Origin of the sequence: Nitrosomonas sp. Nm132 (assembly GCF_900100485.1) — a bacterium.
In the GTDB taxonomy this organism is placed as follows: Bacteria; Pseudomonadota; Gammaproteobacteria; order Burkholderiales; family Nitrosomonadaceae; genus Nitrosomonas.
The window spans coordinates 57672-173014 of the sequence record NZ_FNDH01000002.1; the positions used below are offsets into that span (position 1 = coordinate 57672).

The window sequence follows — 115343 nt, forward strand, 5'->3', positions numbered from 1 at the left end:
TCTTCTATCTTTTCTTTTTATAAGCTGCTCAGGACAAGAAGGGACTGCAGAGCAAATGGGCAAAAAAATAGATGAATCTATAGATAGCAGTAAAAAAGCCATTGATGAAGTTATTGAAAAGGCCGCTAAAAAAATTGAAGAAGTTGGTGATACTTCTCAAGGCCCCGCTGAGCAGATGGGTGAGAAAATAGACGAAACTGTAGAAAGCTTGAAAGATGCTATGAGCAAAACTTTCGAGGATGCCCCAGAAAAAATTGAAGAAGCTAGCGATACATTAAAGGAAAAAGCAGACGCTGTTGACAGCGGTTATTAATAAGCAGCGCTCTTTCAATGATTAAGATCGGAGAGACTTAATGTTTGCTCCTAATTTTCTGATCGGCACTTGAAGCAGAGCAACAGCTCAAGCCAATCCAGCTTTATTGCATGATGATGCTAAGGAATAACAAATGGGCAGGCAATCATATATATGCATGCAATTTTTATTCCTTAGTCCCTGGACATCGAAAAACAGTCATGTAGATCTGGTTGCCATGCCAAGAGATAATAGCATCCAATTTAACCCAGACAAAACGCTTACAGAGAGTCGTAGCGGCATAAACGGCTACTATGCCGCGGATATTTTCTTGTAAATAGAAAATATAATGATGGTATTGGCTTTAGCAGCTGTCTACCAGACTCATCTCGAGCTTATCTGCGCTTACGCCGGATCAATCCATTTTCTTCTGCTGCCCGCAATGCTTCATATCTGCAATGCGCATCCATAAATGCAAGCACCCGTTGAAACTCAGTTCGAATGGTTGCAGGAGAGCGGCATAGATGTGCTGCGAGAACTTTGGTATTTGTTGTTTTTTTTTCAAGGCAAGCCTCTAACAATCTATATAGCGCTGGCGTAAGTCGTTTTTCGTGACTATGAGCGTTATCACTTATATTTACAATCATAATCAATCCTTTCTAAGAAAGCTGGAATCAGCCGCTCTTGAAAGCGGAATTTCCAAGTAGCTCATACAAAAACAAATAATCCATTAAGAACCATAAAAATACGAAGCAGAAATCATTGGAATCAATAAGGGCCAACCTCTCTTGACCCTTGCTGATCTCATGGTTATTATTTTCTATCTTTATCACAATAACAATACGTGCAAACACCTAGTAGACCGTTCCAGCATAACGGTTACAAAAAACGCCGTTCGGCCTGAGCCTGTCGAGGGCCGATGTCAGTTGCTTAGCGGTTCGACAAGCTCACCGCGAACGGTAATGGTTTTACTGAAACGATCCACTAGAAGCCCAGTGTGTTCTTGCCAGCCTCCAAGCAAACGATCCAGATAACAATAGCGCTATTCGTTTTGGCTTTTTTTCATTTATAAAACCGTTGCGCCAATGGTTCATAGCGCACGGAACATGCACATGTGCTGCTTCAGAAAAGATCCGGGAGAGATATGTTGCTTGCTCCAGGATTGCCTTCCTCTTTGTTTTTGCGATTGCTGATGTGCCTGCTCTCTATACAACGGTAACCAGAAGCAAACTTACTCCCGCTGGTAAAGCGATGAATATCATCCATCTCCAGCATAATGGTCAGTTCAAGTATTCCTCCGATACCTCGGATTGTTTTCAGTATTTCAAAAGCTTTGGTTAAGTTTATCGTTCGGTGAACGAATTGTTCTCCAGCGCCTTGATTTCGCGTTGAATAATATGATAGACCGCTAACCCCGCCTGAACGGCTTGCAGCGTGTAGTCACCTCCTAATGGTAATGAAATCTACGACATCAAGGATTCAGGTAGAATTAGTTACTTAACTCACGTGTCGCTGGATCTGCGCCGAAAGATTGAAAAATTAGCAGCATAAATCAAGCCATGCTAATAATTTTTAAAGAGGAAGATTCTAAATACACTTTAAATATAGTGTATTTATTACTGCTCTTAGTGCGCTTTGATCAGTTGTAGCAGTGAGGCTCCTGTGTACCCAGCGCGATCAATTATTCACCTTCAGGAATGGAAAAAGTGCTGCCAACCTTCAGCGCCGAAGCTGAGCGGCAAGCATTGATTGATAGATGTAATTCTGGGGGAAAAAATAAGGCACGCGAATAGAAACTCAAACCTAGCTCCAGTTATGACTTCAGAATCAGCACTCGACTACGCTCTTGAAATTTATGGTTTTTATTCTCTCAGGCGCTTTTGATATATCCAAGCAAGCTCTCCCTTTATGGTCTTAAAAAATAATTATAAAATCTCCGAATATCTATCGTGTTCAAATATAAGAAACGATAAGGTTGTGATATTAACCCAAAAATTCAGAGTTAGCGTGTTACTCAACCACCTCGCCGCCCAATGCATCAATTAAATCAGGCAATAACTGCTTCAATTGTTCGGTCATGAGAAAGAAATTGCTATCAAACTGCTCTTCAGCGGATTCTGCGGGTTCTTTCTCGATATCCAGCAGGGTGAGCCGCTTTATTTGCAGGTTTTCGTCCAGCATAAAAGAAAGGTTATTTTCCCAGACCATCGCCAGTTTAGTCACTTCCTTACCCGCCCTGACATGCCGGGTGATTTCATCCGAGTCAAGTGGTTGCCGCTGATAACTTACCGAGACTTTTTTATCTTCTCTGCTGCGGAAAACGCTGTCGCTGTCGATGGCGAACGCAGCGGACAGCTCATCCCCTGATAGCCATCTAGTCATGGCCGATGTGGGGGTTATCGTGGTCTTGATGCGCTTGAGCGCAATCGTGGGAATCGTTTTCAGGAAAGTCTCTGCAAAGGTATCAGCTTTGGCGACATTCGCGCTATCGATGATAAACCAACCGTCAACCGGATCGATCCAGGCATGGCTTTTCTGCCGGATGACAAAGGCGCGTGGCAGCAGTTCGTATAAAGCGGCTTCCTTGATTTCTTTCATCTGTTTACGGCCAACCGGATAGCCCTGCTGCACTTCCATTTCCTCGGCACGCGCTTTGGCACGCTGATTAACGACGGAGGCAGGCAGCAATTTTTTCTCTGACCCCAGGGCGATGAGCATCTGCTGGCCGCGCGCGCAAACCAGATGTTCTTCTTCCATGCCGGGCGGAACCCAGCCATGGCTTTGCATTTCCATACTCAAACAGGCTTCCAGGGTGCGTCTTGCTAACAACTCTTCAAGCTCTCCATGCGTGAGCTTCCAGTCGGTGATACGATAAATTTGTAAATTCTTAAACCACATAATGTATTTATTTCAGAAATCGTTTTATTGGGATGTGTCAAAAGGCTAAGAATTGTACATGCGATTGCTGTTTTTTGATCAACCGATGGTATGCCGAGTTATAACGTTCAGGAAGATTTGAATAAGTGACTGCTGTGGCATATTTTCGTTGCACGCTGCTGCTCCTTTAAGCTACACCCGCTTTGCCACATTGACATCAATCTTCAGAACTTAAGAAGCAACAAATTCGCCCTGAATTGAATGATAGCAAGTTGGCGAACATTGGAAATCTTTTCTGTACATATATATGGATTAATCGCACTCACATTTCTCCTCTCTTGGCTTGATTCTGGCGTGATGGAGCTACCACATCAGAAAGTCTGTGAATATCCTGGCTTGCTTGGGTGCATCGAAATTTCATTGATTAACAACTGACGTGCTTTACCTTGAACAATCAATTTTTTTTATTGTCTCAACCAGCATTTAATGCATGGAAAGTAAAAAATATCTTATGCTACAACTTCATGATTTCAAGTAACCATTTTAAGAATAAACTATTTTTTCTTTCATTAAAAAAAATGCTTGATTCCACAAAAATGCGGCCTATAATTCGTACCCTTTAATAATTTTATTAGCTTCATTAGCATTAAGAAATAAGGAGGTCATCATGATAAGCAAAGCGAATTCTTTTGCACAAACTGATTTGGTTCATATTCATATCCCAGAAACGTAGCGACCTGTAAGAGGAATTAATAATGAAAATTCGTACCGCCACCGTGCAAAAGAGAACTGAAAGTGACGTTATCTTTGATACCCACCCTGAGATTAGTCTGGATCTCTCTCTCGTTGAAGAAACCCTAAAAAAGGGTTATAGCAGACCTTTCTTGCTAGTCGACCGCGATATTATCCGTAACAAAATTCGCCGTTTCAAAGCTGCCATGCCACGCGTTCATCCGCATTACGCAGCAAAAGCAAATCCGGATTCGCGCGTATTAAAAACATTGATAGAAGAAGGCTCAGGTTTTGAAATTGCGTCCATCGCCGAATTGGATCTATTGCTTAGTTTAGGTGTTCCCGCAGCGGAAATCTACTATAGTAACCCAATGAAATCTCGTGCCTACCTGGAGTACGCCGCGGCCAAAGGCGTAGAATGGTACGTATTGGATAGTATTGAAGAGCTCCGTAAAATCGTCAGCGTCAAGCCAGATGCAAAATTATACTTGCGCATCGATACGCCCAACATCGGTAGTGACTGGCCACTTGCAGGTAAATTTGGCACACACCTTGCTGATATCAATGAAATTATTAACGAAGCCGCCTCTCTGGGCGCCGATCTTGCTGGCGTGACCTTTCATGTGGGCTCCCAATGCCGTAATCCGCAAAACTGGCGAGTCGGTATCGAGCGTGCCAAAAACGTTTTCGCTGACATGAGGCAGGCCGGATTAAGACCTCGATTGCTCAACATCGGTGGTGGCTATCCGGTACGCCATGTTAAACCCATCCCTTCCATTGAAGTAATTGCAGATGTCATCAATACTGCAATTGCTGATCTCCCGGAAGAAATTCGCATCATGGCTGAGCCGGGTCGATTTCTGGTATCGGATTCAGCATGTTTTGTTTGCAGGGTAGTAGGCACTGCCACCCGCAATGGAAAACGCTGGATGTACTGGGATGCCGGCATATTTGGCGGTATTATTGAAGTAAGCGAAGGGCTACGCTATGAGATTTTGACTAACCGCAAGGGGAGCAATATCCCATGGTCCATTGCTGGCCCAACCTGTGATTCTGTTGATGTGCTCATGCATGACGAGCTGTTGCCTGAAGATATTCAGGAAGGCGATTTCATCTTTATTCCCAATGCAGGCGCCTATACCACTGCCTACGCCAGTAATTTCAATGGCTTTCCTTTACCCGATGTAATCGTACTGTAACTTGAACATCCTCATTGGCCAATGATTGATCCGGCACGGTAAGTTATGCATTCATTCTAGCCAAACTTGTTGGAATCGGTATATTTTTCGACAAGTTTGGCGTGCACCCACCCACGATATCAATCAATCAAATACGCTGATGCGCATTTATGCAAATATCAACGTATTCGACTAAGAAACAGACCATCTACTGCAATGACTTACTTATTGCAACAGCCTTAGCCTGCTAAAATAGGTTGCTTGATTAATAATCCGTCAATTTCATGGCTCCAGAAAATCATACCCCCATGATGCAGCAATACTTGCGCATCAAGGCACAGCATGCTGACAAGCTACTGTTTTATCGCATGGGAGATTTCTATGAGTTATTCTTTGAGGATGCCGAGAAAGCAGCCAAGTTGCTCGATATCACACTGACCCAGCGTGGGACCTCGGCAGGTGAGCCTATCAAAATGGCCGGTGTGCCCTATCATGCTGCAGATCAATATCTGGCGAAACTCGTCAAATTAGGCGAATCAGTTGCCATTTGCGAGCAAGTCGGTGATCCCGCCACTGCCAAGGGACCCGTAGAACGCAAAGTAATCCGTATTATCACACCGGGTACACTGACCGATGCCGCTTTGCTGGAAGACAAACGCGACTGTATCGTACTGGCGCTGTCATTGCACAAATCGACGTTAGGGTTAGCATGGCTTAATCTGGCCGCTGGCCAGTTGCGTATGCTGGAAACTTCCCCGGATAATCTGACGAGCGAACTAGAGCGCCTTCAGCCTGCTGAGATTCTTTTGCCTGAGTCACTGGATATATCTTTAGTAGTTACTAAATCAAGTCCCTCCAAACAACTACCAGCCTGGCAGTTCGATTACAGCAGCGCAATCCGTAATCTTACCAAACTATTTGGCACCCATGATCTCTCCGCTTTTGGCTGCGATGGTTTGCACGCGTCGCTGCAAGCTACCGGGGCGTTACTCGAATATGTCCGCCTCACGCAAGGGGCCGATATCACGCATATCAAGACATTACAGGTCGAACGCGATGGCGCCTACATTCGTATGGATGCCGCCACCCGTCGCAATCTGGAAATATCTGAAACATTGCGGGGGGAGACTTCACCCACATTAATGTCATTACTGGATACTTGTTCAACCGGTATGGGCAGCCGTTTGTTACGGCATTGGCTGCATCATCCACTACGGGATTACTCGATCCTCCAGCATCGTCTTGACAGCGTCTCCGGCCTGATGGAAGCCGCTGGGATGGCAACGCCTTACGTGGGAATCAGGGAACATCTCAAGCGCATTGCCGATATTGAGCGCATCACTGCGCGCATTGCTCTCAAATCAGCCCGGCCGCGCGACCTCTCCAGCTTGCGTGGTAGTCTAGCTTACCTGCCTGAGATCGCTGCTATGGCAACCCATGTTCTCAGCGAGCACCTCACCCGACTGGCGCAAGCCATGATACCGGATAGCAGCCTGGTTGAACTATTGCACCAGGCAGTTCTCCCTGAACCAAGCGTGCTGCTACGCGAGGGAGGGGTCATCGCCGATGGCTATGATGCCGAGCTGGACGAATTACGTGCCTTACAAAATAACTGTGGCGAATTTTTGTTGCAACTGGAAGCACGCGAAAAAACACGTACGGGTATTCCTAATCTCAAGGTGGAATATAACCGGATTCACGGTTTTTATATCGAAATCACTCATGCATATAGTGACAAGATTCCATCCGATTATCGCAGAAGGCAAACCTTGAAAAATGCCGAACGCTATGTTACTCCAGAGCTACAGGTTTTTGAAAACAAGGCGCTAGCAGCCAGGGATCATGCGCTTGCTAGAGAAAAATTCTTATATGATGCCCTGCTGGAAAGACTCACTGCCTTTATTAGCCATTTACAGAATATGGCGCATAGCGTGGCAGAAATCGATGTGCTGAGTACATTTGCTGAGCGCGCTCAATCGCTTAACTATACTGCACCGGTCTTTACCGATGAAGCGGTCATAGAAATCAACACAGGCCGCCACCCTGTCGTGGAAAGTCAGGTGGATCATTATATTGCCAATGATGTGCAGCTTGGTTTATGTGCAACTGGCAGGCGACAACTACTCATCATCACGGGTCCCAATATGGGTGGGAAATCCACTTATATGCGGCAAACTGCTTTGATTGCATTGCTTGCACACTGCGGTAGTTTTGTACCTGCAAACAGTGTACGGGTTGGCCCGATCGATCAGATCTTTACTCGCATTGGCGCATCCGATGATCTGGCGGGCGGTCGCTCTACCTTTATGGTCGAAATGACCGAAATTGCCAATATCCTGCGCAATGCCACCGACCAGAGTCTGGTATTAGTCGATGAAATCGGAAGAGGAACATCTACCTTTGATGGTCTGGCGTTGGCTTTTGCCATTGCCCGCTATTTACTGACCAAAAACCAGAGCTATACGCTGTTTGCCACCCACTATTTCGAGTTGACCAGACTAGTAGAAGAATTCGAACAAGCTGCTAACGTTCATCTGGGAGCTGTCGAATACAAGCAACATATCGTTTTTTTGCATACGGTTAATGAAGGACCTGCTAGTCAGAGCTACGGTCTGCATGTGGCAGCACTGGCGGGCGTGCCCAGTCCAGTGATCAAGGCAGCCAGGAAAATCTTGACCAAGCTGGAGCAGGAAAATGTCAGCAAAAACCCCCAACTCGATTTATTCTCAGAGCAACCGGATACAATCAATCAGTTTCCTGAAACATTACATCCTATTTTTACACATTTAAGTAAACTTATACCTGATGAGCTAAGCCCCAGGGAAGCATTGGCGCATCTCTATACATTAAAATCAATGTTGGATAAGGGCTAACTCTTCCGAGAGGCTTCCGATCAGCGGTTGTGAAGAATTCGTGCGAGCGCTTCAAGCGCAAAGCAGACGGAGCGCAGAAAATTGCCTGCCCAGTAGATTCATTAGCAAAACCTCGTTTTAACGAAACTTCGTTTTTACAGCCTCTTAATGATCATGGTGACCATGTGGCCCATGCACATGACCATGCGAAAGCTCATCGGAGGTGGCCGAACGCACTTCCATTACGGTGCACTCAAATTGTAAAGCCATTCCTGCTAGCGGATGATTGCCATCAACGACCACGATATCTTCCGTTACATCAGTAACTGTATAAATCATCATATCTTCGGAATTCTCTTCTTCCCCCTCGACTCCACCCTCGAACTGCATACCTACTTCGACAGTGTCTGGAAAAGCGTTGCGTGGCTCTATGCGAATCAACTCACTATCATATTCTCCAAAAGTTTCTTCTGGCTCCATCGCTATGGATAGACGGTATCCTGCTTCCTTTCCTTGCAGTGCTGCCTCTACAATCGGAAACATCCCGCCATAACCACCGTGCAGATAACTTACTGGAGAAGTGGATTCTTCGACAATTTCACCCACTGAATTGGATAATTTATAATATTGAAGCGATACCACGGTATCCTTTTCTATAAGCATTTCTTTACCACCTATATTGATTCTCATTGATTAATGGAATACACAAATACAAAAAAGTTTTTTGTACACTCCCACGATTGGTCAGACTAAGCTGACCCTCCTAGAACCGCAACCGTAATGGTCACGACTCCCAGTATAAGATTAAGCCCAATTAATAGGCGAATTTGCCCTAACGCAGTACCTGCAGATGGCCATTCTTCTCTGGCAACATGATAGTTGAGTTTCTTGAATGCCGAGAAAAAAACATAAATAAAGATCAACATCATCAGAAGGCCTAACGCAAACATGAAATGAATATACAGATCTACGGCCGCAAATCCTCCCATTTGCATCACCATATAAAGACCGCTAGCCAGGATGAATCCCGCCGATAAAAATACCCATGGAAAAAACCGGCTAAATACGCCACTCCAGAGCTTTAATCGTATGGGTGGTTCAAGCAGCTGTGCAGCAATCGGGCGCAAAACCCAATAAGCAAAAAACATTCCCCCCACCCAAACAATCACCCCCAACAGATGTAGAAATAATGGTATTTTCATGTGAATCCTTATCTAGAAAAGTGTAATCAGGAATGGGTATGCTCTCCCATCAAAGCACTCACAGGAGCGAAGCTGCGTCGATGAATTTCAGAGATGCCATGTTGCCGTAATGCCGCCAAATGAGCTTTTGTAGGATAACCCTTATGCTGGTTTAGTCCGTAAACAGGAAAATGCTTGTGCAATCGCAACATCTCAGCATCACGCGCTGTCTTGGCCAGTATCGAAGCTGCCGAAATTTCAGGAACGAGACTGTCACCTTTTATGATCGTCTTCATAGGGCAATTCAGTCGTGGCGATTGATTGCCATCGACTAAAACAATTGAAGGAATCAGCGGTAATCCTTCAACGGCTCGCTTCATGGCGAGCAAGCTGGCTTGCAGAATATTCAAATGATCTATTTCGGCAACAGAAGCAGAAGCAATCGCCCATGCTTTCGCATGATGCTTGATGAGAGCGGCAAGGTAAGTACGTTTGCTCTCACTCAATTTTTTGGAATCAGCCAATCCTTCAATGTTGCAATCCGGGCCTAAAATGACACACGCCGCATAGACTGGCCCAGCAAGGGGCCCTCTTCCAGCTTCATCCACGCCACCAATCCAATCAGTTTCATGCATGTAGCTTACAGCCAGCTATCTATGAATGCAGAAAGACAAAAAATAAAGAAATCTACCAGCAACAAATGAGGCAGTTTCTATATATTTCTCACTGTGCACATTAATTGTGCCTCGGTCACAAGCTGATCACCTACCTCTGCACGTGCTGAATATTTCCAAACACCTTTGATCTGTCTGGTGATTTCCACTTTCAGCAAGAGTTGGTCGCCTGCCGTGACGGGTTTCTTAAAACGCACGCCATCAATCCCTACAAAATAATAAACTTGCGCATCATTCTTGGTGGGGTTCTCTGTTCTGATTGTAAGTAATGCCGCTGCCTGCGCCAAGGCTTCGACGATTAGGACACCCGGCATGACCGGGTGATGTGGAAAATGTCCAACAAAATAAGGTTCGTTGATCGATACATTTTTGAGTGCAATGATCCGTTCACCTGGTTCATAAGAAATAACTCGATCAACCAGAATGAAAGGATAACGATGAGGCAGATACTTTAAAATTTCATAAATGTCCATGGCATTCATTCTTGTCTCCCTTTAGCCTGGAAAGTGGGTTGATCATCTGCACAATAACCCAAAATAACACTGCCTAAAATTAGTATTAATGGAAAGCATCACATAAAATATGAATTACTTTTTGGTTACCTACTCCTGTCCTGCAAGTGCCCTGATAACCTGATTCGTGATATCGATACGCTGGCTGCGATAAACTGAATCCTGTAATTGCAAGATCAAATCATAGCTCTCATTTTCTGCTATGTTTTTAATAGTTTTGTTAACGCGTTCCAAAATCAAGCTATATTCTTCATTTTGACGCATACTTAAATCTTCCCGCATCTGTTGTTGTGCACGCTGGTATTGGCGACTAACGTTAGCAAGCTCACGCTCCTTGGTTCGCCTTTCTTCTATTGCTATGCTTTTATCATTCTTCTCTAATTGCTCCTGCAGGTCTTTGATTTCAGAAGCCATTTTTTTGATACGCTCATCATAAACCAGAAATTCTTTCTCTATTTTTCTTTGCGCCAGGATAGCAGGGGCTGATTCCCGCAAGATTCTCTCGGTATTCACAACTCCAATCTTGATTTCTTTTGCTAGGACACCGGAATACCCGCCAATAAGGAAAACCAGCGTAAACAGCGTGATCAACCATTGCAACCATAAAAGCTTGCAGTTCAATTGCTCCTCCTGATCAGCTGATCTGGATTTAAAATGTTTGCCCCAACTGGAACTGGAATCTTTGTATATCATCGCCTTTCTGATCATTTAATGGTTGAGCAACACTAAACCTCAGAGGACCCATTGGAGAAATCCATGTCACAGCAATCCCTGTAGAAAAACGCAAGAAGTTTAGATCCAGTTGTGACCAATCATTGAAGACATTCCCGCCATCAATAAAAGCTGCTAACCGCACGGTCTTTTCATCTTTCATAAAGGGGGCTGGAAACAATACTTCTGCACTGCCGACAACGCGCTTACTCGCCCCTACAATAGTTCCTCGTCTTCCTGGTATCGGATTACCATTCTCATCCAATACAGGGTCACGAGGCCCCAGTGAATTAATATTGTAGCCACGGACCGAATTAAAGCCTCCCGCAAAGAAATTTTTAAAGAAAGGCAGCGATTCACCCGAATAACCATCCCCAACGCCTACTTGTCCATTCAGCATCAAGGTGAATATTCTCGAAATAGGAAAAAACCATTTATGCTCATAGCTCGCCTTATAGTATTCCAGTTCAGCAAAAGGCAAACTAAATTCTCCAAATAATCGATGTGTCGTCCCAGAAGTTGTCCATATCGCGCTATCACGATTGTCACGCGCCCAACTAAGCGTGATAGGAAGATTATTGGTCGTGCTCCCAAATTGTTCTACAAAATCAAAAAAGCGCTGAGGACTGTTGGCTCTCAGATCAATTTTCGTATGTTCAGCGCCCAAGCCCAGAGAAACAATATCGTTTTCCGCTATCGGGATACCAAAACGTAACGTCGCACCGGCTGTATCTGTATTAAAAATTCCAACACTGGGTAGCGATCGAGTATTAATATCCCGTTTAAAAACATCAAGCCCAAGGCTGATTCCGTTAATCGTATAATAGGGATTGGTAAAAGATGCCGAGAATATCTTGTTGACACTACCAGTATTGACTGAGACGCTCAAAAAATTACCCGTGCCAAAAATGTTATTCTGGGAAACAGAGCCATTTAAAATAATACCTTCCAGATCTGAGTAGCCTGCCCCAAACATGATCGCACCTGTTGGCTTCTCGGTCACATTAACATTGATATCAACCTGATCAGGCGCATCTGCCACTGGGGGAGTTTCCACATTGACGCTCGTGAAAAAATCTAACCTGTCAACGCGCTGCTTGGAGCGATTAATTTGGCTGGTTGAATGCCAAGCACCTTCCATCTGGCGAAACTCCCGGCGAATGACTTCATCGCGGGTACGATCATTGCCACTGATATTGATACGTCTAACATAGACCCGGCGACCCGGATCGATATAAAAAGTAAAAGCGGTTTTCCTACTCTCCTTATCGAGCTCAGGTGAAGCGTTAACATTGGCAAATGCGTAACCCTCATCACCTAATCGATCAGTAATAAGTTTAATGGATTCTGTTAATCTTTCTCGAACGAATACACCACCTGGCTCGAGTTTAATCAGTTTGCGTAATTCTTCTTCTGGCACCAAGAAATTTCCAGCAAGCTTGATATCTGAAACCGTATATTGCGGTCCTTCGGTGATATTGATGGTAATGTAGATGTCCTTCATATCAGGCGTGATGGATACCTGGGTAGAATCGATATTGAACTCCAGATATCCACGGTCAAGATAGTAGGATCGCAACGTTTCTAGATCGGCAGATAATTTTTGTTTCGAATATTGATCATCTTTTGTGAACCAGGTCAGCAGTCCTGGGGTTCTCAGCACAAACAAGCCAACCAAATCACTATCACTAAAGGCTTCATTACCCACAATATTGATCTGTCGGATTCTGGTTGTTTTGCCTTCTTCAATATCGAAATTAATCCCTACACGATTACGTTCCAGCGGGGTTGTCGTCGTAGTAATCTTAACAGCATATTTGCCGCGACTGATATATTGTCGCTTTAGCTCTTGTTCAGCTTTCTCCAATAAAGAGCGACTAAAGATACGCGATTCGGCTAAACCTGCCTGTTTTAGACCTTCTTTCAACTTATCTTTTTCAAATTCCTTGGCACCGTTGATGTTAATCTGGGCAATGGCAGGACGCTCCTGTATTTCCACAATCAGTAATCCATCTTGGGCTTTTAGTCTTACATCCTGGAAGAAGCCAGTTTCATAAAGTGTTTTGATTGCGGCAGTGGCTTTAGCTTCATCTAGTACATCACCTACTTTTATAGGAAGATAGCTAAAGATTGTTCCCGCTTCGGTACGCTGTATCCCATCAACACGAATATCCTTTACAACGAATGGTTCAACTGCTTCACCAACGAGTGAATAGAATAAACAATAAAGTATGACAAGACACCTGAATTTCATGCTTAACCAGAAATAAGCCGATAAATATCATTGTATATAGCAATAACCATGAGGGTAAACAACATCGTCATACCAATCTGCTGGCCAATCGCCATGGCTCTTTCCGACAATGGAGAACCTCTGATAATTTCGACCACATAATACATTAAGTGCCCCCCATCCAGCACAGGGATAGGCAATAGATTCAGCACAGCAAGACTCACACTGATCAGCGCAAGGAATCCAAGATAAGCAATTATCCCCATTTGTGCTGATTGACCAGCGTAATCAGCGATCGTAATGGGGCCACTCATATTCTTCCACGAAACTTCGCCCACCACCATTTTCCCCAGCATCCGAAAAGTAAAAATGGTCATTTCCCAGGTTTTATCGAATGCTTTCAGCAATGCTGTTCCGGCAGGATAACTCACATTAACCAAGAATTTATCTATCGCTGCACGATCAATCTTGGGAGCAACGCCAATTTTCCCGATCTCTGTATTACCTTCAATCGCCTTATCCGGTGTGACAGAAATATCCATGGTCTTGCCATCACGCAAGATTTCCAGGATAAGCAATTGTCCCGGACTGGCGCGAATCTCTTTAACGAATTCTTCCCAGGACAAAATATCTTGATTGTTTACTGCAAGAATTTCATCCCCGGCAAGTAACCCTGCACGATGACCAGCTCCATCCGTAATTACCCGGCCTATAATGGGTGCCATGGTAGGTTGATAACTTACCAAACCAACTTTTTCCAGGAAATTTCCATCCAGATCATTGGCCTCCATGCTGCTTAAATTCAATTTCCGCCAGACAATTTCTCCGCGATCAGTAACTGTTTCCACTGTTACCTCAGGGTTACGGTCGACTGCATGGGTTAATAATATCCAACGCGCATCCTGCCATGTTGCAACAGATTCATTCTCAATCTTTACAATAGTTTCCCCTTCCTCAAAAGCTGAAAAGGCGGCGGGTGTCAATGGCTTTACTGGACCCAGTACTGGCTTTATGCCGCTAACTCCTGACATAAAAAGAAGCCAATAAAGCAAAATTGCCAACAAAAAGTTAGCGATCGGCCCCGCAGCAACAATTGCGAAACGCTTTGAGACAGGCTGGCGGTTAAATGCGCGCGCTAAATCCTGGGGCAAAACTTCTCCCTCATGCTCATCCAGCATCTTGACATATCCCCCGAGGGGAAGGGCTGCAATCACCCATTCGGTTTGATCTTTACCTAGACGCTTTTTAAACAGTGGCTGACCAAAGCCAATTGAAAAGCGCAAAACCTTTACACCACTCCAGCGAGCAACCAGATAGTGGCCAAACTCATGAAAGGTAATTAATACGCCTAGCGCGACAACAAAAGCAAGAATTGTAAAAAGTAGCGTCATATCAAATCAAACATGAGGGTAACAATAAATTCCGAAGCACTTAAAATGGGATCAAAACAGATAAAGAGATTGTTCTAGCATCAAGCCTGACACATCAACCATTCTCGTGCAACCTCTCGCGCCATCACATCCGCTGCAAGCACATCCTCTAATGTCGCAATCTCTTCCCGGCTGATTGTCTGCATAGCCTGCTCAATCATGGATGGAATTTCGGTAAATGCCATTTGACCTGTGAGAAATGATTCAACAGCCACTTCATTGGCAGCATTAAGCACTGCTGGCATATTACCTCCCGCAGACAATGCCTCATAGGCAAGTCTCAGGCAAGGAAAACGTGCAAAATCTGGCGCTTCAAAATTCAATTGTGCAATTTCAAATATATCCAACGATCTCACACCACTTTCCATTCTGTCAGGATAACTCAGTGCATGCGCAATTGGAGTGCGCATATCTGGATTACCCAACTGCGCGAGAACCGAGCCGTCAATATATTCAACCATGGAGTGAATGACGCTTTGTGGATGAATCACAACCTGAATTTTGTCTGGTGCAGCATCAAATAGCCAATGTGCTTCAATAACTTCCAAGCCTTTATTCATCATGGTTGCGGAGTCTACTGAAATCTTTCTTCCCATGACCCAGTTAGGATGTGCGCAGGCCTGCTCCGGTGTTACATGCTCTAAATCGGATAATGCCAGGCGTCGGAAAGGACCTCCTGATGCCGTTAGCAGGATACGGCGAACACCCGCGGAAGTGAAGTCTCCATTAAAATGCTTAGGCAACGATTGGTAGATAGCGTTATGCTCGCTATCGATTGGCAACAGGATAGCATGGCACTGTTTCACTATATCCATGAAGATACGACCGGCCATCACCAGCGTTTCTTTATTTGCCAATAAAACATTCTTGCCAGAGCGCGCTGCAGCAATCGTCGGGCGGATCCCAGCAGCACCCACAATTGCCGCCATGATAGTATCTACTTCAGGTAAAGAAGCCACCCTTTCCAATGATTCAACTCCCGCTGATACCTGCGTATCCATTCCAGCCGCTCTTATTCTTTTATCCAAACGCTCAGCACTGATCGCATCCAGCATCACTGCATAGGAGGGGCGGAAACGTTGACATTGAGCAAAAATTTTATCTACATTCTGATTAGCAGTAAGCGCAACAACGCGGAATCGGTCGGAATGACGCGCTACTACATCCAAGGTATTTTCACCAATACTTCCCGTAGATCCAAGTATGGTCAGGTGACGAGTTACTGTCATAGTTCTAATGAATAAAAAATGAGAAATACCAATACTGCAATTGGCAATGTTGAAGTAAGCGCATCTATTCGATCGAGTATACCACCATGGCCAGGCAAGATATGGCCACTGTCTTTTACACCAGCCTGTCGCTTCATCAGCGACTCAAATAAATCACCCATAATTCCCAATCCGACCAGTACAAGCGACAATACAACAAGCCCGATTACTACCATGCCACTCTCTATCACTTGTCCCCATATAAGCGCATAGCAAAAAACAGCTACTAAAGCCCCAGCCACACCCTCCCACGTTTTACCTGGACTGATTTCAGGAGCAAGTTTATGCTTACCAAACGAGCGCCCGACAAAATAGGCCGCACTGTCTGATACCCAGATCACGCCCATAAATCCAAGTAGCAACAAAGGATCAATAGCTCGTAATTGATATAAGGCCAAGCAGGTTGGCAAGAGTACTAACCAGCCCATCAGCATTAGCAAGCTTATGTTTTTAACCGGATACGATATCTTTAATAAAATCGGCGCAACTATTCCCCAGAATAAACAGGACATCACATAGATCCATATCATGCTTGTACTGTTTGGATTGCTAGCGACTGCCTCACTCAGCATTAGTAGCAGTTCTCCCCCAAGCAATGTCGTTAAAATTAAATAGAGTATAGTTTGATTGACTGTAAATCTTGCAAGCCTGCACCACTCGCGGGACGCAACAATAGTCAGCCCTAAAAGCAATGCTCCCCAAAATATCGCTGGCAAATAAAATAAAGCTGATATAAAAAAAGCTATCAGAATAATAGCAGTAAGAATCCGGGTTTTAAGCATGAGCGGGTCACATCCCGCTGAATTGAGAAATATAGAAACTAGAATTTTTTCTTGGCAGCAATTGTGGTCATTCCTTTTTCAACAGGCATATTTTGAAGTTGCTCACTGATTCGACCGAACCGGCGTTCTCGTTGCTGAAAAGATTTTATCGCTAAATCAAGTGCATTCGCATCAAAATCTGGCCAAAGCGTATCAGTAAAATATAATTCCGAGTATGCTAATTGCCATAGCAGAAAATTACTGACGCGGCATTCCCCACCAGTCCGAATAAATAAATCTGGATCAGGTGCATAACTCATCGCAAAATGCTTGGAAAGATCCGCTTCATTGAAATTTTCCAGCAAATTTGGTGAATGAATCATCATTTTCCGGACAGCCTGCATGATATCCCAACGCCCACCATAATTTGCTGCAACTGTAAATATCAATCGAGTATTATTAGCGGTCAGTTCTTCGCCCTGACGAATAAACTCTGCAGTTTTAGAATCAAATTTGGACAGATCACCTATAACCTTGAAGCGAATCCCATTTTCATTTAACTTGATAACCTCATGCTCAAGCGTGCTCACAAAAAGCTGCATCAGGAACGTGACTTCTTCCTCCGGCCTGCGCCAGTTTTCGCTACTAAAAGCAAACAGCGTGAGATATTCCACCCCCTGTTCAATACAGGCTTTAATGGCACCCCTGACAGCCTCTACACCTTGCCTGTGCCCAGCTATTCTTGGCAAAAAGCGTTTTTTTGCCCAACGCCCATTACCATCCATTATGATGGCGATATGCCTGGGAATTTTACCTTTTTCTGGAATTTCGCGAGTTGAGCTCGGACTTTGTGGCATATACCTACACAGCCATCAATTCGGCTTCTTTGGCTTGCAATAATTTATCAACTTCAGCAATGTACCGGTCAGTAAGCTTCTGAATCTCTTCCTGACCTCGTCGATCATCATCTTCAGAGATCTGTTTGTCTTTGAGCAATTCTTTCATTTGAGCATTTGCATCTCTACGAACATTACGTATGGCCACGCGAGCAGTTTCTGCTTCGTTCTTTACAATCTTGGCCAGTTCACGCCGTCTCTCTTCAGTCAGCGACGGCATAGGCACACGAACCATCTCACCGACCGTCATCGGATTTAATCCTAAATCAGAATCACGAATGGCCTTTTCAATAGCATTGGACATTTTCTTATCCCAAGGCACCACACCAATGGTGCGCGCATCGGGCAAACTAATGTTAGCAACTTGATTAATAGGTGTCGGAGTTCCATAGTAATCAACCATGATATGGTCCAATAGACCTGTATGAGGACGCCCACTTCGCACCTTGCTAAAATCAGTTTTAAGTGCTTCCAGACTCTTCTGCATTTTCTGCTCAGCAGATTTTTTAACGCCAGCGATCATAATTAATCATCCTATCTGAATCATCAAATACTCACCAGAGTTCCTTCGTCTTCCCCCATGAGTATCCTCATAAGCGCACCTGATTTAAAGATACTAAAAACATTGATTGGCAATTTCTGGTCGCGACAGAGTGTCAGGGCTGTAGCATCCATGACTTGCAGATTTTTAGCAATCGCTTCATCAAAGGATAAGCGTTGATAGCGCGTCGCATTGGAATTTATTTTAGGATCACTGGAATAAATACCATCCACCTTAGTTGCTTTGAGTACAATATCTGCATTCACCTCCATTCCACGCAAAGCAGCAGCCGTATCGGTAGTAAAAAAAGGATTACCTGTGCCCGCAGCGAATATCACTACTTTCCCTTCTCCAAGATACCGTATTGCCTTATTGCGTATATAGGATTCCACAACCTGATCAATTCGCAATGCAGATTGCACTCGTGATATTAAACCTTTTCGCCGCATCGCGTCCTGTAAGGCTAGAGCATTCATTATTGTAGCTAGCATGCCCATATAATCTGCAGTCACTCGATCCATTCCGTCACCGGCAGATTTCATGCCACGAAAAATATTTCCACCTCCTACAACAATTGCAACCTCAACACCAAGCTGGGATACCTTTGTTATCTCAACCACGATATGCTCCACCACATCGCGATTAATCCCATACTTATCATCGCCCATAAGGGCTTCACCGGAAAGTTTCAGCAGGATACGTTTATAAATAGATGGCATAAACAAGAAGAACTAATCTACTACTATGCTTTATTCTCTTTTACTTGACTTACCTGGGCCATTACTTCGGCCGCAAAATCGTCAGATCTTTTCTCTATTCCTTCACCAACCACGAAAAGCGTGAAACCATTAACCACAGCAGATTTAGCAGCAAGCAATTTTTCAACAGTCTGCTCTGGATCCTTGACAAAAGGTTGACCTAATAACGTCACCTCAGCCAGGTATTTGGTTATTCGGCCTTCTACCATTTTTTCAATAATATTGGCTGGCTTTCCACTTTCAGCAGCTTGCGCAGTAAAAATATGACGTTCATGCTCCAACAAGTCCGACGATATTTGATCGCTAGAAACACACAGCGGCTTACTTGCTGCAATATGCATGGCCAAATCTTTACCGAGCACTTCATCTCCGCCCGCGTAATCGATCATCACACCGATTTTTGATCCGTGCAGGTACATCGCAAGATAACCTTTTGCAGCGTAACAAACGCTTCGTCTTATACTGATATTTTCACCCAGTTTCATCACCAAAGCCTGACGGGATGCCTCAACAGCTTCTCCATTAGGTAGCACCATGGTTGCCAGCGCATCCGTATCAGTAACCTTTTTTGTTGCAATCAACTGGGCTAAACTTTTTGCGAAATTGACAAAATCGTCATTCTTAGCCACAAAATCAGTCTCGCAGTTGATTTCCACCAATGCGCCGCTCTTTTTGTCTGCCGAAATAAAAGCCCCAATAACACCTTCCGCTGCGATACGCCCAGCAGCCTTGCTCGCTTTAGCACCACTCCTAATTCGCAAAAGATCTTCCGCCGCTTTCATATCACCGCTCGTTTCTACCAAGGCTTTTTTACACTCCATCATACCCAAGCCCGTTAGCTCACGTAATTCCTTTACCATACTTGCGGTAATTTCCGCCATATTTGCTCCACGTACTAAAAACTACAATTATTGATTAATTAAAAATACAATGAGAAAGTTAAATAATGCTTTCTATTACTTTACATTTCTCTTTTTATCACAAAACTCGAAATTGAACTCCTTTCACATTTCAAATCTTGCCTTTCATGCCTAAACTACCTGCTTTCGGTATTTCCAGCGATATCCAATTAACTCTCAGCGCCAGAGTTACTCATTTCGATGATTTCCTGGATAGATTGATTGCGGCCTTCCAAAACGGCATCAGCGGCTGCACGCGCATAAAGGCGGATCGCTTGGCCTGAATCATCATTACCCGGAATAACATATTCCACGCCAGCAGGACTATGATTAGTATCGACGATGCCCACAACCGGAATACCCAGTTTGTTTGCCTCAGTGATTGTGCCTTTCTGATATCCCACATCAATAACAAACATGGCATCAGGAAGCCCTTTCATTTCCTTGATACCCCCTAGACTGTTATTGAGCTTATCGAGCTCACGTTGAAAATCGAGCGCCTCTTTTTTGACTAGCTTAGCAAGCAAACCATCCTGCACCATTGCCTCCATCTCTTGGAGACGTTTGATCGATTGTTTGATTGTTTTGAAATTGGTCAACATCCCCCCTAACCATCGCTGATTTACATAAGGGGAACCGCAGCGAGTTGACTCTTCACGTACGATGTCGCGTGCTTGGCGTTTTGTCCCTACAAACAAGATTGTGCCCCCATTTGCAGAAAGTCTGCTCAAATACTTCATCGCATCCTCGAACATTATCAATGTTTTCTCAAGATTGATAATGTGAATCTTGTTTCGCTGCCCAAAAATGTACGGAGCCATTTTGGGATTCCAGAAACGGGTCTGATGCCCAAAATGCACACCCGCCTCTAACATTTGACGCATATTTACTGACATAAATTTTCCTTTAGGGTTAAACCGCCACTCGTCTCCAGCTATTCCTGCTTACTAAGCACCCTACAATGACGAGTGTGTGTATTTATTAATATTAACTATATTGAATTACAACCTAATTTGAGATCTAATTGCGCTGGCGATTATAACACGCTCCAGCCTACTCTCAAGAAAAGCCTTTGCAACCCAAAGACATTGCTTATGCAGCAATCAATCATGAATCACAGAGCTACTATCAATCTGAGGAGCCGCAGATTTTTTGACTCAATCGATGAATGTCATTTAGTCTGACGTGCTTGTTATTAATCGTAATAATTCCTTCTTCTTGCAACCTGGATAATGAACGGCTAACCGTTTCAAGTTTAAGTCCCAGATAACTGCCGATTTCTTCTCGCGTCATTCTAAGAATAAAATTTGTTGATGAGTACCCTCGCTTGGCAAGGCGTCCCGACAGATTAAGCAAAAAAGCAGCCAATCGCTCTTCGGCTTTCCGACTACCCAATAGCATCATGATGTTATGATCTTGCACGATCTCACGACTCATCATTTTATGAAAATGGTGCATAAGCAAAGGAATACTTCGGCTAATCTCTTCAAGCTTCCCAAAAGGAACCTCACAAACCTCGCTATCTTCTAAAGCAACAGTATTACAGGTATGTTTCTCTGAGCTGATCGCATCCAACCCCAATAACTCCCCTGTCATATAGAAACCAGTAACCTGCTGGCGACCATCCGAATCAAGCACATAAGATTTAAAAAATCCATTCCGGACAGCATAAAGTGAACTAAAATCTAATCCGGCATGAAGCAAATGTTCTCCACGGCGAATTCTGAATTTATGATTAATTAAGTCGCCCAGGATCTCAGTCTCTCGCTCATCAAGACCCACTGGCAAACACAACTCTCGCAAACTGCACGTTGCACATTTTGATTCAGCTCTCGATACAACGTAACCTCTGGCTATTGCGTTTATTGCGTTATTAGACAAAGCAAATTCCTGGTTAAATGCGAATTGAGTCAACCTCAAATGACTGCTTCAATCAAAAAAGCCGCATAAGCAAATCATTCAGAAATTCTTATGCGGCATGGGGAACCACTCATAACGGCCAGCTGGAATCTTTGTCACAGAAAAAAATGACAGCCGGCAGTAATTTATTTAGTTGCGCTATTTTCTAATACATACTTTGCCAGATCTTCCACTGAATCCCCCATGAGATTAGGGAAAGCTGGCATAGCAAAACCTTTTCCATTTCTCACTCTATCAATAATAGCAGCCACGTTTGCCGTTTCAGGACTTAGCGCCATGACTTTACCATTTACAGGAGAATGGCATTTTGCACAAGCTTCCTGGAAAATAGTTTCAGGTGTTGCACCGGCCACAGGCATATATTTATCCCGTGAGCAACCACTCAATACGATCAGCGCACAGCCTAATAACAACAAAGGTAATTTTTTCTTCATTCTTCTCTCCTGTTAACTTCTTCTTAAATAATTAGATACTCTAATCTATAGTCTATCATATTGAGCACCCAAAATCGCCTGCCCCCCTGCAATTCAATTTCTCTTGTTTAAACAATAAACTATCTAAACCTCGGAAATGGCTTGGACACCAAATAGCGCATCAATCACCCTGATCATGTTTAGCTTCCTGCTCATTATGTTGACGGTTAACTTGCTGCTCCGGTAATCTTGCAAGCGACTGTAACCCAAGATGAAGCGCTGCTTTGGTAAGCATATGCGCGCTTACCGGAGCCGTGATAAAAAGAAACAACGTCACGAGCACCTCATGCAAGCTGATACTTCTTTCAAGATAACTAAAATATAATGCTGAAGCGATCAGCAAGCTACCTACCCCCAAAGTAGTTGCCTTGGTTGGGCCATGAATCCGGGTATAAAAATCCTTAAGTCGAACGAGTCCTAACGACCCAATAAACGTAAAGATTGCACCTGTCAGAATCAATAAAGAAATAAAAACTTCCAGCATCACTCACTCAATGATATCGCCACGCAACAAATATTTGCATGCAGCCACAGTACCTACGAACCCCATAACCGCAATAATCAAGGCCACCTCAAAATACAATCCACTGGAAAGATGGATTCCAAGCAATACTAACAAGGCAATCGTGTTGATATACAAGGTATCGAGTGCAAGAATCCGATCAGGCATACTTGGGCCACACAACAATCGCCAAAAACTCAATGCAACTGCTGCCGTAACCAGCATCAAGGCTATAAATACGGCAGCGCTCAACATTTCTCGAAAATCTCCTTCAACGGCTTCTCATAACGGGATTTGATGGTATTGGCGAGCTCTTCGGTATTGGTCACATCTAATGCATGCACGAGCAGATGACATCGATCATGGGAAAGGCGCGCTGATACCGTGCCAGGCGTCAGGGTAATCACATTAGCCAGAAAACTGATGGCCAGATCCGATTTGAGAATCAGCGGCATGGATATGAAAGCAGGTTGCAAGCGATCCGGACGTCCCAGAACAAGCCGTGCAACAGTGAAATTGGCCTGTATGATATCGATCAGTATGATGCCCACAAAGTGAAGCAGATGAAATGGTTTATAGATTCGCACCGCCTCCGGCCAGAACTGAGTCGTGAGCAGAGGAATCATCCAGCCAAGCAGCAATCCCAGGACAATCTGTCCCGGGTGGATACTATTAACCAGTAGCAGCCAAATCCCTGCTAATATCAATGCAAGAATTGGATGAGGAAAAAAGCGATGCATCAAGGTAATTCTCCAGTCATGAGCACAGCCTGAATATAATGAGATGTTTGCAGTAGCTGTTCAGCGGTAAAGTGCAGAAATTGTGTAACAGGTCCGCCCCCGATCACCAACACCACACATAAAGCGAGTAAGCCGACAATCGGCAACAGCTCTTTGTAAACAGGATGGACGGTAATCACACCTGTGGCCAATACTTTCGATGGCTGCGCTCGATAAAACAGCAGACTACCACTACGGGTCAGTGCAATCAAACCCAACAAGCTGGTTATCAATATGACACTCATAATCCAAGGGAGCGCCTCGTGCGCCAGCGAGGCATGCAAAATCAAGAATTTTCCAATGAAGCCGGATAGTGGCGGAAGTCCTGCCAGCAATACCGCCGTTACAAAAAAGAGCGCACCGATCAGGCGTGAATGAGGAATGATAGTACCCGGATCCAATCGATCATCCAGCTCAGCGCGACGAATGGCAATCGTATTAGCCAGCAAGAAGAATGCAGCTGTTGCAAAAGTAGAATGGGACAGATAAAAAAGACCGGCGGCAATTCCCTCATGAGTATTCAAACCAAATGCAGTCAACACTGTACCAATAGACACAATCACCAAATAAGCCACTTGCTGTCGCAAATGCGTACTGGCGACCACACCCGTCATTCCAACCACCAGGGTGATCAGTGCAAGCGGTAGTAGCCACCCTTCGATCAGATTGGCACCCAGCCCCGCTTCAGTACCAAAAATAAGGGTGTAGACACGCAAAATGCTGTAAGCGCCGACTTTGGTCATGATGGCGAACAGTGCTGCAATAGGCGCAGAGGTCTGGGCATAAGCTGAAGGCAGCCATAAATGCAATGGCACCAGCGCTGCTTTGAGCGCGAACACACCAAATAACAACAAGCCGGCTGCCCGCACCAAGGCGCTATCGCCAAGAGGCAGCAAGGCCAGCTTGACAGCCAAATCGGCCATATTGAGCGTACCCAGTGTGCCATAAAGGACTCCTACCGCAAATAAAAACAGCGTGGAACCAACCAGATTAATCACAACAAAATGCAAACCCGCTTTGGTGCGCAAGCGTCCGCCGCCATGCAGAAGTAAGCTGTAGGAAGCAATCAGCAGGATCTCAAAAAACACAAACAGATTAAACAAATCGCCCGTCAAAAATGCACCATTCAAGCCAAACAACTGCAGCTGAAAAAGCACATGAAAATGTCTGCCCGCTCGCTCAGTAACAGGGATGGCATAAAGTAACACAAACAGGGAAAGTAGCGCTGTAATAACCAGCATCCAGACAGCCAGACGATCTGCCACCAGAACGATGCCAAAAGGAGCCGGCCAGTTACCCAGTGCATAGACCAGAATGTCGCCACTGCTGACAATAGATAACAGCTTGAAAGCCAGAAAAATTTGAGCGATGATTGAAAAAATACTCAAACCACGTTCGAGTACAGTACTTCGTTGATTTAGCAGTAATAGTAAAATGCCTGCCAAGAGGGGCAACAGCACAGGCACGATGACAAGGTGCGCCATCATGGTTTGTGTATTCCATCTACATGATCGTTACCCAGCTCCTTGTATGTCTTGAGCGCAAGCACGACCACAAATGCAGTCATGGCAAAGCTAATCACGATGGCAGTCAGCACCAGCGCCTGAGGCAGTGGATCGGTATAGCCGGTCATTCCGTCGGCCATGATGGGTGGCGCGCCGATGACCAGCCTACCCATTGCGAGTAGAAACAGGTTAGCCGCATAAGATAAAAATGTCAGTCCCAACACCACGGGAAAAGTACGGCCGCGTAGCGAAAGATAAACACCGCAAGCAGTGAGTACGCCGATAATCAGAGAAATCAGTGCTTCCATTAACGTATTTTATGGTCACTTTTTACAAAATGGCTTTCACTGTGCACCATTCCCAGGTTAACCATGATAAGCAAGGTCACCCCTACAACCACCAAATAAACTCCCAGATCAAATGCCATCGCAGAGGCCAGTTCAAATTCACCCACCAGCGGCCAATCCAGATGGCCAAACGCAGAAGTTAAAAACGGATAGCCAAACAGCCAGCTCGCTACGCCTGTCATCGCCGCAAGCAGCAAGCCTATAGCAATAACAATATGCATATTGATCGGAAGGCGCGTTTGCGTCCAGCCAATACCATTAGCCAGATACTGAGTGATAAGTGCGACCGCCGTAATGAGTCCCGCGATAAACCCGCCACCCGGTAGGTTATGTCCACGTAGCAGAATGAAAACAGCAACCAACAGCGCCAGCGGCAACAGCACGCGGGTCAGTGACGCCATGATCAGGGGATGTTTATCTTCATCCCACGGACGCTTTAAACTATCATGGCTCGGGCCTTTCAGCTGAAGATGCTCAAGCATGGCATAAATACCTAATCCAGCCAAGGCCATAACAGTAATTTCACCCAGCGTATCGTATCCGCGAAAATCCACCAAGATTACATTGACCACATTGCGCCCCCCACCCTCCGGCACGCTATGCGTTATGAAATAATCTGCAATCGTCTCATAAGGGCGAGTCAATACCGCCCAGACCAACGATGCGACTCCACCGCCAGCCAGCACTGCCAACAGCAAATCACGACTCCGCCGAAATGGTTTTGATTCGACTGGCGTATATTGCGGTAAGAAATACAGCGCCAACAACATCAGCATAATAGTAACAACCTCCACCGAAAGTTGTGTCAGCGCCAGGTCAGGGGCTGAAAATTTAGCAAATATCAAGGCCACACCCAGTCCAACAGTCCCGATCATAATCAAGGAAACGAAGCGTTGCTGATGAAGCAGGACAGTACTCATCGCTGCAGCCATCATGATCAGTGCTATGATGAGGCTCACGCCATCGATAGTCAGCAGCTCCCGATCACCCGTCAGCACGGCTGCCTCCCCCGTCAGGAAATTCGCTGCACCGAGTAACACAGCAAACAAGATAAAGACGAACACCATTCTTTGTAAAGAATCAATATGAAGCAAGCGGGTAAAAAACTGGCAGACAAGAAACAATCCTTCCAGCAAGCGATGATAAACAGCTCTCATTTCAGGCCAGTCTCCCGCATGAGTACGCAGAGACAAAAAAGTGCTAAATCCAAAATAAACCAGAACGCCACCCAGCATGGCGATAACGCTCATCCAGAATGCAGGGCTAAATCCATGCCAAATCGCCAGATCATGCTCAGGCACTGGTTCATGCAATACACTAGCGGCTGCAATAGTCAGAATCGGCTCGACGGTCAGAGCAGGAAGCATACCCACCACTAAACACAAGACCACCAGGATCTCCACCGGAATTTTCATCCAACGAGGTGGTTCATGCGGTTTTTTTGGCAGATCGACCGGCGGACCATCAAAAAAGACGTTATGAATGAAACGCAACGAATAAGCCACGGCGAAGATACCCGCCAAGGTTGCACCAGCCGGCATCAGCCATCCCCACGACTGATCAATGGCATGCAAGGTTTCCGCAAAAAACATCTCCTTGGATAAAAAACCATTCAACAGGGGCACGCCCGCCATGGCCGCGGCAGCAACGATAGTCAGTAATGCGGTATGTGGCATGAATCTCCACAGTCCTCTGAGCCTTCGCATATCCCGGGTGCCCGTTTCGTGATCGATGATGCCAGTCGCCATAAACAAGGATGCCTTGAAAATAGCATGATTAATGATATGAAAAACAGCAGCTACCGCAGCCATCGGCGTGCCGATACCAAACAGCAAGGTAATCAGTCCCAGATGACTGATCGTGGAGTAGGCCAGCAACCCTTTGAGATCGTGCTTCCACAGCGCAATGTAAGCGCCGACAAGCAACGTAATGAGCCCTGTTACACTGACTAACCAAAACCATTCCACCGTACCAGACAGCGCCGGGAATAACCGCGCCAGTAAAAATACCCCCGCCTTGACCATGGTTGCAGAATGTAAATAAGCCGATACCGGTGTAGGGGCAGCCATGGCATTGGGCAACCAGAAATGAAAAGGGAATTGTGCGGATTTGGTAAAAGCACCCAGCAGAATCAATATCAGCATCGGCTGATAAAACGGGTGGGCACGAATGATGTCACCCGATTCCAGAATCACGGACAACTCATAACTGCCAGTTATTTCACCGAGTAATAAACATCCGCCAAGCAATGCCAGCCCTCCCGCACCTGTGATCGTCAACGCCAGGCGCGCGCCGCTGCGTGATTCGTGGCGATGCTGCCAGTAACTGATCAGCAAAAAGGAAGAAAGACTGGTCAATTCCCAAAAAATCAGCAGCTGAATGATATTCTCGGAGAGCACGATCCCCAACATGGCGCCCATGAACAGCAGCAAATAAGCATAAAAGCGCCCCATATCATCCTGTGCAGACAGATAGTAGCGCGCGTACAGAATGATGAGTAAGCCAATTCCCAATATCAGTAAGGCAAACAAAAGACCCAGACCATCCAGCCGAAAAGCCAGATCAAGACCTGCCGTGGGAATCCAGCTCAAACGCTGAATGAGCACTTGTCCTGCAAAGACATCGATTAAGCCAGGGATTAGCAAAATGATGGCAAACAGCGCAACAGCGCCTGCCATCCAGGCAGCATGCAACCGCCCAAACCTGGAAATGGCTGCAGCAAAAGGAGCGCCAATGAATGGCATTAGAACAATGAACAGCAAATTCATGAAATAACTACTTTCTTTTTGTGTAATGAAGCGCAGGAAATCACTTCATTCATTTTAGGTTTAGCACATCTCCCTGGCTTCAATTTGTTTTGGGAAGGATGTCGATATCCCTGACTGGCACGCGCCAGATAAATACCGTCAGCACGATAGCCAATAAGGCTAGCATGAGTTTAAGATAAGATGATGACACGAGCAGAATGGAACTGCCAAATGACAAGGCCATCACCAGATACACCCAGCGCTTGACCCGACGGGGTATGCTGCGATGCACACACCACTCGTAAATGATGGGACCTGTAACACGGTTACTTAACAAAAAATCGTGAAAACGCTCCGAGCTACGTGCAAAACATGCTGCCGCCAGCAAGATAAACGGTGTAGTGGGTAGGATAGGCAAGAAAATACCCAATATTCCCATCAGCAATGCCGTGATGCCGGCCCCTAAATAAAGCCAGCGCATAAAAAGTGAATCATGCAGGCGCAAGATGTGCACACCCTCCTCGCCCTGATTCGTTTGTTCATTTAATTGCATCGGCAAAAAATTAAATTACTAAAATCTCAAAAAATAAAATGCTCTTAACCCGAATATTTCATAAATTCGGGTTAATCAATGCACACCATGCAATGAATCAAGTTATTGTACACTCACATGAATAGATAGAATTAATCTATGAAACCACATGGATCGCAATGACGAATCAAGCGTAGTGAGTATAATAGCCGGAGGTATTTATTGAAGGGTAATATATTTTTTTGATTTTTCTTTTGAGGTCATCATGTCTAAAACAAAAAATTCATTGGGTTTTGGCTTTTTTCTATTGAGCTTAACATTGTTACCGCTGAGTGCTTTTGCCTACAAAGAACATGCTACGCAGCCACACGCTGCAACATCCGAAGTGAGTGAGCTGCAAAAAATCGACGCCAAGGTCGGCACTGGTGAAGAAGCCGTGGTGGGTAAAACAGTTAAGGTACATTACACTGGCTGGCTTTATGATGCGGCAGCCCCTGATAAAAAAGGAACAAAGTTCGATAGCTCACATGATCGAAAGGAACCCTTTTCCTTCCTGCTTGGCTCGGGACGTGTCATCAAAGGCTGGGACCAAGGGGTACTGGGTATGAAAATTGGTGGGCAGCGCACGTTGATTATTCCCCCCAATATGGCTTATGGCGCACACGGTGCTGGCAATGTGATTCCACCTAATGCGGCATTGGTTTTTGATGTTGAACTGATCGGCTTGCAATAGCAACAGATTCAAGCGGGTAACGCAGGTATCAGCCTACTGAATGGACGCTGCTTACTTCGCGTTACCACCTCCTGCAAGCTACTTTTGAAGACGATTGTATGGAAACCGATTCAACTCCTTTAAAAGCTGCACATCGTTTCTCAACGGGCAAGCGCCTGGCTATTGGCTTCGGTGCCGTCATTTCGGTGGTGGCATTGTTTGGATTGCTGGGCTATTACTGGTTGCCCGGCTATGCAAAAGCCAAGCTCGAGACAATTCTATCCGAGAAGCTGAATCGGCCGGTCACTGTTCAATCCATCGATATTCAACCTTACACGCTGGAAATCACGGTACAAGGCTTTCGCGTAGGAGAAAAAGCGGCGGTCAATCCAGACAGCGCTCTATTTGCTTTCGATCGATTGTATGTCGATCTAAGCATCGAATCGATTACCCGCCTCGCGCCCATTGTAAGCGCGGTCACCTTAGCGGCACCCAGGCTGCACCTAGTACGTGAAGATAAGAATCGTTTCAATATTTCCGATCTGATTGAAAAATTTAAACAACCTGAGGATCAGGCTAATGATAAGCAAAGCAAGATGCTATTTTCAGTCAGCAACATTAGTATTGAGGGGGGTTCCTTTGAATTTGAGGATCAAGTCAAAAAAAGCCATCAGAGAATTGCTGAAATCGAGCTGAGAATTCCATTTATTGCCAATCTTGAAAGCGCAGACGTCAATTGGGTTGAACCTTATCTCAGTGCCAAAATCAATGATGCCCCTTTCGCACTCGATGGTAAGCTGCATCCGTTCTCTGATAAGCGAGAAGCCACGCTCTCACTCAAATTTAATGATATTGATCTCACCGAGATCGACGAGTATTCACCCATTCCGATCGGTATCCACCTGCTTTCCGGGAGCCTGGACAGTGATTTATCATTGACTTTTACGCAAATAACGGACGAAGCGCCCGGCATTGGTTTATCCGGGCATGCAACACTCAAGCAACTGGTCATTGAAAACAGGGCGGTTGAAACGCCGCACAAGGTGGAACTGAAACGAATTGATGTAACGCTAAACGAAGCTAATTTAACCGGCCCCAAACCGTCACAAGCCGCGATAATCTTGGCAGATACCGCGCTGACACGTCTCGGTGAAACCAAGCCTGTCATTCATTTGCCCAAACTGAGTATCGACACGATCAAGGTCGATCGGATTCAACGAAATATTGAGCTTAGCCCGGTGATACTGGATGGCGCAAGCGCCTCGATACGCCGGCAAACTGATGGACAGCTTGATTTAACTCGTCTATTCGCGCCCGTTTCGCTACCAGAAGATAGTATGCCTGAAGCGGGATCATCATCGCTACCCATATCAACACAAGCATCCGTATCTCCTGGACTCGTTACTCCTGGTAAAAAACCTGCCGATACAGCCCATTCTTCCAATAAGCCCAGGCAAATTGCATCGCTCTCGAAGCAAGCCGTTGTGCTGATCCCAGATCGTAAACCTGCTCATACCGCCCCCCCTTCCGCTGAACAGGGCAAAATAGCGGAAGAATCCACTCCATCGCTTGCCGCTGCAGAAACTGACGAAGCCTGGACAACACAAATCGATCAAGTGAAACTGACCGGTGCAGCCTTGCACTTTGAAGATCACACGTTAACAAAGATCGTCCCGATGAACATTGATTCATTGGATTTAGTGATCGACAATATTGATTTAAGTGGTATCAAACCACTGGATCTGATACTTCAGGCAAAAGTTAATCAGCGTGGCAGTATCGAAGCCAAAGGCTCTCTCGCATGGGCACCTTTAGCAACTAATCTCGCGATCGATCTCCAGCATGTCGATCTTGTGCCATTACAGGGCTGGGCGGGCGATCGATTAAATGCCCTACTCACACAAGGTGACATCTCTTTCCAGGGTCATCTCAAGGCCGATGGAAATCCGCTCAAGATAGCCCTAAATGGAAAAGGGCAGCTTACCAAATTCAATGTACTGGACAAGATCAAGGCCTCCGAGCTGCTTCGCTGGAAAAACATTGATTTCACTGGCATTCAGTTTATCAACGAACCACTGCGAGTGGATATTACCTCCATTGAACTCTCTGATTTTTATGCTCATGTAATTTTATTACCGAGCAAAGAACTCAACCTTCGCAACCTTGTGCGTCAGGAAGAAACTGCCCAGGCACCTGCACCAGCACCAGCACCGGTCTCTGCATCGACCGAATCTGTTAACAAGGCTGCACCTGTTGACGCCACCGCAAATGCGCCTTTGCCCGTTCGTATCGATAAAATTATCTTACGAAATGGTCATGTCAATTTTGCAGATCAATTCATCAAGCCGAACTATCGGGCTAATTTGACTGGGCTCAAAGGACAAATCGGACCGCTTCATCCGGGCAAATCTGGAAAAATAGATATCCGTGGCTCAGTCGATAAATCTGCTCCGTTGCAAATCTCTGGAACGATCGACCCATTCAGCGGGCAACTCTTTCTGGATATTGTGTCAGTTGTCAAAGGGATTGACATGCCGACTTTCAGTCCCTATGCAGGCAAATATATTGGCTATGTCATTGAAAAAGGGAAACTCTCGGTCGACGTTCACTATCATATTGAACAGGGTGAGCTGAAAGCCAAAAACAACATCTTTCTTGACCAATTCGTTCTGGGAGATAAAACAGACAGTCCCGAGGCCGCGTCATTACCCCTGGATCTTGCAATATCCCTGCTTAAGAATCGGCATGGTGAAATTGATATTCATCTGCCCGTTAGCGGATCGATCAACGACCCAGAGTTCAGTTTAAGCGGAATTATCTGGAAAGCATTCGTTAATTTGCTTACCAAAGCCATCACGGCACCGTTTTCCCTGCTGGGCTCGCTGCTCGGAGATGGAGAAGAATTGTCGGAGATCAGCTTTCCATCAGGCCATGCTACGCTTGAACCTGAAATGGAGAAACGCCTTCAAGCGCTCTCATCAGCCCTGATGGAACGCCCTGCGCTCAAACTCGAAATTACGGGTTTCGCGGATCCAGTCAACGATCATGAAGAACTCAAACGAGCATTACTCGATCGCAGAATAAAAGCTCAGAAACTTTCCGAAAGCGTGAAAAAAGGACAAGCCATTGGTTCACTAGAGGAAATCGAGCTGGATGAAAAAGAATATGCCCACTATCTCACGCGTGTCTATAAGGAAGCCAATTTTGAAAAACCCAAAAATATCATCGGATTGACTAAAAGCCTACCCATAGACGAAATGGAACAACTTATACTCGCTCACACCACGATCAGCGATGAGGAACTGCATGAGCTCGCCCAGCACAGAGCAAGCACCGTTCTCCATTGGTTAATTGAGCAAGGTAGCATTTCCAGCGAGCGCATATTCGTGCTGGGGACAAAAGTAGAATCAGCAAGCGCTGGCCAGCAACCTAACAGTCATGTGGTGTTTTCCATCCAGTAACATATTCCAGCAACATCTACCTCCTCAGCATACCCAGCCAAGAAACAGATCACCGCACTCCCCTATCCATTAAAACAATGTCAACCTTCGCTAATACCCTGATTCTTTGGCAAACTCAGCATGGCCGGCATGGGCTGCCCTGGCAGGGAACGTGCGATCCTTACGCCATCTGGATCGCGGAAATCATGCTGCAACAAACACAGGTGATGACGGTAATTCCCTATTACCAGCGTTTCCTGGAAGCTTTTCCGGATATCGAATGCCTCGCTAAAGCTTCTATTGACGCGGTACTCGCTTTATGGAGCGGCCTTGGCTATTACTCGCGTGGCCGCAATCTACATAAAGCAGCCTGCCAGATGGCGGAGTATCATCAGGGCAGGTTTCCACAGCATGCAGCGGAAATTCAGCGGCTCCCAGGCATAGGCCGCTCTACGGCTGCCGCCATCGCTGCTTTCGCGTATGGCGAACGTTGCGCGATACTGGATGGGAACGTCAAGCGCGTGTTGACTCGCTACTTTGGCATCATCGGCTATCCAGGAGAGAAAAAAACTGAAGCACTCTTGTGGCAGAAAGCGGAAGCGCTCCTTCCAGAAGAAAATGCTGCACAACATATGGCTACTTATACCCAAGCGCTGATGGATCTGGGTGCAACCGTGTGTACGCGTCATCAGCCCAGATGTTCGCGTTGTCCATTGCAGCCGGATTGCGTTGCTTTCAGAGAACATCGCGTAGCTAGCCTACCCACCCCCAAACCCAGAAAGCCATTACCCAGTAAGGAAACTACTTTTTTGATACTGATCGATCAAGACAAGATTTTGCTTGAAAAACGGCCAAGCCCAGGCATCTGGGGCGGACTATGGTGTCTGCCAGAAAGGCAGATGGATAACAGCAGCCAGATTTACTGCATGCAATTTCTTGGGATGGATGCAGCACTCTTCGCTGAGTTACCTCCCCTTGATCACACCTTTACCCACTTTAAACTGCGAATCTATACGCAATTACTGCAAATCATCAATCGGCCTCTCAGGAAAACGGATCATGAAATATGGATAACCATTGATGATGCATTGCAATTAGCCATCCCAGCGCCTGTTAGAAAAATTTTGCTGAAAACTGTCTTCCGGCAACAGCTTCTGGCGCATTAAACCTAGAAACCATGGTTGACTGCCTCACAATATCTCTAAGCGCATGTTTACAATAGAAATACTCTTAAATAACAGACTCATCCAATGGGTAAGCCCGCTACGAAATGGATCGCATGATTTTCTGCGCACCTCGCGACGTCACAACTTCCTGGAATGTATTTCGAATCATTGCACCTTGTACTTTCCCTCAGGCAGGATAAGCAGGCGCTTCGCCGTAAAGCAAAAGCTCGCAAAAAAACCACACCCCCCCATCTCGCCCAACTACAGTTTCTGTTTCTAGGTTAGAATAGCCGCCCTATGGATAACTGGCGAGAATGGCGAAAACAACAACGCGCTTATTTGATAGCGCGCCGAAAACAAATTACTGTTGCAGAGCGCTCCATCTGGAGTGAAGCGATTACTACCTCACTCACACAAGGCTTCCCCGTCCTGCAGCAACGCTGTGTGGGATTTTATTCACCCTACCAAGGCGAATACGATCCAGCACCGGTAATGGCGTATTTATCTGCTCGTGGAGCAACGTTGGCGTTACCTGAAGTGATTGGTCCGCATCAACCGTTAAAATTCCGCAAATGGTGGCCGCAGGCCCCTATGAGAAAAGATGCCTACGGCATCGCTATGCCTCACGATACCGAGCAAGTGGTCATCCACGCTGCAGTTATCCCAATGATAGGGTTTGATAATCAAGGTTACCGGTTAGGTTATGGCAGTGGTTTTTTTGATCGCACTCTGGCTGCAATCCATCCTCGGCCATTAACCATCGGTATTGCTTTTGAGTTGCTCCACCTACCGACCATTTATCCTCATGAACACGATATTGCGATGGATTATATCGTCACCGAGAAAACCGTCTATTGTTTAGCTGATCATGTGTTACAGCCGATTTCGCGGGAGATGTGCGCCATGGAAAATGCGCTGGAATAGCGTCAGCTCTGGTGAAAAACTTTACCTTAGCTTTCCTCGCCCCAACGTGGCATCAACGTATGAGCAACCCCCAGATGATCCAGAATACGTGCGACCACAAAATCGACGATATCCTGTATGCTCTGAGGATGATGATAAAACCCAGGATTCGCTGGCAGGATAATCGCACCACAGCGTGCAAGCCGTAACATATTTTCGAGATGAATCACAGAAAATGGCATTTCACGCGGCACTAAAATAAGCTTGCGATTTTCCTTGAGCATGACATCTGCTGCGCGCTCGATTAACTTCTGATTCAAGCCTGAAGCAACAGCCGACAATGTTCCCATCGTACAGGGGCAAATCACCATCGCATCAGCCGGGTTAGAGCCAGAGGCTACTGGCGCGAACCACTCTTCTCGCCCAAATACCTTGAGTAATCCTTTTTCTGCATTGAAGTAGTCATTGAAAAATGCCTCTGCTTCCTGCGCACGTGAAGGAAGCATCAATTTCATCTCCTGCTGGGCCACGATCTGCGCCACTTGCGAATACAACAAATAAACGCGAATACCCTGAGCCAGTAACATTTCTAACAGACGAATGCCATAAGGCATTCCGGAGGCCCCTGTAAAGGCAAGCGTGATCGTCCGCGCAGCACTCATCTCAAGATAAAAAAATAAACATAGAATCTCAAATATTATTCTGAGGCATGACCATTCATTTCCTGCTCATGACGCTTGATGAATTCCTGGGTGCTGTCAATTCCGCGTAACTGCAAAATATAATTCCTGACCGCAGCTTCTACCAATACTGCCAGATTTCGTCCTGCGGCAACGGGAATAATCACTTTGCGTATGGTTACACTCAAAATATTCTCATTGAGATTACTCAGGGGCAACCGTTCAAACGAACTGATATCCGAGCCACTAGATTTCTCTAAATGAACGATCAATTTCATGTTCTTGCGCCGACGAACCGCGGTTTCTCCAAAAATAGTACGGATATTCAACATGCCAAGCCCGCGCACCTCAAGATAATCACGTAATATCAGTGGACACGACCCCTCAAGTGTTTCTGGTCCGATACGGCGTAATTCGACGACATCGTCCGCCACCAACCCATGACCACGACTGATTAACTCCAACGCCAATTCGCTTTTACCCACCCCGCTTTCACCCGTTATCAGCACGCCCATTCCCAGAACATCCAATAACACGCCATGTTTGCTGATACTCGGCGCCAGTACTTTAGCCAGAAAGGAACGCAACACCCAGATTACTTCCAGACTTGAACAAGCTGAACAAAGTATCGGTGCTTGTTTGCTTATAGCGAATGATCTCAATGCATCAGAAACCAAGGCACCATCAGCCACGACCATACATGTTAAATCACTTTGAGCTAATTGCTGGAATTTCTTCTGCAGTGGCAAAGGATCAAGCTGATTGAGATAATCAATAGCAATACTACTCAGCACCTGTATCCAGTTGGGATGAATAAAATTGAGGAGGCCAATCATTCCTTGAGCGGATTTAGCCATGGCGTCATTATCAAGCTGTTTGCTGCCATACTCCTGCCCGCAATCCCAGGTCAGGCTTAATTTATCCTGACTACCCTCAAATAGCTGGGTAATGCTAATTTGAGACATTATGAGGCGTCCAGTCAGTGATAAGTTGATGGATCTCCTTTGCATCCTTGCTCAGAAGTAATTTTTCACGAAAACTTTTATCGCTAAACATTTGCGCCAGCTCGCTTAAAATTTGCAGATGTTTATCAGTCGCCTTCTCAGGTACAAGGAGAATACAAGCGATATTGACGGGCAAACCATCCGGAGCATCAAAGGGTATGGCTTCTTTTATTCTAACCAAAGCAGCCGCTGCTTCACGAAGCCCCTTGATCCTACCATGTGGAATCGCTACACCTTGGCCAAGGCCGGTAGAACCCAACCTTTCTCGCGCGAACAAGCTATCAAAAACCTGACTGCGTGCGACGTGTAACGTGTTCTCAAATAATAATCCAGCCTGCTCAAAGACACGCTTTTTACTGGCAACATCCAGATCGACGATCACATTTGATTCAGGTATTAACTGTGAAATAAGATTCATAAAAAGAAAATAAAAATTACCCTCGATAAACGTAACATAGTACATTTCGCCAGAAATTATCTTTTTGACATCGAAATAACAGCTGTATTTAGGCGGATTTGTATAAGATTGGGAAGATCAGCTTGTATTGGCAACATATCTTCAATCATCTCGATATGTCATCGTTCTTTTATTCCTGGACCTTAACCCTGTTCCAGGTCAGCAGGTGTTGATAAAGCAGGATAATCTCTGGCACTGCAATTTTCCATTAAGTTGATCGGGTGTTACTCAGGGTGATCAAATTCCTGATTTTTTAGTGCGTCATGATTACGACGCTCTATATTCTTTTCCTTATACTTAAGAAGCTGCCGGTCAAGCTTGTCCACAAGACTGTCGATCGAAGCATACATATCGACACCCTCTGCCTCGACAAAAATATCTTTGCCGCGGATATGCACATTGGCTTCAGCTTTTTGTTTATGTTTTTCTACTGACAAAATGACATTCACTTCAATCACATGATCAAAATGCCGGGCAATCTTGTCTATTTTAGAATTCACATAATCACGCATGGCTGGCGTGATTTCTACATGGTTTCCGGTAAGATTCAAATTCATGATATCTCCTTAATTTAAACAATTAAATATTTAACGCCAGGCAATACAAATCATTTCTGTGTAAGACCTCAAGACTTGAATTTTGATTATCATTTATCCATCGGCACGACAAGAATTGCATATACGACCTGATTAATTTGGGATCACTCTACTACTGGGTTGTACCTACTATCTAGCTATTACGGGCAAAATATCAAGAAAAAACATCATTCTTTAAAGAGGCTCTTTGCAAAATCCTGTGAGCAGCGATCATACCAGATACTGGAATAGTGCAGACGATAAACGACAGTAATCGGGTCTGGCAAAACGACAGCAACTTCACTCAATAACCTCTCTACCCGGAATCATTAGTGATGATTGGCTGAACTAACCCGAATATTTCATAAATTCGCGTGATGATCACGCAGGATTTTGATTAATAGGGAAGTTTTGAGAAGGAGGGGTGTAGTGACTCATACACCCGACTGAGCAAAATCTTTCTTATTAATCAAAAGGCAAGTGCGGGCACGCGCCAATTCATGAAATATTCGGGCTAACCCTATTCAGGGATTGCCCCAGAGAAAGAAGCCCCCCCCGTTAGCTCAATGGCAAGATAATAATCAGAATACAACTTCTTTAAACTGTGCGTTTGGCGTCAACACCTGTATTTTTTCGAGTTGTATCAACTCAACTTGCTGTGGCCCCTGTTCATTATCGATAACCAGGAATTCACGTTTTTCTGTGGTTGTTACAATATCTTTTGCCTTACCCTCAAAGACTTGCTGATCTTTTAAAATGAGTCTCACCTGATAGCCATACATGCAAGCCACTTCAATATAATCATGAAGTTCACATGCAATGAGTTGTTGCGTCATAATGTATCCAATCCTTTTAGAAAAAAGTGATTTTAACGCTATCAGTGAGAAATGGTAGCGCACTGCCATAAAGATAACGAAGATTGAATTTTTTGCTTCTTCTGCTACAGTACAGTTTACTATTTACTCAGGAGGCATTTATGACGACCCGGATGACCATCACAATTCTTACAACTTCATTGATGCTCAGTGGCTGTGCCACCATGACCGATACCCAACGTGGCACCACGCAAGGGGCAGCCGTTGGCGCAGGCACGGGAGCGGTGATTGGTGCACTCATAGGCGGTGGCAAAGGCGCTGCGATTGGCGCAGGTTCAGGCGCTGTATTGGGCGCAGGAGCAGGCTACCTATGGTCGCAAAGAATGGAAGAGCAAAGAAGGCAGATGGAAGCGGCAACAGCCGGTACCGGTGTACAAGTTTCACAAACAGCCGATAATCGCCTGATGCTCAATATCCCAAGTGATATCTCGTTCGATACGGGGCGCGCAGACATTAAGTCCAATCTCAGGCCCATTCTCGATAGCTTTGCGACCAGCCTGCTTAATAATCCCAGCACAACGGTAATGATTGTGGGGCACACTGATAATACCGGCAGTGATGCCATTAACAATCCTTTATCCGTCAATCGGGCCGCCAGTACACGCGATTACCTGGTCAGCCGCAACGTACCTATTCAGCGTATCCAGATCGATGGCCGTGGTTCGTCTCAACCTGTCGCACCTAACGATAACTCTTATAATCGAGCCAAGAATCGCCGGGTTGAAATCTTTGTCATGGAGCAGCAAGCATCATCACCTGCGCTACCTCAGCAGTGAGATATGGAACACCACGAACTTTAAAAAAGTATGACTGTTTATTGACAGACAGTCGTACCATTCAATGTAATGCGTGTAGAATTTTAACAAAATATTCTAACCATACTCATTTCCATTTTCAGAAAAATAATTCTAAAGAGTTTAGGAAGCTATGACAGATCCAACAAATCGTAAAGAAGGCTGGGAGAAGGAAATGCTGGAAAAGCTAGTATTTTCATCTTTACAGGAGCAGCGTCGCGCGCGTTATTGGGGCATTTTCTTTAAATCGCTCACTTTTATTTACCTTTACGTTTTACTTTTCTGGGGGTTAGGCTGGGTCGGAGATGAAACTATCGGAATCTCTGATAAACATACCGCGCTCGTCGATTTACGTGGCGAAATCAAGCCTGACAGCATGGGGAGCGCAGACAATGTTAATGCGGCTTTGCAAAAAGCCTTTAAAGACAAAAACACTGCGGGCGTTATCCTGCGAATCAACAGCCCGGGAGGCAGCCCGGTTCAAGCAGGCTATATCAATGACGAAATTCGCCGGTTACGGGCGGAATATCCGCAAATTCCACTTTATGCTGTTGTAGAGGACATTTGCGCTTCAGGAGGCTATTACGTTGCAGTGGCTGCCGACAAAATCTTCGTGGATAAAGCAAGCGTCGTTGGTTCAATCGGCGTCATACTGGATAGCTTTGGTTTTACAGGCACCCTCAAAAAGCTGGGTGTCGAGCGACGCCTACTCACCGCAGGAGAAAATAAAGGCTTCCTGGATCCTTTTCTACCTTCTGATCCCCAGCAACGAGAACATGCCAAACAAATGCTGACCGAAATTCATCAGCAATTCATCCAGGTGGTGCAAAATGGCAGAGGTGACCGCTTGAAGAATACACCGGAAATTTTCAGCGGATTGCTCTGGACCGGCGAAATGAGCATTGACCTTGGCCTTGTCGATGCGTTAGGCAACGCTGAATACGTTGCCCGAGAAATCATCAAGACTGAGCGCATGGTTGATTTTACTACCAAGGAAGGATTCGCTGAGCATTTTGCCAAGCGTTTCGGCAAAATGACCGCTAATCTGCTGACCGGAATGGAAAACTGGCAATTGCGATAGTGCTTGTCATCATTTCTCAAGTACCTCAGTCAGCATTCGAGCAACGCCCGGTTGCCACTGAGGAACATTTAATCCAAAGGTACGCCGGAATTTCTCAGTCTTCAAGCGAGAGTTAAGCGGGCGCTTTGCAGCTGTGGCAAAAGCACGACTGGCCACTGGCAGAATGGCATCTGATTGAACCTTGATTGCGCAAGCATGTTCTCTTGCAAAATCGAGTATAAAGCGGGCATAGCCATACCACGAGACCTCCCCGTCTGCGGCCAGGTGATAAAGTCCGGCTACCTCAGGTCGCTTCCATGCCATGAGAACTGCGTGGGCAGTAGCATCGGCAAGCAAATCAGCTCCCGTAGGAGCACCCATCTGATCATCGATGACTGTAAGTTGATCACGTTCCCGCGCCAGACGCAGCATGGTTTTAGCAAAATTGTTACCCCGCGCAGCATAAACCCAGCTCGTTCGGAAAATCAGATGTCGGCAGCCAGCGCTGCGAATAGCCTCTTCTCCCTGCAATTTGGTTTGGCCATAAACATTCAAAGGTGATGGCAAATCAGATTCGCTCCATGGCTGATCGCCGCTGCCATCAAACACATAATCCGTCGAGTAGTGGACCAGCCAGGCATTTATATGGCGCGCTTCCTGCGCTAAAACGGCCGGTGCTTCGACATTGATTCGATATGCGAGGCCTCGCTCAGCCTCAGCCTGATCAACTGCGGTATAGGCGGCAGCATTGATGATGACATCTGGCGCAACCGCTCGCACGGTCTGCGCAATCCCTGTCAGATTGGCCAAATCACCGCAATATTCCTGACTGGATCTATCCAGTGCCACCACTTCGCCAAGCGGCATCAAGCTGCGTTGCAGCTCCCAGCCGACCTGTCCATTCTTTCCGAATAACAGTATCTTCACTCGGCCTGTCCCTGATAGTGGGTTTCAATCCACTGCCGATACTCGCCGGACTGGACATTGGCAACCCAATCCTGATTATCCAAATACCATTGGACGGTTTTACGAATACCCGTTTCAAACGTTTCAACGGGCCTCCAGCCTAGCTCCCGTTCGATTTTACGCGCATCGATGGCATAGCGGCGGTCATGACCTGGACGATCCGCTACATATTTGATTAATTTATGGTAATCAGCAGGACGAAACTCCTTGAGCAAATTACAAATGGTATCCACAATCTCCATATTGGGTTTTTCATTCCAGCCTCCGATATTGTAAGTTTCTCCAGGAACGCCGACCTCCAGTGCTCGGCGAATGGCACTACAATGGTCCTTCACATAAAGCCAGTCACGGATTTGCTGACCATCTCCATATATCGGCAATGGCTTACCCGCCAATGCGTTCACGATCATTAATGGAATGAGTTTTTCCGGAAACTGAAACGCGCCATAGTTGTTGGAGCAATTCGTGATCAGGGTGGGCAGCCCATAGGTATGATGATAAGCACGTACCAGTTGGTCACTGGAGGCCTTACTGGCTGAATAAGGACTATTGGGCTGATAGCGGTGTGTTTCCGTAAAAGCAGGCGCATCTTTAGAAAGAGAACCATACACTTCATCCGTTGATACATGAAGAAAGCGGAAATCTTGTCGAGCCTTCCCTTCCTGCTCTTTCCAGTAACGGTAGACCGTTTCCAGTAACCGGAAGGTACCCACGATATTTGTCTGAATGAATTCCTCCGGCCCATGAATGGAACGATCAACATGACTTTCTGCTGCCAGATGGATGATCGCACGAGGCTGAAATCGCATCAGCAATGTGGCCATTTTCTGGTGATCGTTAATATCACCTTGCACAAAGATGTGCCGCGGATCTCTCTCTAATGAAACCAAATTCTGCAGATTGCCCGCGTAAGTCAATTTATCGAAATTAATGACGGGCTCATCCGATTGCGCCAGCCAGTCCAGTACGAAATTTGCCCCAATAAATCCTGCCCCACCTGTTACTAGAATCATATTTCTTTCCGAAAAGTTGTTTGAAAAGTCATTGTGATAGCTCAATTGAATTCATTAGGCCGCCATGTCAGCATTAGTCCCGATTCTCCCGGCATTGCCTGGAAAGCGCAGTCCACACCGATGCCAGGCACCCAGACGAGTTGTTCCCCGCTAAAAAGTAACGGCAGGGCTCTACGCTCCCAGGGTGGCAGCAAAGCCTCCTGCAGGATTTTTTTCAGGCTGCGGCGGGGTCGCTTGCAATCAGGCTGGAATCGTTCTCCACCCACGCGCAAACGCACGGTCACCGGCTTCTCAACCAGCTTATCCCGCTTGATTCCGGCGCCTTCCTGCTGAACGCATTCGATTGTTCCTCCCAGGGACTCAAGAACCCAGTGACGCTCCCCATGCCAGACAAGTGGCGCTGTTATCTCGGGTTGCGCATGTTTTGATTGCATCCTGACCAAGCCTTTAAAGCATCGTATCTCCATTTCTCCAAAAACAAGATGGAGTTTGGTATCGGCCGCCGCAGTGAATAATTGCCGCAAGATCTCTTCAAGTTTTACGGTACTGGGCTGGATGACATCGTGCTGCGAGCACACATAACGCAACAGATTCTTTGCACGAGGAAAGCTAAGCTTGCGCAGGCTCTCAATATGAAGATTGCCTGCTGTCATGGCGCGTTTGCTATCAATTTCAGCAAGCTCATCCAACAAGTGAGCCGCTTCACCCAAGTGATGGCTGGCACGCGAGATTGTCTCCCGATAGGCCGGAAATCGCTGCTCCAGTCGAGGGAAAATGGCATGTCGAAGAAAATTACGGTTGAACGTCGTGTCGTCATTACTCTCATCGTTCACCCAGCCAAGATAGTGTTGTCGTGCATACTGCATAATGGTTTCGCGAGATACCTCGAGCAGTGGCCGCAATAACCGGATCGCACCTGCTGAATCGAGCTTCCTGACAACCGGCATTCCTCCCAACCCCTTAACGCCGGCGCCGCGAAGAAGCTGCAATAGCACGGTTTCAACCTGATCATCCTGGTGGTGCGCCAGCACAATGTAATCCGCCTGAACGCACTCGAATACCTGATAACGCGCCTGCCTGGCAGCCGCTTCGAGACTCACCTGGGGCGCCTTCTTGACTTTCAGACGAAAAATCTGGATGGGAATACCCAGGGCGTTACATTGATCCTGACAGAAATCACTCCATTGGGCAGCATAAGCGCTAATGCCATGTTCAACATGCACTGCGGAAAGTCTGAAGGCCATCGATCTTGAAAGCGTATGGAGTAAATGCAGCAGTACCACTGAGTCGACCCCCCCGCTTAGCGCAACCACCAAATGATCTCTCCTGGTGACTTGCTCGCGCAGGATACTTTCAACATACTCAAGAATGGTGATCGAGCTTGATTTCCTTGAATTTGCCATACCCCATCAATCGATTGAAACGCTTCTCCAATAACGCCTCATGCGGGAGATCCTGAAGTTTTCGTAAGGAATCCTGCAAGGTGCTCCTGACTGAATGCATCATGGCGGGATAATCGCGATGGGCCCCGCCAATCGGCTCGCTGATAACAGCATCGATCAGCCCCATTTCTTTAAGGCGATCAGCGGTAATCCCCATGATTTCTGCCGCTTCGGAAGCTTTATCTGCACTCTTCCACAAAATGGAAGCGCAACCTTCCGGAGAAATCACCGAGTAAGTTGCATACTGTAGCATCATGACCGCATCCCCGACAGCAACAGCCAGCGCACCACCTGAGCCCCCTTCACCGATCACGATGCAAATGATCGGGACTTTCAGTTCAGCCATTACGTAGAGATTTTGCCCGATCGCCTCGGACTGCCCGCGTTCTTCCGCGTCGATCCCCGGATAGGCGCCCGGCGTATCGATAAACGTCACCAGCGGCACCGAAAATTTCTCCGCCAAGCGCATTAATCTGAGCGCCTTGCGATAACCTTCCGGTTTCGGCATACCGAAATTACGGTAAATTTTCTCTTTGGTATCGTGACCTTTCTGATGACCAATTACCATCACCGTCTTACCGTTAAACCGTGCCAATCCGCCGACAATCGCGTGATCATCGGCAAAATGGCGATCGCCATGCAGCTCTTCAAAATCAGTGAATAAATGCTGAATGTAATCGAGCGTAGAGGGGCGCTGCGGATGACGCGCCACCTGTGATATCTGCCAAGGCGTGAGCTTGGCATAGACGCTTTTGGTTAGCGACTGGCTTTTTGCCTGTAATTTAGCAATCTCAGCGGAAATATCCAGTGCTGAATTATCCTGAGTAAAGCGTAGTTGCTCGATCTTTTCTTCAAATTCCTCGATGCCCTTTTCAAAATCCAGAAAAATCGTTTTCATGAAAGTATGCATGTAACTCTAAAAGCAGGATGATACAGGATCTGAAGGTATTTCTGCAGGATTGGACAAGCCAGCATGACTCTTATTCAAACCTTCCTGAGGCCTTATGCCGCAAAAAAAGATTTTCTGTCAAACATCCGCCCACATGCGTAGCAAGTTATGGTAACAGGATACCAGCGCGACGATTTCCGGACTCTCCGGACCACGCGCGCGTAGCCCCTGAATGGACGCATCCAGTTGGAACAGTAACGCACGCTGGTTCGTATCACGCACCATGCTTTGCACCCAGAATACTGCGACATCCCGGCAGCCGCGACGAATGGGCTCCACTCGGTGCAAACTGCCTGAGGGATAAAGCACAAGATATCCGGCAGGGAGTTTGATCCGCTGGACTCCATAGGTATCCTCAATGATCAGCTCACCCCCTTCATATTCATCCGGATCCGACAGAAACAACGTGCCGGATACATCGGCACGCATGGTCTGAGACCCAAGCCGTATCGCATTGTCGGCATGCATGCCAAACCCCATGCCTGTTCCATAACGGTTGAATAGCGGTGCACAAATCATCCTGGGTAAAACTGCGGAAACAAACAGCGCATTGCGATGCAGCGCATCATGCACAATCCCTGTCAGCATTTGTGTCTCAGGTGCATGTGCCGCGAGTTGCAGGTTATTCTTTACCTGAGCGGCCAGTTCACCGGCCGTAGCCCGACCGTCACCAAACTGCGCTTTTGAATAAATCATCCGAATATGGGAAAGCTGTTCGGCGGTTAACATATTATCAATGACGAGGAGCATTTTTTCCTTTATTCATGAAATGATTCTTGGTTTATCAATACTCGTACGCCTAGCCCGAATATTTCATAAATTGACACGTGCCCTCACTTGTCTTTTGATTAATAAGAAAGATTTTGCTCAGTCGGGTGTATGAATCACTACACCTCTCCTTCTCAAAACTTTCCTATTAATCAAAATCCTGCGTGATCATCACGCGAATTTATGAAATATTCGGCCTAGAATCTTAGGCGGACGCTGATCTGCCCTGTTAATGGCACACCCGGCAATGCTGATCTGGCCTGGCCTGACTGATAGTACTTCTCGTCAAACAGATTAAACACGTTGCCCTGCAGGGTGAAATGTTTATGGATATACGACACGCTGGCATCAACCCGTGCATAACCAGGCAAAGTCACTTCATTAACGTTGTCCGCATAACGCGAGCTGGCAAAAAATACCCCGCCAGCAATTTCCCATTGCGGCGTGATGCGGTAACTCGTCCAAACGGTACCGCTATGATCGGGCACATTGATCGGTTTCTTGCCTTGCAGCGACTGGCTTATACCACTGATCGTACCCACTGCCATCGTATTGGATTTGATGATCTCCGCGTCCAGGTAGGCATAAACAGCGGACAGATTCCAGTTAGGCAGCAGCTCGCCAGCCAGGCCAAATTCGATACCGTCGGTGCGCTGCTCACCTGCCAGCACATTCAGCAGGGGGTCGTTAGGGTTGGTCGTGCGCGCATTGGTTTTTTCCAGTCGGAAAATTGCACCGGTCAGCGATAACCGGTTATTGAAAAAATCCAGCTTGGTGCCCATTTCAAAATTCTGATTCTGCTCAGGATCAATACCCGTTGTCGCAGCCGACAGATTGAACGTTTCGGCAGAAGGATTAAACGATTTTCCGTAGCTGAAATAATGTGACTGCCAACTCGCCGGCTGCCACACAATACCGGCACGCGGACTGAATTCATTGACCTTGTTGGAAAGTTCAGTATTCGTCAGCCTGTCCATCTGTTTGGCTTCCAGCACATCGTAGCGCGTTCCTCCAAGCAGCTTCAACTGGGGGGTAATCTCGAACTGATTGAGCACATAACCTGCAACGGTCTGTAAGGTGATAGACCGATTCGTAGCGAGCGTTCCTGAAAAATCATTGGCTCGCCCTGTTCCCACTGTCGAAGTAAGCACCGGATTAAAAATAGAAATGGAACCTACTCCCGTTGAATTCTTGGAACGGAAAGTAAAATCTTCCCAGCCAATTTCTGTTCCAAAATATAAGGTGTTATTGAAGCCCAATATAGGCTTATTGAAGCTGAAATCCGTCTGATTAAAAAAGTTTTCTTGCGGACTGTCACGCAACGCCTGGGTACGTGCAGCCGTTGAGTCTGCGCCCGCTTCTGTAACTGCGCCAAATAGATGCGTGCGATAGCGCCGGTCATAGTTCCCGTACCGGAAAGTATTGCGCACCGTGAAATCGCTTGAAAAGTGGTGAGTCAGCGTTGCGGTTGCAATAGTAGCATCGATTTTCTGCAAACGATCCTCACCAAAACCATAGAACCGCTTGATGGATACATCCGCGGGTCGTCCCTGATATATCGGCACGCCATAATCAAACACACTATCCTCATGCTGATGCAGCAGGTGCAAAACGAGATTCGTATCCGGCGTAAAATCGAATCGCACTGACGGCGCAATGCCCCAGCGATTGGTAAAATTAAAATTACGGTAGGAATCCGCATCCTGATAGAGCGCATTAAGCCGGAATGAAATATTTTCAGTGGGTGCCATGCCTACATCGGCTGTTGCCCGCTTGAAATCAAAGGCACCATAGGTGAAATCTGCAGAGGCGAAGGGATCACCCTGTGAGACAGGCTTCTTGGTCACGGTATTAATGATCCCGCCGGTTGCACCCCGCCCAAACAGCACGGAAGACGATCCCTTGAGCACTTCCACCCGTTCCATGAAAAAGGTATCGCGGAAGTATTGACCATTTTCCTTCGCGCCGTCCTGATAGGTATCGGAGTGAGCGGCAAATCCCCGCAGTGTGATCGAGTCACCTGTGCGCCCACCTTCCCCAGCGGCAATCGTCAGGCCGCTGACATTCCTGAGTGCATCCCCCAGATTGAATGCATTTTGTGAACGAATCAATTCTTCTTTCACCACATTGATCGATTGCGGTATGTCGCGCAACGGCGCCTCGAATTTGAGGCCAGTAGTCGAGGTATCTGCTTTGTAACTCGACTCTTTGGCCGCATTCACACGAATTTCGGGTAGCATTTGTTGAACAACTTGGACATCCCCGGTGGCTGACAAAGCTTTGTCCTGCTGTTTGCCTTCCGTTTCCTCAGCGGCTGCCTGAGGTGGCATACCTGCCAAAGCGATAAGGACAGTCATGGGAATACGTTTAAATTTAAATTCTGCTTTGAAACATTGTGTTATTTTTTTCACAGACGAAGCTCCCTGTTGTTTTGTAAGTATGGGCTGGCTTACAAGCGACAGTCGCTTCCTGGCTGGCGATTTATGGTTGATAACGGTGAGTTATTGATTGCTAAATATGCTCCGCATGATGCGGCTATGACCCTCTTCAATAATCAATACAGCGATAACGCATTGAAGATAAGCATCAGCGAAGCGGTCAACGTTGTGCCAATCAAGCTGGCTGCGAGCAGACGCGGTCCATGCAGGCGGCTCCAGAGCAAAGTGCCGGTAATGGCCAGAACCAGCAGTCCGCCCGCCAGTGTATCCGCGAGCAATATCCAGGCATTGGACATGCCGCTCCCTTTATGCAGATTGTTGAGCACTGCCCAAGCATTAGCCTTTCTTTGCTCAATCTGAACACTCGCATCGCCCTGCCAGTATTGCGCACTCACGCTGCGATTAGGGGTTAGCAATATGATGCCCCAGTGTTCTGGCTGAGTTATTTGACCTCTCCCCCATGGAGCCGGTCCAGCCGGTTTTTTCTGTATACGCGACTTGGCATAAGACAAGTCAAACTCCTTACGCAACCAGGCTTCCAATGATTCGGGCGATTGCAGACTGGTGACAGGTGGCGTCAGTTTCTGGCGGATTTCCTGCTGCTCAGCCAGCGGAATTTTCATTTCAGTACGATGATTGAGCAATATGCCCGATATCCCGAAAATTAACCCTAGCACCGCGCCCCATAACCCGAGCCAGGCATGAGTACGGCGTAGCCAGACGACAAACCGGCCACCACGTTTCATGCGGTGTGTTAAAAAAAGATACCCCTTGGGTTCGGTTGAGCGGGTACTCCCTATGCGCGTATCGGAAGACAGGTGGCTCATGGGTCAATACTGAAGGTTAAAGTATGATTCTTGAGTGCGTAAGCCATGCTTGCGTATCCAATTGATTTAATATATTTCATCCAACGTTTCCTTTCATGGTTTGATCACAGAAAGTCTGTAAATACTGAATATCCGGCAGACAGAAGGTATTTCACCGGAACAATTGTGTTTTGTTGCTTGTTTTTTTGTTTGGATAGCCTCCAGTTAGGGTTAGAACGACCTCTGGCTGGCTTGCGTGATAGGCTAGGCTGGCTAACAGGAAAGAAAATGAGATAACTTGCTTATTAACTAGAAATGCGCTTTTTCTTTTGTTTGGCAGTATGAATTAGCAGTGTTGCTACAGTGAAGCGAGAAACGCTACGAGATCCGCTTTTCGCGATCACCGAAACCGATTGCGAAATGGTTATTATAAAAACTAATAACTGCCAGCAGATCTTTAGCTTAACCATCATGGAAATACGGCGGCCGTGATGCAACAGAACACAGAACCGGCCCTTTGAAACGACCCATGTTTTTCCATTTGCCAGTAATCAGGACGCACCCTGGATCGGTGGTTTGATTACCTCCACCATCAACTGCCAATACAAGCGCTGCCAGCAGTATCAGCGTAACCAATGCTGGCGTTAGCTTGCTCATACTCCTACAAAACAACTGCTTTTTAAAGTTAAGGGAGGACCCGCCAGCGGGTAGACATGCCCGCCATCATGTGGTCATTCACATGGCAATGAAATAACCAGTCACCCGCTGAACGCGGAACCATATCGACAGCCATCATACTGGCAGGCATCAGTTCGATGACATCGGTCCGCCGCCCGTGAGCCAACACAGTTTGACCGTGCCAGTGCACAGTATGGTTATCCACTTCGTTGCCGAGCGCGACGAGATGCCAGCGCACCCGCTTGCCCAGACTGGTTTCATACCCTGGAAGATTGCCGAAGATACGCCCGTTGATGGTGTGCTTCAAACCACTCTCCTCATCATTTTCCTCATTGAAAATGGTGAATAAGGAAACAAATTCCTGATCAACATCCCGGGGAGTTGGGTCATCCTGAGAGCGCGCCTTACCCTCACGAGTGATGGCAATGGTGCCGATCAGTCCGAGATTCATCTCTTCCTCCGCCATGACATGAGAATGATACAGCCAGATAACGGAGGAGGGATCGTTGGGGCCAGGGCCCGCCGCTTCGTCCGCGACCCAGGTATACGTATAGCGCGCTCCCGGAGCGATACTCGCGCCTTTACCCCCATCTGCACCCTCGTCGTCCTTCTGGTAGAACACGCCATGCGGATGCATGGAAAGCGGACGGTCTGTTTTATTCAGAAAATGCACCTTGATGGTATCGCCTACCACGGCGCGTATTTGAGGACCCAGGATGCCTGCCCACTCAGGCTGTGGTACCGGAGTAGTATATTTGCCGTCGGTATAACCGATATAGCGATACTTGGTGTAGGCCAATGTTTTCCCCCAGACACCGAGATCGCCCTCTGACTCAATCAAGTTTTTCTCAGTGGGCGCATAATTCCAGGTTACTTTCTCGGCAGCAATCCAGTACTCCCTGACTTTCTTGGCCTGGGCCTGCGCTGGCAAAATGAACAGCACGCTGATAGCCAGCAATATGTTGAAAATGATCCAGATTATATTTTTAGCATGCATGGCTTACTCCAAGTGATGATCTCCATGTAATTGTAATATGAGCATTGCCAAACCCTGAGTAAAAGCAGGTAAGCTGGAACGCTCCAGAAATGCGCAAAACTTGCCCGACAGCTTGCAGTAACGCTTAACCGCAAAATAATCATCATGACTGACGCAGTCGACCGGGCAAATCACCATGTTGACGCGATCCAGCAAGGCATACAAGCGACTCCTGCTATTTTCCGGGCTGCCACGATAGCTTATGAAACTTCCCCCTGCGGTTTCCACCAGCCGAAGGTAGTCTGGGTAGAGCGCTGCCCGTCCGCCCACGCACAATACAGTTCGTCCCGCAAGACTATGGTTATTATTGAGCATTCTGGTTAGCTCCTGACCGGCATCAGACTTAACTGCTAAGCTTGCCTTGATCAAGGGAATCCACTCTGTATCAGGCTTGATATTCGCTTTTGCATTGATCTCCTGTCCAGGGAAATGGCGATGCATCGCCGTAGTATATTCTTGATCGGATGCTTGCCGGTTCTCAGCATGAGGTGCTGCTCTAAATGTAGACAGCCATCCAAGCCATGTCTCTCTTATCCCCAAGAGCTTATTGATAGAAGCAAATTTTTTCTCGGGAACACCTACAGAGCATTTTGCGATGAATGATGAGCGATGATAATGATCACGTAACAAATTGCTGGAAAGATAATCTATTCCATGAAAAGCCAGCATAAAGGGGAGTTTTTTTAGTGATTTCATCGCCCATGCTCCTTAAATCGATAAAAAAAGTTGGCTGGCTTGCCCGAAGAGGGATGAGCTGGCTGGCTAAAATCGTCACTGGCAGAGGAGAGAGAGTACTTCCAGCGACTGATGAGAAAACTGATTATTCGGTTATTGATCTCTTGTTTTACATCGCAAAAATACGCTTTCTGCGAATTATTTCGTCAGGATTAGTTTGCCATTCCGTGTTCGACGCAACCGATACTGCTGGCCCTGATGTTGAATAAGCACTTCGTTACCCGCTACAAACAAGCTCTCACTACTGATGGGTTTAGCAGGATCTCGTAGAACCAATGAATGGGATTCATTGGCAGTTTGCAAATTCATATCCGACTGATTCATGGCATCTAATATATTTAATATTGTTAATGAGAATGATTCTCATTATATACAAGAAAATGAGTAATGCAAGCATTTGTTAAAAGTAATTGAGTAAAGTACCTGCTTAACCCGAATTTATGAAATATTCAGGTTAACACTCATTCAATGAGCACAGACTTGCAGGGTGAGTTCTTGATGCACTTGACGGTCACTCTGATCAAGAATCCGCTAGAATGAGTTAATCCTTAATTGCCCTTTCGGGAGATTACCATGACCAAACCTCTCTGCTTCGTGCTCATGCCATTTGGACAGAAACCGACGACTGCCGGCAAAATGATTGATTTCGATGCGGTCTATCATGACCTGATCGAACCGGCTATCCGGTCAGCCGATCTTGAACCGATCCGAGCGGACGAGGAAATGGCCGGCGGCATCATCCACAAACCGATGTTTGAACGGCTGATTCTATGCGAATACGCTATTGCTGATCTCACCACGGCCAATGCCAACGTCTTCTATGAGCTCGGATTGCGCCATGCCGTACGACCTTCCTCTACGGTATTGCTTTTCGCCAAGAATACGGGGCAACTTCCCTTCGATGCCGCCCCGCTGCGCAGCATACCGTATGACATCGGCGCAGATGGCAAACCTGACTCTATCCCGGCAGTCGCCACTGTGCTGACAGAGCGATTCAAGGAAGCGCGCAAGCATCTGACAGATAGCCCCATCTATCAACTGGTGGAGGGTTTTCCGGATATCCAGCGTCTCAAGACGGATGTGTTTCGTGAGCGGGTTGACTATTCGGAGCAGGTCAAGAAGCATTTGGTTGAGGCTCGCAGGCAGGGGTTGGATGCGGTACGGGCGATTGAGCAGGAACTCGGTCAGCAGGCTAAGATTGGAGACACCGAATCAGGTGTGGTGATTGATCTTTTTCTATCCTACCGCGCAGTTAAAGGTTGGCAGGAAATGATCGATCTCGTGCCGAAAATGTCGCCACCGCTTGCTAACACGGTCATGGTGCAAGAGCAACGGGGACTTGCCCTGAATCGGGCAGGCCGGGGCGAGGAGGCAGAGCGCGTGCTGCTCGATATCATCACTCAGCGCGGCCCGAGCAGTGAAACCTACGGCATCCTGGGCCGTGTCTACAAAGACCGGTGGGAGGTGGCCGCCCAGGCGGGCGAAACCCTGCGCGCCAAAGGTTTACTCAAGAAAAGCATCGACGCCTACCTTAAAGGCTTTGAAGCGGATTGGCGCGATGCCTACCCCGGCATCAATGCGGTCACACTCATGGAACTAGCCGAGCCTCCCGATCCACGCCGCAAAGAACTGCTGCCCGTGGTCGCCTATGCGGTCGAACGACGCATCGCCGCTGGCAAACCCGATTACTGGGACTATGCCACGCGGCTGGAACTTGCGGTACTGGCGCAAGACGAAGAAGTGGCTTCGAATGCCCTTGGTGATGCACTCGCCGCCGTGCGGGAGGCGTGGGAAACTGAAACCACCGCCCGCAACCTACGGTTGATTAATGATGCACGTAAAAAGAGAGGAGAATTGACTGGCTGGGAAGCGGAAATCGAGGCCTCGCTAATCCGTCAGGCAAATAAATAATGAAACCTCATTTTGGCGAAACTGCATTTTCACCGCCTCTCAGAATGCAGTTAACCCGAATATTTCATAAATTCGGGTTAGCATGAAACCATATGCTTGCCATGCTTATAAGCTTATGAGTAAGTAATTGAACTTTCCCAGGGAAGACGCCTCTTATATGAGTCTTTTGGATTCAAGCCGTTAAATGTAATGCCTCTGGTTGACCTTTTTTCCTTGATATTCAATGGCCATATACGGATCGCCGTAAACATAAATTCATTATTAAGGAATAGAAATAGCATGGCAACAGGTATTGTAAAATGGTTCAATGACGCTAAAGGTTTTGGCTTTATTACCCCGGATAATGGTGGAGAAGATTTATTTGCACACTTCTCTGCGATCAATAGCAACGGTTTCAAAACGTTACGTGAAGGTCAACGCGTTACCTTCGAAGCGACGATGGGACCTAAAGGTCAACAGGCATCAAATATTGTGCCCCAATAGGTTTAAGCACAAGTTAACCCAAAAACCCCGGATTAACCGGGGTTTTTTTCTGGTGAAATTGAAGCATCGCGAGACTTTACTTGCTTCTTTACCTTTTTCTCTGCAAAGCATGAGAATTTTCGGCAATGCACTTGAGATCATTAGCGGAAACCCTTCTTCCAGAATAAAGCTGGCGGATAAATAGCGCGGCCTAGCCCGAATATTTTATAAATTCGCGTGATGATCACGCAGGATTTTGATTAATAGGGAAGTTTTGAGAAGGAGGGGTGTAGTGATTCATACACTCGACTGAGCAAAATCTTTCTTATTAATCAAAAGGCAAGTGAGGACACGCGCCAATTTATGAAATATTCGGGCTAGCGCCGGACATGGCAACATCGTTGAGTGTGCCATGGACAGACAACCTGCCGATATCATCACCCGGGAAAAACAGCGGTGAGACCATGTGGCTGCCGGTCAACATCACCATACGCCCGGCGGACACGAAGGAACGGACCCGGCCATTCATCTGGCGCAGAATATCGTTATCGAAAGCAGACAGCAGGAAAAATTGAGGTCAGCGTAAAACTAACTATTAAGTTACCCCAGTTATTTGAGTTATTCGTCAGTTACTATAGATTTTATAAAAGGCAAGTCGGTATCTGACTCTCCAACTTTTTATGTTTATTTTTTATGCGCTATCAATGCTGGTAATATGTGGACCAATCCACCTTTACCCCAATGACGCACACACGATGAATGCTGAAAGTACAAAAATTATTCCACCTTTCATCTGGCCGCTCGGTGTGATGAGCGGCTTATATGCCCTCTCTTCGATATCCGGGGAACCGCCTGACGATCCGACTCTCATCCATGCGGTGTTCTCCTGGTTTTCTCCGACTGTGCATAATATGCTGCATATCCCGGCTTATGCCTTACTTGCGTGGACTCTTTGCCGCTATCTGTTTCTGTATCTGCATCCTTGGGTTGGGTTGCCGCTGGTCGTAACGATCGCGGGCGCCTACGGTGCGCTGCTTGAATGGCATCAGTTCGCTATTCCTGGCCGATATGCTAGCCTCACCGATGTTGCGCTCAATTTTATCGGCGCAGTGATCGGCGCCTGGTTTGCCTGGAAAAGCGCGGCCACGAGCAAGACCGCCTGACATCCTTAACCCGAATATTTCATAAATTCGCGTGATGATCACGCAGGATTTTGATTAATAGGGAAGTTTTGAGAAAGAGGGGTGTAGTGACTCATACACCTAACTGAGCAAAATCTTTCTTATTAATCAAAAGACAAGTGAGGGCACGTGCCAATTTATGAAATATTCGGGTTAACCCTCGTTAAGCCGTTTCTGCCTGCATGATCGACGCTTGCAATTTCTTCAGCTCACCAGGAAATTGCGCATCATGCCCATGTCTTCGTGTTCAAGATTATGACAGTGATAGAGGTAAAGACCGGTATAGTCCTGAAAGGGCTTGATAATCGTGACCTCCTCGCCAGGCATGACCAGCACGGTGTCTTTCCAGCCGCTATTGATGAAGCCATCCTTGACAGTTTCATAGCCGCTGCCATGCTGATCTTGTATCAAGCGGGAAAGTATCTGGAACTGCTGTCCGTGTAGATGGATCGGGTGCGCCATCGACATCATCATGCCCATACCGCCGCCTCTCCTGCCTCCTTCCCCCCTGCCATCTCCCCCGCCCATTCCTCTTCTTCCGCGCATTGCATGATCTTCCTGGACTATCTTGATTTTCTGGATGGTGTTAACAGGAATTTTCTCACCCTCTGCGACTGCCAGCATCTCAAATGATCGGTGATTGAGTTCGGGTGACATATGCATCATGCTCAAGCCAATTTGGATAGGCTTATCCGGGTTTGCCACATCACGGTGGGTAAGCCGTTTAAACTTGCTCAGCACGGGCGGTAATTGGGGCGATTCGCTGGCTTTCCCGGCGATATGGAATTTAACCAGCGGAAATTTGCTACCTTGCCCGAGCCCATCCCTCATCATGCCTCTGCCGCCACGCATTCCGCCCCCCATGCGCGGCATGACGCCGTGATATTCGAGGCTATGGAGCACGAGATCGGAACCAGGTTCACGCCCACTGAAATCGACCCATAATTCGACCCGTTCAGCCGGTGCCAGCATGATATAGGGGAAAGTCTCGGGTTTTTCGAGCAACGCCCCATCCGTTCCAATTGCTGTCAAGGGCGTACCATCTTCCCAGCCGAGTTTATAAATCCTTGAATTCGATCCATTGAACAAACGCAGCCGATACGCGCGGGTTTTAACCGGAATGATGCGGTCAATCTGCCCGTTGATTAGGATAGTATCGCCCAGAAAACCCCTTATCCGCTCCTGCATGCCATGCTGGAGATATAGCAACTGATTGTCGGAAGTAAAGCGCCGGTCCTGAATCACGATCGGCAGATCGTATTCGCTGCTCGGCAGCTCCAGTTTTTGTTCTTGCTCATCGGTAATGGTGATCAATCCTGCCAATCCTTGATAAACCTGGGTCGCGGTCATCTCATGGGTATGCGCGTGATACCAGTTTGTGCCGGCAGGGTTTTTGACCTCGAATTCATACACATAACGCTCGCCTCGATTAATGGCGTACATCGGGTGTCCATCCATTTTCTGCGGCACATGCAGGCCATGCCAATGCGCAACGGTGGGTTCGGTCAGCTCGTTATAAAAAATGATGCGAACTTTCTGGCCATGAACGAGATTCAGGGTGGGACCGAGATAGCCGGGCATCTCGGTTAACGTGGAGGCAGGGCCTTTGAGCAGTTTTCCCTGGTATTGAAAAACACGGGTGGCTGCGCCAGGTTTGATGGAAACCGCGCCTGCGCGAGCAGTCAGTTCGATTTCCACATCGGGTTTGAAGGCGCTGCTGGGCGCATTGGTCATCTTGGCCATTTCCGCCAGGGCAAAACCTGGCCATGCCGCAGCTGCCGTACCGAATGCTGCAAACTGCAAAAATTGCCGTCTTTTATCATCGAAATGCGCCATCATCCTCCCTCCTCTTAAGTCACATTAACCGCGTTCAAAGCACATTGATCGGTATCTTAAAATAAGACACCCCATTATCCTCCGCGGGCGGCATTTGCCCCGCGCGCACATTGAGCTGCACCGAAGGTAATATCAGCACCGGCATGTCCAGCGTCGCATCACGCGCAGTGCGCATGGCGACAAATTGATCCTCGCTGACGCCATCATGGACATGAATATTATGCGCGCGTTCTTCTGCCACCGTGCTTTGCCACTGAGCAGAGCGATCTTTGGGCGGATAATCATGGCACATGAACAATCTCGTTTCCGGCGGAAAATCCAGCAATCTACGGATGGATCGATAAAGCTGGCGCGCATCGCCCCCGGGAAAATCAGCGCGTGCGGTCCCTACATCCGGCATGAACAGAGTATCGCCGATAAATATCGCATCTTCAAACTGATAAGCCATGTCGGCTGGCGTATGCCCCGACACTGAAATGGCTTTGCCAGTCAGCTTGCCCACGCTGAATAGCTCGCCCTCCGCCAGCAAATGATCGAATTGCGTCCCATCTGTCGCGAACTGGGGCTCCATGTTGAACAGCTTCTTGAAAGTTTGCTGCACGGCCGGAATGTGATCGCCTATCGCCGTTTTCCCTCCGAGCTTGCCCTTGAGATAGTCAGCGGATGAGAGATGATCGGCATGGGCATGCGTTTCGAGAAGCCAGCTCACAGTCAGTTTCTGTTCAGTGACAAAGGCGATCACTTTGTCGGCAGAAACTGTTTCCGTCCTGCCCGCCTTGGGGTCGTAATCAAGCACAGGATCAATGACGGCGCAGCTTCCACCCGGCTCATCATACACCACGTAAGTCACGGTCCAGGTCGCGGAATCAAAGAATGCTTGGATATTTGGCTGCACGGCGCTCTCCTTTTTTAAGTCCCAATAAATTCATATCAATTGACTATAATCTATTCATTAACATAATATCAATTATAATTATATATAAAGATAAATCGAGGAAAGCCATCATGATTATTGATTGGACACATTTCACACCATGGTCTGCCCTGGCAGGCGGCATGGTAATCGGTATCGCCACTGCAATACTGTTATTGCTTGCCGGCCGGATCGCGGGCATTTCCGGCATAGTTGGTGGTTTGCTCAAGCTGAGCAGAGGCGACATGGGATGGCGCCTCGCCTTTGTTTCAGGGCTCATCCTGGCGCCCTTCATCTGGCGGCTATTCCATGAATTACCGCCCATCCAGATTGACACCAGTTACGCGGCACTGGCTTTGGCAGGGCTGATCGTGGGCCTGGGTACGCGTTATGGCTCAGGTTGCACCAGCGGTCATGGCGTATGCGGACTATCGCGACTGTCACCCCGTTCGATCGTCGCCACGCTGGTATTCATGACCACAGGCGCTATCACGGTTTATCTCATCAGACATCTATTGAGCTGATGATTTCGTCAAGGAGGACACACTGATGATCACTATTCTTATCGCATTACTGGCAGGTCTTATTTTCGGGATCGGACTGATTCTGTCGGAGATGGCCAATCCGGCGAAGGTGCTGTCATTTCTTGACATAACCGGTTCGTGGGACCCCTCGCTGGCATTTGTCATGATGGGCGCAATCAGCGTTGGCGTGATGGCTTTCACCCTGGCGCGTCGCCGCGGCCAAACTTACCTGGGCTCATCCCTCCAACTCCCTACCTCCCGTGTAATCGATAAGCGCCTGGTGCTTGGCAGCCTGGCATTCGGAATCGGCTGGGGATTAGCGGGTATCTGTCCAGGCCCCGGGCTCGTGCTGGTTGGAACAGGCAACCTGCACGGCATCGTATTTGTCGCTGCCATGCTGCTTGGCATGGGTATTTTTGAGCTTCTGGAACGACACCAGGCAACGCAGTCCAAATCGGAAAATAAGAAAACTTGAGTATGCCTTTATGCTGAACAATCCCTTAATTATAAAAAAAACCGAAGACCCTGCCGATTTGACTGGCATACTGTCAAATCGGGCGTCTGCTGCACAAGCATGTGCGCTGCTGAAAGTGTTGGCCAACGAAGACCGCTTGCTCATTCTTTGTCATCTCGTGCAAGGTGACAAAAATGTAGGCGAACTGGAGCAATCGCTGGGAATCCGTCAACCGACCTTGTCACAGCAACTTACCGTCCTGCGTGAAGAAAACCTTGTGAATACTGCGCGCAAGGGTAAATATATCTATTACAGCCTCGCCAGTCAGGAAGCATTACACATCATGCAAACGCTGTACCAACTTTATTGCATGAATAAGACCCCTTATCACCCGCAGAAAAGCAGTCATCTTGAATTAAAGAAACCGATCCCTTCCAGAGGAGAAGAAAATGAACCTTGTCACGACCAAACTGAATGAAAAACTGTCTGTTACCAGTCAAATCAGTGTGGATGATTTAGCAGAAATCGCTGCAGCAGGCTATCAATCGGTTATCTGCAACCGTCCCGATCAGGAAGGCGGAGAAACCCAGCCCACCAGCACCCAACTCGAACAGGCAGCGCGCTCGCTGGGTATCAATTTCGTTTATTTACCCGTCGAGATTGGCGCCGTTTCAGTAGAAAAAAGCGAGGCATTCAACAAGCTGCTGGCAGAATTACCAGGGCCCGTTCTCGCATTCTGTAAAACTGGCAGCCGGCCCCAGGCGCTGTATCAACTGGCCGGACAAGCGCAGGAAACGCCCGAACCGGAAAAACCCGCAAGCGAAGAAGAATCAGTCACCGCCGCCTGCAGTTGGACAGAAGAGCCGCCAGAAACTATTTACGTACCCCCTCCCTCCCAGGAGAAACAGCTTTCAGTAACGGCCGCCTGCAACTGGGGCAACGCTTTTGATATCGTCGTGGTAGGAGGAGGATCTGCGGGAATTGGCGTGACAGCCAGCCTGCTGCATCGCCGCCCATCGTTACGCATCGCCATTATCGAACCGAGCGATAAGCATTATTATCAGCCCGCCTGGACACTGGTGGGCGGCGGCGCTTATGACATTGCCCAAACGGTAAGAGACATGGCGGACGTCATCCCGCCGGAGGCAGAATGGATACAGGCAGCCGCGAGCGGATTCGACCCGGACAACAATCTGGTTCATCTGGCCGATGGCCGCTCGATCGGTTACCGGCAACTGATCGTTTGCCCGGGCATTCGCCTGGCCTGGGAAAAAATCGAAGGCATCCAGCAAACGCTTGGCCAGAATGGCGTGACTTCCAATTACCAATTCGAGCTGGCGCCTTATACCTGGACGCTGACGAAAAACCTCAAAAGTGGCAAGGCGCTGTTCACCCAACCGCCCATGCCGATCAAATGCGCCGGCGCGCCGCAAAAGGCCATGTATCTCTCATGCGATTACTGGCTGCACCAGCAAACACTGGATAACATCGAAGTCGAATTCCACAATGCCGGCGCAGTCCTGTTTGGCGTCGCTGATTTTGTACCGCCACTGATGGAATATGTGAAGCGCTATCATGCGCAACTGGTTTTCAACTCTAACCTGGTAAAAGTGGATGGCGCCAACAAAATCGCCACTTTCGAAATCAAGGACAATGAAGGCAATATCACACGGGTAGAAAAACCGTTCGATATGCTGCACGTCACCCCCCCTCAGGCCGCCCCCTATTTTCTGAGCAAAAGCCCACTGGCAGATGCTTCGGGCTATTGCGAAGTCAATCCCAAAACCTTACAACATCCCCGCTACCCCAATATTTTCTCGTTGGGAGATGCCTGCTCCTCGCCCAATACCAAAACGGCTGCCGCAGCCAGAAAGCAAATCGTCATCGTAGCCGAAAACCTTCTGGCCGCCAAAGAAGGCAGAGAACTTCCCGATGTTTATGATGGCTATGGCGCTTGCCCGCTTACCGTGGAAAAAGGCAAAGTGATTCTGGCCGAATTTGGTTTTGGCGGCAAATTGCTACCCACTTTTCCGCTCGATCCGCTGGTAGCAAGGCGGCTCTACTGGCTATTCAAAGTCAAATTATTCCCCTGGCTGTACTGGAACGGCATGTTGAAAGGTCGTGAATGGCTTGCGCGTGTAAAAGGTACAAACTGAGCAACGCATGGAGCCTGACTTGATCAGTATCCTGCTGGGTTCATTTACCGGCCTCGTGCTAGCGCTCACCGGGGCAGGCGGCACCCTCATCGCGGTGCCGCTGCTCATGTTCAGCCTGCACCTGACCGTTGCAGAAGCGGCTCCCGTTGGCTTGCTGGCGGTCGGCTTATCGGCAGCCATCGGCGCGTTGCTGGCATTCAGGCAGAAAAGAGTCCGATACCGGGCAGCCAGCCTTATCGCGCTCACCGGCGCACTTGTCTCACCCGCGGGCATATGGCTCGCCCAGCGAATACCCAATACCCCGTTGACACTGCTGCTTGCCGGCGTGCTCGTCTACGTTGCCCAGCACATGTTGCGCCAAAGCCTGCGCGAACATCCAAAGGACATGACTGACCCGCATAGCGCTCCGCCTTGCCAGCTGGATGACACCAGCGGACGTTTGATCTGGACCTGGCCATGTTTCAGCGCGTTAGTATTTTCAGGCACGACAGCTGGTTTCCTGTCAGGCCTGCTGGGCGTAGGCGGTGGCTTCGTAATCGTGCCGGCACTCAGGAAAGCCACGAATATTCCCATATTGTCCATTATGGCGACATCGCTTGCTATCACGGCACTGATCTCCACCACGGGCGTCATCTCAGCAATACTGATTGGCGTCATGAAATGGCCGATAGCCCTCCCCTTTTGCGCTGGAACGATTGCAGGCATGCTGCTTGGCAGAACTTTTGCCGATCGTTTTGCCGGGCCCAGATTGCAGCAGGCCTTCGCTCTCCTTACCGGCTGTATCGCCATCGGCATGATAGCCAAAGTGATCTGGAGCACATTGCTTTAACCGCGCAGGGTGGGTAAGTCATCACTGAGAACGATGCGCCTCCTGACATCGGCACATCCTACGGGCTGCAGAATGGGCTGGCCGCATAATCGGAGTGCAAAAAAACCACTCCAGATTTCTCAGAAGCAGTCGTTTCTTACAATCGCAAGATGCAATCAGGGCAGCGTGTTGCAGCAGGCGCTTACATTAGCTACCTCAGGTTGAATGACCGATAGGGAGTAGGATGTGCCGATGTCAGGAGGCGCATCATTCGCGTGATGCGTCATTAACAGGAAAAAACAGCATGACCGAATACCGCCGCACTTATATTCCTGGCGCATCCTGGTTTTTCACCGTAAATCTTGCTGAGCGCAAAGACAACCGGTTATTGATCGATAATATCGATTTATTACGCCAAGCCTTTGTATACACCAAGCAACGTCATCCTTTTCGCCTGGATGCAGCGGTTATTTTGCCTGATCATTTGCATTGTATCTGGACATTACCACAGAGGACTCTGATTTTTCCTGCCGGTGGAATATGCTGAAAGGTTATTTTTCCCGCAATTTAGAAAAAGGTGAGCGAATTTCCGCCAGCCGGAAATCCCGAAGAGAAAGAGGAATATGGCAACGACGTTTCTGGGAACATGTATTACGCGATCAGTCTGATTTTAACCGGCATGTCGATTATATTCACTGGAACCCAGTAAAACACGGTTGGGTCAAGAAGGTTCGTGATTGGCCTCACTCCAGTTTTCATCGCTACCTGGCACAAGATATTTATCCAGAAGATTGGGCAAGCCCTGAAAACCAGGATATTGAAGGCACTGAATAACACGAATGATGCGCCTCCTGACGTCGGCACATCCTACGGGCTACAACCTTACTTCTGATGATCCGCATTCAATACACCTCCAGCCACCCAATTTATTAAGCGATATCAGAAGCCAGATTATTGACCATACACCGAAAGTCATAACTGTCAATGTTAAGTGCAGCAGATGGTTTGTGCCTTTCCTAAACACAAAAACATGTTTAATACATGTTCTACAAGCGCCATTCTTTTTTTCTCCAACCATTTCCATCGTATCTCCTTATTCTTATTGATTAAATCATTACCTTGCCCCAATTTTCTGAATGCCATCAGAAGCGCTTGAATTATTCTTCTTCTGTATTTCTATTCAGCAGGGCGTTACGGGAATTAATCATGAAGAATTTGATCCAGGCGGGGAATCGTACAAAGGGACAGGTGTACTTTGGTGCAGGTGTACTTTGGTGCATCTTTACTAAAGCCCACCGCATACCCACAAAAATACCGATCAGCACAAAACAGCAAGCATAAAAAAAACCGTTCCCGGTTTCCCAAGGGCGGTTTCGTTTGATCAGGCTTTGCGGTTAATCCATGATCCCGCGTGGGCACAGACAACGCGTGCCCACCCTACCCGCTTGACGCATCATCTTCCCCACAAAGACGACAATGGTGCAGCCCATAAGCCCGCTCCAAGCGGCAAGGTTTCCGCGCCATCGTACAGTGATCCGTGCCGCAATGAGCCGCGGATAGAGAGATTGTGTACCGTTCATAGCGGGAACAGTATCGTGCAACCGGGAATTTATCAACGTGCATTCGGGAAAATAAAGCCGTGCACTTGGGAATGTGAAACCATAAAAACGGGAACCCTCAGGGAGCCTGTCAGCGCCCAAAGAAATGCCAGCCAGCGCAAAATAACAAGCATAAAAAAAACCACCCCCGATTTCCCAAGGGCGGTTTCGTTTGGTTAGCGTTTGCGGTTAATCCGAGGATTAGTCCGCGTGGGCACAAACAGCGCGTGCCCACGCTACCTGACTACCTGGCTCCCGGTTTCCAGGGAGCAGTGGTTGGATCAAGCGCCATTCAATCCTTTTTTGAATAATCTTTCCATGCGTCATAGGCAAGGTAATACACAAAAGCAACAAAAATACATCCCATCAATGCCATCAGGATACTATTCAGCATTTTCAAGTCTCTCCAGTAGTTGTTTGATCCTTTTATAGTTCCAGACACCAAAACCAGCTGTACCGAACAGGCCGATCATTGCTAAAAAAAGAACCACGGTACTTGCAGATAAATAATTGCTTGCAGCCCATCCCAACAAACCAAGCATCATGGCTATTGCCGTAAAAAACATTTTTTCATGAAAGGAAATTTCGGCTTTTAATCTATCCAGTTTGCTCATTCCAGCAGGCTACACCCATCGTAATATTTGGTCAATCTCACATAAAGCCTCAAGACGTCTCCCCAGTGAGGGGCGTTCTTTTGTAGCCAGAAACCGCACATAAAAAAAAACCGCCCCCGGTTTCCCAAGGACAGTTTCGTTTGATCAGGATTTGCGGTTAATCCGGGGGTTGCGTGACCACCCATGCGGCGTAATGCCCGATGGTTATTGCGCCCTACGCGGGCTGATCACCCAGCTATTTTATGAGATTTTTTCTCTTTACATTGACTTTTTTAGCTTTAAAGTACAATATAGTGTCACTAAAAGCGGTTTTCGCTCATAAGGAGTAAACACATGATCATCAGCTTCTCTGTCGAAAACTGGATGTCTTTCCGCGACTCCGTCACCTTCTCGATGGTTGCCAGTCGGGAACGCCAGCACGGAGACAGATTGCCAAAACTCGGGAAGTACAACACCCGCGTCTTGCCGGTTGCCGCCATTTATGGCGGCAACGCCTCTGGCAAAACCAATTTCTTCAAAGCACTGAACTTCGCCAAGATACTGGTGGTCAAGGGCACCCAGCCCGATAGTCACTTGGTCGTAGAAGGCTTTCGTCTGGACAACACCAGTATCGACAAGCCCTCCCGATTCGCCTTTGAGTTGCTGATCGATGAAACGATCTACGAGTTTTCCTTTTCGGTAAACCGCAAGGCCATCCTCGAGGAGAAACTGGTTGTCATCACGAGCGCCAGCGAGAGGGCGCTCTATGCGCGGCGTGGCAGCAAGATCGAATTCGACGATGCACTGAAGAAGGATCAATTTCTGCAGTTCGCTTTCAAGGGCACGCGTGACAACCAGTTGTTCCTGACGAACTCGGTGTCGCAGAAGGTGGACAACTTCCGCCCCGTCTATGACTGGTTCAAGGACACACTGGACTTGGTCGCGCCTGATTCGCGGTTCGAGCCTTTCGAGCAGTTTCTCGATAACGGCCACCCCCTCTATGCCACGATGAACGAGATGCTGCCGCAACTCGACACGGGCATTGCCCACCTGGGCGGCGAGGAGATTCCCTTCGAGAATATTCCCCTGCCCGAACCCATGAAGATGCTGCTTCAAGAGGACGTCAAGGAAGGGATGACGATTCGCCTGATGTCGGACAAGAACGAACGCTTCGTCTTCACCCGCAAAAATGGCGAGCTCATTGCCAAGAAGCTGGTGACCTACCACCCGAAAACTGACGGCACAGAAGCCAAGTTCGAAATCCGGCAAGAGTCCGATGGATCGCAGCGTGTGATTGATCTCCTGCCCGCGTTTCTGGAACTTGCGGCGCCAGGGTCAAAGAAGGTATTCGTCATTGACGAGGTGGATCGAAGCCTTCACACCTTGCTGACACGTCGCCTGTTAGAGGCGTACCTGGCCAGTTGCTCCGCCGACACCCGTTCACAGCTCTTGCTGACTACTCACGATGTCTTGCTGATGGATCAGCAATTGTTACGTCGCGATGAGATGTGGGTGGCCGAGCGCAAGCTCTCGGGTGCATCTACGCTGGTCTCTTTCAGCGAGTACAAAGATGTGCGATACGACAAGGATATCCGCAAGAGTTATCTGCAAGGCCGGCTTGGTGGCATACCTCGCATCTTGCTCAGCAGCAATTTTGCCGAGGGTGACGAGGTTCAGGCCGCTGAGGAGATGCAGTAGTAGTGGCCGCACAGCGACGGAAATTCCAGCGGCCACTGGGAAAACGGCGCTACAAGAAGCTGTTCCTCATCGTGGCCGAAGGTGTCAAAACCGAGCCGATCTATTTCGGCATCTTCACCGATGACACTTCCATCGTGCGTGTGAGCTGTTTGAAAGGCAAACACGACAGCTCACCGCCACAGGCATTGAAGCGGATGACCGGCCACCTTGAAAGCGAGGGACTCAGGCCATCCGACGAGGCGTGGCTGGTAGTGGACAAAGACCAGTGGAGCGAAGAGCAGCTGACGCAACTCCACCAGTGGTCATTGCAGCAAGAGAACTACGGCTTCGCGCTCAGCAACCCCAAGTTCGAATACTGGCTGCTGTTACACTTTGAGGATGGCATTGGAATCGCCTCCTCGCGCGACTGCACAGATCGGCTCAAGCGCTGGATTCCGGATTACGACAAGGGGATCGATACTCGGAAGATCAGTCAGGCGCAAATTGATGATGCAATTCGCCGTGCAAAGAAGCGCGATCATCCGCCTTGCGGGGATTGGCCGAGGAGTCTTGGGCAGACGACCGTGTATCGATTGATCGAAAACATCCTCAAAGCCCGCGTTGAGCAAACGACGTAATCCATCCTCCCAACTCCAGAACGCAACAATTCCCCGACCCCACCACCGGTGAAGGCGATGAGATCGGGAGATCATCGATTCAGGTTGCCGTGCCCTACCGCGCTACTTCCGGTTATCTCCTTTCAGACAACAAGTTTTAGCCCATGCCGGGCACACTAAGGCGCAATAAGCGCAGCGCATTGCACCACAAAGGTTAACCACCCATACGGCGCAATGCTCGATGGTTATTGCGTATATGGACTCCTCCTGTTTTGCAAGCAAAATTTGTGATGGTTTTAAGGTGCAACTGCTTCCGTATATCCGCCCTACAGAGGCTGATTCTTCATGAACGGTGTGTGTCAGCGTACCATGCAACCAATAACATGATCGCTGCAAATATTGCCAATCCAATTAAAGATTCAATCGCCATTGTCTGCTCCTCTACGCAAGGTATAGGAGACAATCAAAAACATGATTGCCAGGAAAATTAATGCCAGCACGCCAACAAAAGTCACTTTCTGGTCAACAAAGCCACCCAATAGGGCAGCAATCACAGTCGCCGTGGCTACGTTATCCGACACCTTAGCCCGAATATTTCATAAATCCTGCGTGATCATCACGCGAATTTATGAAATATTCGGGTTAGCCAAGCCTTCCCGCTGCGCTTTGTTAAATACCGGCTTTCTCATGTAATCAGCTTACACCAATACCCGGCAAAATCAAGGTTGCCACGGAATAGCCCGTAGCGGTAAGTACCGCACGTACCCACCCCATACCCACAAAAATGCCGGTCAGTTCGTAGGGTGTAATAAGCGCAGCGCATTGCACCACAGGGTTGCGTGACCACCCATACGGCGCAATGCCCGATGGTTATTGCGCCCTACGCGGGCTGAATGCCATCAGAAGCGCTTGAATTATTCTTCTTCTGTATTTCTATTCAGCAGGGCGTTACGGGAATTAATCATGAAGAATTTGATCCAGGCGGGGAATCGTACAAAGGGACAGGTGTACTTTGGTGCAGGTGTACTTTGGTGCATCTTTACTAAAGCCCACCGCATACCCACAAAAATACCGATCAGCACAAAACAGCAAGCATAAAAAAAACCGTTCCCGGTTTCCCAAGGGCGGTTTCGTTTGATCAGGCTTTGCGGTTAATCCATGATCCCGCGTGGGCACAGACAACGCGTGCCCACCCTACCCGCTTGACGCATCATCTTCCCCACAAAGACGACAATGGTGCAGCCCATAAGCCCGCTCCAAGCGGCAAGGTTTCCGCGCCATCGTACAGTGATCCGTGCCGCAATGAGCCGCGGATAGAGAGATTGTGTACCGTTCATAGCGGGAACAGTATCGTGCAACCGGGAATTTATCAACGTGCATTCGGGAAAATAAAGCCGTGCACTTGGGAATGTGAAACCATAAAAACGGGAACCCTCAGGGAGCCTGTCAGCGCCCAAAGAAATGCCAGCCAGCGCAAAATAACAAGCATAAAAAAAACCACCCCCGATTTCCCAAGGGCGGTTTCGTTTGGTTAGCGTTTGCGGTTAATCCGAGGATTAGTCCGCGTGGGCACAAACAGCGCGTGCCCACGCTACCTGACTACCTGGCTCCCGGTTTCCAGGGAGCAGTGGTTGGATCAAGCGCCATTCAATCCTTTTTTGAATAATCTTTCCATGCGTCATAGGCAAGGTAATACACAAAAGCAACAAAAATACATCCCATCAATGCCATCAGGATACTATTCAGCATTTTCAAGTCTCTCCAGTAGTTGTTTGATCCTTTTATAGTTCCAGACACCAAAACCAGCTGTACCGAACAGGCCGATCATTGCTAAAAAAAGAACCACGGTACTTGCAGATAAATAATTGCTTGCAGCCCATCCCAACAAACCAAGCATCATGGCTATTGCCGTAAAAAACATTTTTTCATGAAAGGAAATTTCGGCTTTTAATCTATCCAGTTTGCTCATTCCAGCAGGCTACACCCATCGTAATATTTGGTCAATCTCACATAAAGCCTCAAGACGTCTCCCCAGTGAGGGGCGTTCTTTTGTAGCCAAAAACCGCACATAAAAAAACCGCCCCCGGTTTCCCAAGGACGGTTTCGTTTGATCAGGATTTGCGGTTAATCCGGGGATTGTTCCGCGTGGGCATGGTGTGCCCACTCCACCTGGCTCCAGGGGAAATTAAGCAACGGGAGCTAGTGCAATGACCAGCGCATCCAGATCAACAGCACCGGTTAATTTGACCAGTGTATCACCGGCGTCCAGCAGATTGCTTGCTGGTGCGACATTATCCTGATAAATATATGTATCACCGCCCAATTGGAACACCAGGTTGTTGTCAGCAGAAGCTGCTGCATCCTTCAGCGCCAAATCCAGATCAGTCTGGGTGGTGGTGAATTTCGCAAAAGCAGCACCTGCATTCAGATTGATGTCATCCGACACAGCCGCATCCAGTGCGGTCTTGCCTGCATTCAACACCAAATTCAGACCTTGAACCGTATCAGTAGCGCCGTAGGTGGAGGCACTCAAATTCACGACATCCAAACCAGCACCCAGCTTGATGGTTTCCGCTGCGGTGTTGATGGAAGTGTAGGTCAGACCAACAGTAGCTTTGCCGGCGATATCTGCACTATTCAGCGCGGAAGCATCAACCGTCGCCAGTTTAGTGCCATCAGCATTGGTGACAACGGCAGCTCCGTTACCTGACAAAGTCAGGCTAGCCAAGTCCTTCAGTCCTTCAGCAGCATTGCTGGTGGCAATGGTCACGGTGGAAGCGACGTATGCGTCATCGGATGTGGCCACAGTATCCTGGGTGTCGGTGCCCGGAGCCAGCGTGATGGTGGCAGCCTTGGCTTCACCGGCTAGCCAAGCAGCAACAGCCGCAGGATTATCACCCTCGCCACCCTGAATGGTCAGATTGACAGTTTCAGCGTGGGCTTGGACGATGCCACTAGCCTTTTCGGCGATGTTCAGGGTACCGGCGTAGGTTGGCGTGGCACCAGCAGCGTAACCGGCCGCTTCGGCAAGCAGAACACCATTAGCCACCAGCGCCTGGGTACCGACATTGTCAACCGTCGAACCGCTGAAAAGATCAATGGTCGTGTAGTTAGCACCCAGTTGAGCGGCATCCAGGTTGTTAACAAGACCAGTCAACTTCAGGGTTTCGAAGTTGGTCAACACTTTGTTGAAGACGATGTAGTCGTCAGCGACCAGAGCTGCAGCCAAGGGCGCCAAGCTAACAGTATCAACACCTTCGCCGCCATCGATCTTGTCGGTGGTCTTGACAGTACCGGTGATAGCGACCGTGTCGTTACCCGCACCACCCTGGACATTGTAGCCCACGCCAGCATTGATAGTCAGGTCGATGGTGTCATCGCCTTCACCCGCGTCAACAACAGCAGCGACCACAGCAGCCGAGCCCTTGGAGACAAGAACAGCCAAGGTGTCATTGCCAGCACCAGTCGATAGGGACGCCGCATTAGCAGTAGCGGTGCCAGTAAAGGCGATAGTCGCGGTATCGTTGCCCTCGCCGGTCTTGACGTTAGCAACTGTCGGGACAGCAACGTACGTGATGTCACCGGTACTGGCCGATGCATCAACGGTGGACAGAGCTTTGGAAGAACCTGCTTCGTTGCCAACGACAAGGGTACTGTTGATCGAGGTATTGATGCTAACCGACTCAACGTCCTTGCCAGCTGTCACTGTAAGACCAAGATCTGAAATAGGATCAGCCGGTGTGGCATCAACACGCGTACCGGAAACAGTCACGGAATTCAGCACACCACCTGCGGCAGCACTAACAGCCAGAGTCACAGTATCAGCGACATTAGTCAGCGCAACGGTAGCAGTGGCAGCAGCAGCGGCAGCCTGGACAGACAGCGGATCAACAGTAATGTTCCTAAAGCCCGCGGTAGTAGTAGCCGCCAAATTGATCACATCAGTGGCAAAACCGACCTGGTTGATCGCTGTCGCACCAACGAAATTAGCGGCATCGATATTAGCAGCAATGACAGCGATCTCGTTGTTGTAGTTGATGGTTTCAACATTCTTCACAGTGGTATTAGTCGGGAAGGTACCACCATTGAGGACGCCATTGGTGAAGATGTTCAGGATATCAGTGCCCGCACCACCATCAATGTTATCAAAAGCGCTGAAAGTGGTCGCAGGTGCACCATTCGCATCTACCGTCAATGCGTTGATGGTATCATTACCCGTGGTGCCGGGAATGGTGTCCGCACCTGGAGTCAGCGTGAAAGTCTCACCAGTATGTCCGTCCACAATAATGCCGAGGCCTGCCAGATAGGCTACGGCGTCCGCCTCGGTGGTTGGGCCATCAGCGGTCACGCCGGCGAGGACGGCTTGCAGGTCGCCCACATTGTCATCCGCATTCTCTCTGGAGTAGATTTCTGCCACCAGCATTTTGTTTTTGAACAGATTAGCGGTATCTGCAAATTCAGGCGCCGGGGTGCCGAGCAGATAGAGGCCTGCTTCAATGATGATATCGCCAATGTCTCTGCCTGCATTGAGGCTATCGACGACAAATTTTTCCGCCTGGGCATCGGCGCTGGCGGGGTCGGTATTACCCGCCGTCAGACCGAAGTTCTTGAGCAGCGCGGCGGCTATTTCTTGAGAGGTTACGGCACCTTTCAGAATATCCTGCCGGAATTGCGGCGTCGCTACCAGGAAATCAGCCAGTTCCTCGAAGGACGTGCCTCTTTCAATCAGGTTAGAGAACTCTCTTAGAAAATTAGCGCCAGGGGCACCGTTGAACAAGCCCACCGTCAACCCTACAATGTATTGTTTTTGAGTGTCAGAAATAGCCATAAGTAAAAGCTTCCTTTTAAATTGAGTTAAAAAAACGTCAGACCACAAACTCTATGTTACGAAATTGCTGAATATGAAACAAACAGTCCTTGCAACCTGTTATAAGCCGGTTTTTGCGTTCCCGTTTGTCTGATTGCATCCTTCATGACAATGACAATAATTGCTACCAGAAATCGACACAGTTGACAAGTTTCAACGATTCTGCCTAAAAAATCCGACCCGTGCAAGCAAGCTGGGATGCTTAAAAATATTTTGTCGCTTATTTGCAACAGTTTGCGTATTACAAGGAACAGGCTTGCGTGCCATGCGCCCTCACCTGCCAATAAACAGCCGCCGCCAGCCATTCCTGCAAGCCGCCTTCGTTATTTATACTCGTCACCCTTCAAAATTCGGTTTTTATCATCCCTCATCCGGCCTTCTCCCAGCAGGGGAAGGGGGGAAGGTCGAGCGGCCGAATTTTGAAGGACGATGAGTATGCTTTCCATCTTACATTAAGATTGTGCAGTCGAATGGCTGAAAAGCGCGTGATTTTTCCCACATTAATGACTTGTCATCGGTCCGCAGCACTTCGACTTCTTTTCATTCTAACACCGATCGCCTTTCGGGAATATGACAATGATCTGCATGACGAACGGCGGAGACCCTGCTGCGGAAGCGGCATGGCGCGAGACAACCCGGAAGGACTCAATGGCTGAAAGTGGTCACACTGTTGAGGGGTTTATACGCTAATATCACCGTTTTTTGCTGACCAGGAAATCATGATGAAACCGGAAGATGTTGCACACTACCTGCGGGAAAATCCGCAGTTTTTCGATGACTATGCCGAAATGCTGGCGGATATCAGGATTCCGCATCCCCACGAGGGCCGGGTGATTTCGATCAGTGAGCGTCAGATGATCTCGCTGCGGGAGAAAAACCGCCAGCTGCAGGTCAAGCTGCATGAGCTGATCAATATCGGCGAGAATAATGACAAGATCAGCGAGAAAATGCATCGGCTGACGGTTGCGCTGGTGGAATTCAATTCGCTGGAAGCAATGCTGCACGGGCTGAATAATCATCTGCGCGATGATTTCGCCATTCCCCATGTGGCGTTACGCTTGTGGTCTTCAAACCAGGCTGCCGGCGAGGGACAACGCCTTGAATTCACGCCGGTCAGCGACACCGTGCACGCCCTCGTTGACAACATGGCGCGGCCTTACTGCGGCCCGCATCTGGCGGACGAGATCAATCAATGGTTTGGACAGGATGCGTCGTTGCTGCGCTCTTTCTGCATGATTCCGCTACGCAGGAAACATACCATTGGCTTGCTGGTGATGGGCAGCCCGGAACTGGAACGATTTTATCCCGACATGGGCACGCTTTATCTGGAGCGGTTAGGCGCGCTGATCACGAGCGCGCTGACCCGTCTCAAGAGCAAGGGCTGATAAGGGTAGAGATAGCGGCACATGAATTCCCCCGATCCTGACGAGAAGCCAGCGCTGGTCAGCGCTTACCTCGCTCATCTGACGCATGAGCGCAGGCTGTCACCGCTCACCGAAAAAAGTTATGCGCGGGATCTGGCTGTTTTGTTGCAGCTTTCTGAAGCAGTTCCCCTGAATCAGTTGCGGGCGCATGATATCCGCCACTTCGTCGCCAAGCTGCATGGGGGCGGCCTTTCCGGCAGAAGCCTGGCGAGAATGCTCTCCGCCTGGCGAGGTTTTTACCGCTATTTAAGCCGCCATCACGGCTATTCTGACAATCCCTGCAACGGCATGCGCGTCCCCAAATCGCCGAAGAACCTACCGCATGCGCTTTCCCCGGATGAAACCGCGCGGTTGATGGCGTTCGATCACGATGATCCGCTCAGCGTGCGCGATCGCGCCATGTTCGAGTTGTTTTATTCCTCGGGATTACGGCTCGCGGAATTGACGCAGCTTCGGCCAGAGGATATCCATTTTGTCGAGGGCACGGTGCGGGTGCAAGGAAAAGGCAGCAAGACGCGCGTGGTGCCCGTCGGCAGCTATGCCTTGCAGGCGCTTCAGGCATGGCTGACGCAGCGCGCAGGCATGCTGAAACCCGGAGAGACCGCGCTATTTGTGTCGCTGCGCGGCTGTCAAATCAGCCCCCGTGCAGTCGAGTACCGCCTGGACGCATGGGCTGCCCGGCAGAATCTCGGCAATCAGGTGCATCCTCATGCGCTGCGCCATTCGTTCGCTTCCCATGTGCTGCAATCCAGCGGGGATTTACGCGCTGTGCAGGAAATGCTGGGACATGCCAGCATCAGCACCACACAGGTCTATACCCATCTGGACTTTCAGCACCTCGCCAAAATTTACGATAGCGCTCATCCGCGTGCGAAGCGGAAAAAATAAGGCTGGCAGACCGTTCGGCCTTCGACAGTATGTCATAGGGGCAGACATGGGGTAGAGGCTAAATCTGGTGCAATGCGCTGCGCTTATTGCACCCTACGAACTGTGGTTGGCATTTTTGCGGGTATTCGGTCGGCACACTATCGTGCCCACCCTGCAGCCGCTGGTTTTAACTCAGAAAGAACCCGCATGATCCAGCACCACCCGATACCTCGCCTTGCCTGCCGCCAGATGGGCAATGGCGTCATTGACTTTATTGAGCGGGAAGTGCTCGACTTGCGGCGCAAGGTGGTGTCGTGCCGCAAAATCCAGCATGGCGGCGATGACCGCAGGCCCGCCGGTCGGCGATCCCGAAACGCTTTTCTGTCCCATGATCAGATCGAATGCGGGAATAGCCATCGGCTCCAGCACAGCGCCCACAACGTGCATGCGGCCATTCGGCTTCAGCGTTTTAAGCAGCAACGGCCAGTCGAGCGGCACATTCACGGTGATCATCAGAAAATCGAGCGAATTGGCCATTTTGAGGACTTCCGCACTGTTACGGCTGGAAACGACGCGATGCGCCCCAAATCCCCGGGTTTCTTCCGCTTTCGACAGGTCCGAGGTAAACGCTGTCACTTCGCAGCCCCAGGCGCGGGCAAATTGCAGTGCAAGGTGCCCAAGGCCGCCGATGCCGACAATGCCCACCCGGTCAGTGGGTTTTACGCCATAGGTCAGCAACGGCGCAAAGACCGTCACGCCGCCACAGAGCAGCGGTCCTGCGGAAGAGGCTTCAAGCGTGCCGGGTAAAGGAATCGCCCAGAGCCAGTGCGCGCGCACCCGCTCTGCAAAGCCGCCATGATGGCCGATAATCGTCGGCGCGGCTTCCCGGCAAAGATTATGGTTACCCGTCAGGCATTCATGGCAGTGCATGCAGCTATCGACATTCCAGCCTATGCCGACCCGCTGCCCGATCTTCAATTCCTTGGCGCGATCCCCCACTGCCACGATACGGCCGATCACTTCATGTCCCGGAATAAGGGGATAGCGCGACAATCCCCAATCATTATTGATAATCGAAAGATCAGAATGGCAAAGACCGCAGTATTCCACCGCCACTTCGACTTCTTCCGCGCCAAGCGGGCCAGCCTCATAAGTAAACGGTTCGAGTCTCTGTTTTGCGCCCTGCGCTGCCCATCCATTGATAGAAGTCATCCCACTCTCCTGTGCTTTTAACCCGAATATTTCATAAATGGGCACATGCCCATTTATGAAATATTCGGGTTAAATCGTATCGTTAAAGAAGCCGCCAAGCATCCGCTCGCTCCCGATATCATACAAGTTTGTCGAAGGAGGATCAGGACGCGCGGCCAATCCGGCGAACCGTATTGACATCCCTTTCAAGATACCATTATTGCTGGCGATACGCTTGCCGAAAAAAGAGGCGATTTATACTCATCGTATTTCTGCGACCGCGTTATCTGCGAATAATCGCCCACCAGCGCGCGATATTGAGCAAGGTCATGAGCGATGCGGAAACATACGTCCAGGCTGCGGCGGTGAGTAATCTCCGGGCATGCGGCGCGTCGCCCGGCTTGAGGTAATTTCCCTGCTCCAATATCGGCAGCGCACGCGCAAAACTTGCATTCATTTCCATCGGCAGGGTAATCAAGTGCACCAATGTCGAGGTTCCCAAAGTTAACAACCCTCCCGCCAAAAATAACGCCCCGACGATAGGCGCGCGGACCAATACCACCATGAGCGGCGCCAGCATGAGGATGCCCGCGCCCAGTTTTTCCGCCGGTGCGGCAAGCTGCACTAACCGGGTGCGCATTTTCAAAGGTAAATAGCCAGCCTGATCCTGAATCGCGTGACCCACTTCATGCGCCGCCACCGTAATCGCCGTGAGCGATCGGCCATTGAATTTATCCGAGGTAAGGCGAACCGCTTTTTCAAGCGGATCATAATGATCACCCAGCGCTGTGATCTCGACGCTGACTTGCGGCAAATTTGCCCGATCGAGCAAGGTACGGGCCAATTCCGCCCCCGTTGCCGCATAGCGATCGTCCGGCTGGCTATATTTCTCCATGATGTGCTTGACCCAATAGGAAGGTCCAACGACTAAAACAACGAGCAGAATGATCAATATCAAATAAAACATGGTGCTTTCTCGATTATCCAGGAAGAAAATTAATTTGCGATACGTTACATGAGATTCATCCTGACAGCATCAGTTCAGATGGGCATCGAGGGCTTTTTTTGCTTCAGCGCCTTACTTTGATTACACTGCTTGTTTTATCGATTAAAATAGGCCTATGGAAAAGGAAAACATCACCACGATACTGGAAAAAGCGCAGGAACGCGCCGAAGATATGGATTTGCCTTACAAAGGCGCTTTGTTACCCGATGAAGCCTTCGCATTGTTGCAGCACGCTCCCGATGCCAAACTGATCGATGTTCGCTGCAAAGCTGAGCTCGATTGGGTTGGCCGCATTCCCGGCGCAATCGAAGTCGAGCTGAAGCGCTACCCGGGCATGCAGCCTAATCCCGATTTTATTGACCAGATTGCGGAAAAAGTAGACCAAGACGATCTGATCATGTTTCTTTGCCGCAGCGGCGGACGCTCGGATTATGCGGCCATGATTGCCACGCAGTCAGATTTCCCCAATTGCTACAACATCCTGGAAGGATTCGAAGGCGACAAGGATGAAACGGGCCACCGTGGCCAAAAAGGGGGCTGGAAAGCGGCAGGTCTGCCCTGGGTGCAGAGTTAATCACCGGCGGGCATTTTGTGCCTCGTAAGGCGGCGCAATGCCCGATGGGCATGGCGCCCTGCCTTTAAACTAACCCGCTGACCAGGCAATCACGCCCGAGTAAGCGGTTACCAGGATGATGATGCCGAAGCCGATGCGATACCAGGCGAACAGCGTAAAATCATGGTGGCTGATATAGCGCAGCAATCCGCGGATCGCCAGCCATGCGCTCACAAAGGAGGCAAGAGAGCCCACGGCAAACATACTGAGATCTTCCATCTGCAGCAGGTCACGGCTTTTATAAACATCGTAAAAGGTGGCCGCAAACATGATCGGGATCGCCAGAAAAAAAGAAAACTCGGCGGCTGTCTTACGCGACAAACCAAACAGCAGACCGCCAATGATGGTGGCTCCCGACCGGGAGGTGCCCGGAATCAAGGCAAGACACTGGGCACAGCCCACTTTCAGCGCATGTTTCCAGTCCATTGCCTCCACCTGCTCGACATCCACCACATGATCGCGGCGCTCCGCCCATAAAATCAGCACACCGCCTATGATCAACGCCAAGGCCACCGGCAGCGGATGAAAGAGATAATACTTGATCGTCTTGATGAACAAGAATCCCAGGATGGCCGCGGGCAAAAAAGCGATCAGCAGGTTTAACAGGAAGCGATTCGATTCCTTCGACCCAATCCCGGTGGCAACCGCCATCAGGCGGGCGCGATACTCACAGCATACCGCCAGAATCGCGCCCAGCTGAATAGCCACGGTGAACACCTTGGCTTTGCCATCATTGAAATCGAGCAGATCCCCTATCAGGATCAAATGTCCCGTGGAAGAAATCGGCAGAAACTCGGTTAATCCCTCAACAATCCCGAGGGTCAATGCTTTGATTAGTATCAGCCAATCCATTTGCGTTCAAAGAACCCTAAAAAGAACCCTAAAAATAGCAAGATTTGAGAAAACGATCATAATTTACTGTAAATCTCCGCGCCTTTTTCCACGAACTCCGTGGATTTCTGCGCCATGCCTGCTTTCAGCGCCTCGTCCTCGGTGATGCCTTGATGCGCCGCATAATCACGCACGTCCTGAGTGATCTTCATTGAGCAGAAATTGGGGCCACACATCGAACAAAAATGAGCCAGCTTGGCGCCTTCCTGCGGCAGCGTTTCATCATGGAACTGTTTGGCTTTATCTGGATCCAGGCTGAGATTGAACTGATCATTCCAGCGAAACTCGAAGCGCGCCTTGGAAAGCGCATTGTCGCGAATTTGCGCGCCGGGATGCCCCTTGGCCAAATCAGCCGCATGCGCTGCAATCTTGTAGGTAATGATCCCATCCTTGACATCATCCTTATCAGGCAGTCCCAAGTGTTCCTTGGGGGTGACATAACATAGCATGGCTGTTCCATACCAGCCGATCATGGCGGCGCCAATCGCGGAGGTAATGTGATCGTAGCCAGGCGCAATATCGGTGGTAAGCGGCCCCAGGGTGTAAAACGGTGCTTCCTGACAATACTTGAGCTGCAAATCCATGTTCTCCTTGATCAAGTGCATGGGCACATGGCCCGGCCCTTCAATCATGACCTGCACATCATGTTTCCAGGCAATCTGCGTCAACTCGCCCAGTGTTTTCAATTCGGCAAACTGCGCTTCATCGTTGGCATCATAAATCGAACCGGGGCGAAGCCCATCTCCGAGTGAGAAACTGACATCATACGCTTTCATGATGTCGCAGATTTCCTCGAAATGCGTGTAGAGGAAACTCTCCCGATGATGCGCCAGGCACCATTTGGCCATGATCGAGCCGCCACGTGAAACAATCCCGGTCATGCGCTTGGCCGTCATGGGAATGAACGGTAAACGGACCCCGGCGTGAATGGTGAAGTAATCCACGCCCTGCTCTGCTTGTTCAAGCAAGGTATCGCGGAATATTTCCCAGGTTAGCTCCTCTGCTTTCCCATCGACTTTCTCCAGGGCCTGGTAAATGGGTACCGTACCGATCGGCACCGGACTGTTACGAATGATCCACTCGCGCGTTTCGTGGATATTCTTGCCAGTGGAAAGATCCATCACCGTGTCGCCTCCCCAGCGGATCGCCCAGGTCATTTTCTCGACTTCTTCCTGGATGCTGGAGCCCAATGCGGAATTACCAATGTTGGCGTTGATTTTGACCAGGAAATTACGCCCGATGATCATCGGCTCGGATTCCGGATGATTGATATTGGCGGGGATTATCGCGCGCCCGCGCGCGACCTCATCGCGCACAAACTCCGGGGTAATCAGGCGCGGAATCGCGGCGCCAAAATCCTGGCCGGGATGCTGGCGCGCGAGCCATTCATTACTTTGCACATCGATGCTTTCGCGGCGCTGGTTTTCCCGTATGGCAATATATTCCATCTCCGGGGTAATCATGCCCCTACGCGCATAGTGCATCTGCGTCACATTGGCGCCTGTCCTGGCACGCCGGGACGGGCGTTTGAGATTGAAGCGCATCTCCGCAAGCTTCGGATTATTCAGCCGCTCCCGGCTATAAGCGGAAGTCAGCCCTGAAAGTAAGTCGGTATCGCCACGCGCCTCGATCCATTGTTCGCGCAAGGGCGCTAACCCGGCACGAATATCGATCCTGACAGCCGGATCAGTATAGGGGCCGGAGGTATCGTAAACATAGATGGGAGGATTCTTTTCGGTGCCATCGCGCGTGGCCGTATCCGATTGACTGATCTCCCGCATGGGGACCTGAATATCAGGACGGGCGCCCTGCACATAGATCTTGCGCGAATTGGGCAGCGGCTTGATCGCAGCTTCATCCACCTGCGCAGTATCGCTCGTAAACTTTTCCAGCTTTGAAATAATTGTATTCATGTTATGCTCCTCAAATTACCGTAAGGAGCAGGGCTATTCCCAGCTTCCCTACGGCGGCGTTATCCGCATCAGGTATTAAGGGACTATCTCACCAGCACCCTGCCCCTGTGAAAACGTAGTTTCGTTAAAACGAAGTTTCGATAAAACGTAGTTTTGCTAACCAATCTACCGCGCACCACGATTTCTTCACAGGCTCTCTGGATAACTTCCAAGTGCGGACCCCTAGCTTAAGCTGTGAAACTAATAGAAATATGAAATAATTGCAAGCCTGTTTATTTCATCCATAAAAATAACGATTATGAAACTCGATACCAATCTCGAACAAAACCGCTTCAATATGGTTGAACAGCAAATTCGGACGTGGAGTGTTCTGGATACGACAGTTCTTAATTTACTTTACAAAGTACGGCGCGAAGAATTCGTACCGGCGGCTTATCGTTCGCTCGCCTTCACGGATATGGAAATCCCTTTGGAGCATGGCGCAGTCATGCTGACACCCAAGATGGAAGCGCGCATCCTGCAGGAATTACACCTCAAAAAGACCGATAAAATCCTTGAAGTGGGCAGCGGCAGCGGCTACATGACCGCCTTACTCGCAGAACTGGGTGCGCATGTTTACAGCGTTGAGATTGTACCCACGCTCTGCACCATGGCCAAGATCAATCTCCAGGTACATGGCATTACCAACGTCACCCTGGAACAAGGTGACGCCGCGCAAAGCTGGCCTCAGCATGGCCCCTATGATGTCATCGTGCTGACAGCTTCCATACCGGTGCTACCGGAGTCTTTCCAAAAAAGCCTTAATCCGGGGGGACGTTTGTTTGCGATTGTCGGGGAAGAGCCTTTGATGGAGGCAATGCTCGTTACGTGCGTCACGCCAGGTGTCTACCATACCAAAATACTGTTCGAAACCTGCACAGCGCCCCTCAGGAATGCCCTGCAACCACAGCGGTTCACTTTTTAATGTTTCTAATTGAGTACGATAGCTCACCATTTCAACAGAATAGGCGCGTTGGCATCACGCCTTATCCGGAAAAATCGTGCTCCAAGCGTTCATGAAAAATCTGCGATATTGGAGGATGGCGCTTGTGATCGGCGTCATGCTGCAAACACCTCTGCAAGCAGCCAGTCTCATGGATATTTATCATGAAGCGCTGGAGCAGGATGCGAAATATGGCTCCGAACGGGCGGCCTACATCGCAGCCCAGGAAAAACTGCCTCAAGGAAGAGCGGGATTACTGCCTAATATCAATTTCACAGGAACAGGTCAGAATCAGTATATCGATACCAACCTGGGTCCTGAGAGAGTGATCAAAAATCGTGGAATGGTCATCGCAGCCACCCAGCCGCTTATTCGCTTTGAAAATTTCATCATCTATGAACAATCAAAAAATCAGGTTATACAGGCTGATGCAAGGTTTGTTCTGGCTGCCCAGGATCTGATATTGCGCGTAGCGCAAGCGTATTTTGATGTCCTGATCGCCCAGAACAATCTTGAGGTGATGGGCGCCCAGAAAAAAGCCATCAGCGAACAACTGGAACAAGCCAAGCGCAACTTTGAGGTAGGCGTTGCCACGATCGTAGATACGCATGAAGCTCAAGCTCGTTATGATCTGACGGTCTCGCAAGAGATTTTGGCTAAAAATACGCTGGAGGTTAATAAGCGGAGTCTGCAAGGGATCATCAATCGATTTCCAGATTCCCTGTCCAGTACCAGCATAGATAAAATAGTGTCAGATTCGCTTACCCTGCCCTATGACGACATGGAAGAGTGGGTAGCATTGGCCGAGCAGAAAAATTTCTCTCTCAAAGTACAGCAAATCGCCTATGATCTGGCCGAGCAGGAAATCAAAAAGGCCAAGGCAGGCCATTACCCCACGCTTGATCTGGTCGCGCAGTACAGCAATCAACAGGGCGTCGGGGGCGCGATTACCGGGCGTGGTATCGATTTAGAATCGAAATCGGTAGGACTTCAGCTTAATGTACCCATATTCCAGGGACTTTCTGTGCAATCTCGTGTTCGCGAAGCGCTAGCCAATCGGGACAAGGCGCGTCAGGATCTGGAAAATGTCCGGAGAACCATCGGCCTGCAAGTACGCCAGCAATATCTGAATGTGACCAACGGCATTGCCCTGATCAAAGCTCAGAAGCAGGCGCTCACAACCAGCAAGAGCCAGCTGGACTCTACGGTGCTAGGACAGGAAGTTGGCGTCAGAACAGAAGTGGATGTTTTAAATGCGCAACAGCAGTTCTTTTCTGCACGCAGAGATTTGGCGCAAGCCTATTACACTTATCTGATGTCACGATTACGGCTGAAAGCCGAAGCGGGGGAATTGGATGAAGACGTGCTGAAAGAGATCAACGCGCTGCTATAGGATAAAAATCTATCCTTCCCGGTACAGGAAGTTGATAGAATGTATTCGAAGCTGACCAGACAGTCGCTGCCTGCGAAAGCAGGGAGAGGAAAGTCCGGACTCCATAGAGCGGGATGCCGGTTAATGGCCGGCCGTCGTGAGGCGAGGAATAGGGCCACAGAGACGAGCGTATTAAGTTACGGTGAAACGCGGTAACCTCCATCCGGAGCAAGACCAAATAGGCAGGCTACGATGCTGCTCGCTGAGCCTGCGGGTAGGTTGCTTGAGTACACGGGTAACTGTGCACCTAGAGGAATGACTGTCCAAGACAGAATCCGGCTTATCGGTCAGCTTCCCTTATTCCTGATCCTTTGATCCCAAGCCTGTTAGCGGCGTATTGATTGCATGACCAAGTGTATAATCCTAAAAACTGCAATTGACCGCTTGACCGGCAAGCCAAGCCCATGACATATAAAGACATCTTCGAAAATTTTTCATTCAACCAAATGGTAATGTCGCTACGGCGTGCATCGTACGTCGCTCCAGGCGCGCAGGCGGTGTTGCTCCCTATTGCAGAGAGCAGCCCTGTGGCCTTGTCGCGCCTTGCCTCACACCCGAATCGCCACACGCCCCCCTTCCGTTCAACCGCGGTTTTTAGGATAATCCGTGACTGATTCTTTCAGCGTTTTGCAATGATCCGTAAATTCTTTAAACGTATCTTCACGCGTAATCCACCTGCCGCCAACACCACTTCAGTGTTGCACACGGTATCGCGCAAGGAACATGGCATTACCCGCCAGCAAATTAGCCCGGCCGCATTAAAAGTGACGGTAGCCTTGCAGCAGGGCGGATTCTCCGCATTCGTAGTCGGTGGCGCTATTCGTGATTTATTGCTGGGATTGGAACCCAAGGATTTCGATGTGGCGACCAATGCTACACCGGAGCAGGTGCGTGGGCTATTTCGTCGTTCTCGCATCATTGGACGACGCTTTCGCCTGGTGCACGTCACCTATGGTACCGAGATTGTGGAAGTATCTACTTTTCGCGCCAATTGCGCTGCTGATGGTGACACGGACATGGCGGCCCAGAACCACGCCGATCAATACGGGCGCTTGCTGCAGGACAACATTTTTGGCAGTCAGGAAGAGGATGTGATGCGGCGTGATTTTACAATCAATGCGCTGTTTTATGATCCTGCCACTGAAGAAATTCTTGATTATCTGAATGGTTATGAGGATATCAAGGCCAAGCGCCTGCGCATCATTGGTGAACCGATCCAACGTTATCGGGAAGATCCCGTTCGCATGCTGCGGGCAGTTCGCCTAGCAGCCAAGCTGGATATCCAGCTTGATGATTCAACTGCAGCGCCCATAGGTGACTTGGCGCCGTTGTTGCAAAATGTGCCCGCGGCCCGATTATTCGATGAAATGCTGAAACTGTTGATGTCTGGCCACTCCCTTAGCTGTATCGTGGATTTGCGTATGCGCGGGCTTCATCACGGTTTGCTGCCCATGCTGGATGTGCTTCTTGAGCAGCCCCTCGGAGAACGCTTTATCACTTTAGCGCTTAAAAATACCGATGAGCGTGTCCAGCAGGATAAGCCCGTATCACCCGGCTTCCTGTTTGCGACCCTGCTCTGGCATGAAGTGCTCACCGCCTGGAACAAACGGCAAGCAGAAGGGGTAAAGCCTATTCCCGCCCTCCATATGGCGATGGTTGAAATCCTGGCATTACAACGCCAGCAGCTCGCCATCCCTCGGCGGCTGGATTCAATCATTTATGATATCTGGACACTCCAGCCGCACTTTGTGGCGCGGGCAGGACGCAGACCATTTCACTTGCTTGAACACCCGCGTTTCCGCGCGGCGTATGATTTTTTATGGCTACGCTGTGAAAGCGGCGAAGTCGATATGGAAGTGGGGCAATGGTGGAAAGTTTTCCAGCATACTGATGCCGCCACCCGCGAAGCAATGCTGTTAAAGGAAACCACACCCAAACGGCGCAAGAGAAGCAAGCGGCGTCGCAAGCCAGCAGAATCGGCAGACCATAAAAAAAGCGATGTGACCAATTTAGCGCCCCCTACGGAAACATGATCTGATGCCCGCTACTGGAACCCAACCAGCCAGACAAGCCTTTATTGGTTTAGGCAGCAATCTGAAAAACCCCCTATACCAAATCAGACGAGCCATTTCACTGCTTGCAGCGCTTCCCGATAGCCGCTTGATAAAACAATCTTCCCTGTACCGCAGCGCGCCAATGGGAGCAGTTGATCAACCTGATTTCATTAATGCAGTGGTCCACCTGCAAACAACGCTGATGCCTCATGATCTTCTCAGGGCGTTACTCGAAATCGAGCGGCGTTGCGGACGCATTCGAACCTATCCCAACGCGCCGCGCACCCTCGACCTTGACTTATTGTTATATGATGATCTGCAATGCCATGAGGAAGGCTTAACATTGCCACACCCCCGCATGCATGAGCGCGCGTTCGTATTGCAGCCACTCATGGAGATCAAACAGGATTGCATGATTCCCGGACAGGGATTAGTTACCGGCCTGCTGGCCGCCTGTACTGAACAACGACTGGAATGTATTTCAACATCATGATACTGGAAAAATACCACTATATTGTCATCGAAGGTCCTATTGGTGCGGGTAAAACCAGCCTTGCCCAGAATATGGCAGACTACCTGGAATGCGCCTTATTACTGGAGTGTCCGGAAGAAAACCCTTTCCTTGGAAAATTTTATGGCGATATCTCGCGTTACGCATTGCCAACTCAACTCTCCTTTTTACTCCAGCGCATCAACCAATTCCGGGGCTGGACGCAAGCTGACCTGCTCTCAAGACCGATGATCAGCGATTTCTTATTGGAGAAAGACCAATTATTTGCCCGCATCACGCTGAGCCCATCCGAATTTGATCTCTATCAGAAAATTTATCATCAAATGCAGCCTCAGGCACCTTTCCCTGATCTGGTCATTTATCTTCAGGCTTCACCGGAGAAGCTGCTCGAGCGAATCAAGCGTCGCGGCAACGCTTACGAAAAAAATATATCCGAAGAATATCTGTATAAATTGTCCAGTAGCTACACGCAGTTTTTTCATCAATACGATAAAGCGCCCGTGATCACTGTCAATAGCGACAATCTCAATTTTGCCAACAACACGGCTGATTTTAACCTGTTGCTCCAGCGCATCAGCCAGATGCGAGGCGCACGGGAATATTTCAACTGCGGTCTTAGGGAATATCTATAAGTCGTTAAGGACTAAATTGACATGAGAATAACTCGAGATACCTTACAGAGAATGCACGCAGCAGGCAGCAAAATCGCCGCGCTCACTTGCTATGATGCCGCCTTTGCCGCCCTGCTGGAGAATGCAGGAGTCGATATGCTATTGGTGGGCGATTCGTTGGGGAATGTTCTGCAAGGCCATGCCAGCACCTTGCCCGTGACACTGGATGACATGATTTATCATACCCAGTGCGTCGTGCGTGGATCAAGCAAAGCGTTCATCATGGTCGACATGCCTTTTGGCACGTTTCAGATATCCCCTGAAGAAACCTTCATGCATGCCGCCAAGCTCATGGCCGCAGGCGCGCAAATGGTCAAGATTGAAGGCGGTCAGGTGATGACTGACACCATTGATTTTCTTACCCAGCGGGGTATCCCGGTATGTGCGCATATCGGCCTGCTGCCGCAATCCGTTCATCAGCTTGGGGGTTATAAAGTCCAGGGAAGAACAGCTAACGAAGCGGAACAGCTCCTGAACGACGCTATTCTTTTACAGGAAGCGGGAGCCGGCATGTTGTTAATGGAAACGATTCCAGCTTCCTTAGCCGGCAAGATTAGCCGGGAACTTTCCATTCCCACCATCGGCATCGGCGCGGGGGCAGATTGCTCTGCTCAGGTACTGGTTCTGCACGACATGCTGGGAATCTATTCGGGAAACAAACCGCGTTTCATCAAGAATTTCATGATAGGTGCAGAGAGCGTCCAGGCAGCGATCGCGCATTATGTCGCAGAAGTGAAGGCCGGGAAATTCCCGGCAGCAGAGCATGCCTTCTAACCACAAGCTTCAATTCTCTCAAAGCGCTACCCGTGGAAATCATTACTGATATTGCAGCGTTGCGAACTCGCCTGCAACGCGAGCCATCGATTGCACTGGTGCCCACCATGGGCAATTTGCACGAGGGTCATTTGTCTCTGGTGCAAATTGCACAGCAGAATGCAGGCTGTACCGTGGTGAGTATTTTCGTCAATCGCCTGCAATTTGCGCCCCATGAAGATTTTGATCGTTATCCGCGCACTCAGGCAAACGATTGCCAGCTTCTCCAGAAGCTCGGTGTTGATATCGTATTTTTACCTGATGAAAAAACGCTTTATCCCGTCCCCCAGGAATTCCAACTGCTGCTCCCGCCGCTAGCCGATACGCTGGAAGGCGCATGCCGCCCCGGATTTTTTCGAGGCGTGGCGATCGTCGTACTGAAATTGTTCAATATCGTCCAGCCGCAGTTAGCCCTATTTGGTAAGAAAGATTACCAACAATTGCACATCGTGCGAAACATGGTGCAGCAATTGAATCTACCCATCGATATCATGACGGGTGAAACGGTGCGTTCTGAAGACGGACTCGCGCTGAGCTCCCGTAACAGCTATCTGAGTGGAGTGGAACGACAGCAGGCGAGTCATCTATTTCGTACTTTGCTCCAAATAAAGCAAGCCATAGAACGAGGCCATCGTGACTTCCGGTCACTGGAAGAATCCGCAGAATCGGACCTTACCAGCCACGGATGGCAAGTCGACTACATCGCCTTGCAGCAGCGTGAAACGCTCCTGCCTGCCCATGCCAGCGACACTGATCTGGTCATCCTCGGCGCAGCAAGGCTGGGCCAGATCCGGCTGATTGATAATCTGGAAATTTCGGGCTAGCCCAATACGAGCAAGCAAAAAAACAAAGCATCATCCAGCCCAATAACATTCCGGGAAAAACGCTACAACCATACCATCCTACCCATCTCCAGCGGGTGGGTCAGCAGCGGATGGCAAGGATACATGCGCAAATAGTATTCCTGCTTACCACATAACTCAGGCATGTGATGCAGCTCGAATAAATGCTCGCCAGTCGCGTCCACTTCGGCAAACTCAAAACGGAAACGCTGGAAACTGTTCAGTCTCATTTTCTTGTACTGTCGGCAAAGTAACAGTTCCACCGCTACATCGTCTGGCTGCAAGCCATTTAATTTGGCTGCCACCTTGAAATTCAGGGTAGTGCCAAAATCAATCTGCTTGCATGGCGTATCCAGCCGTCGCAGCGAGACATCTCCCCATGCCGCCCTTACTTTCGCCTTCCAGGCAGCGATGCTTTTGGCATTGGCAAAATCATCCCGAGCATATTGCGCGCCTTGCTCATTAGCGGCCACGTAAAATTTGTTGACATATTCGTTCACCATGCGCGTCGCATTGTAGCGCGGTAATAGAGAAGTCATTGAGTATTTGGCCATCTTGACCCATTCTGAAGAATAGCCGAATTTGCCGCGACGATAATACATAGGAATGACCTGATCCTGCAGAATCTCGTAAAACGACTGACTCTCATCCTTATCCCGCAAGACAGCTTCCGTATCATCCGACGCCGGTTTGACTGCCCAGCCATTTTTGCCATCGTAGCCCTCTTCCCACCAGCCATCGAGCACACTCACATTAAGCGTGCCATTGATCCCTGCCTTCATGCCGGAAGTGCCACTCGCTTCAAGGGGATAAATGGGGCTATTGAGCCAGACGTCCACCCCCGCCACCAACCTGCGAGCAAGGCGCATATCATAGTTCTCCACCAGCAGAATCCGCCCTTCAAATTCCGGCATGCGTGATACCTGGCTAATCCGTCGAATCAAATCCTGGCCTGGAATATCCGCTGGATGGGCTTTGCCCGAAAAAATGAGTAGCACCGGGTGTTCCGGGTCAAGCAGAATTCTTCTTAACCAGTCGAGGTTCTCGAATAACAAGGTCGCGCGTTTATAAGTCGCAAAGCGACGTGCGAAGCCTAATACCAGCACATTGGGGTTAATCGGATCGACCAGCTTCAAGAGCCGATCGAGATGAGCTTCTGAACCGCTATTACGTCTATTTTGTTCGGTCAAGCGTGCACGGATGCCATAAAACATTTGTGATTTCAGCGTCTGCCGCACACTCCAGAACAGATGATCAGGAATGGCGTCTACCAATGACCAGAATTCCGTGTCGCACATCTTGCTGCGCCATTCGTAGCCAAGGTAGCGATCAAACAGATCGGACCACTCCTGCGCCAGAAAAGTCGGCACATGCACCCCATTGGTGATATAGGCAATCGGATTTTCCTCGGGCTCGATCTGCGGCCAGAGATCATGGCAAATACGGGCAGACACATCACCATGTATCTTGCTGACACCGTTATGCGTGCGTGACATATGGATAGCCAGCGCCGTCATATTGAAATCATCACAACCTGGCATATGCCCCAGCGCCATAAATTCTTCCCAGGAAATCTTCAGATCATGGCAAAACCCACTAAAATAGTCATGCATCATGGCTTTGGAGAAATGGTCATGCCCGGCGGGTACGGCAGTATGCGTGGTAAACACGGTATTGACCGCCACTGCTTCAACCGCACTGGCAAAATCCAGTCCCTGCCGCACCAGATTGCGCGCCCGCTCCAGCATCATAAATGCCGCGTGCCCTTCGTTACTGTGCCATACAGTGGGTTTGATCCCCATTTCCTGTAATGCGCTAACCCCCCCTATCCCCAGAATGATTTCCTGCTCAATGCGCAGCGTTTTATCTCCGCCATAAAGCTGATGGGTGATCAAGCGATCATTCTGGGGATTCTCCGGCAAATCGGTATCCAGCAAATACAAACTCACATGACCTATGATAACTTGCCATACTTTCGCTATCACCTTACGTCCCGGCAGAGCCACCTGCACACGGACTTCTGAACCATCATCATGCAAAGCCGGCTTCACGGGCAGATCTTCAAAATCTGAATCGGTATAAACCGCCTGCTGATTACCCTGACTATCGATAGTCTGGAAGAAATAACCTTGCCGATAAAGCAGACCGACCGCAACAAAAGGTAGGCATAAATCACTGGCGGCCTTGCAGTGGTCTCCTGCCAGGATACCCAGCCCTCCTGAATAGACCGGAAGGCTTTCATGGAAGCCAAATTCAAAGCAAAAATAAGCAACCCGATCGCCCGGGTTGAAACCTTCGATGTGATTGTACTGCAAAGACTCTGAATGATAGGAATCATAAGCTAATAACACGCTGTTATAGCTGGAAAGAAACGTTTGATCCGCCGCAGCTTTGTATAGCAATGACTCATCGACTCGCTTGAGGAAAGCTTTGGGATTATGCCCGGTAGCTTCCCACAAACGTGGATCGATACGGGAAAACAAAGCACGTGTTTCGCGATCCCAGCTATACCAAAGATTATTGGCTAACTCCTCCATGCGGGACAGACGGGAGGGTATTTTGGGATTGACTGTGACGGTGAATGCAGTTCGGATACTCATTGATTGCTCTCCTTGACGAGATAAATACCGTGATGGTCATGGGACGATAAAATGCTCGCGATAATATTTTAATTCGTTGATCGAATCATAAATATCTGCCAGCGCTTCATGTTTACTTTCCTTGCTCAGCCCCGCCATGATGCCGGGTTTCCAACGTTTAGCCAGTTCCTTGAGGGTGCTGACATCCAGGTTACGGTAATGAAAGTAAGCTTCCAGCTGTGGCATGGCGCGAGCAAGAAAGCGCCGATCCTGGCAAATCGAATTACCACACATCGGTGAGGTAGCGGAGGGTACATGGGCTTGTAAAAAAACCAGCATACTCGCCTCTGCCTGCGCTTCCGTAATTCTGGAAGCTTTGACCTTATCAATCAACCCAGATTTAGCATGCGTCGATTGATTCCATTTATCCATGCCATCCAGCATGGCGGTTGGCTGCGACACCACCAATACCGGCGCTTCCGCCACCACATTGAGTTGTGAATCGGTCACGACCAGGGCGATTTCAATGATACGGTCGGTATCAGGATTCAAACCGGTCATTTCCATGTCTATCCAGATGAGGTTATTACTATCTTGTGCCATAATGAACTTTCTTGAATTTTAATAGATTGATTGTGTCATATTGCAAGTTGCCCGTCACTTTATGATAGGCGAACGCAAATTTCGTTATATTTCCATCCCGACTATATTGCTATGCAAACTTTCACTGCTATATTTATCATTGCACTATTATTGACTACCTTTACCCAATTGTGGCTAGCTACGCGGCACATCCGTCATATTCGCGCCTATCGCGGCAATGTTCCACCAGATTTCGCATCACAAATTGATCTTGCGGCCCATCAAAAAGCTGCCGATTATACCTGCGCTAAAACCCGCCTGGATTATCCCAGTACCTTAATGCATGTCCTCCTGCTACTGACACTCACGCTGGGAGGCGGATTGAATGTTCTCGCAAACTTCTGGGCGAACTGGTTTACCGATCCGATACAACATGGCATGGCGCTTATTATCAGCACGGCTTTGCTGTTGAGCGCGACCGAAATCCCTTTTAGTTATTACCGGACTTTTGTCATCGAGCAGCAGTTTGGCTTCAACAAGATGACACCAGCCATGTTTTTTTCTGATCTCATCAAGCAATATGCATTAGGCCTGCTGCTGGGTGCGCCATTGTTGTTCGGCATTTTATGGCTGATGGAAAAAATGGGCGATAACTGGTGGCTTTATGCCTGGCTCGCATGGGTCGCTTTCAACCTCTTCCTGCTGGCCGTTTATCCGACATGGATCGCGCCCCTGTTCAACAAATTTTCACCCCTGGAAGACGCTTCTCTCAGAACGCGTATTGAGCAGCTTTTGCATAAGTGTGGTTTTAAATCCAGCGGTTTGTTCGTGATGGATGGATCACGCCGCAGCAACCATGGTAACGCGTATTTCACCGGCTTTGGCAAAACCAAACGCATCGTCTTTTTCGATACCTTGCTATCGCGTCTCGAAGCAACGGAAGTAGAGGCCGTACTTGCCCACGAGCTCGGTCATTTCAAACGCTATCACGTCATCAAACGAATCGTCTGGTCATTCCTCGTCAGCCTGGCATTTTTGTGGTTATTAGGTTATCTGATGCAGCAGGATTGGTTCTACCAAGGATTAGGCGCTTCTACCGCATCCCTTTCCTCCACGGCCATGGCGCTGCTGCTGTTTTTTCTGGTGATGCCGGTATTTACTTTTTTGCTGCACCCCCTCTCTAGCCTATACTCCCGTAAACATGAATTCGAGGCAGATGAATATGCGGCACAGAATGCTTCTGCAGCTGATTTGATTCGTGCTTTAGTAAAACTTTATCAGGATAATGCGGCAACGCTCACGCCTGATCCCTTGCATTCCGCTTTTTACGATTCGCATCCTCCGGCGGCGATTCGTATTGCCCAACTCAAAAAACTCATTTCCGTATAGGTGTGCTTATGACCGATATCTGTGATCTAACAAACAAGCAATGCAAACCCTGCGAAGGCGGTGTGCCTCCCCTCACTGCCGAGGAAGCAAGCAAATTGCTGCAACAGCTCGAAGGCTGGTCGCTTGCAAACAATAAAATCAGCAAGACATTTGAATTCAAAAATTACTATCAAACGATGGCCTTTGTCAACGCAGCCGCGTGGATCTCTCATCGCGAAGATCATCACCCTGACATGGCAGTAGGTTATAACACGTGTCATGTCGAGTACATGACGCATGCCATCAATGGGCTGTCTGAAAATGATTTTATTTGCGCAGCTAAAATTGATTGGCTGTTCAGAATTTGAGCTCAAAGCATCCCTCTTCCAGAAAACTTACTCAGCCAACCGTAGGCCGAGGCCAGGTAATCGCCACCTACGGCAGGCAATACGAAATCAAAACACAGAATGGCACTCTGCTAACGTGTGTCATGCGCGGGAAGAAAGGAGGCGTAGCTTGCGGGGATCAGGTTGAAATCCTGCCTACGACACCAGGACAAGGTGTCATCGAAATGGTTTTACCACGCTCAAGCTTATTGTATCGCAGTGATGCCTTTCGCCAAAAACTGATTGCGGCTAACGTGACTCAACTCATCATTGTGGTTGCGGCGGTACCGAGCTTCAGTGAGGAATTAATCGACCGTTGCCTGATTGCGGCAGAAAACCAGCATATTAAGGTATTCATTCTGCTCAACAAAGCAGATTTGCTGGAACAGACACGGGCGCCTATTGCCACGCTAGCATTTTATCAATCGCTTGGCTATCCCCTGCTGACTATCAGCGCCTGTCAGGATATCGAACCGCTCAGGCCTTATCTGCAGGGTCATACCAGTGTATTGGCCGGCCAATCCGGGATGGGTAAATCGACTATCATCAATGCGCTGATTCCGGATGCACAGCGCACCACCATGGAAATTTCCACCGCGCTCGATAGTGGACGACATACCACCACGCATACGCGGCTCTATCATCTTGATTCGGAAAGTAGCATCATCGATTCACCTGGCTTGCAGGAATTTGGGCTGCATCATATTGACAGCAGGGAGCTGGCATGGGGATTCACCGAATTCCGTCCCTATCTCGGACAATGCCGCTTCAGCAACTGCCGACACATGACAGAACCGGATTGCGCATTGTTGCGAGCCGCTCAGGATGGCAAAACCAATGCGCGGCGTCTGGCTGTCTACCACAAACTGATGGTATCGGCAGAAAATCAGAAGGCGTGGTAGATCGCCTTCAGTTGTGATCAATCTGAACCAGTCGCCAATAACTGATAAATGTCACGATATGCCATGGCACTGGCTTGCCAGCTAAAATCCTTGAGCATGCCGTTTTTCTGCAGCTGCTGCCAAAGTGGCTTATTGCGGTAGGCTGTCACGACACGCTGAATACCCACCAGAAAATCCTCAGGGGTCATGCGAGGGAATTGAAAGCCGCTGGCGCTTCCATCCGCAAGCGTAGCTGGCGTACAATCCACCACCGTATCGATCAGTCCCCCAGTGGCATGGACCAGCGGAGGCGTACCATAACGCTGGCTATACATCTGGTTTAAGCCACATGGCTCAAAACGTGACGGCATCAGAAAACTGTCAGCTCCCGCTTCAATCTGGTGCGATAAAGCCTCATCAAAACCGATTTGCGCCACAATCTTGCCTGGATAAGTTTCTCCCAGCTTGGCCAGATCCTTCTCCAGTTTAGCATTACCACTTCCCAGCAACACCAGTTGCGCCGGTATTTGCACGAGCTGCGAGGCTACCTGCAGTATGAGGTCATAACCTTTTTGTTCACTGAAGCGACTGATTGCGGCAAACAGCAAAATATCACGATCGACTTCCAGCCCCATTTCCCGCTGGATCGCAAGCTTGTTGTCCTGCTTTGCAGCAAGTTGTTTGCTGGAATAGTTCTTGCTGAGATGAGGATCGGTGACAGGGTTCCATTCTCTGGTATCAATACCGTTGACGATGCCATGAATATGCCGGCTACGTGCAGCCAGCAATCCTTGCAAGCCAAAGCCAAGCGGTGCCTGCTGGATTTCCAGGGCATAACTGGGACTGACTGTCGAAATACGATCGGCATAATAAAGGCCAGCCTTGATAAACGACAGATTACCGTAGTATTCCACACCGTTAATATCAAAGCTGCTCGTGGGCAATCCCAGCTGGGTAACGGTTTCAGAGGGGAAACAGCCTTGGAAGGCAAGATTATGAATCGTCATCAGGGAAGCAGCTTTTTTTCCTGGATGAAAATGAAGGTAAGCAGGTGCGAGCCCACTTTGCCAATCATTGCAATGCACAATATCCGGCCGCCATGTCAGCGGGTTGGCGTCACTCGCCAAGATCGCACCTATTTTTGAAAGTAAGCCGAAGCGCAAGGCATTGTCCGGCCAGTCCTTCCCCACAGCATTCAGATAAGGTCCGCCTTCACGCTGGTACAACGCCGGACAATCAATGACGTAGACCGGTACACTCGTCAATGGGCTGATCTGCAACTTGGCTGACCATAACGTAGCGGGCGGAAAATGAGGAAGATCGCCGAATACGGCTACCTTACGCTTATATTTGAGTCCTGACAGAACGGATGGGTAGCCGGGTAATAACAAGCGAATATCCACTTTCAGTTCACGCAAAGCAGCAGGCAATGCTGCACTGACATCGCCCAATCCGCCGGTCTTACACAATGGATAGACTTCCGGCGTAATGAAGAGGACTTGGAGCGCGTGACGGGAAGAAATGGATGGCATGGTTTGTTAAATAAACGGCCGCGCGTAATGCGATCAAAGCCGTTCAAAGATGGCGGCAATCCCTTGTCCGCCGCCTATGCACATTGTCACCAAAGCATAGCGCCCGCCCCCCCGATGCAGTTCATAGATCGCTTTGACTGACAGAATACAACCGGTCGCCCCAATCGGATGCCCGAATGCCACTGCGCCGCCATTAGGATTCGCTTTGACTGGATCAAAGCCGAGCTCGCGCGCCACTGCACAGGCTTGAACCGCGAAGGCTTCATTCGACTCAATTACATCTATATCGGCGAGTTTAAGTCCGGCCCGATCGAGCGCCTGCTGCACGGCTGGAACCGGACCGATCCCCATATAGCTGGGATCGACGCCAGCATGACCATAAGCGACCAGACGCGCCAGCGGGCTCAGATTCTTTTGCTCAGCAGTTTGCGCTGCCATAAGCACCATGGCAGCCGCACCATCATTGATGCTGGATGCATTGCCCGCAGTGACTGTGCCATTCTTCTGAAAAACGCTGGGAAGCCTGGCCAGTTTCCCTAGGCTAACCTGCTCGCGGGGATGCTCATCGGTATCGAAAAGCCTGATTCCTTCGCCCGTAGAGATCTCGATGGGCAAAATCTGCGTTTTAAAATAGCCCTGCTGGATTGCAACCATCGCCCGCCGATGGCTTTCCATGGCAAATTGATCTTGTTCCTCGCGGGTAATGCCCCATTTCCTGGCGATGTTTTCCGCCGTTATACCCATATGAACTTGATCAAACGGATCGGTCAGCGCGCCAACCATCATATCTACCGCCTGGCTATCTTTCATGCGCTGCCCCCAGCGCAGCGCAGGTAACAGATAACCTGCCCGACTCATCGATTCCACGCCACCTGCGACAGCAACATCCGTATCACCTAGCATAATGGTTTGCGCAGCAGATAGAATCGCTTGCAAACCGCTGCCGCATACCCGGTTCAGCGTCAAGGCCGCGGTTGATTGCGGCAACCCTCCTTCCAGGCCAGCCACTCGAGCCAGATACATATCGCGTGCTTCACTGTGAATCACATGGCCAAAAACCAGATGCCCCACTTCAGCAGATTCGACACCTGCACGCATAACAGCCTCACGCACCACCTTTGCCGCCAGGACGGTAGGGGTGACATCCTTGAGCGCTCGGCCATAATCTCCGATTGCAGTGCGCACGCCACTGAGTATGACGACCTCACGTGCTGGCACGAAAGATGCTCCTTGATTGAATGAATATTTCGGAAAAGCCTGAATAAGTGAGCGAAGTCGGCACCGTGAAAAGCGTACGATACCCAGAACCCGGGAAAAAAAGCTTAGTGAGTCTCGGCGAAATCACATACCTCGTAGATAGGCAAGAGAGCCAGCACCGCGCAACACAGTAATGTGTCACTGCGATCACTTAGCAGGCTTTCCTCTACTACAGCACATATCGCGCCAGATCCTCACTCTGAGAAAGCTCCTTGAGACGCGTATCGACATACACCGCATCGATGACGATCGATTCACCGCTGCGCTTGGTCGCGTTGAAAGAAACTTCTTCGAGCAGTTTTTCCATGACAGTATGCAGTCTTCTTGCACCAATGTTTTCAGTTCTTTCATTGACCGAATAGGCAATCTCCGCCAATCGCTTGATGGCATCCTCCGAGAAGCTCAGCTCGATCCCCTCTGTTTTCAGGAGCGCCTGATATTGCCGTGTCAGACAAGCATCGGTATTGGTAAGAATCTGCTCGAAATCGTCTGCACTCAGGCTGCCCAACTCAACCCGGATCGGAAAACGCCCCTGCAGCTCGGGAATCAGATCAGAAGGCTTGGCCAGATGAAAGGCGCCACTAGCAATAAACAGGATATGATCGGTCTTGATCATGCCATACTTAGTGGAAATCGTGGTACCTTCGACCAGCGGCAATAGATCACGCTGCACGCCCTGCCGCGATACATCAGCGCCGGATGTTTCAGAGCGACTGGTAATTTTGTCGATTTCATCAAGAAACACGATACCGTTTTGCTCGACATTCTGCACCGCGCGCAGCTTGAGCTCCTCGTCATTGATCAATCGTCCTGCCTCCTCCTCGAGCAGAATTTTTTTGGCTTCACGGATCGCGAGTTTGCGTGTTTTCTTCTTACCTGCCCCCATCGTCTGGAACATGCCCTGAATCTGCGAAGTAAGCTCTTCCATTCCCGGAGGCGCGAAGATCTCCATGCCCGCTTGGGGTGTAGCGACCTCAATCTCTATTTCCTTGTCATCCAGCTCGCCTTCACGCAGTTTTTTGCGGAATTTTTGCCGGGTTGCATTGCTTTCTTCGCTCTCTGCCCGGAAATCCAGATCACGCGCGGGCGGCAACAATACATCGAGAATCCGCTCTTCGGTACGATCTTCCGCAAGTGGACGCATCTTTCTGATTTCCCGTTCGCGCCCCTGTTTGATGGCGGACTCCACCAGATCACGAATGATGGAATCGACATCGCGCCCAACATAACCCACCTCAGTAAACTTGGTTGCTTCTATCTTGATAAACGGCGCATCCGCGAGCTTCGCCAGCCGGCGCGCAATTTCTGTTTTACCTACGCCGGTAGGACCAATCATCAGGATATTCTTGGGCGTGATTTCCTGCCGCAGCGGTTCAGCCACTTGCTGTCTGCGCCAGCGGTTCCTGAGCGCAATCGCAACGGCGCGCTTCGCGCTAAGCTGACCAATGATGTGTTTATCGAGTTCGTGAACGATTTCCTGGGGAGTCATTTGTGACATGGTAATAGCTTCTCGGAGGAATGAATCAAATTAATCGAGGGACTCGATGACGTGAGTCTGATTGGTATAGATACAGATATCGCCCGCAATGGCGAGTGCTTTGGCAACAATTTCCTTGGCAGGCAGATCAGTATTCTCCAGCAACGCCCTCGCCGCGGCCTGCGCATAGGCGCCACCACTGCCAATCGCAGCCAAACTCAATTCTGGCTCAATCACATCACCTGCCCCAGTGATGATCAGCGTGGCTTCACCATCAGCCACCACCAGCATGGCTTCAAGGCGCCGTAAAATACGGTCGGTCCGCCAATCCTTGGCGAGTTCAACGGCTGATCGCATCAGATGGCCCTGATGTTTTTCCAGCTTGCCCTCAAAACGCTCAAACAAGGTAAAGGCATCGGCTGTTCCGCCCGCAAACCCCGCTAAAATCTTACCATGGTAAAGCCTGCGCACCTTGCGCGCGCTGGCTTTGGCAACGACAGCACCGAGCGTTACCTGCCCATCGCCCCCCAATGCTACTTGCTTGCCTCGTCGTACAGATACTATGGTGGTCATATCAACTACTCTGCATCTAGAAAAAAGAGTAATTATAACGCTGATTCAGGAGCGGCACGTAATCGAAATAGGGAAGCGCTGAATAAATCAACTGCGGCTGATGTTGGCATTTAGCCAGGTATCAATGCGCTGACGTAACACTTCAAGCGTGCAATAACCCTTGCTAAGAAACTGCGGGACAGGCGCATCCTGGGCAAGGATAGCAGGAAAACCCCGCACCCCCCATCGGATGGCTTGATGAAAATGATCCTGGGTGTGGCGTTTTGCCGCATCCGAGGCAAATACTTGCGAAAATTGCGCGGCAGGCATGCCCAGCTCAGCGACAAGTTGAGTCAGCACATCCGGCTGCGTCACGTTGGCCTGCTCAACGTAAAAGGCATGCTGAATAGCGGCAAGCAACGAAAACGTGTGCGCTGAATCAATGAGCGAAGCGCTGACTATAGCCCTGCAGGCAGGCTCGGTATCGTAGATGAATCCTTGCGGCAAAGCGCCTGAAAACTTGAATGGCTGCCCGGTCATCCGCTGCACGTTATGCCAGTGATGCAATATCTCTGCGCGCTTTTCGAGCGCAATTGGCTCTGTTGTACCAGGGCGCAATCCCCCCACGATCAGTCCGATTTTCAGGCGATCACCATATTCATGCCGGATTGCCTCGATGACAGGCGAGAACCCCCAGCACCAGGAACACATAGGATCGGCAATGTACCACAGCGTGCGTTCATTCATGCGGCAAAGCAATAATAAGATAGCTTATAGCTTATGCTGCCGGGCGCGATGCACGTTTGCGTTCATGCTCCAGAAGGAAGCGTTTACGTATCCGAAGACTTTTGGGCGTAATTTCTACCAGTTCATCATCGGCGATAAATTCTATGGCAGACTCTAGCGTGAGCTGGATGGGCGGTGTCAACGTCACTGCCTCATCATGGCCCGATGCACGGACGTTAGTCAATTGCTTGCCTTTGATCGGATTCACGACCAGATCATTATCCCGGCTATGAATGCCAATCACCATACCCTCATAAACTGGATCACCCGGGCTGACAAACATGCGCCCACGCTCTTGCAGCTTCCACAGTGCATAGGCCACTGCTTCACCATGCTCGGCAGAAATCAGCACACCATTTCTGCGCGCTGCGATCTCAGGTCGCATCGGTGCGTATTCATCAAAAACGTGGCTCATCATGCCGGTACCCCGCGTCATGGTCATGAATTCGGATTGAAAACCGATCAAGCCGCGTGCAGGAATACGATAATCAAGTCTGACCCGGCCATGCCCATCCGATACCATATCGAGTAAATCACCCCGACGTGCACCCAGCGCTTCCATCACAGCGCCCTGGTTTTCTTCATCGACATCTATCGTAAGCACCTCAAAGGGCTCGCATTTCTCACCGTCAATTTCACGAATGACGACACGTGGACGCGAAACAGCCAGTTCATAGCCTTCACGCCGCATATTCTCCAGCAATATGGTCAAATGCAATTCACCCCGTCCAGAAACCAGGAACGAATCGGTCTCGCCTGTTTCTTCCAGCTTGAGCGCCACATTGGTCAGCAGTTCTTTTTCCAATCGTTCGCGCAACTGTCGACTGGTGACAAATTTTCCTTCTTTACCTGCGAATGGCGAGGTATTGACCTGGAAATTCATGGACAGTGTCGGCTCATCCACTATTGGCATTGGCAATGCCTCAGGATGATCGATATCGGCCAGCGTCGTACCGATACTGAGTATTTCAATGCCATTCACCAGGACGATATCCCCCGCCAATGCTTCACTCAGTGGCACACGCTCAAGACCACGGAAACCGAATACCTGATTGACGCGCGCTTTTTTGGGTGTTTGATCCCCGGTCATGACCATCACATCCTGGGCAGGCTTGAGACGGCCGCGCGCGATCCGCCCCACACCAATCCGGCCCACAAAACTCGAATAGTCAAGCGCGCTGATTTGTAATTGCAAAGGCTCGTCAGGGTTACCCGTTGGCTGAGGCACATGCTTGAGGATGGTGTCGAAAAGCGGACGCATATCGGTGCTGGTTTGTTTCGGATCCAGCGTGGCATAACCATTGAGCGCGGACGCATACACCACCGGAAAATCCAGTTGCGCTTCCGTTGCATTCAATTTATCGAATAGGTCGAAGGTATGATTGATCACCCAATCCGGACGCGCACCCGGGCGATCAATCTTATTGATGACCACAATGGGCCGCAGCCCCAGCGCCAACGCTTTCTTGGTGACAAAACGCGTCTGCGGCATAGGCCCTTCCACAGCATCTACCAGCAACAACACCCCATCCACCATCGATAGCACGCGCTCGACCTCGCCGCCGAAATCCGCGTGACCGGGTGTATCCACGATATTGATATGCACACCCTCATAATCGACCGCACAATTCTTGGAAAAAATTGTAATACCCCGCTCGCGTTCGATATCGTTGGAATCCATGACACGTTCGGCGATGGTCTGATGCGCGGCAAACGTTCCTCCCTGATGTAGCAGCTTGTCCACCATTGTGGTCTTGCCATGATCGACGTGAGCAATAATAGCGATGTTTCGGAGTGGGCGTGACATATAATAAATCCCTAAGAATTAACCTGAAATTGATGCAAAGAAGGGGCAAGATTATACCATCGGATCAGTAACATAGCCAGCCAAGGTCTTTCCTTATTCATGCATTGACTCATCCTCCAGCTGTCTTTACCCAAAAGACAAAATGCATCCAAACTTTGAATATATAGCATAGTTTGAGTCAAAAAAATTATGCTTTACGTGTTTGCACGTATTTTTTTAGTGAGTATATTTCGATAACCTATCGGAGTATCCAAACTCAAAAAAAGCATTTATATAATCTTTAATCCCCAGCACACGGGTAATGGCCTGATTCAGTGCGATACGCCGCGGGGCCGATAGAATCTCTTACTTTTCTACACTCATCTTGCGGAGGAGACTATGAGCGTCACGATTATTAAGGAGATCAGGAATAACACGCCGTTCTTTTTCTTTACATCCCCCAAGGAACCCGACTAATACAAGCAACCTTCTATTTTCCTCTTTATTTAACCCGAATATTTCATAAATTGGCACGTGTCCTCACTTGTCTTTTGATTAATAAGAAAGATTTTGCTCAGTCGGGTGTATGAATCACTACACCCCTCCTTCTCAAAACTTCCCTATTAATCAAAATCCTGCGTGATCATCACGCGAATTTATGGAATATTCGGGTTAAGAGTTACTTTTCTATTCGAAAATACTGAGTACTGGAGGTTTGAGGTGACTATCAAAATCTGGGTTCGCTGGATGAGTGGATATCAGAAACAAACTGCTCATGAAATTACTGATCTCTTGATCGAACAGGGTATTCAAATGCAAGACTATGATGATCATCTTTCCCGCAATCCTGGTGTGATTTTTAGTAATGAAGTCACTCCGAAAATCTGCGAGCAGCTACGCGAATTTAGCCATAATGGTCAGCTACAAGTTCTTGCCTGTTGTGATACGACCATTCCGGGTGATGCAGTCTGGCAACTATTGGCGGCGGGGGCCTCTGATGTATTGGTGTGTTCGGAATGCAGTACGATCATCCATGAGATCACCTCACGCCTCCGCCGCTGGGTGGCAGTGGATCGTATGGTGAATTCACCAGCAGTGCAGAATGTATTAGTAGGAGAAAGCCAGGCTTTAAAGGCGATCCTGCGTCAAGTTGTAGAGGTAGCTCATTTTACGGATGCATCGGTTTTGATTCTGGGCGAAAGCGGCACCGGCAAGGAGTTGCTGGCGAATCTCATCCATACCCTGGACCCTCGCCCCGACAAAGGCGACCTCGTCATTCTGGATTGCACCACTATTGTTTCGGAATTGTCTGGTAGCGAGTTCTTCGGCCATGAGCGTGGCGCATTCACTGGCGCGGCATCTTCGCGTGACGGCGTGTTCGCACTGGCAAACGGCGGCACGCTGTTTCTTGACGAAGTAGGAGAGCTGCCCCTTACACTGCAAACCCAGTTACTGCGAGTCATTCAAGAAAACACCTTCAAGCGCGTCGGCGGCAACGCTTGGCAACGCACTTCATTCCGGCTGGTTTGCGCCACTAATCGCGATCTTTGGGCGCAAGTTCAGCGGAGTGAATTCCGCGCGGACCTCTACTACCGCATTGCCAGTAATGTATGTCATTTACCTCCCTTGCGGGAGCGTCCTGAAGACATTCTTCCCTTGGCCAACCACTTCCTGAAGGTAAACTACCCTGATCAGGACTCACCCAAGTTGGATGCTCCTGTTCAGGAGTACCTGTTGCGCCGTGAATACCCTGGTAATGTACGTGATCTCAAGCAAGTTATCGCGCGCATGCTATGTCGTCACGCTGGGCAGGGCGCTATCACGGTAGGGTGTATTCCGCCGGATGATCGACCGGTTTGGACAGAGGATTGGAAGGAGTGGCGTGATACTGGTTTCGAACGTGCAATTCGTATCGCGCTGAGTCGAGGCGTAGGACTCAAAGCCATCAGCCGGAACACTGAAGAGACTGCGTTCCGCATTGTGTTGGAGCAAGTGAACGGCAATACACAACGGGCGGCCCAACTTTTAGGTGTAACCGATCGTACTGTTCAGAACTGGAAGAAAGATAGATCCTCAACAAGTAAGACCGAATACCTTTTGTAATTGTTTTAGCCCGAATATTTCATAAATTCGCGTGATCATCACGCAGGATTTTGATTAATAGGGAAGTTTTGAGAAGGAGGGGTGTAGTGATTCATACACCCGACTGAGCAAAATCTTTCTTATTAATCAAAAGACAAGTGAGGACACGTGCCAATTTATGAAATATTCGGGTTAGGATCATCAACGACTAGCTTCGCAATCCGCCTGCCAATAACATCGCCTGACGGCGCCCAGCTATGCCGATTAAATTTCGAAAATTTCCTCCCAGAATCAGATTCTCCTGAGAAAGCGGCAATCGCAAAGCCTTGATCTTGGCCAGCTCAACGCCCGGGTGCAGCCATGGCCCGTCGGAGCCGAATAGGATCTTGGCCGCTCCCGCCCGTTTGACGGCTTGTTCCAGCAAATCAAAGCGCCGCACCCCAGAGGTATCAGCGTAAATATTCGGATGGCGAACCAGATGGTCAATCACGGCCAACTGGGCACGCCAGTCGTCAGCAAAGCTACCGAGATGCGGGATGATAAAGTTGACGTCTGGATATTCCTGGGCCAGCAATTCACAAACGGATACCTCCCCTGCCACATCGTACAACACCGGTAAAGCATAAGCCCGGGCAGCCGCACAGATCTCGCGCGTGATGGCGGCATCGTGGCGGTGTACCTTGATGCCAACGAAGCCATAACGTTTTACGGCAATCTCAATCAATTTGTGTATGCGTCCTCGATCACGTTCAGCATGCACAAAAGCAAAACCGTAAAATCGACTGGATCCACTGGCTACGATACGCGCTACTTCCCGGTTGGCAACGGCATAGTTCGAATGAAAAGCAGAAAACAGCACCGTACGATGAATCCCTGCCGCTGCTGCACGCTGCAGATAATCTCGCAAGGATGCTCGGGTATCCCACGGCCCAGTTAAGCCATCGCCCATTCCGGCATGGCAGTGGCAATCGATGATCATGGTATTTCCTCCCATTCAACACTAGGCACAATTGCTTGAACTCTGATAAATAGCGTCAAACTCCCTGCCGAGATCAGCCAGCGGAATAGCCTCCGGCGGCGAGCGTCGCATGAATTCCTGAACATGAACACCCGCTCTGGACAAATGTGTCACTAGGTAAGTATGTTCACGAATCAGCCGTGATGAAGCAGCATGAGTTGTAGCAATCGTTGGGCGTTCATGCGTCAAAATCAGTAATGCCTTGAGTCTTCCGCGCGTCAACGGCCTTATGAATCTTTCTTCAGTTATCCAAATTTCTTTTCCTTCAACGTTCAGGCTTGGCCTTAGGCTGAAGAATATTTCGTTTGTTTCGAATTGAATCTTCGTAAATCGGCCCAGCACATCGAAGAAAAAACGATTGACGGTAAGGGGTGGATCCATTGCATGCATGTTTAAATTTTCATAACGATTCTTTCCTCGCATCACAACATAGGCTTTCTCAATGTAGCTGGCCCAACCCCCATCAGACGCTCTGGAAAACGTGAGATTGTGAAGTTCCGGCGCTACCGGGTGCTGCGCATCCTTTGGCCGCGGGAAATGCAGTCGAGGTGAAATGATAATCGTTCTGTTCACTCCTCTAAATGTGATGTGGAGCACGCTGGAGCCCGAACCTGGCCGTTTCCCCAGAGTAGCTTTGTAAGGCTGTGTGAGATCATGAAAGATCATGCTTCGCAGAAACTTGGGGCAAGCCCGGCCAACGGCTGCCAAGATAGCCGGTAGAGGACAATTCGTGAGCCGCTGCTGTCGTAAGGATGCCCAGTCAACAGCGGCCGGATTCTGAAATGGCGCTAGGCATCTGTGGTAGGGCGCTGCGCAGCGATCAAGCATTACCGTACTATGTTCGGTTTCTGGCTCCCTCAATATCACGGCTAGATGCACCACCTCGAACAGCTCATTTTCAAAACTGAATGGCGTACTCATGAGTGACCTCCTACGCTACTGAGATATATTTATTAAGGCCAGCCAGCGTAACTGGATGGAGGTCCGGAGCTTCGGAGAGTTAACCCGAATATTTCATAAATTGGCACGTGCCCTCACTTGTCTTTCGATTAATAAGAAAGATTTTGCTCAGTCGGGTGTATGAATCACTACACCCCTCCCTCTCAAAACCTCCCTATTAATCAAAATCCTGCGTGATCATCACGCGAATTTATGAAATATTCGGGTTAATCACTCTGCTTATTCCCTGTCTTTCAATACGGTTCAGCCGGACTTCCATGCGCCTTCTTTTTGCTTTAGGCTCTTTCCACAACGATAGTGCGCCCACGTCGAACCCACCGGCCGGTGCTCGCAGAGGCTTTAGCTCCGCTCGTCTGCAAAGCATTGTCAGTGAGGCTGGCCGGGAGATTCGGCACATGCCGGCGTAGCGCAGCCATCAATGCCGTTCTTACTGCGGCCTGAGGATCCGCATTGGGGTCGGCCAGCGCTGCTTGCCTGGCTGCTGTGCCCGCAATGCGGACAAAGCGCCGCGCCTTTTCCAACTCTGCTTCTTCCGCGTTCAAGCCACTGAATTCAAGTTCCAGTGCTTTGCTCAGCGCTGTTCCCACAGCACCACCGATTGCCGTGCCGACCCCCGGTATCGGAATAAAGGATCCTAATGCCTTGCCCACGACCGGAAGCGCGACCTTGCCAATAGCTTTCAGACCTTTGCCCAGTACGGGCAGCACTCGCTTGCCAATGAAGCGGCCCGCTTTCTTGATCCCCCTGCCTATTCCCTTGAACAACTTGCCGAGAAACTGGTCCAGCTCTTCCTCACTGGAAATCGATAACAATTCCGCGGCAAGCTCGATTTCTTCAGCTTCATTGAACGGGCTTTCCAGTGCTATTTCGAGCTCTCGCTGATTGGTGACCAGCCCAGTTGGATTCAGAGCAGCCCGAAGGCCCTCTTCGATTGCTTTATGTTGAGATGTCAGTACCCAGCAAAAGGCATAATTGTCGGGATTGAGACCGAAGAATATCGCATCCCGGCGGTATCCTTGCATTCGCTCGCGAAGGTTTTCGCTTTCACCGACATAACCGATGTGGCCGCTGGGCGAGCGATGACGGAAAATGAGAAGATATACACCCCGTTGCTGGGGAGCGCGATGATACTGCGAGAGCCGATAACATCGCCTGGTGGCCCAGAGTCCCTGATCTGCTGGCAACATGTGTGTGAGGAGCCTGCTGTAATTGTCTCGAAATGCAGCGGGCAATTCCATTTCCATCCACTCGCTCTCGTAGATGGCACCGAATTCCAGTTCCTCCGATGATGGTTGGTCACCCCGGTTTTCACAAGCAACCCTCAATGCTTCTTCGGTATCGGGGCCGGCGATACCGGTTGTTCTGAGGCCTTGCTGCCGCTGAAAACGCCTGACAGCACTGCGCGTTTCCGGTCCCACAACGCCCGTCACTGGAAGCTGTGTTCCTATCGCTTGATTCAGACAATCCTGTAGCCAGCGCACTCGCTCCGACCCTAACGGTTCGGGTCCAATGGGATAGGGCTCGCTCACGATACCATAGGGTTCACGTCCCACGCCCCAAGGCCTACGGCGCTTCTTCGGGAGGGGGCGGGGTTTTGCAATCGGCGGGCGCTTGACTCCCTTCGGCCGTAATCCAGACAGGGAGGGGGACTGGGAATACCATCCTCCGCTCCTGCCGAATGATCGACGACTTCCTCGTTCACTTTCTACTTCGAACATCTCGCCAGCAAATTCGGGAGCGAGTTCAAAGGGCAACGTTTCAAAGCTGGGCTCTTGATTCATGATTCACCTCTAGAATGTAGTGTCACTATCTTGATTGGCAGGCCGAAGTTGGCTGCCCCTTAAGCTGTTCGTTGTTTGTTGGAGTTTTGACACTATTGGCCAATGAATCCAACATATCTATACATCGATCCATCTCCATAGCGCAGTGCCGGGCCGTGATCAAAAAACTCAGACGGGCTTCCCTATTATTGTGGGGGCGTGATAATACGGCTTGAACGCCCCGCTGAGAAAGACGTTGGTGTAGCCGCACAGCCGCATCCCCAGCAATGCCGTGGAGGGTTTGAACTGGAAACCAGCCGCCGGCGGAAGACCCTCCGACGAACTCCAATCCTTTTCGGAATTGTCCGACTCGCTGAGCGAGCCTTTGTCTCAACAAATTACCCTGAACCTGGTTTACCGTCAGCGCATGCGCAGCAGCCTGGATAACGGCCACCGAAGGAGGACTGCTATGCACTCGGGTGTCGCTTGCAGTTTTAAATCGTTTGAGCCAATGCTGGCTCCCTGCAAGAACCGCTACCGGCACACCCAACCCCTTTGCCAGAGAAGAACCCACCAGGATGTCCGGCCCGGAATGCCCACTCCAGCGCAAAATGCCTCCCCCGCCATGGCCATAGGGGGCACACCCTACGGGCGCTTCCCCCAAGATGCCCAACGCCTGAGTATCATCCAAAACCAGCAGACCGCCAAAGCGTCTCACAATCTCCAAATAGTCGCCGATGGGGGCTGCCTTGCTACAAACGGGGCAGAAGCCATTGGCGACCACCACCGGATATTTCCTTTTACGTATCTGCAGCTTAATTTGAGACAAAAGCGCTGTGGCATCGTGATGACGAAAGCGGTGAACGGCAACACCTCTTGCACCTACCCGCTCCACTCCCCACCGCACGGTTGCATAAGCCCCCTCATCCAGATATACAGTCACCGGTTGCAGGCATAACATCCCGAATAAATCCCAAAACAAATGCAAGGTGGAAGGCATCAGAACGCCTTGCTCGCAGCCCTGTAACTGCGCCAGTCTTTGAGCCACTTCTTCGGCACCGGGGGGTTCGGCCAGAGCTGCCGGCACACCCAAGGTGAGCTGCTTCCAAGGCTGCAGAAGCCAACTCGGGTGATGCAACCCAAGGTAGAGTGCCGAAGTGAAGTTGATCATGTTTGATGACCTCAACTTGCCCGCTGTTGGCTTGCCAGCCGCTTCTGCAACAATACTGATGGCAAGGTGGAATCCACACGCGCATTCACCGTTGGATCAGCCGATAGATCCACGCCCGTTGCCGCACGGTAAGCATGGATGTAACCCTGCGCCTGCGGACGGAAAAACCGTGCCCAATTAAGCGCCTTAACAGGCTCGAACTCATCGCTCCAATGACCCCAGCGGATTGAAAGCAATAGCTGCTCGCCGAACATGCCAAGGTTGCGGAAGTGCAGTACACTGGTGTCGGTCCAACCCTGGAGTTTCTTCATCGCATCGACGCGGTCCATCCAGGGCTCAGGGTAAGCCACCATGATACGGGTCGGCAAAAGCTCCCGAAATTCGGGTCTGGCCAGCAACCACTGCTGCATCAGCATTTCAATGCGGGCACTCGACGGCAGATCTCCGAACTGGTTGTGAGCCCCTTGGGAAAGAATCAAATGCACTTCCTTGAGCGCATTGAGCACCGGGAAGGCGTCGGCTTTAACCGTGGTATCGTCATCCTGCTTATAGAACACGGTACACAAGCGTAACAAGTGGTGGAATGCCTCCAGGAATTTCGAACGTGTATCCACAGGACTGAAATTCTGAACAGCCTTACCTTCCAGTCGCAAACCGTAATGGTGATCGTATTCGTAGTTGCGCCGATTGATCGTCAGCCGATGCGGCTCATCCTGGATATAACTCCATAGCAAATTATTGAGTGGACGCAATGGATCCATCTCCAGGTTAGCAAGCGGGTCCTGGACTGACGAGCGTATGTTCTGGAAGCGTCGCGAGATAGCGTTCATCGACTGCACGAGCATGCCTTCTTCGTGCCAGTAGGACCAGATGAGTTCCAACAGGCAAGGGTTTTCAAGTTTCTCTTGCAGCAAACCGAAGCAATTGTCGAATATTTCGGCTAAATCTCCTTGGTTTCTCGGGACAGCATTTTCGAACAATGTAGTCTTGATTGGAATATCGGGTAGTTTTCGCCGAATAACCGCAAGATAAGGCAGTGTTTTATCGCCGTTCACGGGCACAAGATATTGGTCGAAAGCAGTACTCAGCCCCACGTCTGGAATGGGCAGGTCTCTGCGGTTAAGATAGGCGTCATCGCGATTTGGGCGATTCGTATTCGGATCGAACGGTAGCGGTTCTTGCTGCACGCCGCAGTTGACCATCACGAAGGCCTCGGTGGCTGCCTTCATGACGCGATAGGCGTCGGAGTCGGCAAAGGGTAGGAAACGTTGAATCTTCAGTCGATCGTATTCTTCTTTCTTGGTAATAAAACGCCCATCTTCAAAGCCATTTTTTGGGTTTGGAGGTTTCCCGCCACAAAAAATCCAATCCATGAAGCGAAGATAATTATTGAACGAGAGTGCGTCTGTGCTGTTGCGAATTCCTGTCCAGAACGCGGTGTCTTCAGTGAAAGAAGTCTCCGTACGCGTCAGCGAGACGTTTAGATTGCCTTCAACATTGGTTATTGGCGGCTGATTGGAAAAGACAGGTATTTCCTTGGTGACTGAGGCGCTTCCTATTTCGCTCATTGTGGCGCTGACTCTGATTTCACCCACATGCCCATGCGTACTGAGATGAACCATATCGCGCGCGGTATCGGATTCATAAAAATGGCCGCGGGTTGTTGCCCATCTGATCTTTCGATTTCCCGGTTGTATTGTTAAGTTATGATGGACGCTGAAAACCCAGGTAGTTCCTGCATCCGCCTGAATGCACTGATTAAATTCTGTTCCTTGACAATTCTCCGCAAGTGCTCCCCACTCGATGTCAAACTGCAAAGGAATGACTATTGTTCTAGTGAGACAGCTGTCCTGTGTTACCGTGATGTCCGCTTTTTTAGAGACGATTCCAAAAGCTTCGCAACAGATTTCATAGTCGCCACAGGGTACTTCGAGAATGGCAAGAGCATCTTCATTAGTCTCTTTTCGATAAATTTTTTCTTCGCAAGAATACTCATCCGAATGCTCTTCGACGCCTCCTTTCGTTTTAGATTTCTGCTGAGCTTGCCCAGCGCTTTCTTTACCTCGGCGGGTAAGGGTAACCCAAGCATTTCTTATTGGGGTATTTTGGACGGTAGGGTCGTCGGTCACCAAAATGGTCACTTTACCTAACTGCGTATTTTTTGTAGACATGGACGTCTCCTTAATAAATGATGATCAATATTGGATTGCCAGTTTAAACTCTGGTGTTCTGTGTCCCCAGCCCTGTCTGGAGCAGTCTTCGGATACTTGCAAGGTGCTGCTCAGCGCCCAGTGAGTCAGCAGTTTGGACAGGATGGCGCTTTCCTGTTCCGGACTCATGCGACCGTCGGAACGCGCCTGACCAATCACGGCAAAAGCCAAGGTAGGGGGCGCCCGGTACATTTTCGACGGCTGTTGCCGCCAAACCTGCAAAAGCGCCTGAAGATAGTGCGGTTGACGGTTTCGCACCTGCAAGGCTTCGGCCAGGCTATGGCCGCGCAGGCTTAGGGGTCTGTGGTTAACCAACAGTGCGACAAAGCCAGGTAACGTCGCCTGCAAAGCACCATAATTCCGCTGCTGCTCTGCACCCAGTCCGCTAAGCGGGTAATACGCTTCCCATAACCGAGCCAGGCGTTCCCACTGCGGATGAGGATAGAGCGCCTGCCCCATGGCACAGCTCAGCTTGACGCGTATCCAAGGAGAAGGATGGGGATCATCCCGATTCAGGCGGAACATAAAAGCACGCGGCAGGCTTACGACACCCATTAACCCCAAAGTAGAAGCAATCCCGATGCGAGCAACAGACCAAAAATCAGCAACGACCTCGGAAATCCACCGCTCCCATAACGACCAGATGGCGCTATGAGATCCGCTGCCTCGTTGCATTCCTTGCAAAACAGGACGAAGTGAATTCACCAAATTAAGCAGAGCAGCAGCCTGATGACCCACTTCGTGAACCAGGGAAGAGGCGATACCGCTGCCGATCAGACGTTCCCTCGGCACACGAATCACAGCCACCGGATTTTCGCCACCACCCGGGAGCCGTGTGCGAACCCGCCGAATGGCGGCCCCGACGCCGCGATCGAAATAACAGATGACGGGGGGCACATCATAGTAATGACCAGTCAATGTCAGCGCGTCGGCAGAAACGACATCGAGTCCTGAAAGCCACACACCGATTTCATTCTCGCTACGTTGCGTCAATGCATCGTTGAACAAATCGAACTGAGTCAAGACGGTATTGAACCTAAGCCGGAGTATTGAAAATAGCCGTTGCGCCTGCGCTGGGCTCGCTCTTTGACCTGACGGCCCCCGCAACCAGCTTATATAACGCCGGATTAAACCTCTCAGCTCTCGCCGGCCTTTCATGAGATACCGTTCGATGCCGGTTTGTGCTGCTGGCAGAATAGCCGCCGCCGGCAACATGCTTTCATGCAATGCAAAAGGCTTGATGCGTTCTAATCTGGTCATCAACGCACGAGCTTCCTGCTCGAGCATCCATGTGGCATAGGAAGCGGCGGCCATGATGGCTCAAACCCCAAACAGAATAATCTTGTTGCCACGGCGCATCCAGCGACCGCTTCTCGCTCCACTTCCGCAAGAAGGACAGACTGTACCCGCGGTGCCGCCAGGAACTGTAGGCCGGATGCCACTGACTAGACCTGGAGCCAGTTGACGAGCGGCTGCCAGCACGGCCGATTGAGCGGCTGCTCGCGGATTAGCCGTCGGTGGCGCTGAGGCTGCATTTTTAGCGGCTGTTCCGGCAAACTGAACGAAGCTTTTCGCGGCCTCGTATTCCTGGTCCTCCAGACTTAATCCCTCCAATTCCAAACCGAAGATTCGACCAGCAGTGGATGCAACCTGACTGCCGATTTTGGCGCCGCTACTGCCGCCGAAATAACCGCCGATAGCGCTGCCCACCATGGGCAGCGCTTTCTTGGCTGCGCCTTTCAAGAGCCCGCCGAGCTGTTGGCCTACCGGTGACTTGATAAACTGGCCGGCGACTCGACCAGCCCTTTTGATGAGGCTACCCAGGAACTGCTCCAGCTCTGCTTCACTGCTGACCTCCAACAGCTCGGCAGCGAGCTCCATCGCTTCTGCTTCACTGAAAACACCCGCTTCAGTGCTCCATTCGGTTTCACCATCTTCGTATTGTTCATATTCGTAATTTTCCAGCTCATGGCTGGTTTCCAGTTGAGTGCGGTCGATATCGTGCATGGCGTTATCCTCCTTGAGAAATGTGTTGCCAGGGGTTGTTCACGCATTGAGAATAATGATGTTGCGGCCTCGCCGAATCCATCGACCACTACGGCCCTTACCCGGCACAGTCGATGGCGCAGCAGATCCTGAGCCCGAGGCTAACAGATTGGGTGCATATTTTTGCGCAGCTTTAATTGCTGCAGCTTGAGCGGCAGTGCGTGGATCGATAGAAGCGGGTGCTGAAACTGCATTTTTGACAGTGTTAGCGGCAAAACGGACGAATTGCTTTCCGCCTTCAAATTCACGATCTTCCTGGCTCAATGCTTCAAGTTCAAGCCCCAGCGCACTACCTGCTGCAGAGGCGAGACCGCTGCCAATCTTGGCCCCTAACGGCCCGCCGAAATAGGCACCCAACGCACCGCCAGCAATGGGCAAGGCTTTTTTGGCAACACCCTTGAGTACCCCTCCCACAGCTCGACCAATGGGAGATTTCACTACCTTACGGAGAGCTCCGCCGGCCTTCTTGATTAACCCACCCAGGAAGCGATCAAGCTCCTCTTCATTAGTCACTTCTAGAAGCTCGGCAGTCAGTTCCATCACTTCACTTTCGCTAAATACCTCCGCCCATTCTGCTTCACCGTCTTCGAATTGTTCAAATTGCTCACCTTCGTATTGCTCGCTCTCAAAACTGCTCATTTCCGGATTGAATTCGAATATGTTTTCGCTCTCATACATGGCTTAGTCCTCCAATTCTCAGGTTCTCCGTCACGCTCCGGCTTGTGACTCATCCAGGCATCAGGCCCAGCGTTAACGCGTTTGATTTCATTTTCGTCAGGACAACTTGTTCAACTTTGGTTGCCTTCATTAAAAATAATGAGCAAGTAGCGTGCCAGAAATTATTGTTATCCGAATGCTCGGCAGGTAGAATAGTTAATACATTGAAAATAAAATGAAATAATCATTCAGCCTTCGGCTTTAACATGAAAGTGGAAATATACGACCCAGCGAAGCTGGTTTCGGCAAATGCGACAAATACCCTTTGGAAAGCGAAAAATGTTTCGGCCCTATCCCTATTATGTGGCGTTGATAAAGCCAGCCGGCTTTATGTGTTGGAAACTGAGTAACGCTCAGTTATTTGCTGTACGGCAATTAAGGCAGCTGCCGTATGCTGTTCTTGTCCGCCAAGAACCGCATCAACAAGGTGGCAGTATCTTAATGTTTGGAAAATAAAAAATGTTTACAGGAATTATTGAAGCGGTCGGGGAAATTAAACAAATTAGCCAGAAGCCTAATGCGCTCGGCCTGCATATCGCCCCAGGCAAGCTGGATATGAGTGACGTCAAGATCGGTGACAGTATTGCAGTTAATGGCGTATGTCTGACGGTCACTTCATTAGCCAGTACTTTTTTTACTGTCGATGTCTCAGATGAAACTTTAAGCTGCACACATGGCCTGAATATCGTCGGAAATTATGTTAATCTGGAGAAAGCAATGCGATTAACGGATCGATTAGGCGGTCACTTGGTAAGCGGCCATGTGGATGGAGTAGGCACAGTCACCACATTCGAACAAGCAGGGGAAAATTATCTGCTGGCGATCAAATCACCGGTATCACTGTTAAAATATATTGCAGCAAAAGGGTCGATTACGGTAAATGGCGTCAGCCTGACCATCAATCGTATAGAGGACGATATCCTGGAAATCAATCTCATTCCCCATACGTTAGCTGAAACGAATCTGAAGCATCTTAAACGGGGTGAACGATTAAATTTGGAATCGGATATGCTGGCACGCTATGTCGCGCGTCTAATGGAACTATCTTCTGGAGTTATAGTTAAGTAAATATGGCAATTAGCACTATCGAGGAAATCATTACGGATTTCAGGGCCGGAAAAATGGTTATTCTCATTGACGAAGAAGATCGTGAAAATGAAGGCGATCTGGTTCTGGCCGCTGATTTCGTGACCGCGGAAACGATCAATTTCATGGCGAAGCATGGCCGAGGACTGGTCTGTCTGACGCTAACGGAAGAACGATGCCATCAACTCAAATTGCCGTTGATGGTTTCGACTAGCCATTCATCCCATGGAACCAACTTCACTGTTTCCATTGAGGCCGCAACGGGTGTAACGACAGGGATTTCTGCAGCTGATCGCGCTCGCACCATACAAGCCGCTGTCAAAGCAGATGCCAAATCCGAAGATATTGTCCAGCCTGGCCATATTTTTCCGCTCAAGGCGCAAAAAGGGGGCGTATTGGTACGCGCGGGACATACCGAAGCGGGGTGCGACCTGGCGCAGATGGCGGGATTGACTCCGGCTGCGGTGATCTGCGAAATCCTGAAAGATGATGGTGAAATGGCGCGCCTACCGGATCTCATCGAATTTTCCGCCAAACATCAGCTCAAAATTGGCACCATCGCAGATCTGATTCATCACCGCAGCCTCACGGAAAGTTTGGTGACACGGGTGGCTGATCGTCCCATTCAAACTATCTATGGTGAATTTCACTTGACTGCTTATCATGATAAAACAGCCAATATTACGCACCTTGCGCTGGTAAAAGGCACGCTTCATCCAGATAAAGAAGTACTGGTACGCGTGCATGAACCTTTATCCGTGATCGATGTACTGGATATCAACGATCATATGCATTCCTGGAGCATCAATGATGCCATGCGTGTGATTGCAGAGACAGGGCAAGGGGTGATCGTGCTGTTGCATCGCAAGGGGGATGCTGCCATCCTGGCAGAACGTCTCTTGCAGAATCAGGCACAGCATCATGACTCGGTCAAGACAGATTTACGGGATCATGGCATCGGTGCGCAAATACTGAAAGATCTTGGCGTAGGCAAGATGCGTTTGCTTGCGACGCCACGCAAAATGCCCAGCATGACGGGTTTTGGTCTGGAAGTGACGGGATATCTGGAAACTCTGAATAAATATACCGCTTTACAGTAAAATCTAACCTTTTCTATTTCTTCAACCTTTCTTCAACTTTTAGCACGCTTACTGGAGTGAGCATGGCATATTACGACAATATCCCTGAAATTGAAACCAGCCTCAATAGTGCCGAGCTTCGCGTTGGCATCGTGATGAGCCGCTTTAACATTGAAGTAACAGAGGGGCTACTTGGCGCTTGTACCGCTGAATTAGTCAAGCAGGGCGTTCAAGAATCGAACCTGTTATTGGCTACAGTACCTGGTGCACTGGAGATCCCATTGGCATTGCAAAAGATGGCCTTATCCGATCAGTTTGATGCATTGATCGCTTTAGGTGCCGTCATACGAGGCGACACCTATCATTTTGAAGTGGTATCGAATGAATCAGCAAGAGGATTAATCTCTGTTCAGCTTGATACGGGCATTCCTGTAGCAAATGGCATACTCACGACTGACAATGATGATCAGGCGCTTGCCAGGATGACCCAGAAAGGAATAGAAGCTGCACGCGCGGCGATCGAAATGGCCAATCTTCTGGCAAAATTTGATGAAATGACATAATAATTGGCTCATGACTGCAACCCAACCTACCTCACCTTTAAAAACCGGCTTTAAATACAAGAAACGCCGCCATCTTTCGCGTGAGCTCGCATTACAAGGCATTTATCAGTGGCGTGTCGCTGGAAACGATGTGAGTTTTATCGAAACACAATTACGTGAAACAGACATTTTTCCCAAAACAGATGAATCTTTTTTTTCCGATTTACTGCGCGGTGTGCTAAAAAATTCAACCACGCTGGAACACCATATTCAGCCTTACCTTGATCGCCCTTTGATTGATCTCAGCCCGGTTGAGTCTTCCATTCTCTTACTCAGCACCTACGAGTTCATTCACCATCTGGAAACTCCTTATCGCGCCATTATCAATGAGGCCATAGAACTCGCTAAGACATACGGAGGAACCGACGGATACAAATACGTGAATGGTGTGCTGGATAAGCTCGCGGCACAGTTGCGCGCCATAGAAATTCAATCGCAAGCCAAGAAAAAAATTGAATCAATATAACACCCTATTTCTAGCTGCCTTCTGGTAACAATTTCATACCATGGACTGATCGTGAGTTCCGAGTTTGATATTATCCGTCGATATTTCACACGACCGACTCATCGGGCGATCCTTGGCATAGGCGATGATGCTGCGCTGATTCCCTACACAGCGACGACCGATTTGGCCGTTTCTACCGATACCCTGGTATCCGGTCAGCATTTTTTCGCCGATACCGATCCTGGCAAGCTTGGTCACAAAGCCTTGGCGGTCAATCTCTCTGATATGGCAGCGATGGGGGCCATTCCCCGCTGGGTTACACTCGCACTGACATTACCTACCAATCTGGTAACCATGAATAGTGGCTGGCTGGAAGCGTTTATGGATGGCTTCTTTACGCTAGCCAGAAAATATCAGGTGGAACTCATAGGTGGTGACACGACGTGTGGCCCGCTTAATATAGGCGTACACATCATGGGTGAAGTCACCAAAGGAAAAGCGCTGAAAAGAAGTGGAGCCATTCCGGGAGATGATATCTGGATATCCGGGTATTTAGGCAATGCCGCATTGGCGCTTGCTCATCTGCAACAACACATCACCCTGGATCCAGAAGAACTGGCTGTGTGTTCAGCTGCGCTTCATACCCCCGTAGCACGCGTCGAACTTGGGCAGCGATTAGTTGATCTTGCACATAGTGCGATTGATATTTCCGATGGATTACTGGCTGATCTTGGACATATTCTGGAATCCTCTCATGTTGCCGCAACGATCCATTTAGAAAGAATCGCCTGCTCATGGGCCATGCAAAGATATTTACCTTTATCACTTGCAGTTGACTGTTTACTGGCAGGAGGCGATGATTATGAACTCTGTTTTACCGCTCCCGAGATAAAGCGTCCCGAAATAATACAATTGTCTCAGGAATTGACTGTTCCCCTTGCCCGTATTGGAAAAATTACTCCGGGTAAAGGATTATTCATTCTTGATGCAAACGGTCACGCGATCACCCACGAGAAAAAAGGCTATGACCACTTCCTTACCTGAGTCCTACCAGTCCAGTTTCAAACTTCCTCCTTT

113 protein-coding genes, 1 other RNA gene and 1 riboswitch (2 of these 115 cut by a window edge) are annotated in these 115343 nt (G+C 49.2%); of the genes, 44 read left to right on the plus strand and 70 right to left on the minus strand.

The annotated features are described in order from the left end of the window. Both BLP80_RS01160 and BLP80_RS15500 read left to right on the plus strand, forming a co-directional pair. Positions 1-313: the 3' portion of a hypothetical protein gene (locus tag BLP80_RS01160; protein ID WP_090539319.1), read on the plus strand. It extends 32 nt beyond the left edge of the window; the window shows 313 of its 345 coding nt (coding positions 33-345); its start codon lies beyond the left edge, outside the window; it ends in the stop codon at positions 311-313. Between the two features lie 157 nt (positions 314-470). Then, positions 471-629, plus strand: coding sequence for a hypothetical protein (locus tag BLP80_RS15500; protein ID WP_176754223.1), 159 nt, complete (start codon positions 471-473; stop codon positions 627-629). 58 nt (positions 630-687) lie between these two features. On the opposite strand, the gene BLP80_RS01165 is transcribed toward BLP80_RS15500, so the two are convergent. The 3 genes from BLP80_RS01165 to BLP80_RS01180 all read right to left on the minus strand — a co-directional run bounded on the left by BLP80_RS01165 (position 688) and on the right by BLP80_RS01180 (position 3190). Further along, positions 688-939: a helix-turn-helix domain-containing protein gene (locus BLP80_RS01165; protein ID WP_090539320.1), complete on the minus strand. Its 252-nt coding sequence runs from the start codon at positions 937-939 to the stop codon at positions 688-690. Between the two features lie 475 nt (positions 940-1414). Next, complete coding sequence (locus BLP80_RS16545; RefSeq protein ID WP_090539323.1) at positions 1415-1639, minus strand: transposase; 225 nt, start codon at positions 1637-1639, stop codon at positions 1415-1417. Positions 1640-2302: 663 nt separating this feature from the next. Then, positions 2303-3190 carry a recombination-associated protein RdgC gene (locus BLP80_RS01180; RefSeq protein ID WP_090539325.1) on the minus strand — a complete coding sequence of 296 codons (888 nt, stop codon included), beginning with the start codon at positions 3188-3190 and terminating at the stop codon, positions 2303-2305. 734 nt (positions 3191-3924) lie between these two features. On the opposite strand from BLP80_RS01180, the gene BLP80_RS01185 reads away from it, so the two are divergent. Beyond that, positions 3925-5100 (plus strand): type III PLP-dependent enzyme, encoded by a 1176-nt coding sequence (locus BLP80_RS01185; protein ID WP_090539327.1) that lies wholly within the window; start codon positions 3925-3927, stop codon positions 5098-5100. A gap of 287 nt (positions 5101-5387) precedes the next feature. Continuing rightward, positions 5388-7952 carry a DNA mismatch repair protein MutS gene (gene mutS, locus BLP80_RS01190; RefSeq protein ID WP_090539526.1) on the plus strand — a complete coding sequence of 855 codons (2565 nt, stop codon included), beginning with the start codon at positions 5388-5390 and terminating at the stop codon, positions 7950-7952. A gap of 144 nt (positions 7953-8096) precedes the next feature. Here the strand turns inward: mutS and BLP80_RS01195 are convergent, their stop codons facing one another. The 23 genes from BLP80_RS01195 to BLP80_RS01305 all read right to left on the minus strand — a co-directional run bounded on the left by BLP80_RS01195 (position 8097) and on the right by BLP80_RS01305 (position 28621). Beyond that, the gene (locus BLP80_RS01195) at positions 8097-8594 is read right to left on the minus strand and encodes an FKBP-type peptidyl-prolyl cis-trans isomerase (RefSeq protein WP_090539329.1); all 498 of its coding nucleotides are present in this window, start codon (positions 8592-8594) and stop codon (positions 8097-8099) included. An 86-nt stretch (positions 8595-8680) separates the two neighbouring features. Beyond that, positions 8681-9133 carry a CopD family protein gene (locus BLP80_RS01200; RefSeq protein ID WP_090539332.1) on the minus strand — a complete coding sequence of 151 codons (453 nt, stop codon included), beginning with the start codon at positions 9131-9133 and terminating at the stop codon, positions 8681-8683. A gap of 26 nt (positions 9134-9159) precedes the next feature. Continuing rightward, a complete protein-coding gene (gene rnhB, locus BLP80_RS01205) occupies positions 9160-9747 on the minus strand; it encodes a ribonuclease HII (RefSeq protein ID WP_090539334.1) in 588 nt (195 codons plus the stop codon). A gap of 77 nt (positions 9748-9824) precedes the next feature. After that, positions 9825-10268 (minus strand): 3-hydroxyacyl-ACP dehydratase FabZ, encoded by a 444-nt coding sequence (gene fabZ / locus BLP80_RS01210; RefSeq protein ID WP_090539336.1) that lies wholly within the window; start codon positions 10266-10268, stop codon positions 9825-9827. 120 nt (positions 10269-10388) lie between these two features. Beyond that, on the minus strand, positions 10389-10898 hold the full coding sequence (locus BLP80_RS01215) for an OmpH/Skp family outer membrane protein (protein ID WP_371128796.1): 510 nt from the start codon (positions 10896-10898) through the stop codon (positions 10389-10391). A 49-nt stretch (positions 10899-10947) separates the two neighbouring features. Further along, entirely contained in the window at positions 10948-13263 is a 2316-nt protein-coding gene (bamA, locus tag BLP80_RS01220; RefSeq protein ID WP_090539340.1) for an outer membrane protein assembly factor BamA, read from the minus strand. A gap of 2 nt (positions 13264-13265) precedes the next feature. Then, positions 13266-14633: an RIP metalloprotease RseP gene (gene rseP, locus BLP80_RS01225; protein ID WP_090539342.1), complete on the minus strand. Its 1368-nt coding sequence runs from the start codon at positions 14631-14633 to the stop codon at positions 13266-13268. Positions 14634-14713: 80 nt separating this feature from the next. Further along, positions 14714-15901 (minus strand): 1-deoxy-D-xylulose-5-phosphate reductoisomerase, encoded by a 1188-nt coding sequence (ispC, locus tag BLP80_RS01230; protein WP_090539345.1) that lies wholly within the window; start codon positions 15899-15901, stop codon positions 14714-14716. Further along, entirely contained in the window at positions 15898-16722 is an 825-nt protein-coding gene (locus BLP80_RS01235) for a phosphatidate cytidylyltransferase (protein WP_090539347.1), read from the minus strand. Before BLP80_RS01235 ends, ispC begins: the two co-directional genes overlap by 4 nt. A gap of 38 nt (positions 16723-16760) precedes the next feature. Continuing rightward, positions 16761-17558 carry an isoprenyl transferase gene (locus tag BLP80_RS01240; RefSeq protein ID WP_090539350.1) on the minus strand — a complete coding sequence of 266 codons (798 nt, stop codon included), beginning with the start codon at positions 17556-17558 and terminating at the stop codon, positions 16761-16763. 4 nt (positions 17559-17562) lie between these two features. Then, a complete protein-coding gene (gene frr, locus BLP80_RS01245; RefSeq protein WP_090539352.1) occupies positions 17563-18120 on the minus strand; it encodes a ribosome recycling factor in 558 nt (185 codons plus the stop codon). Positions 18121-18143: 23 nt separating this feature from the next. Next, positions 18144-18857 (minus strand): UMP kinase, encoded by a 714-nt coding sequence (pyrH, locus tag BLP80_RS01250; RefSeq protein ID WP_090539354.1) that lies wholly within the window; start codon positions 18855-18857, stop codon positions 18144-18146. 23 nt (positions 18858-18880) lie between these two features. Then, positions 18881-19777 (minus strand): translation elongation factor Ts, encoded by an 897-nt coding sequence (tsf, locus tag BLP80_RS01255; protein ID WP_090539355.1) that lies wholly within the window; start codon positions 19775-19777, stop codon positions 18881-18883. Between the two features lie 188 nt (positions 19778-19965). Next, positions 19966-20691 carry a 30S ribosomal protein S2 gene (gene rpsB, locus BLP80_RS01260; RefSeq protein ID WP_090539357.1) on the minus strand — a complete coding sequence of 242 codons (726 nt, stop codon included), beginning with the start codon at positions 20689-20691 and terminating at the stop codon, positions 19966-19968. Positions 20692-20923: 232 nt separating this feature from the next. Continuing rightward, positions 20924-21661 carry a fumarate/nitrate reduction transcriptional regulator Fnr gene (fnr, locus tag BLP80_RS01265; RefSeq protein WP_090539528.1) on the minus strand — a complete coding sequence of 246 codons (738 nt, stop codon included), beginning with the start codon at positions 21659-21661 and terminating at the stop codon, positions 20924-20926. A 179-nt stretch (positions 21662-21840) separates the two neighbouring features. Continuing rightward, positions 21841-22149, minus strand: coding sequence for a c-type cytochrome (locus BLP80_RS01270; protein WP_090539359.1), 309 nt, complete (start codon positions 22147-22149; stop codon positions 21841-21843). Between the two features lie 160 nt (positions 22150-22309). Next, the gene (locus BLP80_RS01275) at positions 22310-22672 is read right to left on the minus strand and encodes a Na+/H+ antiporter subunit G (RefSeq protein WP_090539361.1); all 363 of its coding nucleotides are present in this window, start codon (positions 22670-22672) and stop codon (positions 22310-22312) included. A 3-nt stretch (positions 22673-22675) separates the two neighbouring features. Next, positions 22676-22945 carry a K+/H+ antiporter subunit F gene (locus BLP80_RS01280; protein ID WP_090539363.1) on the minus strand — a complete coding sequence of 90 codons (270 nt, stop codon included), beginning with the start codon at positions 22943-22945 and terminating at the stop codon, positions 22676-22678. Then, positions 22939-23430, minus strand: coding sequence for a Na+/H+ antiporter subunit E (locus BLP80_RS01285; RefSeq protein ID WP_090539365.1), 492 nt, complete (start codon positions 23428-23430; stop codon positions 22939-22941). Before BLP80_RS01285 ends, BLP80_RS01280 begins: the two co-directional genes overlap by 7 nt. Continuing rightward, positions 23430-24956, minus strand: coding sequence for a monovalent cation/H+ antiporter subunit D (locus BLP80_RS01290; protein WP_218120338.1), 1527 nt, complete (start codon positions 24954-24956; stop codon positions 23430-23432). Before BLP80_RS01290 ends, BLP80_RS01285 begins: the two co-directional genes overlap by 1 nt. Further along, entirely contained in the window at positions 24953-25282 is a 330-nt protein-coding gene (locus tag BLP80_RS01295; RefSeq protein WP_090539367.1) for a Na+/H+ antiporter subunit C, read from the minus strand. The genes BLP80_RS01290 and BLP80_RS01295 overlap by 4 nt, the downstream gene beginning before the upstream one ends. Then, on the minus strand, positions 25282-28089 hold the full coding sequence (locus BLP80_RS01300; protein WP_090539369.1) for a monovalent cation/H+ antiporter subunit A: 2808 nt from the start codon (positions 28087-28089) through the stop codon (positions 25282-25284). Before BLP80_RS01300 ends, BLP80_RS01295 begins: the two co-directional genes overlap by 1 nt. A gap of 79 nt (positions 28090-28168) precedes the next feature. Continuing rightward, positions 28169-28621 carry a YbaN family protein gene (locus BLP80_RS01305; protein WP_090539371.1) on the minus strand — a complete coding sequence of 151 codons (453 nt, stop codon included), beginning with the start codon at positions 28619-28621 and terminating at the stop codon, positions 28169-28171. Between the two features lie 244 nt (positions 28622-28865). Here BLP80_RS01305 and BLP80_RS01310 point away from each other — a divergent pair, with 244 nt between their 5' ends. The 4 genes from BLP80_RS01310 (at position 28866) to BLP80_RS01325 (ending at position 34842) form a co-directional block, all read left to right on the plus strand. Then, a complete protein-coding gene (locus tag BLP80_RS01310; RefSeq protein ID WP_090539373.1) occupies positions 28866-29333 on the plus strand; it encodes an FKBP-type peptidyl-prolyl cis-trans isomerase in 468 nt (155 codons plus the stop codon). A 98-nt stretch (positions 29334-29431) separates the two neighbouring features. Next, positions 29432-32773 (plus strand): DUF748 domain-containing protein, encoded by a 3342-nt coding sequence (locus tag BLP80_RS01315; RefSeq protein ID WP_090539374.1) that lies wholly within the window; start codon positions 29432-29434, stop codon positions 32771-32773. Between the two features lie 77 nt (positions 32774-32850). Next, positions 32851-33918, plus strand: coding sequence for an A/G-specific adenine glycosylase (gene mutY / locus BLP80_RS01320; protein ID WP_090539377.1), 1068 nt, complete (start codon positions 32851-32853; stop codon positions 33916-33918). A 297-nt stretch (positions 33919-34215) separates the two neighbouring features. Continuing rightward, positions 34216-34842, plus strand: coding sequence for a 5-formyltetrahydrofolate cyclo-ligase (locus BLP80_RS01325; RefSeq protein WP_090539379.1), 627 nt, complete (start codon positions 34216-34218; stop codon positions 34840-34842). Between the two features lie 26 nt (positions 34843-34868). Here BLP80_RS01325 and BLP80_RS01330 read toward each other — a convergent pair whose 3' ends face one another. From BLP80_RS01330 to BLP80_RS01350, 5 genes are all read right to left on the minus strand, one after another. Further along, positions 34869-35483 (minus strand): flavin prenyltransferase UbiX, encoded by a 615-nt coding sequence (locus BLP80_RS01330; RefSeq protein WP_090539381.1) that lies wholly within the window; start codon positions 35481-35483, stop codon positions 34869-34871. 35 nt (positions 35484-35518) lie between these two features. After that, complete coding sequence (gene hprK / locus BLP80_RS01335; protein WP_090539382.1) at positions 35519-36466, minus strand: HPr(Ser) kinase/phosphatase; 948 nt, start codon at positions 36464-36466, stop codon at positions 35519-35521. Then, positions 36453-36923, minus strand: a complete 471-nt coding sequence (locus BLP80_RS01340) for a PTS sugar transporter subunit IIA (RefSeq protein ID WP_090539532.1) — start codon at positions 36921-36923, stop codon at positions 36453-36455. Before BLP80_RS01340 ends, hprK begins: the two co-directional genes overlap by 14 nt. Before the next feature lie 263 nt (positions 36924-37186). Beyond that, entirely contained in the window at positions 37187-37519 is a 333-nt protein-coding gene (gene hpf / locus BLP80_RS01345) for a ribosome hibernation-promoting factor, HPF/YfiA family (protein ID WP_090539385.1), read from the minus strand. A 599-nt stretch (positions 37520-38118) separates the two neighbouring features. Continuing rightward, positions 38119-38373, minus strand: coding sequence for a Rho-binding antiterminator (locus BLP80_RS01350; RefSeq protein WP_090539534.1), 255 nt, complete (start codon positions 38371-38373; stop codon positions 38119-38121). 140 nt (positions 38374-38513) lie between these two features. Between BLP80_RS01350 and BLP80_RS01355 the strand changes: the two genes are divergently transcribed. Both BLP80_RS01355 and BLP80_RS01360 read left to right on the plus strand, forming a co-directional pair. Then, positions 38514-39188, plus strand: a complete 675-nt coding sequence (locus BLP80_RS01355; RefSeq protein ID WP_090539387.1) for a YiaD family glycine zipper/OmpA-like lipoprotein — start codon at positions 38514-38516, stop codon at positions 39186-39188. A 151-nt stretch (positions 39189-39339) separates the two neighbouring features. Further along, on the plus strand, positions 39340-40287 hold the full coding sequence (locus BLP80_RS01360) for a S49 family peptidase (protein ID WP_090539389.1): 948 nt from the start codon (positions 39340-39342) through the stop codon (positions 40285-40287). Positions 40288-40296: 9 nt separating this feature from the next. On the opposite strand, the gene rfbD is transcribed toward BLP80_RS01360, so the two are convergent. The 10 genes from rfbD to BLP80_RS01410 all read right to left on the minus strand — a co-directional run bounded on the left by rfbD (position 40297) and on the right by BLP80_RS01410 (position 51058). Continuing rightward, positions 40297-41193, minus strand: a complete 897-nt coding sequence (gene rfbD, locus BLP80_RS01365) for a dTDP-4-dehydrorhamnose reductase (RefSeq protein WP_090539391.1) — start codon at positions 41191-41193, stop codon at positions 40297-40299. Then, positions 41190-42245: a dTDP-glucose 4,6-dehydratase gene (gene rfbB, locus BLP80_RS01370; protein ID WP_090539394.1), complete on the minus strand. Its 1056-nt coding sequence runs from the start codon at positions 42243-42245 to the stop codon at positions 41190-41192. Before rfbB ends, rfbD begins: the two co-directional genes overlap by 4 nt. Before the next feature lie 41 nt (positions 42246-42286). Further along, positions 42287-43648 carry a tRNA lysidine(34) synthetase TilS gene (gene tilS, locus BLP80_RS01375; protein ID WP_090539396.1) on the minus strand — a complete coding sequence of 454 codons (1362 nt, stop codon included), beginning with the start codon at positions 43646-43648 and terminating at the stop codon, positions 42287-42289. Next, on the minus strand, positions 43608-44585 hold the full coding sequence (locus tag BLP80_RS01380; protein ID WP_090539536.1) for an acetyl-CoA carboxylase carboxyltransferase subunit alpha: 978 nt from the start codon (positions 44583-44585) through the stop codon (positions 43608-43610). The genes tilS and BLP80_RS01380 overlap by 41 nt, the downstream gene beginning before the upstream one ends. A 129-nt stretch (positions 44586-44714) precedes the next feature. Beyond that, complete coding sequence (locus BLP80_RS01385) at positions 44715-45386, minus strand: Fe2+-dependent dioxygenase (RefSeq protein ID WP_090539399.1); 672 nt, start codon at positions 45384-45386, stop codon at positions 44715-44717. Positions 45387-45601: 215 nt separating this feature from the next. Then, positions 45602-47815 (minus strand): TonB-dependent receptor, encoded by a 2214-nt coding sequence (locus tag BLP80_RS01390; protein ID WP_218120339.1) that lies wholly within the window; start codon positions 47813-47815, stop codon positions 45602-45604. 143 nt (positions 47816-47958) lie between these two features. After that, positions 47959-48669 (minus strand): PepSY-associated TM helix domain-containing protein, encoded by a 711-nt coding sequence (locus BLP80_RS01395; RefSeq protein ID WP_090539401.1) that lies wholly within the window; start codon positions 48667-48669, stop codon positions 47959-47961. Positions 48670-49110: 441 nt separating this feature from the next. Continuing rightward, positions 49111-49305, minus strand: coding sequence for a hypothetical protein (locus tag BLP80_RS15505; protein WP_176754224.1), 195 nt, complete (start codon positions 49303-49305; stop codon positions 49111-49113). A gap of 28 nt (positions 49306-49333) precedes the next feature. Further along, positions 49334-50323 carry a multicopper oxidase domain-containing protein gene (locus BLP80_RS01405; protein ID WP_090539402.1) on the minus strand — a complete coding sequence of 330 codons (990 nt, stop codon included), beginning with the start codon at positions 50321-50323 and terminating at the stop codon, positions 49334-49336. 3 nt (positions 50324-50326) lie between these two features. Next, positions 50327-51058, minus strand: coding sequence for a DUF2325 domain-containing protein (locus BLP80_RS01410; RefSeq protein ID WP_090539404.1), 732 nt, complete (start codon positions 51056-51058; stop codon positions 50327-50329). On the opposite strand from BLP80_RS01410, the gene BLP80_RS15510 reads away from it, so the two are divergent. Further along, positions 51049-51306 carry a hypothetical protein gene (locus BLP80_RS15510; protein ID WP_176754220.1) on the plus strand — a complete coding sequence of 86 codons (258 nt, stop codon included), beginning with the start codon at positions 51049-51051 and terminating at the stop codon, positions 51304-51306. The genes BLP80_RS01410 and BLP80_RS15510 overlap by 10 nt on opposite strands. Here BLP80_RS15510 and hemP read toward each other — a convergent pair. Continuing rightward, complete coding sequence (gene hemP, locus BLP80_RS01415) at positions 51236-51421, minus strand: hemin uptake protein HemP (protein ID WP_143002204.1); 186 nt, start codon at positions 51419-51421, stop codon at positions 51236-51238. The genes BLP80_RS15510 and hemP overlap by 71 nt on opposite strands. A gap of 249 nt (positions 51422-51670) precedes the next feature. Here hemP and BLP80_RS01420 point away from each other — a divergent pair, with 249 nt between their 5' ends. Both BLP80_RS01420 and BLP80_RS01425 read left to right on the plus strand, forming a co-directional pair. Then, the gene (locus BLP80_RS01420; protein WP_090539408.1) at positions 51671-53008 is read left to right on the plus strand and encodes a TRAFs-binding domain-containing protein; all 1338 of its coding nucleotides are present in this window, start codon (positions 51671-51673) and stop codon (positions 53006-53008) included. 279 nt (positions 53009-53287) lie between these two features. Continuing rightward, positions 53288-53491 carry a cold-shock protein gene (locus BLP80_RS01425; protein ID WP_090539410.1) on the plus strand — a complete coding sequence of 68 codons (204 nt, stop codon included), beginning with the start codon at positions 53288-53290 and terminating at the stop codon, positions 53489-53491. A gap of 340 nt (positions 53492-53831) precedes the next feature. Here the strand turns inward: BLP80_RS01425 and BLP80_RS16550 are convergent, their stop codons facing one another. After that, positions 53832-53954 (minus strand): AIR synthase related protein, encoded by a 123-nt coding sequence (locus BLP80_RS16550; protein WP_371128797.1) that lies wholly within the window; start codon positions 53952-53954, stop codon positions 53832-53834. A 196-nt stretch (positions 53955-54150) separates the two neighbouring features. Here BLP80_RS16550 and BLP80_RS01430 point away from each other — a divergent pair, with 196 nt between their 5' ends. Continuing rightward, on the plus strand, positions 54151-54633 hold the full coding sequence (locus tag BLP80_RS01430) for a VanZ family protein (protein ID WP_090539411.1): 483 nt from the start codon (positions 54151-54153) through the stop codon (positions 54631-54633). A gap of 222 nt (positions 54634-54855) precedes the next feature. On the opposite strand, the gene BLP80_RS01435 is transcribed toward BLP80_RS01430, so the two are convergent. Both BLP80_RS01435 and BLP80_RS01440 read right to left on the minus strand, forming a co-directional pair. Continuing rightward, complete coding sequence (locus BLP80_RS01435; RefSeq protein ID WP_090539540.1) at positions 54856-56487, minus strand: multicopper oxidase family protein; 1632 nt, start codon at positions 56485-56487, stop codon at positions 54856-54858. 34 nt (positions 56488-56521) lie between these two features. Further along, positions 56522-57382 carry an MBL fold metallo-hydrolase gene (locus BLP80_RS01440; RefSeq protein WP_090539413.1) on the minus strand — a complete coding sequence of 287 codons (861 nt, stop codon included), beginning with the start codon at positions 57380-57382 and terminating at the stop codon, positions 56522-56524. On the opposite strand from BLP80_RS01440, the gene BLP80_RS01445 reads away from it, so the two are divergent. The 7 genes from BLP80_RS01445 (at position 57361) to BLP80_RS16065 (ending at position 62176) form a co-directional block, all read left to right on the plus strand. Beyond that, entirely contained in the window at positions 57361-57924 is a 564-nt protein-coding gene (locus BLP80_RS01445; RefSeq protein WP_371128798.1) for a YeeE/YedE family protein, read from the plus strand. The genes BLP80_RS01440 and BLP80_RS01445 overlap by 22 nt on opposite strands. 25 nt (positions 57925-57949) lie before the next feature. Continuing rightward, the gene (locus BLP80_RS01450; protein ID WP_090539415.1) at positions 57950-58399 is read left to right on the plus strand and encodes a YeeE/YedE family protein; all 450 of its coding nucleotides are present in this window, start codon (positions 57950-57952) and stop codon (positions 58397-58399) included. Between the two features lie 10 nt (positions 58400-58409). Continuing rightward, positions 58410-58856: an ArsR/SmtB family transcription factor gene (locus BLP80_RS01455; protein WP_090539416.1), complete on the plus strand. Its 447-nt coding sequence runs from the start codon at positions 58410-58412 to the stop codon at positions 58854-58856. Beyond that, a complete protein-coding gene (locus BLP80_RS01460) occupies positions 58828-60534 on the plus strand; it encodes a bifunctional protein tyrosine phosphatase family protein/NAD(P)/FAD-dependent oxidoreductase (RefSeq protein ID WP_090539418.1) in 1707 nt (568 codons plus the stop codon). The genes BLP80_RS01455 and BLP80_RS01460 overlap by 29 nt, the downstream gene beginning before the upstream one ends. A gap of 7 nt (positions 60535-60541) precedes the next feature. Beyond that, positions 60542-61363 (plus strand): sulfite exporter TauE/SafE family protein, encoded by an 822-nt coding sequence (locus BLP80_RS01465; protein WP_090539420.1) that lies wholly within the window; start codon positions 60542-60544, stop codon positions 61361-61363. 223 nt (positions 61364-61586) lie between these two features. Further along, a complete protein-coding gene (locus BLP80_RS16060) occupies positions 61587-61889 on the plus strand; it encodes an REP-associated tyrosine transposase (RefSeq protein WP_256324906.1) in 303 nt (100 codons plus the stop codon). After that, positions 61883-62176 (plus strand): REP-associated tyrosine transposase, encoded by a 294-nt coding sequence (locus BLP80_RS16065; protein ID WP_256324907.1) that lies wholly within the window; start codon positions 61883-61885, stop codon positions 62174-62176. The genes BLP80_RS16060 and BLP80_RS16065 overlap by 7 nt, the downstream gene beginning before the upstream one ends. A gap of 1147 nt (positions 62177-63323) precedes the next feature. Here the strand turns inward: BLP80_RS16065 and BLP80_RS01475 are convergent. After that, positions 63324-63554 (minus strand): hypothetical protein, encoded by a 231-nt coding sequence (locus tag BLP80_RS01475; protein ID WP_090539422.1) that lies wholly within the window; start codon positions 63552-63554, stop codon positions 63324-63326. 333 nt (positions 63555-63887) lie between these two features. Here BLP80_RS01475 and BLP80_RS01480 point away from each other — a divergent pair, with 333 nt between their 5' ends. Together BLP80_RS01480 and BLP80_RS01485 are read left to right on the plus strand one after the other, a co-directional pair. Next, the gene (locus tag BLP80_RS01480; protein WP_090539423.1) at positions 63888-65231 is read left to right on the plus strand and encodes an AAA family ATPase; all 1344 of its coding nucleotides are present in this window, start codon (positions 63888-63890) and stop codon (positions 65229-65231) included. Between the two features lie 2 nt (positions 65232-65233). Next, complete coding sequence (locus BLP80_RS01485; protein ID WP_090539425.1) at positions 65234-65848, plus strand: RloB family protein; 615 nt, start codon at positions 65234-65236, stop codon at positions 65846-65848. A 398-nt stretch (positions 65849-66246) separates the two neighbouring features. Here BLP80_RS01485 and BLP80_RS15515 read toward each other — a convergent pair whose 3' ends face one another. The 4 genes from BLP80_RS15515 to BLP80_RS01495 form a co-directional block, all read right to left on the minus strand. Further along, entirely contained in the window at positions 66247-66408 is a 162-nt protein-coding gene (locus tag BLP80_RS15515; RefSeq protein WP_176754227.1) for a hypothetical protein, read from the minus strand. Between the two features lie 112 nt (positions 66409-66520). Next, positions 66521-66658 carry a hypothetical protein gene (locus BLP80_RS15520; protein WP_176754228.1) on the minus strand — a complete coding sequence of 46 codons (138 nt, stop codon included), beginning with the start codon at positions 66656-66658 and terminating at the stop codon, positions 66521-66523. Positions 66659-67565: 907 nt separating this feature from the next. Then, positions 67566-67796 carry a hypothetical protein gene (locus BLP80_RS01490; protein ID WP_090539422.1) on the minus strand — a complete coding sequence of 77 codons (231 nt, stop codon included), beginning with the start codon at positions 67794-67796 and terminating at the stop codon, positions 67566-67568. A 216-nt stretch (positions 67797-68012) separates the two neighbouring features. Beyond that, positions 68013-70655 carry a beta strand repeat-containing protein gene (locus BLP80_RS01495; protein WP_090539427.1) on the minus strand — a complete coding sequence of 881 codons (2643 nt, stop codon included), beginning with the start codon at positions 70653-70655 and terminating at the stop codon, positions 68013-68015. Positions 70656-71413: 758 nt separating this feature from the next. Between BLP80_RS01495 and BLP80_RS01505 the strand changes: the two genes are divergently transcribed. Then, positions 71414-72079, plus strand: coding sequence for a DUF484 family protein (locus tag BLP80_RS01505; protein ID WP_218120340.1), 666 nt, complete (start codon positions 71414-71416; stop codon positions 72077-72079). 21 nt (positions 72080-72100) lie between these two features. Then, positions 72101-73006, plus strand: coding sequence for a tyrosine recombinase XerC (gene xerC, locus BLP80_RS01510; protein WP_090539433.1), 906 nt, complete (start codon positions 72101-72103; stop codon positions 73004-73006). 171 nt (positions 73007-73177) lie between these two features. On the opposite strand, the gene BLP80_RS01515 is transcribed toward xerC, so the two are convergent. Further along, positions 73178-74197, minus strand: coding sequence for an NADPH-dependent aldehyde reductase Ahr (locus tag BLP80_RS01515; RefSeq protein WP_090539435.1), 1020 nt, complete (start codon positions 74195-74197; stop codon positions 73178-73180). Between the two features lie 262 nt (positions 74198-74459). Further along, positions 74460-75143: a zinc metallopeptidase gene (locus tag BLP80_RS01520; protein WP_090539437.1), complete on the minus strand. Its 684-nt coding sequence runs from the start codon at positions 75141-75143 to the stop codon at positions 74460-74462. A 154-nt stretch (positions 75144-75297) separates the two neighbouring features. On the opposite strand from BLP80_RS01520, the gene BLP80_RS01525 reads away from it, so the two are divergent. Further along, on the plus strand, positions 75298-75756 hold the full coding sequence (locus tag BLP80_RS01525; RefSeq protein WP_090539439.1) for a rhodanese-like domain-containing protein: 459 nt from the start codon (positions 75298-75300) through the stop codon (positions 75754-75756). A gap of 69 nt (positions 75757-75825) precedes the next feature. On the opposite strand, the gene BLP80_RS01530 is transcribed toward BLP80_RS01525, so the two are convergent. Together BLP80_RS01530 and thiC are read right to left on the minus strand one after the other, a co-directional pair. Further along, a complete protein-coding gene (locus BLP80_RS01530) occupies positions 75826-76647 on the minus strand; it encodes an undecaprenyl-diphosphate phosphatase (RefSeq protein ID WP_090539441.1) in 822 nt (273 codons plus the stop codon). Positions 76648-76703: 56 nt separating this feature from the next. Next, positions 76704-78599: a phosphomethylpyrimidine synthase ThiC gene (gene thiC / locus BLP80_RS01535; protein ID WP_090539443.1), complete on the minus strand. Its 1896-nt coding sequence runs from the start codon at positions 78597-78599 to the stop codon at positions 76704-76706. 26 nt (positions 78600-78625) lie between these two features. Beyond that, a riboswitch (TPP riboswitch) is annotated at positions 78626-78716 on the minus strand. A gap of 181 nt (positions 78717-78897) precedes the next feature. Here thiC and BLP80_RS01540 point away from each other — a divergent pair. From BLP80_RS01540 to panC, 8 genes are all read left to right on the plus strand, one after another. Continuing rightward, positions 78898-79563 (plus strand): protein-L-isoaspartate O-methyltransferase family protein, encoded by a 666-nt coding sequence (locus BLP80_RS01540; protein ID WP_090539446.1) that lies wholly within the window; start codon positions 78898-78900, stop codon positions 79561-79563. A 115-nt stretch (positions 79564-79678) separates the two neighbouring features. Beyond that, positions 79679-80974: a TolC family outer membrane protein gene (locus BLP80_RS01545; RefSeq protein WP_256324908.1), complete on the plus strand. Its 1296-nt coding sequence runs from the start codon at positions 79679-79681 to the stop codon at positions 80972-80974. A 47-nt stretch (positions 80975-81021) separates the two neighbouring features. Beyond that, positions 81022-81312, plus strand: an RNA gene (gene rnpB, locus BLP80_RS01550) — RNase P RNA component class A. A 333-nt stretch (positions 81313-81645) separates the two neighbouring features. Beyond that, on the plus strand, positions 81646-83046 hold the full coding sequence (pcnB, locus tag BLP80_RS01555) for a polynucleotide adenylyltransferase PcnB (RefSeq protein ID WP_090539449.1): 1401 nt from the start codon (positions 81646-81648) through the stop codon (positions 83044-83046). 4 nt (positions 83047-83050) lie between these two features. Further along, positions 83051-83560: a 2-amino-4-hydroxy-6-hydroxymethyldihydropteridine diphosphokinase gene (gene folK, locus BLP80_RS01560; protein ID WP_090539451.1), complete on the plus strand. Its 510-nt coding sequence runs from the start codon at positions 83051-83053 to the stop codon at positions 83558-83560. After that, positions 83557-84210, plus strand: coding sequence for a deoxynucleoside kinase (locus BLP80_RS01565; protein WP_090539452.1), 654 nt, complete (start codon positions 83557-83559; stop codon positions 84208-84210). Before folK ends, BLP80_RS01565 begins: the two co-directional genes overlap by 4 nt. A 21-nt stretch (positions 84211-84231) precedes the next feature. Continuing rightward, positions 84232-85023 (plus strand): 3-methyl-2-oxobutanoate hydroxymethyltransferase, encoded by a 792-nt coding sequence (gene panB / locus BLP80_RS01570; protein WP_090539454.1) that lies wholly within the window; start codon positions 84232-84234, stop codon positions 85021-85023. A gap of 32 nt (positions 85024-85055) precedes the next feature. Then, positions 85056-85886: a pantoate--beta-alanine ligase gene (gene panC, locus BLP80_RS01575; RefSeq protein ID WP_090539456.1), complete on the plus strand. Its 831-nt coding sequence runs from the start codon at positions 85056-85058 to the stop codon at positions 85884-85886. 62 nt (positions 85887-85948) lie between these two features. On the opposite strand, the gene glgP is transcribed toward panC, so the two are convergent. Together glgP and orn are read right to left on the minus strand one after the other, a co-directional pair. Next, positions 85949-88504: an alpha-glucan family phosphorylase gene (gene glgP, locus BLP80_RS01580; RefSeq protein ID WP_090539458.1), complete on the minus strand. Its 2556-nt coding sequence runs from the start codon at positions 88502-88504 to the stop codon at positions 85949-85951. A gap of 36 nt (positions 88505-88540) precedes the next feature. Then, positions 88541-89086, minus strand: a complete 546-nt coding sequence (orn, locus tag BLP80_RS01585) for an oligoribonuclease (RefSeq protein WP_090539461.1) — start codon at positions 89084-89086, stop codon at positions 88541-88543. Between the two features lie 111 nt (positions 89087-89197). On the opposite strand from orn, the gene BLP80_RS01590 reads away from it, so the two are divergent. Genes BLP80_RS01590 through rsgA form a run of 3 tightly spaced genes read left to right on the plus strand, consistent with a single transcriptional unit; the run spans position 89198 to position 91721 of the window. Then, the gene (locus BLP80_RS01590) at positions 89198-90454 is read left to right on the plus strand and encodes a M48 family metallopeptidase (RefSeq protein WP_090539463.1); all 1257 of its coding nucleotides are present in this window, start codon (positions 89198-89200) and stop codon (positions 90452-90454) included. 8 nt (positions 90455-90462) lie between these two features. Then, positions 90463-90801, plus strand: coding sequence for a 4a-hydroxytetrahydrobiopterin dehydratase (locus tag BLP80_RS01595; RefSeq protein ID WP_090539465.1), 339 nt, complete (start codon positions 90463-90465; stop codon positions 90799-90801). Beyond that, positions 90798-91721 (plus strand): ribosome small subunit-dependent GTPase A, encoded by a 924-nt coding sequence (gene rsgA, locus BLP80_RS01600; RefSeq protein WP_256324909.1) that lies wholly within the window; start codon positions 90798-90800, stop codon positions 91719-91721. The genes BLP80_RS01595 and rsgA overlap by 4 nt, the downstream gene beginning before the upstream one ends. A 17-nt stretch (positions 91722-91738) precedes the next feature. Here the strand turns inward: rsgA and glgA are convergent, their stop codons facing one another. The 6 genes from glgA to typA form a co-directional block, all read right to left on the minus strand. Continuing rightward, positions 91739-93232: a glycogen synthase GlgA gene (glgA, locus tag BLP80_RS01605; RefSeq protein WP_090539469.1), complete on the minus strand. Its 1494-nt coding sequence runs from the start codon at positions 93230-93232 to the stop codon at positions 91739-91741. A 33-nt stretch (positions 93233-93265) separates the two neighbouring features. Further along, entirely contained in the window at positions 93266-94450 is a 1185-nt protein-coding gene (locus BLP80_RS01610) for an acetyl-CoA C-acyltransferase family protein (RefSeq protein WP_090539471.1), read from the minus strand. Between the two features lie 208 nt (positions 94451-94658). Further along, positions 94659-95987 (minus strand): ATP-dependent protease ATPase subunit HslU, encoded by a 1329-nt coding sequence (hslU, locus tag BLP80_RS01615; RefSeq protein ID WP_090539474.1) that lies wholly within the window; start codon positions 95985-95987, stop codon positions 94659-94661. A gap of 30 nt (positions 95988-96017) precedes the next feature. Further along, positions 96018-96539 carry an ATP-dependent protease subunit HslV gene (gene hslV, locus BLP80_RS01620; RefSeq protein WP_090539476.1) on the minus strand — a complete coding sequence of 174 codons (522 nt, stop codon included), beginning with the start codon at positions 96537-96539 and terminating at the stop codon, positions 96018-96020. 87 nt (positions 96540-96626) lie between these two features. Further along, positions 96627-97265, minus strand: a complete 639-nt coding sequence (locus BLP80_RS01625; RefSeq protein ID WP_090539478.1) for a DsbA family protein — start codon at positions 97263-97265, stop codon at positions 96627-96629. Positions 97266-97296: 31 nt separating this feature from the next. After that, on the minus strand, positions 97297-99111 hold the full coding sequence (gene typA, locus BLP80_RS01630) for a translational GTPase TypA (RefSeq protein ID WP_090539480.1): 1815 nt from the start codon (positions 99109-99111) through the stop codon (positions 97297-97299). A gap of 699 nt (positions 99112-99810) precedes the next feature. On the opposite strand from typA, the gene BLP80_RS01635 reads away from it, so the two are divergent. After that, complete coding sequence (locus BLP80_RS01635) at positions 99811-101193, plus strand: sigma-54-dependent transcriptional regulator (protein ID WP_218120341.1); 1383 nt, start codon at positions 99811-99813, stop codon at positions 101191-101193. A 187-nt stretch (positions 101194-101380) separates the two neighbouring features. Here BLP80_RS01635 and BLP80_RS01640 read toward each other — a convergent pair whose 3' ends face one another. The 8 genes from BLP80_RS01640 to BLP80_RS01675 all read right to left on the minus strand — a co-directional run bounded on the left by BLP80_RS01640 (position 101381) and on the right by BLP80_RS01675 (position 111015). Then, on the minus strand, positions 101381-102151 hold the full coding sequence (locus tag BLP80_RS01640; RefSeq protein ID WP_090539482.1) for an amidohydrolase family protein: 771 nt from the start codon (positions 102149-102151) through the stop codon (positions 101381-101383). 21 nt (positions 102152-102172) lie between these two features. Then, positions 102173-103111, minus strand: a complete 939-nt coding sequence (locus tag BLP80_RS01645) for a hypothetical protein (RefSeq protein WP_090539484.1) — start codon at positions 103109-103111, stop codon at positions 102173-102175. Between the two features lie 314 nt (positions 103112-103425). Continuing rightward, positions 103426-104931, minus strand: a complete 1506-nt coding sequence (locus tag BLP80_RS01650) for a peptidoglycan-binding domain-containing protein (protein ID WP_176754229.1) — start codon at positions 104929-104931, stop codon at positions 103426-103428. 25 nt (positions 104932-104956) lie between these two features. Beyond that, positions 104957-106081 (minus strand): pyridoxal phosphate-dependent aminotransferase family protein, encoded by a 1125-nt coding sequence (locus BLP80_RS01655; RefSeq protein WP_090539486.1) that lies wholly within the window; start codon positions 106079-106081, stop codon positions 104957-104959. Positions 106082-106092: 11 nt separating this feature from the next. Further along, entirely contained in the window at positions 106093-108252 is a 2160-nt protein-coding gene (locus BLP80_RS01660; RefSeq protein WP_090539487.1) for a hypothetical protein, read from the minus strand. 24 nt (positions 108253-108276) lie between these two features. Next, a complete protein-coding gene (locus BLP80_RS01665; protein WP_090539489.1) occupies positions 108277-109605 on the minus strand; it encodes a hypothetical protein in 1329 nt (442 codons plus the stop codon). 6 nt (positions 109606-109611) lie between these two features. Further along, on the minus strand, positions 109612-110298 hold the full coding sequence (locus tag BLP80_RS01670; RefSeq protein ID WP_090539491.1) for a hypothetical protein: 687 nt from the start codon (positions 110296-110298) through the stop codon (positions 109612-109614). Between the two features lie 39 nt (positions 110299-110337). Then, positions 110338-111015, minus strand: coding sequence for a hypothetical protein (locus BLP80_RS01675; protein ID WP_090539493.1), 678 nt, complete (start codon positions 111013-111015; stop codon positions 110338-110340). 498 nt (positions 111016-111513) lie between these two features. On the opposite strand from BLP80_RS01675, the gene BLP80_RS01680 reads away from it, so the two are divergent. The 6 genes from BLP80_RS01680 to BLP80_RS01705 all read left to right on the plus strand — a co-directional run. Beyond that, entirely contained in the window at positions 111514-112122 is a 609-nt protein-coding gene (locus tag BLP80_RS01680; protein WP_090539495.1) for a riboflavin synthase, read from the plus strand. Between the two features lie 2 nt (positions 112123-112124). Further along, a complete protein-coding gene (gene ribBA / locus BLP80_RS01685; RefSeq protein WP_090539498.1) occupies positions 112125-113240 on the plus strand; it encodes a bifunctional 3,4-dihydroxy-2-butanone-4-phosphate synthase/GTP cyclohydrolase II in 1116 nt (371 codons plus the stop codon). A 62-nt stretch (positions 113241-113302) separates the two neighbouring features. Continuing rightward, positions 113303-113782 (plus strand): 6,7-dimethyl-8-ribityllumazine synthase, encoded by a 480-nt coding sequence (ribH, locus tag BLP80_RS01690; protein ID WP_090539500.1) that lies wholly within the window; start codon positions 113303-113305, stop codon positions 113780-113782. 10 nt (positions 113783-113792) lie between these two features. Continuing rightward, a complete protein-coding gene (gene nusB, locus BLP80_RS01695; RefSeq protein ID WP_090539502.1) occupies positions 113793-114287 on the plus strand; it encodes a transcription antitermination factor NusB in 495 nt (164 codons plus the stop codon). A 51-nt stretch (positions 114288-114338) separates the two neighbouring features. Then, entirely contained in the window at positions 114339-115310 is a 972-nt protein-coding gene (gene thiL, locus BLP80_RS01700; RefSeq protein WP_090539504.1) for a thiamine-phosphate kinase, read from the plus strand. Continuing rightward, on the plus strand, positions 115291-115343 hold the 5' portion of the coding sequence (locus BLP80_RS01705) for a phosphatidylglycerophosphatase A family protein (protein ID WP_090539506.1). 493 nt of this gene lie beyond the right edge of the window; 53 of the gene's 546 nt are visible here — the first part of the coding sequence; it begins with the start codon at positions 115291-115293; the stop codon falls past the right edge of the window. Before thiL ends, BLP80_RS01705 begins: the two co-directional genes overlap by 20 nt.

Excerpts from the sequence above, each read along its gene's own strand:
- BLP80_RS15500 (WP_176754223.1), top strand. The coding sequence starts at position 471 with ATGCAATTTTTATTCCTTAGTCCCTGGACATCGAAAAACAGTCATGTA.
- BLP80_RS01165 (WP_090539320.1), bottom strand. The coding sequence starts at position 939 with ATGATTGTAAATATAAGTGATAACGCTCATAGTCACGAAAAACGACTT.
- BLP80_RS01180 (WP_090539325.1), bottom strand. The coding sequence starts at position 3,190 with ATGTGGTTTAAGAATTTACAAATTTATCGTATCACCGACTGGAAGCTC.
- BLP80_RS01185 (WP_090539327.1), top strand. The coding sequence starts at position 3,925 with ATGAAAATTCGTACCGCCACCGTGCAAAAGAGAACTGAAAGTGACGTT.
- mutS (WP_090539526.1), top strand. The coding sequence starts at position 5,388 with ATGATGCAGCAATACTTGCGCATCAAGGCACAGCATGCTGACAAGCTA.
- BLP80_RS01195 (WP_090539329.1), bottom strand. The coding sequence starts at position 8,594 with ATGCTTATAGAAAAGGATACCGTGGTATCGCTTCAATATTATAAATTA.
- BLP80_RS01200 (WP_090539332.1), bottom strand. The coding sequence starts at position 9,133 with ATGAAAATACCATTATTTCTACATCTGTTGGGGGTGATTGTTTGGGTG.
- rnhB (WP_090539334.1), bottom strand. The coding sequence starts at position 9,747 with ATGCATGAAACTGATTGGATTGGTGGCGTGGATGAAGCTGGAAGAGGG.
- fabZ (WP_090539336.1), bottom strand. The coding sequence starts at position 10,268 with ATGAATGCCATGGACATTTATGAAATTTTAAAGTATCTGCCTCATCGT.
- bamA (WP_090539340.1), bottom strand. The coding sequence starts at position 13,263 with ATGAAATTCAGGTGTCTTGTCATACTTTATTGTTTATTCTATTCACTC.
- rseP (WP_090539342.1), bottom strand. The coding sequence starts at position 14,633 with ATGACGCTACTTTTTACAATTCTTGCTTTTGTTGTCGCGCTAGGCGTA.
- ispC (WP_090539345.1), bottom strand. The coding sequence starts at position 15,901 with ATGACAGTAACTCGTCACCTGACCATACTTGGATCTACGGGAAGTATT.
- BLP80_RS01235 (WP_090539347.1), bottom strand. The coding sequence starts at position 16,722 with ATGCTTAAAACCCGGATTCTTACTGCTATTATTCTGATAGCTTTTTTT.
- BLP80_RS01240 (WP_090539350.1), bottom strand. The coding sequence starts at position 17,558 with ATGCCACAAAGTCCGAGCTCAACTCGCGAAATTCCAGAAAAAGGTAAA.
- frr (WP_090539352.1), bottom strand. The coding sequence starts at position 18,120 with ATGATCGCTGGCGTTAAAAAATCTGCTGAGCAGAAAATGCAGAAGAGT.
- pyrH (WP_090539354.1), bottom strand. The coding sequence starts at position 18,857 with ATGCCATCTATTTATAAACGTATCCTGCTGAAACTTTCCGGTGAAGCC.
- tsf (WP_090539355.1), bottom strand. The coding sequence starts at position 19,777 with ATGGCGGAAATTACCGCAAGTATGGTAAAGGAATTACGTGAGCTAACG.
- rpsB (WP_090539357.1), bottom strand. The coding sequence starts at position 20,691 with ATGTCAGTAAATATGCGTCAAATGTTAGAGGCGGGTGTGCATTTTGGG.
- BLP80_RS01270 (WP_090539359.1), bottom strand. The coding sequence starts at position 22,149 with ATGAAGAAAAAATTACCTTTGTTGTTATTAGGCTGTGCGCTGATCGTA.
- BLP80_RS01275 (WP_090539361.1), bottom strand. The coding sequence starts at position 22,672 with ATGCTGGAAGTTTTTATTTCTTTATTGATTCTGACAGGTGCAATCTTT.
- BLP80_RS01280 (WP_090539363.1), bottom strand. The coding sequence starts at position 22,945 with ATGTTGAGCGCTGCCGTATTTATAGCCTTGATGCTGGTTACGGCAGCA.
- BLP80_RS01285 (WP_090539365.1), bottom strand. The coding sequence starts at position 23,430 with ATGCATCGCTTTTTTCCTCATCCAATTCTTGCATTGATATTAGCAGGG.
- BLP80_RS01290 (WP_218120338.1), bottom strand. The coding sequence starts at position 24,956 with ATGATGGCGCACCTTGTCATCGTGCCTGTGCTGTTGCCCCTCTTGGCA.
- BLP80_RS01295 (WP_090539367.1), bottom strand. The coding sequence starts at position 25,282 with ATGGAAGCACTGATTTCTCTGATTATCGGCGTACTCACTGCTTGCGGT.
- BLP80_RS01300 (WP_090539369.1), bottom strand. The coding sequence starts at position 28,089 with ATGAATTTGCTGTTCATTGTTCTAATGCCATTCATTGGCGCTCCTTTT.
- BLP80_RS01305 (WP_090539371.1), bottom strand. The coding sequence starts at position 28,621 with ATGCAATTAAATGAACAAACGAATCAGGGCGAGGAGGGTGTGCACATC.
- BLP80_RS01310 (WP_090539373.1), top strand. The coding sequence starts at position 28,866 with ATGTCTAAAACAAAAAATTCATTGGGTTTTGGCTTTTTTCTATTGAGC.
- BLP80_RS01315 (WP_090539374.1), top strand. The coding sequence starts at position 29,432 with ATGGAAACCGATTCAACTCCTTTAAAAGCTGCACATCGTTTCTCAACG.
- mutY (WP_090539377.1), top strand. The coding sequence starts at position 32,851 with ATGTCAACCTTCGCTAATACCCTGATTCTTTGGCAAACTCAGCATGGC.
- BLP80_RS01325 (WP_090539379.1), top strand. The coding sequence starts at position 34,216 with ATGGATAACTGGCGAGAATGGCGAAAACAACAACGCGCTTATTTGATA.
- BLP80_RS01330 (WP_090539381.1), bottom strand. The coding sequence starts at position 35,483 with ATGAGTGCTGCGCGGACGATCACGCTTGCCTTTACAGGGGCCTCCGGA.
- hprK (WP_090539382.1), bottom strand. The coding sequence starts at position 36,466 with ATGTCTCAAATTAGCATTACCCAGCTATTTGAGGGTAGTCAGGATAAA.
- BLP80_RS01340 (WP_090539532.1), bottom strand. The coding sequence starts at position 36,923 with ATGAATCTTATTTCACAGTTAATACCTGAATCAAATGTGATCGTCGAT.
- hpf (WP_090539385.1), bottom strand. The coding sequence starts at position 37,519 with ATGAATTTGAATCTTACCGGAAACCATGTAGAAATCACGCCAGCCATG.
- BLP80_RS01350 (WP_090539534.1), bottom strand. The coding sequence starts at position 38,373 with ATGACGCAACAACTCATTGCATGTGAACTTCATGATTATATTGAAGTG.
- BLP80_RS01355 (WP_090539387.1), top strand. The coding sequence starts at position 38,514 with ATGACGACCCGGATGACCATCACAATTCTTACAACTTCATTGATGCTC.
- BLP80_RS01360 (WP_090539389.1), top strand. The coding sequence starts at position 39,340 with ATGACAGATCCAACAAATCGTAAAGAAGGCTGGGAGAAGGAAATGCTG.
- rfbB (WP_090539394.1), bottom strand. The coding sequence starts at position 42,245 with ATGATTCTAGTAACAGGTGGGGCAGGATTTATTGGGGCAAATTTCGTA.
- tilS (WP_090539396.1), bottom strand. The coding sequence starts at position 43,648 with ATGGCAAATTCAAGGAAATCAAGCTCGATCACCATTCTTGAGTATGTT.
- BLP80_RS01380 (WP_090539536.1), bottom strand. The coding sequence starts at position 44,585 with ATGAAAACGATTTTTCTGGATTTTGAAAAGGGCATCGAGGAATTTGAA.
- BLP80_RS01385 (WP_090539399.1), bottom strand. The coding sequence starts at position 45,386 with ATGCTCCTCGTCATTGATAATATGTTAACCGCCGAACAGCTTTCCCAT.
- BLP80_RS01395 (WP_090539401.1), bottom strand. The coding sequence starts at position 48,669 with ATGAGCCACCTGTCTTCCGATACGCGCATAGGGAGTACCCGCTCAACC.
- BLP80_RS15505 (WP_176754224.1), bottom strand. The coding sequence starts at position 49,305 with ATGAGCAAGCTAACGCCAGCATTGGTTACGCTGATACTGCTGGCAGCG.
- BLP80_RS01405 (WP_090539402.1), bottom strand. The coding sequence starts at position 50,323 with ATGCATGCTAAAAATATAATCTGGATCATTTTCAACATATTGCTGGCT.
- BLP80_RS01410 (WP_090539404.1), bottom strand. The coding sequence starts at position 51,058 with ATGAAATCACTAAAAAAACTCCCCTTTATGCTGGCTTTTCATGGAATA.
- hemP (WP_143002204.1), bottom strand. The coding sequence starts at position 51,421 with ATGAATCAGTCGGATATGAATTTGCAAACTGCCAATGAATCCCATTCA.
- BLP80_RS01420 (WP_090539408.1), top strand. The coding sequence starts at position 51,671 with ATGACCAAACCTCTCTGCTTCGTGCTCATGCCATTTGGACAGAAACCG.
- BLP80_RS01425 (WP_090539410.1), top strand. The coding sequence starts at position 53,288 with ATGGCAACAGGTATTGTAAAATGGTTCAATGACGCTAAAGGTTTTGGC.
- BLP80_RS16550 (WP_371128797.1), bottom strand. The coding sequence starts at position 53,954 with ATGTTGACCGGCAGCCACATGGTCTCACCGCTGTTTTTCCCGGGTGAT.
- BLP80_RS01430 (WP_090539411.1), top strand. The coding sequence starts at position 54,151 with ATGTTTATTTTTTATGCGCTATCAATGCTGGTAATATGTGGACCAATC.
- BLP80_RS01435 (WP_090539540.1), bottom strand. The coding sequence starts at position 56,487 with ATGGCGCATTTCGATGATAAAAGACGGCAATTTTTGCAGTTTGCAGCA.
- BLP80_RS01445 (WP_371128798.1), top strand. The coding sequence starts at position 57,361 with ATGCTTGGATATTTGGCTGCACGGCGCTCTCCTTTTTTAAGTCCCAAT.
- BLP80_RS01450 (WP_090539415.1), top strand. The coding sequence starts at position 57,950 with ATGATCACTATTCTTATCGCATTACTGGCAGGTCTTATTTTCGGGATC.
- BLP80_RS01455 (WP_090539416.1), top strand. The coding sequence starts at position 58,410 with ATGCTGAACAATCCCTTAATTATAAAAAAAACCGAAGACCCTGCCGAT.
- BLP80_RS01460 (WP_090539418.1), top strand. The coding sequence starts at position 58,828 with ATGAACCTTGTCACGACCAAACTGAATGAAAAACTGTCTGTTACCAGT.
- BLP80_RS01465 (WP_090539420.1), top strand. The coding sequence starts at position 60,542 with ATGGAGCCTGACTTGATCAGTATCCTGCTGGGTTCATTTACCGGCCTC.
- BLP80_RS16060 (WP_256324906.1), top strand. The coding sequence starts at position 61,587 with ATGTGCCGATGTCAGGAGGCGCATCATTCGCGTGATGCGTCATTAACA.
- BLP80_RS16065 (WP_256324907.1), top strand. The coding sequence starts at position 61,883 with ATGCTGAAAGGTTATTTTTCCCGCAATTTAGAAAAAGGTGAGCGAATT.
- BLP80_RS01475 (WP_090539422.1), bottom strand. The coding sequence starts at position 63,554 with ATGAGCAAACTGGATAGATTAAAAGCCGAAATTTCCTTTCATGAAAAA.
- BLP80_RS01480 (WP_090539423.1), top strand. The coding sequence starts at position 63,888 with ATGATCATCAGCTTCTCTGTCGAAAACTGGATGTCTTTCCGCGACTCC.
- BLP80_RS01490 (WP_090539422.1), bottom strand. The coding sequence starts at position 67,796 with ATGAGCAAACTGGATAGATTAAAAGCCGAAATTTCCTTTCATGAAAAA.
- BLP80_RS01495 (WP_090539427.1), bottom strand. The coding sequence starts at position 70,655 with ATGGCTATTTCTGACACTCAAAAACAATACATTGTAGGGTTGACGGTG.
- BLP80_RS01505 (WP_218120340.1), top strand. The coding sequence starts at position 71,414 with ATGATGAAACCGGAAGATGTTGCACACTACCTGCGGGAAAATCCGCAG.
- xerC (WP_090539433.1), top strand. The coding sequence starts at position 72,101 with ATGAATTCCCCCGATCCTGACGAGAAGCCAGCGCTGGTCAGCGCTTAC.
- BLP80_RS01515 (WP_090539435.1), bottom strand. The coding sequence starts at position 74,197 with ATGACTTCTATCAATGGATGGGCAGCGCAGGGCGCAAAACAGAGACTC.
- BLP80_RS01520 (WP_090539437.1), bottom strand. The coding sequence starts at position 75,143 with ATGTTTTATTTGATATTGATCATTCTGCTCGTTGTTTTAGTCGTTGGA.
- BLP80_RS01525 (WP_090539439.1), top strand. The coding sequence starts at position 75,298 with ATGGAAAAGGAAAACATCACCACGATACTGGAAAAAGCGCAGGAACGC.
- BLP80_RS01530 (WP_090539441.1), bottom strand. The coding sequence starts at position 76,647 with ATGGATTGGCTGATACTAATCAAAGCATTGACCCTCGGGATTGTTGAG.
- thiC (WP_090539443.1), bottom strand. The coding sequence starts at position 78,599 with ATGAATACAATTATTTCAAAGCTGGAAAAGTTTACGAGCGATACTGCG.
- BLP80_RS01540 (WP_090539446.1), top strand. The coding sequence starts at position 78,898 with ATGAAACTCGATACCAATCTCGAACAAAACCGCTTCAATATGGTTGAA.
- BLP80_RS01545 (WP_256324908.1), top strand. The coding sequence starts at position 79,679 with ATGGCGCTTGTGATCGGCGTCATGCTGCAAACACCTCTGCAAGCAGCC.
- pcnB (WP_090539449.1), top strand. The coding sequence starts at position 81,646 with ATGATCCGTAAATTCTTTAAACGTATCTTCACGCGTAATCCACCTGCC.
- folK (WP_090539451.1), top strand. The coding sequence starts at position 83,051 with ATGCCCGCTACTGGAACCCAACCAGCCAGACAAGCCTTTATTGGTTTA.
- BLP80_RS01565 (WP_090539452.1), top strand. The coding sequence starts at position 83,557 with ATGATACTGGAAAAATACCACTATATTGTCATCGAAGGTCCTATTGGT.
- panB (WP_090539454.1), top strand. The coding sequence starts at position 84,232 with ATGAGAATAACTCGAGATACCTTACAGAGAATGCACGCAGCAGGCAGC.
- glgP (WP_090539458.1), bottom strand. The coding sequence starts at position 88,504 with ATGAGTATCCGAACTGCATTCACCGTCACAGTCAATCCCAAAATACCC.
- orn (WP_090539461.1), bottom strand. The coding sequence starts at position 89,086 with ATGGCACAAGATAGTAATAACCTCATCTGGATAGACATGGAAATGACC.
- BLP80_RS01590 (WP_090539463.1), top strand. The coding sequence starts at position 89,198 with ATGCAAACTTTCACTGCTATATTTATCATTGCACTATTATTGACTACC.
- BLP80_RS01595 (WP_090539465.1), top strand. The coding sequence starts at position 90,463 with ATGACCGATATCTGTGATCTAACAAACAAGCAATGCAAACCCTGCGAA.
- glgA (WP_090539469.1), bottom strand. The coding sequence starts at position 93,232 with ATGCCATCCATTTCTTCCCGTCACGCGCTCCAAGTCCTCTTCATTACG.
- hslU (WP_090539474.1), bottom strand. The coding sequence starts at position 95,987 with ATGTCACAAATGACTCCCCAGGAAATCGTTCACGAACTCGATAAACAC.
- hslV (WP_090539476.1), bottom strand. The coding sequence starts at position 96,539 with ATGACCACCATAGTATCTGTACGACGAGGCAAGCAAGTAGCATTGGGG.
- BLP80_RS01625 (WP_090539478.1), bottom strand. The coding sequence starts at position 97,265 with ATGAATGAACGCACGCTGTGGTACATTGCCGATCCTATGTGTTCCTGG.
- typA (WP_090539480.1), bottom strand. The coding sequence starts at position 99,111 with ATGTCACGCCCACTCCGAAACATCGCTATTATTGCTCACGTCGATCAT.
- BLP80_RS01640 (WP_090539482.1), bottom strand. The coding sequence starts at position 102,151 with ATGATCATCGATTGCCACTGCCATGCCGGAATGGGCGATGGCTTAACT.
- BLP80_RS01645 (WP_090539484.1), bottom strand. The coding sequence starts at position 103,111 with ATGAGTACGCCATTCAGTTTTGAAAATGAGCTGTTCGAGGTGGTGCAT.
- BLP80_RS01650 (WP_176754229.1), bottom strand. The coding sequence starts at position 104,931 with ATGAATCAAGAGCCCAGCTTTGAAACGTTGCCCTTTGAACTCGCTCCC.
- BLP80_RS01655 (WP_090539486.1), bottom strand. The coding sequence starts at position 106,081 with ATGATCAACTTCACTTCGGCACTCTACCTTGGGTTGCATCACCCGAGT.
- BLP80_RS01660 (WP_090539487.1), bottom strand. The coding sequence starts at position 108,252 with ATGTCTACAAAAAATACGCAGTTAGGTAAAGTGACCATTTTGGTGACC.
- BLP80_RS01665 (WP_090539489.1), bottom strand. The coding sequence starts at position 109,605 with ATGGCCGCCGCTTCCTATGCCACATGGATGCTCGAGCAGGAAGCTCGT.
- BLP80_RS01670 (WP_090539491.1), bottom strand. The coding sequence starts at position 110,298 with ATGCACGATATCGACCGCACTCAACTGGAAACCAGCCATGAGCTGGAA.
- BLP80_RS01675 (WP_090539493.1), bottom strand. The coding sequence starts at position 111,015 with ATGTATGAGAGCGAAAACATATTCGAATTCAATCCGGAAATGAGCAGT.
- BLP80_RS01680 (WP_090539495.1), top strand. The coding sequence starts at position 111,514 with ATGTTTACAGGAATTATTGAAGCGGTCGGGGAAATTAAACAAATTAGC.
- ribBA (WP_090539498.1), top strand. The coding sequence starts at position 112,125 with ATGGCAATTAGCACTATCGAGGAAATCATTACGGATTTCAGGGCCGGA.
- ribH (WP_090539500.1), top strand. The coding sequence starts at position 113,303 with ATGGCATATTACGACAATATCCCTGAAATTGAAACCAGCCTCAATAGT.
- nusB (WP_090539502.1), top strand. The coding sequence starts at position 113,793 with ATGACTGCAACCCAACCTACCTCACCTTTAAAAACCGGCTTTAAATAC.